Source organism: Aureimonas psammosilenae (assembly GCF_009176975.1).
Classification (GTDB): domain Bacteria; phylum Pseudomonadota; class Alphaproteobacteria; order Rhizobiales; family Rhizobiaceae; genus Plantimonas; species Plantimonas psammosilenae.
In genome coordinates this window covers 619,789-729,300 of sequence record NZ_WEZG01000001.1, presented here as the reverse complement: position 1 = coordinate 729,300, position 109,512 = coordinate 619,789, and the positions used below count along the sequence as shown (strand labels likewise).

At 66.2% G+C, this 109,512-nt stretch carries 113 protein-coding genes, 2 tRNA genes, 1 other RNA gene, 1 riboswitch and 1 other annotated feature (2 of these 118 cut by a window edge); of the genes, 52 read left to right on the top strand and 64 right to left on the bottom strand.

Translation table 11 applies throughout. The features are described from left to right. The 9 genes from tolR to ruvC form a co-directional block, all read right to left on the bottom strand. A protein-coding gene (gene tolR, locus F9929_RS03540) for a protein TolR (protein ID WP_152045124.1) crosses the window boundary here: on the bottom strand, positions 1–319 show its 5' portion. It extends 137 nt beyond the left edge of the window; 319 of the gene's 456 nt are visible here — the first part of the coding sequence; it begins with the start codon at positions 317–319; its stop codon lies off the left edge, out of view. A 22-nt stretch (positions 320–341) separates the two neighbouring features. Further along, a complete protein-coding gene (gene tolQ, locus F9929_RS03535) occupies positions 342–1,052 on the bottom strand; it encodes a protein TolQ (RefSeq protein WP_152045224.1) in 711 nt (236 codons plus the stop codon). Positions 1,053–1,284: 232 nt separating this feature from the next. Beyond that, positions 1,285–1,755, bottom strand: coding sequence for a YbgC/FadM family acyl-CoA thioesterase (locus tag F9929_RS03530; RefSeq protein ID WP_152045123.1), 471 nt, complete (start codon positions 1,753–1,755; stop codon positions 1,285–1,287). Positions 1,756–1,799: 44 nt separating this feature from the next. After that, complete coding sequence (locus F9929_RS03525) at positions 1,800–2,717, bottom strand: metallophosphoesterase (RefSeq protein WP_152045122.1); 918 nt, start codon at positions 2,715–2,717, stop codon at positions 1,800–1,802. A gap of 17 nt (positions 2,718–2,734) precedes the next feature. Beyond that, on the bottom strand, positions 2,735–3,778 hold the full coding sequence (ruvB, locus tag F9929_RS03520; RefSeq protein WP_152045121.1) for a Holliday junction branch migration DNA helicase RuvB: 1,044 nt from the start codon (positions 3,776–3,778) through the stop codon (positions 2,735–2,737). Positions 3,779–3,788: 10 nt separating this feature from the next. Beyond that, positions 3,789–4,406 carry a Holliday junction branch migration protein RuvA gene (gene ruvA, locus F9929_RS03515; RefSeq protein ID WP_152045120.1) on the bottom strand — a complete coding sequence of 206 codons (618 nt, stop codon included), beginning with the start codon at positions 4,404–4,406 and terminating at the stop codon, positions 3,789–3,791. Next, positions 4,403–4,828: a type II toxin-antitoxin system VapC family toxin gene (locus tag F9929_RS03510; RefSeq protein ID WP_152045119.1), complete on the bottom strand. Its 426-nt coding sequence runs from the start codon at positions 4,826–4,828 to the stop codon at positions 4,403–4,405. Before F9929_RS03510 ends, ruvA begins: the two co-directional genes overlap by 4 nt. Continuing rightward, positions 4,806–5,075 carry an AbrB/MazE/SpoVT family DNA-binding domain-containing protein gene (locus F9929_RS03505; RefSeq protein WP_152045118.1) on the bottom strand — a complete coding sequence of 90 codons (270 nt, stop codon included), beginning with the start codon at positions 5,073–5,075 and terminating at the stop codon, positions 4,806–4,808. The genes F9929_RS03510 and F9929_RS03505 overlap by 23 nt, the downstream gene beginning before the upstream one ends. Before the next feature lie 55 nt (positions 5,076–5,130). Then, positions 5,131–5,646: a crossover junction endodeoxyribonuclease RuvC gene (gene ruvC, locus F9929_RS03500; protein WP_407922197.1), complete on the bottom strand. Its 516-nt coding sequence runs from the start codon at positions 5,644–5,646 to the stop codon at positions 5,131–5,133. Between the two features lie 157 nt (positions 5,647–5,803). Here ruvC and F9929_RS03495 point away from each other — a divergent pair, with 157 nt between their 5' ends. Beyond that, on the top strand, positions 5,804–6,856 hold the full coding sequence (locus F9929_RS03495; RefSeq protein ID WP_152045117.1) for a serine hydrolase domain-containing protein: 1,053 nt from the start codon (positions 5,804–5,806) through the stop codon (positions 6,854–6,856). Between the two features lie 57 nt (positions 6,857–6,913). After that, positions 6,914–7,495 (top strand): Uma2 family endonuclease, encoded by a 582-nt coding sequence (locus F9929_RS03490; RefSeq protein WP_152045116.1) that lies wholly within the window; start codon positions 6,914–6,916, stop codon positions 7,493–7,495. Positions 7,496–7,502: 7 nt separating this feature from the next. Here F9929_RS03490 and F9929_RS03485 read toward each other — a convergent pair whose 3' ends face one another. Further along, positions 7,503–8,252: a YebC/PmpR family DNA-binding transcriptional regulator gene (locus tag F9929_RS03485; protein ID WP_152045115.1), complete on the bottom strand. Its 750-nt coding sequence runs from the start codon at positions 8,250–8,252 to the stop codon at positions 7,503–7,505. A gap of 165 nt (positions 8,253–8,417) precedes the next feature. Here F9929_RS03485 and F9929_RS03480 point away from each other — a divergent pair, with 165 nt between their 5' ends. Beyond that, a complete protein-coding gene (locus F9929_RS03480; RefSeq protein ID WP_235918975.1) occupies positions 8,418–9,230 on the top strand; it encodes an MBL fold metallo-hydrolase in 813 nt (270 codons plus the stop codon). Between the two features lie 2 nt (positions 9,231–9,232). Here the strand turns inward: F9929_RS03480 and F9929_RS03475 are convergent, their stop codons facing one another. Then, complete coding sequence (locus F9929_RS03475; protein ID WP_152045114.1) at positions 9,233–10,057, bottom strand: TIGR00282 family metallophosphoesterase; 825 nt, start codon at positions 10,055–10,057, stop codon at positions 9,233–9,235. Continuing rightward, a complete protein-coding gene (locus F9929_RS03470; RefSeq protein WP_152045113.1) occupies positions 10,057–10,671 on the bottom strand; it encodes a glutathione S-transferase family protein in 615 nt (204 codons plus the stop codon). The genes F9929_RS03475 and F9929_RS03470 overlap by 1 nt, the downstream gene beginning before the upstream one ends. Before the next feature lie 83 nt (positions 10,672–10,754). Here F9929_RS03470 and F9929_RS03465 point away from each other — a divergent pair, with 83 nt between their 5' ends. Then, positions 10,755–11,330: a CAP domain-containing protein gene (locus F9929_RS03465; protein WP_152045112.1), complete on the top strand. Its 576-nt coding sequence runs from the start codon at positions 10,755–10,757 to the stop codon at positions 11,328–11,330. Here F9929_RS03465 and F9929_RS03460 read toward each other — a convergent pair. After that, positions 11,293–11,802, bottom strand: coding sequence for a 5-formyltetrahydrofolate cyclo-ligase (locus F9929_RS03460; RefSeq protein ID WP_407922196.1), 510 nt, complete (start codon positions 11,800–11,802; stop codon positions 11,293–11,295). The genes F9929_RS03465 and F9929_RS03460 overlap by 38 nt on opposite strands. Before the next feature lie 169 nt (positions 11,803–11,971). Here F9929_RS03460 and F9929_RS03455 point away from each other — a divergent pair, with 169 nt between their 5' ends. After that, the gene (locus tag F9929_RS03455) at positions 11,972–12,208 is read left to right on the top strand and encodes a ribbon-helix-helix domain-containing protein (protein ID WP_152045110.1); all 237 of its coding nucleotides are present in this window, start codon (positions 11,972–11,974) and stop codon (positions 12,206–12,208) included. Positions 12,209–12,229: 21 nt separating this feature from the next. On the opposite strand, the gene ssrS is transcribed toward F9929_RS03455, so the two are convergent. The 3 genes from ssrS to F9929_RS03440 all read right to left on the bottom strand — a co-directional run bounded on the left by ssrS (position 12,230) and on the right by F9929_RS03440 (position 13,105). Beyond that, positions 12,230–12,388, bottom strand: a non-coding RNA gene (gene ssrS, locus F9929_RS03450) — 6S RNA. A gap of 70 nt (positions 12,389–12,458) precedes the next feature. Continuing rightward, complete coding sequence (locus F9929_RS03445) at positions 12,459–12,821, bottom strand: cell division protein ZapA (protein WP_152045109.1); 363 nt, start codon at positions 12,819–12,821, stop codon at positions 12,459–12,461. Further along, positions 12,821–13,105 (bottom strand): DUF4164 domain-containing protein, encoded by a 285-nt coding sequence (locus F9929_RS03440; protein ID WP_152045108.1) that lies wholly within the window; start codon positions 13,103–13,105, stop codon positions 12,821–12,823. Before F9929_RS03440 ends, F9929_RS03445 begins: the two co-directional genes overlap by 1 nt. 252 nt (positions 13,106–13,357) lie before the next feature. Between F9929_RS03440 and gap the strand changes: the two genes are divergently transcribed. The 3 genes from gap (at position 13,358) to F9929_RS03425 (ending at position 16,949) form a co-directional block, all read left to right on the top strand. Beyond that, on the top strand, positions 13,358–14,374 hold the full coding sequence (gap, locus tag F9929_RS03435) for a type I glyceraldehyde-3-phosphate dehydrogenase (protein ID WP_152045107.1): 1,017 nt from the start codon (positions 13,358–13,360) through the stop codon (positions 14,372–14,374). Between the two features lie 4 nt (positions 14,375–14,378). After that, entirely contained in the window at positions 14,379–14,945 is a 567-nt protein-coding gene (locus tag F9929_RS03430) for a putative glycolipid-binding domain-containing protein (protein WP_152045106.1), read from the top strand. A gap of 132 nt (positions 14,946–15,077) precedes the next feature. Beyond that, positions 15,078–16,949 carry a potassium/proton antiporter gene (locus tag F9929_RS03425; protein WP_152045105.1) on the top strand — a complete coding sequence of 624 codons (1,872 nt, stop codon included), beginning with the start codon at positions 15,078–15,080 and terminating at the stop codon, positions 16,947–16,949. Between the two features lie 2 nt (positions 16,950–16,951). Here the strand turns inward: F9929_RS03425 and F9929_RS03420 are convergent, their stop codons facing one another. Together F9929_RS03420 and F9929_RS03415 are read right to left on the bottom strand one after the other, a co-directional pair. Then, positions 16,952–17,965, bottom strand: coding sequence for a ligase-associated DNA damage response exonuclease (locus F9929_RS03420; RefSeq protein ID WP_152045104.1), 1,014 nt, complete (start codon positions 17,963–17,965; stop codon positions 16,952–16,954). A 12-nt stretch (positions 17,966–17,977) separates the two neighbouring features. Continuing rightward, positions 17,978–18,766 (bottom strand): SDR family oxidoreductase, encoded by a 789-nt coding sequence (locus tag F9929_RS03415; protein WP_152045103.1) that lies wholly within the window; start codon positions 18,764–18,766, stop codon positions 17,978–17,980. Between the two features lie 141 nt (positions 18,767–18,907). Here F9929_RS03415 and F9929_RS03410 point away from each other — a divergent pair, with 141 nt between their 5' ends. From F9929_RS03410 to F9929_RS03400, 3 genes are all read left to right on the top strand, one after another. Next, positions 18,908–19,801: a class I SAM-dependent DNA methyltransferase gene (locus F9929_RS03410; protein WP_152045102.1), complete on the top strand. Its 894-nt coding sequence runs from the start codon at positions 18,908–18,910 to the stop codon at positions 19,799–19,801. A gap of 185 nt (positions 19,802–19,986) precedes the next feature. Then, entirely contained in the window at positions 19,987–20,655 is a 669-nt protein-coding gene (locus tag F9929_RS03405) for a YitT family protein (protein WP_152045101.1), read from the top strand. A gap of 40 nt (positions 20,656–20,695) precedes the next feature. Further along, positions 20,696–23,257 (top strand): ligase-associated DNA damage response DEXH box helicase, encoded by a 2,562-nt coding sequence (locus F9929_RS03400; RefSeq protein WP_152045100.1) that lies wholly within the window; start codon positions 20,696–20,698, stop codon positions 23,255–23,257. 11 nt (positions 23,258–23,268) lie between these two features. Here F9929_RS03400 and F9929_RS03395 read toward each other — a convergent pair whose 3' ends face one another. The 3 genes from F9929_RS03395 to F9929_RS03385 all read right to left on the bottom strand — a co-directional run bounded on the left by F9929_RS03395 (position 23,269) and on the right by F9929_RS03385 (position 25,408). Then, positions 23,269–23,568 carry a type II toxin-antitoxin system RelE/ParE family toxin gene (locus F9929_RS03395; protein WP_152045099.1) on the bottom strand — a complete coding sequence of 100 codons (300 nt, stop codon included), beginning with the start codon at positions 23,566–23,568 and terminating at the stop codon, positions 23,269–23,271. A gap of 6 nt (positions 23,569–23,574) precedes the next feature. Then, positions 23,575–23,844 (bottom strand): ribbon-helix-helix domain-containing protein, encoded by a 270-nt coding sequence (locus tag F9929_RS03390; protein WP_193227591.1) that lies wholly within the window; start codon positions 23,842–23,844, stop codon positions 23,575–23,577. 73 nt (positions 23,845–23,917) lie between these two features. Continuing rightward, on the bottom strand, positions 23,918–25,408 hold the full coding sequence (locus tag F9929_RS03385; RefSeq protein ID WP_152045097.1) for a SulP family inorganic anion transporter: 1,491 nt from the start codon (positions 25,406–25,408) through the stop codon (positions 23,918–23,920). 71 nt (positions 25,409–25,479) lie between these two features. Further along, positions 25,480–25,536, bottom strand: a sequence feature (sul1 is cis-regulatory element that is thought to sense ions involved in sulfur or methionine metabolism; They are found in Alphaproteobacteria). A gap of 134 nt (positions 25,537–25,670) precedes the next feature. Here F9929_RS03385 and pdeM point away from each other — a divergent pair. Beyond that, complete coding sequence (gene pdeM, locus F9929_RS03380) at positions 25,671–26,390, top strand: ligase-associated DNA damage response endonuclease PdeM (protein WP_152045096.1); 720 nt, start codon at positions 25,671–25,673, stop codon at positions 26,388–26,390. A gap of 8 nt (positions 26,391–26,398) precedes the next feature. On the opposite strand, the gene F9929_RS03375 is transcribed toward pdeM, so the two are convergent. Further along, a complete protein-coding gene (locus tag F9929_RS03375; protein ID WP_193227590.1) occupies positions 26,399–26,920 on the bottom strand; it encodes a DUF3429 domain-containing protein in 522 nt (173 codons plus the stop codon). A 161-nt stretch (positions 26,921–27,081) separates the two neighbouring features. On the opposite strand from F9929_RS03375, the gene F9929_RS03370 reads away from it, so the two are divergent. Continuing rightward, a complete protein-coding gene (locus tag F9929_RS03370; RefSeq protein WP_152045094.1) occupies positions 27,082–27,924 on the top strand; it encodes a hypothetical protein in 843 nt (280 codons plus the stop codon). Here F9929_RS03370 and F9929_RS03365 read toward each other — a convergent pair. The 3 genes from F9929_RS03365 to F9929_RS03355 all read right to left on the bottom strand — a co-directional run bounded on the left by F9929_RS03365 (position 27,852) and on the right by F9929_RS03355 (position 33,444). Continuing rightward, on the bottom strand, positions 27,852–28,649 hold the full coding sequence (locus F9929_RS03365) for a TIGR02186 family protein (protein ID WP_235918974.1): 798 nt from the start codon (positions 28,647–28,649) through the stop codon (positions 27,852–27,854). The genes F9929_RS03370 and F9929_RS03365 overlap by 73 nt on opposite strands. A 41-nt stretch (positions 28,650–28,690) precedes the next feature. Beyond that, complete coding sequence (locus F9929_RS03360) at positions 28,691–29,620, bottom strand: sulfite exporter TauE/SafE family protein (protein WP_152045092.1); 930 nt, start codon at positions 29,618–29,620, stop codon at positions 28,691–28,693. A gap of 92 nt (positions 29,621–29,712) precedes the next feature. After that, positions 29,713–33,444, bottom strand: a complete 3,732-nt coding sequence (locus F9929_RS03355; RefSeq protein WP_152045091.1) for a peptidoglycan-binding protein — start codon at positions 33,442–33,444, stop codon at positions 29,713–29,715. Positions 33,445–33,878: 434 nt separating this feature from the next. Between F9929_RS03355 and F9929_RS03350 the strand changes: the two genes are divergently transcribed. The 3 genes from F9929_RS03350 (at position 33,879) to F9929_RS03340 (ending at position 37,527) form a co-directional block, all read left to right on the top strand. Beyond that, complete coding sequence (locus tag F9929_RS03350; RefSeq protein WP_152045090.1) at positions 33,879–34,352, top strand: MerR family transcriptional regulator; 474 nt, start codon at positions 33,879–33,881, stop codon at positions 34,350–34,352. Between the two features lie 137 nt (positions 34,353–34,489). Then, positions 34,490–36,286: an acyl-CoA dehydrogenase C-terminal domain-containing protein gene (locus F9929_RS03345; protein WP_152045089.1), complete on the top strand. Its 1,797-nt coding sequence runs from the start codon at positions 34,490–34,492 to the stop codon at positions 36,284–36,286. A gap of 32 nt (positions 36,287–36,318) precedes the next feature. Continuing rightward, positions 36,319–37,527 carry an acetyl-CoA C-acetyltransferase gene (locus tag F9929_RS03340; protein WP_152045088.1) on the top strand — a complete coding sequence of 403 codons (1,209 nt, stop codon included), beginning with the start codon at positions 36,319–36,321 and terminating at the stop codon, positions 37,525–37,527. A gap of 15 nt (positions 37,528–37,542) precedes the next feature. Here F9929_RS03340 and F9929_RS03335 read toward each other — a convergent pair whose 3' ends face one another. Next, on the bottom strand, positions 37,543–38,325 hold the full coding sequence (locus tag F9929_RS03335) for an EAL domain-containing protein (protein WP_235918973.1): 783 nt from the start codon (positions 38,323–38,325) through the stop codon (positions 37,543–37,545). Positions 38,326–38,474: 149 nt separating this feature from the next. Here F9929_RS03335 and F9929_RS03330 point away from each other — a divergent pair, with 149 nt between their 5' ends. Then, positions 38,475–40,679 (top strand): FAD-dependent oxidoreductase, encoded by a 2,205-nt coding sequence (locus tag F9929_RS03330; RefSeq protein WP_152045087.1) that lies wholly within the window; start codon positions 38,475–38,477, stop codon positions 40,677–40,679. A 177-nt stretch (positions 40,680–40,856) separates the two neighbouring features. On the opposite strand, the gene F9929_RS03325 is transcribed toward F9929_RS03330, so the two are convergent. Then, entirely contained in the window at positions 40,857–41,915 is a 1,059-nt protein-coding gene (locus F9929_RS03325; protein WP_193227589.1) for a YihY/virulence factor BrkB family protein, read from the bottom strand. 195 nt (positions 41,916–42,110) lie between these two features. Here F9929_RS03325 and F9929_RS03320 point away from each other — a divergent pair, with 195 nt between their 5' ends. Both F9929_RS03320 and F9929_RS03315 read left to right on the top strand, forming a co-directional pair. Then, positions 42,111–42,770, top strand: a complete 660-nt coding sequence (locus F9929_RS03320; RefSeq protein WP_152045085.1) for a S24 family peptidase — start codon at positions 42,111–42,113, stop codon at positions 42,768–42,770. Positions 42,771–42,778: 8 nt separating this feature from the next. After that, entirely contained in the window at positions 42,779–43,489 is a 711-nt protein-coding gene (locus tag F9929_RS03315) for a thermonuclease family protein (protein WP_152045084.1), read from the top strand. A 21-nt stretch (positions 43,490–43,510) separates the two neighbouring features. On the opposite strand, the gene F9929_RS03310 is transcribed toward F9929_RS03315, so the two are convergent. Both F9929_RS03310 and F9929_RS03305 read right to left on the bottom strand, forming a co-directional pair. Then, complete coding sequence (locus tag F9929_RS03310) at positions 43,511–45,169, bottom strand: lysine--tRNA ligase (protein ID WP_152045083.1); 1,659 nt, start codon at positions 45,167–45,169, stop codon at positions 43,511–43,513. Positions 45,170–45,271: 102 nt separating this feature from the next. After that, positions 45,272–46,087: a transporter substrate-binding domain-containing protein gene (locus F9929_RS03305; protein WP_235918972.1), complete on the bottom strand. Its 816-nt coding sequence runs from the start codon at positions 46,085–46,087 to the stop codon at positions 45,272–45,274. 123 nt (positions 46,088–46,210) lie between these two features. On the opposite strand from F9929_RS03305, the gene F9929_RS03300 reads away from it, so the two are divergent. From F9929_RS03300 to crcB, 4 genes are all read left to right on the top strand, one after another. Next, positions 46,211–48,211: a glycosyltransferase family 2 protein gene (locus F9929_RS03300; protein WP_193227588.1), complete on the top strand. Its 2,001-nt coding sequence runs from the start codon at positions 46,211–46,213 to the stop codon at positions 48,209–48,211. Then, positions 48,208–48,651, top strand: a complete 444-nt coding sequence (locus tag F9929_RS03295) for a DUF4126 domain-containing protein (RefSeq protein ID WP_152045080.1) — start codon at positions 48,208–48,210, stop codon at positions 48,649–48,651. The genes F9929_RS03300 and F9929_RS03295 overlap by 4 nt, the downstream gene beginning before the upstream one ends. 149 nt (positions 48,652–48,800) lie before the next feature. After that, entirely contained in the window at positions 48,801–50,009 is a 1,209-nt protein-coding gene (gene nhaA, locus F9929_RS03290) for a Na+/H+ antiporter NhaA (RefSeq protein ID WP_152045079.1), read from the top strand. Positions 50,010–50,012: 3 nt separating this feature from the next. After that, on the top strand, positions 50,013–50,393 hold the full coding sequence (gene crcB, locus F9929_RS03285; RefSeq protein ID WP_152045078.1) for a fluoride efflux transporter CrcB: 381 nt from the start codon (positions 50,013–50,015) through the stop codon (positions 50,391–50,393). A 13-nt stretch (positions 50,394–50,406) separates the two neighbouring features. Here crcB and F9929_RS03280 read toward each other — a convergent pair. From F9929_RS03280 to F9929_RS03270, 3 genes are all read right to left on the bottom strand, one after another. Next, positions 50,407–50,481, bottom strand: a tRNA-Gly gene (locus tag F9929_RS03280). 50 nt (positions 50,482–50,531) lie between these two features. Further along, on the bottom strand, positions 50,532–51,128 hold the full coding sequence (locus F9929_RS03275) for a DUF2726 domain-containing protein (protein WP_210251299.1): 597 nt from the start codon (positions 51,126–51,128) through the stop codon (positions 50,532–50,534). A gap of 11 nt (positions 51,129–51,139) precedes the next feature. After that, complete coding sequence (locus F9929_RS03270; RefSeq protein ID WP_152045077.1) at positions 51,140–52,234, bottom strand: 2'-deoxycytidine 5'-triphosphate deaminase; 1,095 nt, start codon at positions 52,232–52,234, stop codon at positions 51,140–51,142. A 74-nt stretch (positions 52,235–52,308) separates the two neighbouring features. Further along, a riboswitch (SAM riboswitch) is annotated at positions 52,309–52,386 on the top strand. Between the two features lie 96 nt (positions 52,387–52,482). Here F9929_RS03270 and F9929_RS03265 point away from each other — a divergent pair. Together F9929_RS03265 and apaG are read left to right on the top strand one after the other, a co-directional pair. Beyond that, positions 52,483–53,679 (top strand): O-succinylhomoserine sulfhydrylase, encoded by a 1,197-nt coding sequence (locus tag F9929_RS03265; RefSeq protein WP_152045076.1) that lies wholly within the window; start codon positions 52,483–52,485, stop codon positions 53,677–53,679. Positions 53,680–53,709: 30 nt separating this feature from the next. Continuing rightward, positions 53,710–54,105, top strand: a complete 396-nt coding sequence (gene apaG, locus F9929_RS03260; RefSeq protein WP_152045075.1) for a Co2+/Mg2+ efflux protein ApaG — start codon at positions 53,710–53,712, stop codon at positions 54,103–54,105. On the opposite strand, the gene F9929_RS03255 is transcribed toward apaG, so the two are convergent. Next, positions 54,098–54,817: a YoaK family protein gene (locus F9929_RS03255; protein ID WP_210251298.1), complete on the bottom strand. Its 720-nt coding sequence runs from the start codon at positions 54,815–54,817 to the stop codon at positions 54,098–54,100. The genes apaG and F9929_RS03255 overlap by 8 nt on opposite strands. Next, positions 54,814–55,125: a BolA family protein gene (locus F9929_RS03250; RefSeq protein ID WP_152045074.1), complete on the bottom strand. Its 312-nt coding sequence runs from the start codon at positions 55,123–55,125 to the stop codon at positions 54,814–54,816. Before F9929_RS03250 ends, F9929_RS03255 begins: the two co-directional genes overlap by 4 nt. Before the next feature lie 115 nt (positions 55,126–55,240). On the opposite strand from F9929_RS03250, the gene F9929_RS03245 reads away from it, so the two are divergent. The 5 genes from F9929_RS03245 (at position 55,241) to F9929_RS03225 (ending at position 60,566) form a co-directional block, all read left to right on the top strand. Further along, the gene (locus F9929_RS03245) at positions 55,241–55,846 is read left to right on the top strand and encodes a J domain-containing protein (RefSeq protein ID WP_152045073.1); all 606 of its coding nucleotides are present in this window, start codon (positions 55,241–55,243) and stop codon (positions 55,844–55,846) included. A gap of 166 nt (positions 55,847–56,012) precedes the next feature. After that, positions 56,013–56,999: a cobaltochelatase subunit CobS gene (gene cobS, locus F9929_RS03240; protein ID WP_152045072.1), complete on the top strand. Its 987-nt coding sequence runs from the start codon at positions 56,013–56,015 to the stop codon at positions 56,997–56,999. A gap of 64 nt (positions 57,000–57,063) precedes the next feature. Beyond that, on the top strand, positions 57,064–57,621 hold the full coding sequence (locus F9929_RS03235; protein ID WP_152045071.1) for a hypothetical protein: 558 nt from the start codon (positions 57,064–57,066) through the stop codon (positions 57,619–57,621). Between the two features lie 15 nt (positions 57,622–57,636). Beyond that, complete coding sequence (gene cobT / locus F9929_RS03230; RefSeq protein WP_152045070.1) at positions 57,637–59,535, top strand: cobaltochelatase subunit CobT; 1,899 nt, start codon at positions 57,637–57,639, stop codon at positions 59,533–59,535. Beyond that, positions 59,532–60,566, top strand: coding sequence for an esterase-like activity of phytase family protein (locus F9929_RS03225; RefSeq protein WP_152045069.1), 1,035 nt, complete (start codon positions 59,532–59,534; stop codon positions 60,564–60,566). Before cobT ends, F9929_RS03225 begins: the two co-directional genes overlap by 4 nt. A 31-nt stretch (positions 60,567–60,597) precedes the next feature. On the opposite strand, the gene F9929_RS03220 is transcribed toward F9929_RS03225, so the two are convergent. From F9929_RS03220 to rpmB, 4 genes are all read right to left on the bottom strand, one after another. Then, positions 60,598–60,813 carry a YbdD/YjiX family protein gene (locus F9929_RS03220; RefSeq protein ID WP_152045068.1) on the bottom strand — a complete coding sequence of 72 codons (216 nt, stop codon included), beginning with the start codon at positions 60,811–60,813 and terminating at the stop codon, positions 60,598–60,600. Continuing rightward, the gene (locus F9929_RS03215; protein ID WP_407922199.1) at positions 60,797–62,869 is read right to left on the bottom strand and encodes a carbon starvation CstA family protein; all 2,073 of its coding nucleotides are present in this window, start codon (positions 62,867–62,869) and stop codon (positions 60,797–60,799) included. Before F9929_RS03215 ends, F9929_RS03220 begins: the two co-directional genes overlap by 17 nt. Before the next feature lie 128 nt (positions 62,870–62,997). Further along, positions 62,998–63,675 carry a queuosine precursor transporter gene (locus tag F9929_RS03210; protein ID WP_152045066.1) on the bottom strand — a complete coding sequence of 226 codons (678 nt, stop codon included), beginning with the start codon at positions 63,673–63,675 and terminating at the stop codon, positions 62,998–63,000. 86 nt (positions 63,676–63,761) lie between these two features. Then, entirely contained in the window at positions 63,762–64,088 is a 327-nt protein-coding gene (gene rpmB, locus F9929_RS03205; RefSeq protein WP_152045065.1) for a 50S ribosomal protein L28, read from the bottom strand. Between the two features lie 220 nt (positions 64,089–64,308). On the opposite strand from rpmB, the gene F9929_RS03200 reads away from it, so the two are divergent. Further along, complete coding sequence (locus F9929_RS03200) at positions 64,309–65,091, top strand: DUF3108 domain-containing protein (protein WP_235918971.1); 783 nt, start codon at positions 64,309–64,311, stop codon at positions 65,089–65,091. Beyond that, positions 65,088–66,002 (top strand): aromatic amino acid exporter YddG, encoded by a 915-nt coding sequence (gene yddG / locus F9929_RS03195; RefSeq protein WP_152045064.1) that lies wholly within the window; start codon positions 65,088–65,090, stop codon positions 66,000–66,002. The genes F9929_RS03200 and yddG overlap by 4 nt, the downstream gene beginning before the upstream one ends. Here the strand turns inward: yddG and F9929_RS03190 are convergent. Further along, a complete protein-coding gene (locus tag F9929_RS03190; protein ID WP_152045063.1) occupies positions 65,971–66,447 on the bottom strand; it encodes a cupin domain-containing protein in 477 nt (158 codons plus the stop codon). The genes yddG and F9929_RS03190 overlap by 32 nt on opposite strands. Continuing rightward, positions 66,447–67,217 carry a hydroxyacylglutathione hydrolase gene (gloB, locus tag F9929_RS03185; protein ID WP_152045062.1) on the bottom strand — a complete coding sequence of 257 codons (771 nt, stop codon included), beginning with the start codon at positions 67,215–67,217 and terminating at the stop codon, positions 66,447–66,449. Before gloB ends, F9929_RS03190 begins: the two co-directional genes overlap by 1 nt. Before the next feature lie 112 nt (positions 67,218–67,329). On the opposite strand from gloB, the gene F9929_RS03180 reads away from it, so the two are divergent. Both F9929_RS03180 and F9929_RS03175 read left to right on the top strand, forming a co-directional pair. After that, positions 67,330–68,061: a class I SAM-dependent methyltransferase gene (locus tag F9929_RS03180; RefSeq protein WP_193227600.1), complete on the top strand. Its 732-nt coding sequence runs from the start codon at positions 67,330–67,332 to the stop codon at positions 68,059–68,061. A gap of 64 nt (positions 68,062–68,125) precedes the next feature. After that, the gene (locus F9929_RS03175; protein ID WP_152045060.1) at positions 68,126–69,106 is read left to right on the top strand and encodes an aldo/keto reductase; all 981 of its coding nucleotides are present in this window, start codon (positions 68,126–68,128) and stop codon (positions 69,104–69,106) included. Between the two features lie 199 nt (positions 69,107–69,305). Here the strand turns inward: F9929_RS03175 and F9929_RS03170 are convergent, their stop codons facing one another. From F9929_RS03170 to metX, 3 genes are read right to left on the bottom strand one after another with little or no spacing between them, the layout of a single operon-like run. After that, positions 69,306–69,581, bottom strand: a complete 276-nt coding sequence (locus tag F9929_RS03170; protein ID WP_328595978.1) for a hypothetical protein — start codon at positions 69,579–69,581, stop codon at positions 69,306–69,308. A gap of 47 nt (positions 69,582–69,628) precedes the next feature. Beyond that, positions 69,629–70,291 (bottom strand): methionine biosynthesis protein MetW, encoded by a 663-nt coding sequence (gene metW / locus F9929_RS03165; RefSeq protein ID WP_152045059.1) that lies wholly within the window; start codon positions 70,289–70,291, stop codon positions 69,629–69,631. Next, positions 70,288–71,475 carry a homoserine O-acetyltransferase MetX gene (gene metX, locus F9929_RS03160; protein WP_152045058.1) on the bottom strand — a complete coding sequence of 396 codons (1,188 nt, stop codon included), beginning with the start codon at positions 71,473–71,475 and terminating at the stop codon, positions 70,288–70,290. Before metX ends, metW begins: the two co-directional genes overlap by 4 nt. Positions 71,476–71,606: 131 nt before the next feature. Here metX and F9929_RS03155 point away from each other — a divergent pair, with 131 nt between their 5' ends. From F9929_RS03155 to F9929_RS03145, 3 genes are read left to right on the top strand one after another with little or no spacing between them, the layout of a single operon-like run. Then, a complete protein-coding gene (locus tag F9929_RS03155) occupies positions 71,607–72,389 on the top strand; it encodes a chorismate mutase (protein WP_152045057.1) in 783 nt (260 codons plus the stop codon). A gap of 30 nt (positions 72,390–72,419) precedes the next feature. Next, positions 72,420–73,523 (top strand): histidinol-phosphate transaminase, encoded by a 1,104-nt coding sequence (gene hisC, locus F9929_RS03150; RefSeq protein ID WP_152045056.1) that lies wholly within the window; start codon positions 72,420–72,422, stop codon positions 73,521–73,523. After that, positions 73,520–74,467, top strand: coding sequence for a prephenate/arogenate dehydrogenase family protein (locus tag F9929_RS03145; RefSeq protein ID WP_152045055.1), 948 nt, complete (start codon positions 73,520–73,522; stop codon positions 74,465–74,467). Before hisC ends, F9929_RS03145 begins: the two co-directional genes overlap by 4 nt. Before the next feature lie 7 nt (positions 74,468–74,474). On the opposite strand, the gene F9929_RS03140 is transcribed toward F9929_RS03145, so the two are convergent. Continuing rightward, positions 74,475–75,506: a DUF2125 domain-containing protein gene (locus F9929_RS03140; protein ID WP_152045054.1), complete on the bottom strand. Its 1,032-nt coding sequence runs from the start codon at positions 75,504–75,506 to the stop codon at positions 74,475–74,477. 24 nt (positions 75,507–75,530) lie between these two features. On the opposite strand from F9929_RS03140, the gene F9929_RS03135 reads away from it, so the two are divergent. Further along, positions 75,531–76,043: a gamma-glutamylcyclotransferase gene (locus tag F9929_RS03135; RefSeq protein WP_152045053.1), complete on the top strand. Its 513-nt coding sequence runs from the start codon at positions 75,531–75,533 to the stop codon at positions 76,041–76,043. Here the strand turns inward: F9929_RS03135 and F9929_RS03130 are convergent. The 4 genes from F9929_RS03130 to ftsE all read right to left on the bottom strand — a co-directional run bounded on the left by F9929_RS03130 (position 75,962) and on the right by ftsE (position 79,389). After that, positions 75,962–76,819: a lysophospholipid acyltransferase family protein gene (locus F9929_RS03130; protein WP_152045052.1), complete on the bottom strand. Its 858-nt coding sequence runs from the start codon at positions 76,817–76,819 to the stop codon at positions 75,962–75,964. The genes F9929_RS03135 and F9929_RS03130 overlap by 82 nt on opposite strands. An 87-nt stretch (positions 76,820–76,906) precedes the next feature. Continuing rightward, a complete protein-coding gene (locus F9929_RS03125) occupies positions 76,907–77,641 on the bottom strand; it encodes a YdcF family protein (protein WP_235918969.1) in 735 nt (244 codons plus the stop codon). A gap of 103 nt (positions 77,642–77,744) precedes the next feature. After that, positions 77,745–78,737: a cell division protein FtsX gene (locus F9929_RS03120; protein ID WP_235918967.1), complete on the bottom strand. Its 993-nt coding sequence runs from the start codon at positions 78,735–78,737 to the stop codon at positions 77,745–77,747. Next, on the bottom strand, positions 78,730–79,389 hold the full coding sequence (ftsE, locus tag F9929_RS03115) for a cell division ATP-binding protein FtsE (RefSeq protein WP_152045050.1): 660 nt from the start codon (positions 79,387–79,389) through the stop codon (positions 78,730–78,732). Before ftsE ends, F9929_RS03120 begins: the two co-directional genes overlap by 8 nt. A 132-nt stretch (positions 79,390–79,521) precedes the next feature. Here ftsE and F9929_RS03110 point away from each other — a divergent pair, with 132 nt between their 5' ends. The 3 genes from F9929_RS03110 to F9929_RS03100 all read left to right on the top strand — a co-directional run bounded on the left by F9929_RS03110 (position 79,522) and on the right by F9929_RS03100 (position 81,007). Beyond that, entirely contained in the window at positions 79,522–79,980 is a 459-nt protein-coding gene (locus F9929_RS03110) for a hypothetical protein (RefSeq protein WP_152045049.1), read from the top strand. Further along, a complete protein-coding gene (gene hpt, locus F9929_RS03105; RefSeq protein WP_152045048.1) occupies positions 79,977–80,525 on the top strand; it encodes a hypoxanthine phosphoribosyltransferase in 549 nt (182 codons plus the stop codon). Before F9929_RS03110 ends, hpt begins: the two co-directional genes overlap by 4 nt. A gap of 86 nt (positions 80,526–80,611) precedes the next feature. Beyond that, positions 80,612–81,007 carry a response regulator gene (locus F9929_RS03100; RefSeq protein WP_152045047.1) on the top strand — a complete coding sequence of 132 codons (396 nt, stop codon included), beginning with the start codon at positions 80,612–80,614 and terminating at the stop codon, positions 81,005–81,007. An 8-nt stretch (positions 81,008–81,015) separates the two neighbouring features. Here F9929_RS03100 and tlpA read toward each other — a convergent pair whose 3' ends face one another. Beyond that, positions 81,016–81,684: a thiol:disulfide interchange protein TlpA gene (tlpA, locus tag F9929_RS03095; protein ID WP_152045046.1), complete on the bottom strand. Its 669-nt coding sequence runs from the start codon at positions 81,682–81,684 to the stop codon at positions 81,016–81,018. Positions 81,685–81,712: 28 nt separating this feature from the next. Between tlpA and argH the strand changes: the two genes are divergently transcribed. From argH to F9929_RS03075, 4 genes are all read left to right on the top strand, one after another. Next, positions 81,713–83,122 (top strand): argininosuccinate lyase, encoded by a 1,410-nt coding sequence (gene argH, locus F9929_RS03090; protein ID WP_152045045.1) that lies wholly within the window; start codon positions 81,713–81,715, stop codon positions 83,120–83,122. 65 nt (positions 83,123–83,187) lie between these two features. Then, a complete protein-coding gene (locus F9929_RS03085) occupies positions 83,188–83,469 on the top strand; it encodes a hypothetical protein (protein WP_152045044.1) in 282 nt (93 codons plus the stop codon). A gap of 4 nt (positions 83,470–83,473) precedes the next feature. Beyond that, the gene (gene lysA / locus F9929_RS03080; protein ID WP_152045043.1) at positions 83,474–84,745 is read left to right on the top strand and encodes a diaminopimelate decarboxylase; all 1,272 of its coding nucleotides are present in this window, start codon (positions 83,474–83,476) and stop codon (positions 84,743–84,745) included. 114 nt (positions 84,746–84,859) lie between these two features. Beyond that, a complete protein-coding gene (locus F9929_RS03075; RefSeq protein ID WP_152045042.1) occupies positions 84,860–87,487 on the top strand; it encodes a TIGR02302 family protein in 2,628 nt (875 codons plus the stop codon). Positions 87,488–87,536: 49 nt separating this feature from the next. Here F9929_RS03075 and F9929_RS03070 read toward each other — a convergent pair whose 3' ends face one another. The 5 genes from F9929_RS03070 to gluQRS all read right to left on the bottom strand — a co-directional run bounded on the left by F9929_RS03070 (position 87,537) and on the right by gluQRS (position 91,161). Beyond that, positions 87,537–88,418 carry a 3-hydroxybutyryl-CoA dehydrogenase gene (locus F9929_RS03070; protein ID WP_152045041.1) on the bottom strand — a complete coding sequence of 294 codons (882 nt, stop codon included), beginning with the start codon at positions 88,416–88,418 and terminating at the stop codon, positions 87,537–87,539. A gap of 106 nt (positions 88,419–88,524) precedes the next feature. Beyond that, the gene (locus F9929_RS03065; protein ID WP_152045040.1) at positions 88,525–89,097 is read right to left on the bottom strand and encodes a cob(I)yrinic acid a,c-diamide adenosyltransferase; all 573 of its coding nucleotides are present in this window, start codon (positions 89,095–89,097) and stop codon (positions 88,525–88,527) included. 14 nt (positions 89,098–89,111) lie between these two features. After that, the gene (locus F9929_RS03060; RefSeq protein ID WP_152045039.1) at positions 89,112–89,312 is read right to left on the bottom strand and encodes a twin transmembrane helix small protein; all 201 of its coding nucleotides are present in this window, start codon (positions 89,310–89,312) and stop codon (positions 89,112–89,114) included. 49 nt (positions 89,313–89,361) lie between these two features. Next, on the bottom strand, positions 89,362–90,258 hold the full coding sequence (locus tag F9929_RS03055) for a DMT family transporter (protein WP_152045038.1): 897 nt from the start codon (positions 90,256–90,258) through the stop codon (positions 89,362–89,364). A gap of 30 nt (positions 90,259–90,288) precedes the next feature. After that, positions 90,289–91,161 (bottom strand): tRNA glutamyl-Q(34) synthetase GluQRS, encoded by an 873-nt coding sequence (gene gluQRS / locus F9929_RS03050; protein WP_152045037.1) that lies wholly within the window; start codon positions 91,159–91,161, stop codon positions 90,289–90,291. Between the two features lie 61 nt (positions 91,162–91,222). Between gluQRS and F9929_RS03045 the strand changes: the two genes are divergently transcribed. Continuing rightward, positions 91,223–91,957, top strand: coding sequence for a DNA-3-methyladenine glycosylase family protein (locus F9929_RS03045; protein ID WP_152045036.1), 735 nt, complete (start codon positions 91,223–91,225; stop codon positions 91,955–91,957). Positions 91,958–92,014: 57 nt separating this feature from the next. Next, a complete protein-coding gene (locus F9929_RS03040) occupies positions 92,015–92,575 on the top strand; it encodes an HNH endonuclease (RefSeq protein ID WP_152045035.1) in 561 nt (186 codons plus the stop codon). A gap of 4 nt (positions 92,576–92,579) precedes the next feature. On the opposite strand, the gene F9929_RS03035 is transcribed toward F9929_RS03040, so the two are convergent. Beyond that, entirely contained in the window at positions 92,580–93,110 is a 531-nt protein-coding gene (locus F9929_RS03035; protein ID WP_152045034.1) for a disulfide bond formation protein B, read from the bottom strand. Between the two features lie 200 nt (positions 93,111–93,310). Here F9929_RS03035 and F9929_RS03030 point away from each other — a divergent pair. Further along, a tRNA-Leu gene (locus F9929_RS03030) sits at positions 93,311–93,397 on the top strand. A 17-nt stretch (positions 93,398–93,414) separates the two neighbouring features. Here F9929_RS03030 and F9929_RS03025 read toward each other — a convergent pair. Continuing rightward, positions 93,415–93,963: a DUF924 family protein gene (locus F9929_RS03025; protein WP_152045033.1), complete on the bottom strand. Its 549-nt coding sequence runs from the start codon at positions 93,961–93,963 to the stop codon at positions 93,415–93,417. A gap of 52 nt (positions 93,964–94,015) precedes the next feature. Between F9929_RS03025 and F9929_RS03020 the strand changes: the two genes are divergently transcribed. Continuing rightward, positions 94,016–94,258 carry a sulfurtransferase TusA family protein gene (locus tag F9929_RS03020; RefSeq protein ID WP_235918965.1) on the top strand — a complete coding sequence of 81 codons (243 nt, stop codon included), beginning with the start codon at positions 94,016–94,018 and terminating at the stop codon, positions 94,256–94,258. Between the two features lie 199 nt (positions 94,259–94,457). On the opposite strand, the gene F9929_RS03015 is transcribed toward F9929_RS03020, so the two are convergent. Both F9929_RS03015 and F9929_RS03010 read right to left on the bottom strand, forming a co-directional pair. Further along, positions 94,458–95,564, bottom strand: a complete 1,107-nt coding sequence (locus tag F9929_RS03015) for a CobW family GTP-binding protein (RefSeq protein WP_152045031.1) — start codon at positions 95,562–95,564, stop codon at positions 94,458–94,460. A 6-nt stretch (positions 95,565–95,570) separates the two neighbouring features. After that, positions 95,571–96,815 carry a D-alanyl-D-alanine carboxypeptidase family protein gene (locus tag F9929_RS03010; RefSeq protein ID WP_235918963.1) on the bottom strand — a complete coding sequence of 415 codons (1,245 nt, stop codon included), beginning with the start codon at positions 96,813–96,815 and terminating at the stop codon, positions 95,571–95,573. 184 nt (positions 96,816–96,999) lie between these two features. On the opposite strand from F9929_RS03010, the gene F9929_RS03005 reads away from it, so the two are divergent. Together F9929_RS03005 and F9929_RS03000 are read left to right on the top strand one after the other, a co-directional pair. Further along, positions 97,000–98,133: a M20 aminoacylase family protein gene (locus tag F9929_RS03005; RefSeq protein WP_152045216.1), complete on the top strand. Its 1,134-nt coding sequence runs from the start codon at positions 97,000–97,002 to the stop codon at positions 98,131–98,133. 45 nt (positions 98,134–98,178) lie between these two features. Continuing rightward, complete coding sequence (locus F9929_RS03000; RefSeq protein WP_152045030.1) at positions 98,179–99,252, top strand: alpha/beta fold hydrolase; 1,074 nt, start codon at positions 98,179–98,181, stop codon at positions 99,250–99,252. Between the two features lie 168 nt (positions 99,253–99,420). On the opposite strand, the gene F9929_RS02995 is transcribed toward F9929_RS03000, so the two are convergent. From F9929_RS02995 to F9929_RS02985, 3 genes are read right to left on the bottom strand one after another with little or no spacing between them, the layout of a single operon-like run. Next, complete coding sequence (locus F9929_RS02995; RefSeq protein ID WP_152045029.1) at positions 99,421–102,687, bottom strand: efflux RND transporter permease subunit; 3,267 nt, start codon at positions 102,685–102,687, stop codon at positions 99,421–99,423. Positions 102,688–102,700: 13 nt separating this feature from the next. Beyond that, positions 102,701–103,912 (bottom strand): efflux RND transporter periplasmic adaptor subunit, encoded by a 1,212-nt coding sequence (locus F9929_RS02990; RefSeq protein ID WP_152045028.1) that lies wholly within the window; start codon positions 103,910–103,912, stop codon positions 102,701–102,703. Positions 103,913–103,917: 5 nt separating this feature from the next. Beyond that, entirely contained in the window at positions 103,918–104,547 is a 630-nt protein-coding gene (locus F9929_RS02985) for a TetR/AcrR family transcriptional regulator (protein WP_193227587.1), read from the bottom strand. A gap of 160 nt (positions 104,548–104,707) precedes the next feature. On the opposite strand from F9929_RS02985, the gene F9929_RS02980 reads away from it, so the two are divergent. Then, positions 104,708–105,355 (top strand): SOS response-associated peptidase, encoded by a 648-nt coding sequence (locus tag F9929_RS02980; protein ID WP_152045026.1) that lies wholly within the window; start codon positions 104,708–104,710, stop codon positions 105,353–105,355. Here F9929_RS02980 and F9929_RS02975 read toward each other — a convergent pair whose 3' ends face one another. The 3 genes from F9929_RS02975 to F9929_RS02965 all read right to left on the bottom strand — a co-directional run. Further along, positions 105,356–106,678, bottom strand: coding sequence for an NAD(P)H-dependent oxidoreductase (locus F9929_RS02975; RefSeq protein WP_152045025.1), 1,323 nt, complete (start codon positions 106,676–106,678; stop codon positions 105,356–105,358). It abuts the gene before it with no gap. Positions 106,679–106,751: 73 nt separating this feature from the next. Beyond that, positions 106,752–107,834, bottom strand: coding sequence for a siderophore-interacting protein (locus F9929_RS02970; protein ID WP_152045024.1), 1,083 nt, complete (start codon positions 107,832–107,834; stop codon positions 106,752–106,754). Positions 107,835–107,839: 5 nt separating this feature from the next. Next, positions 107,840–109,512 carry the 3' portion of a TonB-dependent siderophore receptor gene (locus tag F9929_RS02965; protein ID WP_152045023.1) on the bottom strand. Its footprint extends 529 nt past the window's final position, so the window shows 1,673 of its 2,202 coding nt (coding positions 530–2,202); the start codon falls outside the window, past its right edge — the gene reads right to left on this strand; it ends in the stop codon at positions 107,840–107,842.

The following is a 109,512-nucleotide window of genomic DNA, read 5'->3' as shown; positions in this document are numbered from 1 at the left end:
TCTTGGCGACGGCCTGAAGCTTCGACACGATCTCTTCCGGCTGGAACTCGGTTTCGCCGATAAAGACGCTGCCGCCCTTCTGCACGGAAACCTCGATCGGCTGCGTGTCGGCGTTCAACGCCTTCGCCGCCGTTTCCGGCAGGTCGAGCGGCACGCCGACGGTCAGCATGGGTGCTGCCACCATGAAGATGATGAGAAGGCAGAGCATGACGTCCACCATCGGCGTCACGTTGATCTCGCTCACCGGCGCGCGGCGGCGCCCGCCCCGCCGGCGGCGCGAGCCGCCGCCCGAAGATGCCGCGCCCGAGGACATTCCCATCTCGCTCGTCTCCTCTAGGCGTTCAGCGGGCCGCGCCCGAGCGCTCGTCGATCTGCCGCGACAGGATCGAGGAGAACTCGTCGGCGAAGGATTCGAGACGCAAGCCCAGCTTGCCGGCATCGGCCGTCAGCTTGTTGTAGGCGATCACCGCCGGGATCGCGGCCACGAGTCCGATGGCGGTGGCAAGCAGCGCCTCGGCGATGCCGGGAGCGACCACCGCGAGATTGGTCTGCTTGGACGCCGCGATTGCCTGGAACGAGGTCATGATGCCGATCACCGTGCCGAAGAGGCCCACGAAGGGGCCGGCCGAACCGACGGTCGCCAGAAAGCCGAGGCGCGATTCCAGCTCGTCCATTTCACGAGCGAGCGTCACGTCCATCGCCTTCTCGATGCGCGACTGAAGGCCGATCGGCGAACGCGCGCCCTTCTCGAAGCTCTTCTTCCATTCGCGCATGGCGGCGACGAAAAGCGCGCCCATGCCGTTCGGCTTCCTGTCCGACAGCGTGTGGTAAAGGTCTTCCAGCGACTGGCCGGACCAGAAGTTGTTCTCGAAATTGTTGAGCTGGCGGCGGAAGCGGCTGAAGCGCATCGTCTTGTCGATGATGATCGCCCAGGTCCACACGGATGCGGCCAGAAGGCCGATCATGACCAGCTTCACGATGAAGCCGGCCTGCATGAACAGGCCCCAAAGCGAATGCGACGCTTCCGGTGCCGCCAAAGCGCCTTGCGCGATCTCGTTCATCCTTCCGAGCCCCTCGAAACCATGGAGGACGCGCCCTCCACCATCGGAGCGTCGCCTCGCCTTGGGCTGCCGGAACAGTGCTGTTCCGTCGGCAGTCCGTTTCAGACCGTTGAATTTGCCGGGTGCCCGTCTGGTCTTTCACAGAGCGAATGGAGCGAAAGAATGGCGTGCGGCGCAGCAAATTCCTCGCGACCATTCAAACCCTATTAAGGTTAAGCAAACCTTATCCGGTGCTTGGCCCATCGTCGTTTTCCGACCGATGGGCATCGAGAATGCTTGAGACCGCCTGCGGCATCCGTCGCGGCCGGCCTTCCGGTGAGATCACGGCGATCTTCACCCGCGCCTTCACGAGCGTGGCATCGCCCTTCAGGATGCACTGATCCAGAACCACCCGCGCCCCGCCCAGAAGCACCGTGCGCGTTTCGACGCAGACCACGTCGTCGATGCGCGCCGGCGCCAGGAAGTCGATGTCCATGTGCCGGACGGCGAAGGCCATCGGTTCGCCGAACCGCCCTTCGGAAAGTTCCCGGTGGCCGATGCCTTTCAGCCGCAGAAAATCGGTCCGCGCCCGCTCCAGGAAATGCAGGTAGCGCGCATGGTACACGACGCCGGAGAAGTCCGTGTCCTCGAAATAGATGCGGAAGGCATGGGCATGGCCGAACTCCGTCAAACGGCCAGCAAGATGATCGCTCATCGACATCGGTTAGCGCTTCGGCCTCGCTCTGTCACGACGACAGCTCATGCGACCGGCGGCTCGCCGAGTTCCACGAGCACGATCTCCGGCGTCACTCCGAAGCGGATTGGAGCGATGGAACAGCCGATGCCGCCCGAAACGATCAGGTGTTTCCCGTGTTCGACGACATGGCCGTAGGCGAAGCGGGGGCCGTAGCGGGAGGGGACCATCGGCGACCAGCCGAAGACGCGGACCTGCCCACCATGCGTATGGCCGGATAGCGTCAAGGACACGCGCGCCGAGACACGCGGAAAGATGTCCGGCTCGTGGGCGAGGAGGATGATCGGCTCGTCGGTCGTCACCGCCTTCAGTGTCGCATCGAGATCGTCGAGGCCGCGAAAGCCCTGGCGTCCGCCATAGCCTGAAAGAAGCGCGAGCTGATCTTCGAGCCCGGCGAGCCAGAACGCGCCGCGCGGGGTCTCGATGCGCTTGGCCTCGTTGTGGAGAACCGGGATCCCGACCGCTTCCAGCGCGTCGCCCGCGATCGTCGGCCCGCCACCCCGACGCTGCGCCGAGCGATCATCCCACCAGTCGTGATTGCCGAGAATGGCGTGAACGCCGAGCGGCGCCTTCAACCCGGCCAGAACCGCCGCCCATTCCGGCGAAGCGATGGTTCCGGTTCTGAAACTGGAAAGCCCCGCCACATAGTCGCCGGTGAGAAACACGATGTCGGGAGCGAGCGCGTTCGTTTCCGACACGATCTTCGCGATGCGGGACAGCGGCATCCAGGGGTCGCAGGCATGGATGTCGGAAATCACCGCCGCCCGAAGGTGAAGCCTTGATGGCCAGCGCGGGGGCGTCAGGCGATAGGTCCGCACGGCAAGGGCGAAACGCGGCTCGTAGCCGAGAGCGTATGTTGCCAGGGACAGGCCCGCAAGCGCCGTGCCCCCGCCAAGCTTCAACAATCCCCGCCGCGTAATCATTCCGCCATCCCCGATCCTTACTCGCGGTCGTCCTCGAAGAAGTTCTGCTGCACGCCCTGATAGGTCGACGGCACGGAAAGGCCGAGATGGCGGAAGGCGTTTTGCGTCAGGACGCGGCCGCGCGGCGTGCGCTGGAGGAAGCCTTGCTGGAGAAGATAGGGCTCCACGATGTCCTCGATGGCGTCGCGCGGCTCCGACAGGGCGGCGGCGATGGTCTCGATGCCGACGGGCCCTCCCCCGAAGGTCAGCGCGATGAGGTCGAGATAGCGCCGGTCGAGCTGGTCGAGCCCCATGGAATCGACTTCGAGCCGCGTCAGCGCCGTGTCGGCGATGCGTCGATCCACGATGGGGGCACCAGCCACTTCGGCGAAATCGCGCACGCGCCGCAGAAGACGGCCGGCGATGCGCGGTGTGCCGCGGGCCCGCCGGGCGATCTCGCGCGCGCCATCCTCGGCGAGATTCAGACCGACGATGCGCGCGCCGCGACGCACGATCGATTCCAGTTCCTCCACCGTATAGAAGTTCAGGCGCACCGGAATGCCGAAGCGGTCGCGCAGCGGCGTCGTCAGGAGGCCGAGACGGGTCGTGGCGGCGACCAGCGTGAACTTGGCGAGATCGATCTTCACCGAGCGCGCCGCCGGCCCTTCGCCGATGATGAGATCGAGCTGGAAGTCCTCCATCGCCGGGTAGAGGATTTCCTCGACGGCGGGGCTGAGGCGATGGATTTCGTCGATGAAAAGAACGTCGCGCTCTTCGAGGTTGGTCAGGAGCGCGGCGAGGTCTCCGGCCTTGGCGATCACCGGGCCGGAAGTGGAGCGGAAGTTGACGCCGAGTTCCTTCGCCATGATCTGGGCGAGCGTCGTCTTGCCGAGGCCGGGCGGGCCGACGAAGAGCGTGTGATCCAGCGCCTCGCCGCGATTGCGCGCCGCTTCCACGAAGACCTTCAGGTTGGCGCGCGCAGCCGCCTGCCCGACGAAATCCTCCAGCCGTTGCGGGCGCAGCGACGTATCGATGTCTTCGCCGCGCTTTTCCGGCGTCAGAAGGCGGTTGGGTTCGCTCATGGCATCACGTCTAGCGGCTCAAGGCCTTCAGCGCGAGGCGAATGAGCGTGGTGGAGGCCGCGTCCTCGCCCGCTTCTTTGACCGCCGCGGCCACTGCGCCGGCTGCCTGTTCGCGCGAATAGCCGAGATTGGCGAGCGCCGAGATGGCGTCGGCCACCGGCAGTGAGGCACCGCCCCGCACCGGCTCGGCAAGCGCCCCGGCCGGCAGGTCGATGCCGCCGGACAAGGCCGGGATCTTGTCCTTCAACTCGGCTACGATGCGGGCAGCGACCTTCGGCCCGACGCCCGGCGCGCGCGCCACCATCGCCTTGTCCTGAAGCGCCACCGCGTTTGCGAGTTCGGCCGTCGTCAGCGTTCCCAGAACACCGAGCGCCACCTTCGCGCCGACCCCCTGCACGCTCTGGAGAAGCCGGAACCAGCCACGCTCCACCTCGCTCGAAAAGCCGTAGAGGCGCAGCATGTCCTCGCGCAGGAACGTCTCGATGAACAGCACCGCCGCTTCGCCCAGCGGCGGCAGATTGCGCAGGGTCCGCGCGCCGCAGAACGCGACATAACCGACGCCATGAACGTCGATCAGGACGTGATCCTCGGCGATCTCGTCCACGGTGCCCTTCAATTTGCCGATCACGGGTGACTGTCCGGTGCGATGATGTCGAGGTCGGGGAAGTAGGCGCGATAGCGCGCGGCGTCGCGCGTCAGAAGGCGATGGCCGGCGACGGAGGCGTGGGCGCCGATCAGAAAGTCGGGAAGCGTGCGCTCGCGCTTGCCGCCACGCTCCCGGTAGAGTCTGTGTGCTTGGCCGGCCGGAAAAGCGGCAGAGAACGGCAGCGCTTCGTAGATGAAGGAGAAAGAGCGCAGGATGGCTTGAAGGTAGCGTTCGTCCCGATAGGGTTGCGAGATTTCGGCCCAAGCAACAGCGCTCAAGCAGACAACTCCGACCAAAGCGGCGTCGCTCAACCTCGCTTCGGACCAGTCTCGCTGCTCCGGAACAGATCCCCCGCTCAGGATATCAATCAGGATATTCGAATCAACGAGGGTCGAGATCGTCACGCGGTCCCCGGATTTCTTCCATGTACTCGTCGGTTGTCAGCCCGCCCAGATCAAGCGTGCCTCGCATCGCTTCCAGCGCCTTGAGAAGTTCTGCTCTCCTGCGCTCAACAGACCGAGCCGCGTCCACCCGCACGAGTTCAACGACGCTGTTGCGCTCCACGAACTCGACTTCGCTTCCCGGCGAAATACCGAGTTTGTCGCGGATCGGCTTCGGAATGGTGACCTGCCCCTTTTCGGTGACGCGCATGAAGTAATACCTCCTCGGTATTACCTAACGCGCCGAGGGGAACAGTGCAAGAACATCACACCGCGAAAGCCAGCCGTGCCGCAGCCGACTGGCGGTGATGGGTGTGACAGATGGCGATGGCGAGGGCGTCGGCGGCATCGTCCGTGTCGAAGGTGGCCTTGGGCATCAGCACCTTCACCATCATGTGGATCTGCCGCTTCTCGCCATGCCCGACGCCGATCACCGCCTTCTTGACGGCGTTCGGCGCGTATTCGGCGACCGGCAGGTTGGCCAGCGCCGGAACCAGCATGGCGATGCCCCTCGCCTGACCGAGCTTCAGGGTCGCCGTCGCGTCCTTGTTGACGAAGGTCTGTTCCACGGCCGCCTCATCCGGCGTCCACGCCCGCAACACCGCCGACAGACCGTCGTGCAACTCGCGAAGGCGGATGGCGAGCCCGTTTTCGGCATCTGACGTCACCGTGCCGGACGCGAGGAAGCGCAGCGAATTGCCGGAAGTCTCGACCACGCCCCAGCCGGTGCGACGAAGGCCCGGATCGATGCCGATGACGCGAATGGGAGCCTCCCGCAACATATTCTTCACTCCTGCCCTTAACCGAATCGTCGGACAGGATGAAGACGAAAAGTGAACGCATCGAAAACGAATGCGAACATCGCAGACCGGTTGACACTTGATTCACCCTGACGTGAGCGACCTTCGCCAAGCCTTCGGAAGGCATTAAATATTCCAGATGATATCGCCTCGCTCCCTTGCCGTGACCATGTCGGTTTTCGCAGTCTCGTTCGGGATAGTTATTCCCGGCTTGGCGCAGGAGGCTTCGGCACCGCAGGCAACTCGGCAAGTGCCGTTCGCGGATGTCGTCGGCCGAGCGCGCAGCCTGCAATCCTTGAACAGCCTGATCATTGGGCGAAACGGCGAGGTGCTGGCGGAAGAGGGTTTCCACGGCACCTCCACCGCGCGCTCGACCAACATCAAGTCAGCCTCGAAATCCGTGGTGTCGGCGCTTGTCGGCATCGCGATCGACAAGGGCATCCTCGAAGGGGTCGACCAGCGCATCGCGCCGATCCTTGCCGACCGGTTGCCGAAGGACGCCGATCCTCGCATCCGGGACATCACGATCGGCCATCTCCTGTCCATGCAGGCCGGGCTCGACCGGACCTCCGGCCCGAACTACGGCGCGTGGATCTCCAGCCGCCACTGGGTGCGCGCGGCGCTGGCCCGGCCGATGGTCACCGACCCCGGCGGCGAGATGCTTTATTCCACCGGATCGCCCCATCTTCTGTCCGCCATCCTCACAAAGACGAGCGGCAAGTCGACGCTGGCGCTCGCGCGCGAATGGCTGGGGCCGGCGGGGGTCGCGATCGCTTCCTGGGAGCGTGACCCGCAAGGCATCTATCTCGGCGGCAACCAGATGGCGATGACGCCGAAATCGCTCTACCGGTTCGGCGAACTTTACCGGAACGGCGGTCGGACACCCGATGGAAAGCAGATCGTGCCGGAAACTTGGGTGCGCGAAAGCTTCGTGAAGCGCACCACCACGCGCTGGTCCGGCGACGACTACGGCTATGGCTGGTTCGGCATTCGGCTTGCCGGGCACGAGGTGCATTACGGCTGGGGCTATGGCGGGCAGATGATCTATGTCGTGCCCGATCTGGCCTTGACCGTCGCGATGACCTCGGACGAAGGCGGGCCATCCGCCCGCAACGGCTATAAGGAAGCGCTGCACGGCCTCGTCGCGTCGATCATCTCGGAGGCCGAGGCAGGCCGGCAACCGCCCGCGTAAGGCTTCTCATCGTCGGCTCATCGGCATAGATTAGAACCGGCCTCACAGGAGTCCGGAATGAGCGAAGCTCGAGTTCTGAAGCACATGACGCCGGACGAATTCTTCGTCTGGCAGGCCCAGCAGGACGTCAATTACGAGCTTGTGAACGGCCTGCCCGTTTTGACGCCCAAGGGGATGACGGGTGCCTCGCGTCGGCACGACCGGATCACGATCAACATCCTGTCGGCGCTCGATCAGCAACTTCGCGACAAGCCTTGCCAGCCGCACACGGACGACATCGCGGTGCGAAACGCCAACCAAAACATCCGCAGGCCCGACATCGTCGTGGATTGCCAATCCGCAGCCGACAGCGAGACCGAGGCCGGCGAGCCCCGCGTCGTTATCGAGGTGTTGTCGCCATCGACGATGCGGTTCGACCGGTTGATCAAGGTCGAGGAATACAAGAAGAACCCGTCGGTCCGCGTCGTTCTCCTCGTTGCCTCCGAGAGCGTCGAGGTGATCGTCTGGAGGTTGACCGACGGTTGGTGGCAATCCACCAATGTCAGCGGTGCTTCGGAACGTGTTCACTTGCCGGAGATCGATGCCGAACTCGCCTTAATCGACGTTTATCGCGGCACCGGTCTCCAGACTATTCTTTGATCGCGCTTCAAGCCGCCGAGAGCTTGGCCATGATGGCGTCGTCGATCTCGAAATTGGCGTAGACGTTCTGCACGTCGTCATCCTCGTCGAGATTGCCGACGAGCTTCAGAATGCTCTGCGCCTTTTCCTCGTCCAAGGGCGTGCCGGTCTGCGGGCGCCAGATGGCTTTCACGCTGGACGCCTCGCCCAGCGACTTTTCCAGCGCGGCCGAGACCTCGCCGAGATCCTCGAAGGCGGTGTAGATGCGGTGGCCGTCCTCGTCGCTTGCCACGTCGTCCGCGCCCGCCTCGATCGCCGCTTCCATCACCTTGTCGGCGTCACCGGCCTTCGTGCCGTAGACGATCTCGCCGACATGGTCGAACATGAAGGAGACCGAGCCCGTTTCGCCGAGCGCGCCGCCGGATTTCGTGAAGTAGGAGCGCACGTTGGAGGCGGTGCGGTTGCGGTTGTCGGTGAGCGCTTCCACGATCACCGCGACGCCGCCCGGCCCGTAGCCCTCGTAGCGCACCTCGTCGTAGTTTTCCGTATCGCCGCCGACTGCCTTCTTGATCGCCCGGTCGATATTGTCCTTCGGCATGGACTCGGCCTTGGCGTTGTTGACGGCAAGGCGCAGGCGCGGGTTCATCGCCGGGTCCGCCATGCCGGACTTGGCGGCGACCGTGATCTCGCGCGCGAGCTTGGAGAAGAGCTTCGAGCGCATCGAGTCCTGCCGGCCCTTGCGATGCATGATGTTCTTGAACTGTGAATGGCCGGCCATGAGGCACCTTAGTTTGAGCTGATCCGTCGAAACGTGCCGCTCATATAAAAAATCGTCATCGTGCCGTCCAGAACGGCGTCCGATCCGGCGATGCCGAGAAAATGATGCCGGGATCGATCGCGGGGAGGCTAGGCTCCGTTCGTCGCCAATCGTCGGGGTTCAGCCGTGAAACTCTTGCCGTCGATGCTTCTCGCCGCGCTCGGTCTGTTGTGGAGCCCCGCGAGTTTCGCGCAGGAGATGCCGAGCACCTGCCATGCCGTCGCCCAAAGCCTGCCGAAAGCGACGTTCGTTTCGTTGAAGGGCGAAGCGCCGACGCGGTTGGCGGCGCGGGACAGCGGCGAGGTGCGCATCACCTTCGTCCACCATTCGACCTACCGGATCGAGAGCCCGGCGGGCGTCACCATCGAAACGGACTATTCCGGCTACAACAGCGGCTCGGTGCCCCGCATCGTCACCATGAACAAGGCGCATTCCACCCATTTTACCAACAATCCCGATCCCGGCATCGAGCATGTGCTGCGCGGCTGGAACCCGGAAGGCGGCAAGGCCGAGCACCACGTCACGGTGGACGATGTCTACATCCGCAACGTGCCGAGCGACATTCGCGACTGGGGCGGCGGCATGGAGAAGGACGCCAACTCGATCTTCGTGTTCGAAACGGCGGGGCTTTGCATCGGTCATCTCGGGCATCTCCACGAGAAGCTGACGGACGCGCAGTTCGCCGATATCGGCCGGCTCGACGTGGTGATGGTGCCCGTGGACGGGTCCTGGACCATGAGCCAGGAAGGCATGGCGGACATGGTCATGCGTTTGCGCTCGCGCGTCGTCCTGCCGATGCACAATTTCCGGGGGCGGATGGACCGCTTCCTCGCGCAACTGCCCGATTTCGCGGTGGAGCGCCGGCAAGGGCCGACGCTCGTGGTGTCCATGAAGAGCCTGCCGAGAAAACCGACCGTCGTCCTGTTGGATGGCGTCTGACTTTAGTTCCAGAAGGAAGGCGTCGTTTCCTCCAGCCGTGGGCCGAGCCGCAGCGGCGCGACCTTTTCGGCAAGGCCGGTGCGGTCGGAAATCTCCACCGCCAGCCCGCAGATGGTCGCCGGCCCCTGCGCCGCCTCGAAGCGCCCGCGCGGCACCTTGGTGACGAAACGGTTGAGCGGCTCCTCCTTTTCCATGCCGAGCGAGGAATCGTAGTCGCCGCACATGCCGGCATCCGACTGGTAGGCCGTGCCGCCGGGCAGGATCTGGTGGTCGGCGGTCGGCACATGGGTATGGGTGCCGATCACGACACTCGCCCGCCCGTCGAGGAAATGCCCGAAGCATTGCTTCTCGCTCGTGGCTTCCGCGTGGAAGTCGAAGATCACGGCATCGGCCGCGACGCCGAGCGGACAGTTGCCGACGATGTCGGACGCGCAGCGGAAGGGATCGTCGAGGTCGGGGCTCATGAAGGCGCGGCCCATGACGTTGGCGACGAGAACGCGCGCGCCGTTGCGCGCTTCGAAGAGCCCGGAACCGAAGCCGGGCGTGCCGGGCGGGAAGTTGGCGGGGCGCAGGAAACGGTCGTGGCGGGTGGAGAACTCCAGCGCCTCACGCTGGTCCCAGACGTGGTTGCCGGTGGTCACCACGTCCGCGCCGGCTTCGCGCGCCGCCTCGAAGATCTCTTCCGTGATGCCGAATCCGCCGGCGGCGTTCTCCCCGTTCACCACGACGAAATCGAGCCGGAAATCCGAAACGAGGCCGGGCAGTCGGTCGAAGACGGCGGTGCGGCCGGATCGCCCGACGAGATCGCCCAGAAACAGGAAGCGCATCAGAGCTCGGCCTTCTTGGCTTTCAGCTTGTCGAGGGCGCGGATCACGGCGGGACGCGCCGCGATCTTGTCCACCCAGGCCGTCAGCATCGGAAATGTCTCGCGCCCGTCCACCGCATCGAGCCCCGAGCGCGCCCAGGACCAGTTCATGATGTCGGCGACGGAATAATCGCCGGCCAGCCATTCGTTGCGCTGAAGGCGGGATTCCAGAACGCCGAGCAGTCGCCGCGACTCGTCCTCGTAGCGCTTCAGCGCATAGGGGATCTGTTCCGGCGCGTTGCGGAAATGGTGGAGCTGGCCGATCATCGGCCCGGTGCCGCCGACCTGAAAGAAGGTCCAGGACAAGGCCTCGGCCCGGTCGCGGCCGCTTTTGGGCATCAGCTTGCCGGTCTTCTCGGCGAGATGAAGAAGGATCGCGCCAGATTCGAAGATGCGCTGCCCCTCGTCCGAGATCGCGGGAATGCGGCCGTTCGGATTGATCTCCAGAAAGGCGGCCTGTTTCTGGACGCCGGCCGTGATGTCGACCAGCGCCATCTCGTAGGGGATGCCGATCTCCTCCAGCATGATGACCGGCTTTTCGCCGTTGGGCGTGGTCCAGGTGTAGAGTTCGATCATCTTCGCCTTGCCTCCGACTCAAATCGGCCCGAAAGACCTAGCGCGACCGCGAAGGGGTGTCACGGTCGAGGGGACGATTGCGCATGAAGAGATATTTCCGAGCGTTGCCGGTCGTCGGTTTCGCCATGGCTTTGAACGCCTGCACGTCGATCATGGAAGTGATGGCGCCAGAACCGCCGCGCCCGACGGATGCGGTTCTTCTCGACCAGGACGCGGCTCTTCGCACAGTGAACGTCTTTCGCGCCGAGAACGGACTGTCGCCTTTGAAGACGGAACCGCGCCTTGTGGCGGCGGCCGAAGCGCAGTCGCGCGCCATGGCCGCCAAGAACGACATGGACCACTATGTCGACGGCCCCCTTCCCCAGCGCATCAAACGCTTCGGCTATCCCTTCGCGACGGCGTCCGAGAACATCGCGCGCGGCCAGCCGAATTTCGACGTGGCGATGAAGGGCTGGGAGGATTCGCCCGGCCATCGGCGCAACCTCCTCGACCCGAAGGTCACGGAAGCGGGCTTCGCCGCCGTTCGCCAGAAGGAAACGGGCCGCATCTTCTGGACGCAGATCTTCGGGCGACCGCGCGAAGGCCGGCCCGACGCGCTGGTCGGCGCCGACGGCTCGCCGGTCATGAGTTTCGGAGGACTTCGGATTCCGTCACGATGAAATCAAGCGCGACATCGTGAGGCTCGTCGGGCACGCGCTCCACTTCCTGAACCGCAAACGCGGTGCCGATCGTCAAAGGGGTCAGTCCCTTCGCGCGCAGCTTGGCGATAGCGCGGTCGTAATAGCCGCGACCATAGCCGATCCGGTGGCAGCGCCGGTCGAAGGCGGCGAGCGGCACGAGCATGAGCCAGGGTTTCAAGATGGCTTCCTGCGGTCCCGGCGCATAGGTACCAAATCCCTGTGGCTCCAAGGACGCCCCTTCGCGGAACTCGCGGAATTCGAGTTCGCCTTTGACGATCGCGGGCAGGCATAGACGGGCGCCACGCCGAGCCAAATGCTGCATGGATGGCCGGATATCGATCTCCGAGTGAATGGGCAGGTAGCCCGATGCAACTATGGGGCCATTGAAGCGCAGTCCTTCGAGGCGCGCCACAATGGCCATCCCCGCCTCGATCCGGGCGGCCTCGCCCATCGCGTCGCGCCTCCCCAGCGCCTCCGTCCTCAACCGCGACTTGACGTCAGGGGAACCGGGCATTCGCGTCCTGCCTTATTGTTCAGTGGATCGAGCGCGCTCGATGCCGCCGGGTTTCGATCCTGACCGGTTCGCACCCGCCTTGGCAAGTTGGTATGGAGCACCGGACATGACGACCGAGCACAAGAAGGTCACCGTCGACCTCGGAGAACAACAGGAGCTTCTGGAGGAACGGATGGCGTCCGGCCGCTATGCCTCGCCGAGCGAGGTCATTCAGGAAGCCATGCAGGCGCTGGACCGCGAGGACGCCCTGATCGAAGAGAAGATCCTGGAGGCCATGGAAACGGAAGGCGAACCGCTGGAAAACGTCTCGAGCGAACCCGGCGATCCCAAGACCGGGCCGTGAGACCTTGGCTTTGCGAGGGAGTGGCGAGCCACCTCGGCCGATGAGAATGTCGATCCCGGGAACCTACAAAGTAGGTGGGCGCCGTGTGTCCCGGCCCACGGGCCAGGTCAGGGACAGCTCCCTCAGGGATGCGTAAGGCCCCGGGGAATATGTTATCCCTGTCGCACCGCGCAGCCCGCCGAGGCAGAACATAAGGCCCCCGGCCGGTCGGCGCCAGAGCCCCATGCGGGAATATCGGCGCGCGAGCTTTTTAGCCGCGCCCGTCGAGCCGGGACGTGGCGCGCTCGATCGCTTCCGAGATCGCGTCGATATGGGCCACCAGCCGCTCGTCGCCCGCTTCCGCCCGGCGGATCGCGTCCTGCCGCGCCCGCTCCGTTTCGGCCAGCGTTTGTTCGAGCGCGGCGACGCGGCGGCGTTGTTCGGCCAGTTCGTCTGTCGCCATGATGGCGGCCATGACCACAAGGCGCTGGTCGCCGATCTCGCCGAAGCTCTTGCGAAGCTCGATGACGCGTGCGTCGACATCCGCCGCGAGGCCCGTGAGATGGGCTTCCTCTCCTTCCGCGCAGGCCATGCGGAAGGTCTTGCCGTCGATGGATACGATGACCTGCGGCATCAGGCGTCCTTTCGGCGTTCGAGGACGCTGCGGATCGTTTCCATCGCGGAAACGAGACGACGGGAAACTTCGCGATTCGTGTGTTCCAGCCGCTCGGCCTTGACTAGGGCCGCGTCGAGATCGCCGGCCAGCCGGCCGCGATCGGCGGTCATGCGCTGAATCTCCTCCTCCACGCCGCTGACGATGCCTTCGCGCTCCGACTGCACGTCGATGGCGGCTTCCAGGCGCTTCAACGAGGCTTCCAGCCTCGCATTGGCCTTTTGCAGGGATGTGTCGGACGACATGCGGCGGCGAGCCTCGCGTTGAGGTCGAAGAAACGGATGCAAGAGCCCGAGCCTTGCGGCATTTGCCGGCCGCTTTCAACTGCCAAACGCATCGGGCACGACCTCTCCCCGTTCTTGCGAACCGGTTTGAAACGAAAACCAGGCTGGGGGCGGCTTTACGCGCGGCCGAAAACGGCTAGAACCGGGCACGCGATGGCCGGCCTTCGCCGTGCCCGCTTCGAAATTCGATCGCCCCTTCGAGGAGATGCGAGAATGACTGTGCGCGTGGCAATCAACGGTTTCGGCCGCATCGGCCGCAACGTCCTCAGGGCCATCATCGAGTCCGGCCGGACCGACCTCGAAGTCGTGTCGATCAACGATCTCGGCCCCGTCGAAACCAATGCCCATCTCATCCGCTTCGATTCGGTGCATGGCCGCTTCCCGGGGCCGGTGAAGGTCGAAGGCGACACGATCGATGTCGGCCGCGGCCCGATGAAGGTCCATGCCGAGCGCGACCCGAAGAACCTGCCCTGGGGCGCCGAGAACATCGACATCGTGTTCGAATGCACCGGCATCTTCACCGATCCGGCCAAGGCGGGTCTGCATCTGGAAGCCGGCGCCAAGAAGGTGCTCGTGTCCGGCCCGCTGACGAACCCCAGCCAGGGCGAGAAGACCATCGTCTACGGCGTGAACCACGACACGCTGAACGCCAACGACAAGATCATCTCCAACGCATCCTGCACCACCAACTGCCTTGCCCCGGTCGCCAAGGTCCTCCACGAGGCCATCGGCATCGACAAGGGCTTCATGACGACGATCCACTCCTATACGGGCGACCAGCCGACGCTCGACACCATGCACAAGGACCTCTACCGCGCCCGTGCGGCGGCCTTGTCCATGATCCCGACCACCACCGGGGCGGCGAAGGCCGTGGCGCTGGTGCTGCCGGAACTGAAAGGCCGTCTCGACGGCGTTTCCATCCGCGTGCCGACGCCGAACGTTTCGGTCGTGGACTTCAAGTTCGTGTCCAAGCGCAACACCACCGTGGAGGAAGTGCAGAACGCCATTCGCGCCGCCGCCGACGGCCCGTTGAAGGGCATCCTCGGCTACACGGACGCTCCGAACGTCTCCTCGGACTTCAACCACGACCCGCATTCCTCGGTCTTCCACATGGACCAGGTGAAGGTTATGGACGGCAACTTCGTGCGCATCCTCTCCTGGTACGACAACGAGTGGGGCTTCTCGAACCGCATGTGCGACACGGCCGTCGCCTTCGCGAAGGCTTCCTGACGCCATGAGCTTCCGGCCCCTCCAGCCCCGCACCGTCCGCTGGCGTTCGGTCGAGGCCGAGGGGCTGGAACATCTCGACCTCCGCCCCGTGCCGGGCGGAGTCATGGCGAGCGCCGCCGTCATCGGAGAGCGCGGCGGCGTGCACTACGGGGTGCGCTACCTCGTGCTTCTCGATGAGAACTGGCGCACCGTGGAATTCGGGGTGAGTTCGGCGGACGGGCGCGGCATCCTCATGCGCTCGCCGGAACCCGGCCGCTGGCTCGACAATCAGAACCAGCCCCTCCCCGCCTTCGACGGCTGCGTCGATATCGATCTGGCCGCGACGCCCTTCACCAACACCCTGCCGATCCGTCGCCGCGGGCTCCTGGTCGAGCACGGTCCTCAGGAACTCGCGATGGTCTACGTGCCCTTCGACACGTTCAGCCCGCGCGTCGACCGCCAGCGTTACACCGCCATCGAGGACGGCAGGCTCTACCGCTACGAGGCGTCCGACCGTTCCTTCACGGCCGAGTTGCCGCTCGACGAGGACGGCCTCGTTCTGGATTATCCGACGCTCTTCCAGCGCATCTGAGCGCCCGCGCGGTTTTTCCGTTCGCCGCCTCCATTCCGCCCGACTGCCTTTCGACGAAACCATCCTGACGGTTGAGTGATTCCGTCGAAGGGGCCATGGCGGGATGGCTTCGAAGGGGCGACGCGGAACAACATGCTGGAATCCATGTATCTCGGCATCCTGATCGGCACGATCCTCGTGCTGGTGGCTGCCTTTTCCAGCTTGCTGGCGGCCCGCTTCGGCGCGCCCCTTCTGTTGTTGTTCCTGGGCGTCGGCCTTCTTGCCGGCGAGGACGGGCTCGGCCTCCATTTCGACAATGCGGGCCTCGCTTATTTCATCGGCTCGGTGGCGCTCGCCATCATCCTCTTCGATTCCGGCATCGGCACGCCCTTCGCGGCCTTCCGGCAGTCGGCCGGACCGGCTTTGACGCTGGCGACCCTCGGCGTTCCCATCACCGCCGCCATCTTCGGCCTCGCCGCGCATTACATTCTCGGCGTGTCGATGCTGAAGGGCGTGCTTCTCGGCGCCATCGTCGGCTCCACGGACGCGGCCGCCGTGTTTTTTCTCCTGCGCATCGGCGGCATCAACGTGCGCGACCGGGTGCGCTCGACGCTGGAAGTGGAATCGGGATCGAACGATCCGATGGCGATCTTCCTCACTATCACCCTCGTGGAAATCCTGCGCGAAGGCGGCGATGCCGGGGCCATCGACTACCATGTCCTCGTGCTTTTCCTTCGCCAGATGGGGCTCGGCCTCGTGGCGGGGCTCGCCGGCGGCTGGGTGATCGGCTGGCTGCTCAACCGCCTGAAGCTGGAGCGCGGTCTCGTGCCGATCTTCACGCTGACGCTCGCGCTTCTGCTTTTCGCGGCGACGGGCGTCGTGGACGGCAGCGGGTTCCTCGCGACCTATGTCGCGGGCCTTGTGGTCGGCAACAGCCGCATCCGCTCCGGCCCGACTCTGCGCCAGTTCACCGACGGCGTCACCTGGCTCGCGCAGATCATCATGTTCCTCGTGCTCGGGCTTCTGGCGACGCCCTCGCAATTCGGCGAGATCGCCCTCCCCGCCTTGGCGCTGGCCTTCGTGCTCATCTTCGTCGCGCGGCCGGTGGCGGTGTGGTTCTGCATGTTGCCTTTCGACTTCTCCTCGCGCGAAGCCGCCTTCATCTCATGGGTCGGCCTTCGCGGTTCGGTCTCGATCCTTCTCGCCATCGTGCCGCTCATCAGCGATCTCGACCAGAACCGCGTTCTGTTCAACACCGCCTTTATCGTGGTCATCGCCTCGCTTCTCCTGCAGGGCTGGACCATCGGCTTCGTGGCGCGCCGCCTATCCCTGATCGTGCCGAAGAAGATCGGCCCGGTGGAGAAGGTCGAACTGGAGCTTCCGGGCGCGGCCAATCACGAGCTTCTGTCCTACCGCGTGGTGGCGGGCAGCCCCGTGACGCTCGGGCAGCGCCTGCCGCGCTGGGCGCGCCCGTCGCTCATCATCCGCAACGGTCAGTCCATGCGCTTCCAATATGCAGGAAGGCTTCAGGCGAACGACTACGTTTATCTGTTCATCCATTCGCGCTATCCGCGCCTTCTCGACCGGCTTTTCGCCAGCCCGGTTGAACTGGAACCTGAGGACACCGAGTTCTTCGGCGATTTTCCAGTCGACCCCAAGCGCCCCATGCGCTTTCTCGCCGCCGCCTACGATATCGAGGTGGACGAGAAGGCGTGCGACCGCCCGATCGGCGAATACATGACCGAGCGTCTCGGCGGCCGGGCGGAATATGGCGACCGCCTGCCGATCGGCCCCATCGAACTCATCGTGCGCGACACGGCCGACGACGGCACGATCACCGAACTCGGCCTCGCCCTCGATCCCGAACCCGCCAGGGCACCGGAAATCCCGCTCTTCCTCAGCATCCGCGGCTGGTGGCGGCATCTGCGGCGCGAGAAACCGGCCACGGCCGCGCCCGAAAAGGCGTCCGCCGACCAAACGGGTGTGCCGGCCAACATGGAAAGCGATCTGGCACGGCCGGGATAAGGCTATTCCGCCTCGTCCTCGTAGCCGACGAGATGCAGCGGGCGGGCGCGGATCTGGCGAAGCTCGCACCAGCGCACCAGCGCTTCCTCGCGCCCGTGGGTGACCCAGACTTCCTGCGGGCGAAGCTCGTCGATGGTCTCGGTCAACTCGTCCCAGTCGCAATGGTCCGACAGGATCAAGGGCAGTTCCACGCCGCGCTGGCGCGCCCTTTGGCGCACGCGCATCCAGCCGGACGCGAAGCACGACACGGGGTCGGGAAAGCGCCGCGCCCATTTGTCGGCGAAGGCCGAGGGCGGGCCGACGACGATGGCGCCCGCGAAATCAGCCTTTGCCCCGCCTTCGCGCGTCGCCGGGCGAAGCTCGCCGAGGTCGATTCCTTGAGTCTCGTAATAGTCGCAGAGCTTCTTCAGCGCACCATGGATGAAGATCGGCTTGTCGTAACCCTCGTCGCGCAGGAGCCGGATCACCCGCTGCGCCTTGCCGAGCGCATAAGCGCCGACGAGATGGGCGCGCGCCGGAAACTGCTCGGTGGAATGGATGAGGCGACGCACTTCCTCCGACGAATCCGGGTGGCGGAAAACCGGCAGCGCGAAGGTCGCCTCCGTGATGAAAACGTCGCAGGGCACCGGCTCGAAGGGCAGGCAGGTGGGATCGAGCCGGCGCTTGTAGTCGCCCGACGCGACGATGCGCGTGCCGCCCATCTCCACCGCGATCTGCGCCGAGCCGAGAACGTGGCCGGCCGGATGGAAGGACACCGACACCTCGCCGATGCGGATCACTTCGCCGAGCTCGGCCACCTGCCGCCGTTGGCAGAACTCCTCGCCATAACGGATCGCCATGATGTCGAGCGTCTGGCTCGTCGCCAGAACGCTCTCGTTGCCGGGCCTCGCGTGGTCGGCATGGCCATGGGTGACGAGCGCCCGCTCCACCGGCCGCACCGGGTCGATATAGAAGTCGCCGGGCGGGCAGTAGAGCCCCTTGGGCGTCGGGCGAAGAAGGTCCTCGAAACGCGGCATGAGTTTTGGGGTCTAGCCGATCTTGTCCCATTCCGCCCTGCGCGCCGCCATCATCGCCTCGTTCCGCTTCAGGAAGAAGGCGTCGTAGTCGCCATTGGCCTGCGCGAACCGCAGCGGCTTCACCGCTTCCACGAGGATCTCCTTGGCGTCCGGCTCCTTTTCCAAAATCTGGAAGGTTTCGGCGACATAGGCCTCCAACGGCATCGCGTTCGGGTCCTGCGCCTGCCGCTCACCCATCAGGCCCGTCCGCACATAGGGGGGCACGATCTCGATCACGTCCACCGGACGGTCCCGCAACTGGTAGCGCAGGCTCTCGGTCCATGAATGGATCGCCGCCTTCGTCGCGCAATAGGTCGGCGTCATCGCGAGCGGCAGATAGGCAAGGCCCGAGGTGACGGTGAGGATCGCCGCGCGAGGACGCGACAGAAGATGGGGGAGGAGCGCGTCGCTCAGGCGGATGGGGCCGAGGAGGTTGGTCGCGATCGTCGCCTCGGCGGCCTCCAGCGTGGAGCCTGCACCGAACTTCTCGTTTTGCATGATGCCCGCCATGTGGACGACCGTATCGAGTTCGGGGAAGCGCTGGAGGAGGTCCTTGGCGAAGGTGGAAATCGACGCGCCGTCCGCGATGTCGAGGCGGATCGCCTCGATGCCGGGCGTAGCCTTCGCCACCTCGTCCAGCGTTTCCTTATTGCGGCCGGAGACGATCACCTTGTTGCCGCGACGATGGAACTCCTCGGCGAAGGCACGGCCGATGCCGGAATTGCCGCCCGTGACGAGAATGGTGTTGCCGGAGATCCGCATGGCTCTTCGTCCCGCTTCGCATGGAAACCGCCGCATCCGGCGGCGTGTTCGATGGGCGGAACATATGAGCCATCCGGCATCGGGAAAGATCGGCGCGCCGGCGCTTGTCAGGCAACGCTGCGGCGCGCATAGGCGATCCCCATGCAGACAGGCAACATTCCCCTCGATCCCCAGGCCGCGCGCCGCGCCGACTATGCCAAGGGCTATGCCGAGGACGGCGACTTCGCGGCCGCCGCCGATCTGATGCGCCAAGCCCTCGAACTCGCGCCGGAATGGGCCGCCGGCTGGGCGGCGCTCGGCAATTATCTCGACAAGGCAGGCGAGCGGGAGGCCGCGGGAGAAGCCCTCAGCCGCGCAGCATCACTGGACGAGAACGACTCCCTCGGCGCCCGCGCCAAGCTCGCCGCGATGGGCCTCGGCGATCTGCCGGGCACCCTCCCCGCCCCCTTCGTGCGCGGTCTCTTCGACCAATATGCCGACCGCTTCGAGCGCCAGTTGCGCGACAAGCTGCATTACCGCGCGCCCGAACTCCTGCTCGACGCCCTTCCTGCCAGCCGGTTCGCGGCCGCGCTCGATCTCGGCTGCGGCACGGGTCTCATGGGCGAGTTGCTGCGCCCTCGCGCCGAACGCCTCGTCGGCCTCGACCTTTCGCCGAAGATGCTGGCGAAGGCGCGGGCAAAGAACGTCTATGACGAGTTGCACGAGGCCGACATTCTCGGCTTCGACGCGCCAACCGGCAGCTTCGATCTCGTTTCGGCGGCCGATGTCCTGAACTATGTCGGCGACCTCGCCCCGGTTTTCGTCAAGGCGCACATTTGGCTTGCCACAAACGGCCTCCTCGCCTTCACGGTGGAAGCCCATACGGGGCCCGAGCCTTACGCCTTACGCGAAACCATGCGCTACGCCCATTCGGGCGATGCGGTGGCGATGCTTCTGGAAGAAGCCGGTTTCGACCTTCTCCATCGCGGCAAGGTCGACTTGCGCGAGGATCGCGGCGAGCCGGTGGAGGGCTGGATTTTCGTGGCGACGCGATAAGGCGCTTCCCCGAACATCTGCCTCACCCTCATCCTGAGCTTGTCGAAGGGCGAGGGTGACGTGGGGGCGTCGATGCCAAGCGCCCCTCGATCCTTCGACAAGCTCAGGATGAGGGACTACTGAGACGTCCACGCTACCGACGCATCCGGCCTTTGCAAGCTGTTGCCCACGCCATGAAGACGAACATGCAAGCCGATTCAGACCGCCTCGAAGCCGAGACCACCGCCAAGGCGCATCGCTTCGGCCATTGGGCGGCGACCCCGACGCGCCACAGCCCGTGGGAAGACGCGCTCGGCATCCTGGCGGGGGTCGCGCTGACCGCCGTCGGCATCGCCATCCTCAACTCGCTCGGCTTCCTGACCAGCGGCATGGCGGGCTTCGCCTTCGTGATCCACTACCTGACGGGCTGGAATTTCGGCCTCGTCTTCTTTGTCCTGAACCTGCCCTTCTACCTTCTCGCGATCGGGCGCATGGGCCGCGCCTTCACGGTCAAGACCGCCTGCGCCGTGCTCTGCCTTTCCGTCTTCACCGCCGTTTCCCCGAGCCTTCTGTCCTTCGCCTATGTCCAGCCGCTGACGGGCGCGGTGCTGGGCGGGCTGATGATCGGCTTCGGGCTTCTCGCCCTTTTCCGCCACCGCTCCTCGGTCGGCGGCGTCGGCATTGTCGCCGTTTATTGCCAGGACCGTTTCGGCTGGCGCGCGGGGCTGACGCAACTCGGCGTCGACATCCTGGTGTTCCTGTCGGCCTTTGCCGCCGTGTCGCCGCGCGCGGTGCTGTATTCGCTCCTCGGCGCGCTGGTGCTCAACCTCTTCCTTGCGATCAACCACCGCACCGACCGCTATCTCGCGACCTGAGTCATTGGCGAAGCGGCACCTGAGTCTTACCTGACACGGAGTGACGCTCGCCCTCGACCTTCCCCCGCAAGATGCCCTCGCCGCAGCACTGCCACCGCGCTTTGCCGAATGGTTCGCGAAAAAGGGCTGGGCGCCCCGCCCGCACCAGCTCGACCTTCTGGAAAAGGCTGAAAGCGGCGCGTCGGTTCTTCTGATCGCCCCGACCGGCGCCGGCAAGACGCTCGCCGGTTTCCTGCCCTCGCTGATCGACCTGGCGCGCCGTCCGCGTCGCAAGCCCGGCACGCGGCCGCCCGGCGTCCACACGCTCTACATCTCGCCCTTGAAGGCGCTCGCCACCGACATCCAGCGCAACCTCATGGGGCCGGTCGGCGAGATGGGCCTCGGCATCACCATGGAAAGTCGCACCGGCGACACCTCGCAGTCGCGCCGCCAGCGCCAGAAGCTGACGCCGCCCGACATCCTTCTGACGACGCCCGAGCAACTGGCGCTCCTCATCTCGACGCCGGACGCCGAGAACTTCTTTTCCGACCTGTCCACCGTGATCTTCGACGAGCTTCATTCGCTCGTCGCTTCCAAGCGCGGCCATCTTCTGGCGCTCGGCCTCGCGCGGCTCCGGAAGCTGCGTCCCGATCTTCGCACGGTCGGTCTTTCCGCGACGGTCTCGGACCCGGACGAGCTTCGCGCTTGGCTGGTGGCGCAGCCCCCCGGCGAGGAGGCCTTGTCGGAACTCGTCACCGTTGAAGGCGGCGCCAAGCCCGAGATCACCATCCTGAAAAGCCGCGAGCGCGTGCCCTGGCAGGGCCACATGGCGCGCTACGCGATGCCGGAGATCTACGATTCCATCAAGGGGCACCGCACGACGCTCCTCTTCGTCAACACCCGCTCCCAGGCCGAGCTTCTGTTTCAGGAGCTTTGGCGCATCAACGAGGAAACACTGCCGATCGCGCTCCATCACGGCTCGCTCGATGTCGGGCAGCGGCGGCGCGTGGAAGCGGCCATGGCGGCGAACGAATTGCGCGCCGTTGTCGCGACCTCCACTCTCGATCTCGGCATCGACTGGGGTGACGTCGATCTCGTGGTGCATGTCGGCGCGCCGAAGGGCGCTTCCCGTCTCGCGCAGCGGATCGGCCGCGCCAACCACCGCATGGACGAGCCCTCAAAGGCCATCCTCGTGCCGGCCAACCGCTTCGAGGTGATGGAATGCCAGGCGGCGCTCGACGCGAATTATCTGGGCGCGCAGGACTCTCCGCCGATGCGCGAGGGCTGCCTCGATGTTCTCGCCCAGCACGTCCTCGGCATGGCCTGCGCTGCGCCCTTCCGCGCCGACGACCTTTTCGCGGAAGTGACCGCCGCCTCGCCCTATGCCAAGCTCGACCGCGACACCTTCGACCGCGTCGTGGATTTCGTCGCGACCGGCGGCTACTCGCTACGCGTCTACGAGCGCTACGCCAAGATCCGGCTGACGGAAGACGGCACCTGGCGCGTGACGCACCCTTCCGTCGCGCAAGGCTACCGCATGAATGCCGGCACGATCATCGAGTCGGAAACGCTGCTCGTCCGCATGGTCTCGGCGCGCACGAAAGCGACCGTGAAGCGCGGCGGCATGGTGCTCGGCAAGATCGAGGAGAACTTCCTCGAAACCCTGTCGCCCGGCGACACCTTCCTGTTCTCCGGCCATGTCGTGCGCTTCGAGGGCATCCACGAGATGGAATGCCTCGTCACCAAGACCAAGGGCGAGGAAGCCAAGGTTCCCTATTACGGCGGCCAGAAGTTTCCGATGACGACGTTTCTGGCCGCCCGCATCCGCGAGATGCTGGGCGACCCGGCGCAATGGGGGAGCCTGCCTTCCCAGGTCGGCGACTGGCTGGCGATCCAGAAGACGAAGTCCGCGATTCCCCGAGCGGACGAGATGCTGATCGAGACCTTTCCGAACGGCAACCGCTTCTTCATGGTGGCTTATCCGTTCGAAGGCCGCATGGCGCACCAGACGCTCGGCATGCTCCTGACGCGCCGGCTGGAGCGGGCGCGCGCCAAGCCGCTCGGCTTCGTCGCCACCGACTACGCCCTGTCGATCTGGGGCATTGGGGACCTCGGCGCGATGATCGCCGATGGTCGCCTCGTTCTTGAAGACCTCTTCGACGAGGACATGCTGGGCGACGACCTGGAAGCCTGGATGGCCGATTCATGGCTCCTGAAGCGCACCTTCCGCCAATGCGCGGTGATCGCCGGGCTCGTCCAGAAGAACCAGCCGGGGCGCGAGAAGACCGGGCGGCAGGTGACGGTGTCGTCCGACCTCGTGTACGACGTGCTTCGTGCCCACGAGCCGGACCACATCCTCCTACGCGCGACCTGGGCGGACGCGGCCACCGGCCTTCTCGACGTGCGCCGCGTGTCCGACCTCCTCGCCCGCATCCGCCACCACATCCTGCACAAGGATCTCGAGGAAATCTCGCCCCTCGCCGTACCCATCATGCTGGAAGCCGGCCGCGAGCGGATCGAAGGCGAAGCGCGCGACGAGTTGCTCGCCGAGGCCATGGACGCCGAGGACATGATCAAGGCGCTCGGCGAGGTGACGGATTTTCGGTCGAATTATCTACGGTGAGGATCGAAGCTTCAGAGCCTCAGCTTCGTCAAGTCGCGTGCCCCATGGACAACACGAACGATTTCCACGGCCTCGTCGGTGACGCGAAACAACACGGCATAAGGCTCTGCCGTAAGAAGCCTGAAACCTGGCCGGATATCGTCGCGCAATTTGCCGATATTCGGGAAATAAGAAAGCCGTGCGATCTGATCCGTGATGAAGCTTATCACCCGATCCGCCGCCTTCGGATTATCCTGCGCCACAAATTTCCAGATGCCGGCCAGATCGATTTCAGCTCGTCGAAGAACCCTGATCGGACGAGACTCCGTCATCGCCGATCAGCGCCCTTTCTCGAATTCCTCACGGGCCCTGCGTTTGATCTCTTCGGGATCGAAAGGAACAGAGGGACCACTGGCGAGACCCTCGTCCCATAACTCCCGCAAGCGTTCGACACCGATATTGTCGATAAACCGCTGGGTCTGCCATTCGGACAGAGCCGCGACGATCACCTCGCTGGTGGAAGCATACGCCCCGCTCTCAACTGCCGAAACGACAGCCTCGTACTGGTCATCGTCGAGATCGACCCTGAGTTGTCTCGCACCGGCCATCGAACACCTCACCGACGGGTTGTTTCGCCAATCTAGATCGAAGCGAGAGCGGAGACCAGCCGCCGCCCCCCCTTCAGTGCCCCACTTCCAACTCCAACGCATCCTTGCGGTTCTGCACCGTCAGCTTATCGACGATCGTGCGCGAGGCTTCGTTCATGCCCACGATCTCGACTTCCCGACCCGCTTTCCGCAAACGAAGGACCGCCTTGTCGAGAGCCGCGACGCCGGTGAGGTCCCAGATATGGGCGCCGCCGACATCGATCACCACGCGCTCCACCGTTTCGCGGAAGTCGATGGCATCCACGAACTGGCCGGCGGAGGCGAAGAAGATCTGGCCTTCCACCATGTAGCGCCGCTCGCGGCCATCGCCCGACAAGGCCGAGGTCACGCGGAAGATCTGCGCGATCTTGGAGGCGAAGAACAGGCCGGACAGAAGGACGCCCGCGAAGACGCCGAGCGCGAGGTTGTGCGTCCACACCACGATCACCACCGTCGCCAGCATCACCACGGACGAGCGGCGCGGATGAGACACGAGATTGCGCAGCGAGTTCCAGTCGAACGTGCCGATCGAGACCATGATCATCACCGCGACCAGCGCCGGCATCGGGATGATGCGCACGAGATCGCCGAGCCCGACCACGAGGATCAAGAGAAACACGCCCGCCGCGAAGCAGGACAGGCGACCGCGCCCGCCGGAGCGCACGTTGATGCCCGACTGCCCGATCATCGCGCAGCCCGCCATCCCGCCCAGAAAACCGGTGGCGAAGTTGGCGACGCCCTGGCCGACGCATTCGCGGTTCTTGTTCGAGCCCGTATCGGTGAAATCGTCGATGACATTGGCGGTCATCAGGGATTCCAGAAGGCCGACCAGCGCGATGCCGATCGAATAGGGCAGGATGATTCCCAGGGTTTCGAAGTTCAGGGGCACGTCGGGAAAAAGGAATGTCGGCAGCGTCGAGGGGAGCTCGCCCATATCGCCGACGGTTCTGACATCGATCCCGGCGAACCACACGAGCGCGGTCAGGATGGCGATGGACACGAGCGGCGACGGCACGGCTTTGGTGAGGCGCGGCAGCCCGTAGATGATGGCGAGCGCGGCTGCGACGAGAACATAAGTCACCGGCGTCACGTTGGTCAGTTCGGGAAGCTGGGCCAGAAAGATCAGGATCGCCAGCGCGTTCACGAAGCCGGTCATCACGGATTTCGACACGAAACGCATCAGATCGCCGAGCCGGCAAACGCCGCAAAGCATCTGGATGAGCCCCGCGAGGATCGTCGCGGCGAAGAGATATTGGAGGCCGTGGTCGCGCACCAGCGTCACCATCAGGACGGCGGTCGCGGCGGTCGCCGCCGAGATCATCGCGGGCCGGCCGCCGAAGATCGCCGTCAGGACCGCGATGGAGAAGGACGCGTAAAGGCCGATCTTGGGATCGACGCCCGCGATCAGCGAGAAGGCGATGGCTTCGGGGATAAGGGCGAGCGCGACCACGAGGCCGGACAGCAAATCGGCTCGGACAGTGCCGAACCATTCCGAACGGAGCTCGGAGCGGGAGAAGGCTTGCATGGATGGTCCAGAATACGGCCCGCGCGCCTTGAACCGAAGTTCGGGCAGCACTTGCGTCGTGCCGGTCTACGGAGTGGCCGAGGGATGGGCGCCCGGCGTAGCCACCGGCCGAAGACGGCCGGTCCTTGTGCGGGCGAAAGATGGCGCGGCGGCGGAGCCTGCGTCAAGAGGCCCTCCGGCGAAAGCGCTGGAGACGCCTTGCCTTTGCCCGATTGCATGATTCTATGCGAACGAAACGAGACCCTGTCCGAAGCCGTCACGCATGAATGCCATTCTTCGCCGATCGAGGCTCGCCGAGGCGGAACCGCACGAATCCGTTCTTCACGGCGAGGCGGTGGTCTGCGACCCGTCCGGCACGCTTTTCCTGCCCGACCATTCGCTCCTCGTCGTGTCGGACCTTCACCTCGAAAAGGGCGCGGCCTTCGCGCGGCGCGGCATGATGATGCCGCCCTACGACACCGCCGCGACGCTGGCGCTTTTGTCAGTCGCGCTCGATCGCTACCGGCCTTCCGCCGTGATCTGCCTCGGCGACTCGTTCCACGACCGGCACGGCGCGGCCTTCATGCCCGCCATCTTCCGCGAAACGCTCGTGGGTTTGATGGCGGGCCGCGACTGGCTCTGGATTCTCGGCAACCACGACCCGGAGCCCCCTCCTCTCGTCGGCGGCGAAAGCCGCGAGGAGGTCAGTGTCGGCGCGCTTCATTTCCGGCATGAGCCGAGCGCGGCGCATCGGCCGGGCGAAGTGGCGGGCCATCTCCATCCGGCGGCCCGCATCGCGAAAAACGGGCGCAGCGCGCGCGGTGCGTGCTTTGCGACCGATGGCGAGCGCATGGTGATGCCGAGCTTCGGCGTGACCACAGGCGGCCTCAACGTTCTCGACACCGCCTTTGCCGGCCTTTTCAAGCTCCCCTCCGCCAAGGCCTATGTGATCGGCACGGCGCGCATCTATCCCGTTTGCTTCTCCAATCTCTCACGCGGCTAAGCGCAGCGTCATCCGGCTGCGCCCGGCGTCGCGCCGGGCCCATAGGTCGCGAAGAAGCAGGCGAGTTCGCAGAGAACGACCACCACCGTCAGGGTGATGCGCAGCTTGCGGAAGTAGAGCGGCAACGCGCCGCGCTGGATAGCGAAAACATCCCAGACGCCTTGCAGGAGAAAGGCGGCGGCAAAGCCCGCGAAGAGCCAGGGAACGGGCAGAAACAGGAGAATCCAGCCGACGAGCGCGGGCAAGATCGACAGGATCAGAGTTCCTCGCCCCGACACGGACGTCATCAAGGAGGAGCCCCAGCGGATGCCGCCGAGAAAGGACAGGATCACGGCGCTGTAGCCGCCGATCGCCGTGACCAGCATGTCGAAGGCGATGAAGTCCCGGCCGGCATAAAGGAGAAGCAGCGTCGGCACGACGAAGGGAACGAGGCCGCCGAGCCCCAGCGCCCAGAGCGTCGGCCGGTGCTTGGAGAAGTCCGGGTTCCAGGTCCGACCATCGCCGGTCTCGATCTTGCCCGTTTCGTTCATCCTCGACCTCCTGCTTCCGGCAGGTGACCTTGCGCGGAAGTTCGTCCCGGCAAGCCGGCCCTCGCCGGTTTCGATCGAATTCGAGCTTTTGGCTTCACCCGATCTGAAGACCGGGAGCGGCATGGACAGCCAGCAAATCATCGATACGGGTGGATGGGCATATGTCCAAGTGGATGTCGGCGACATTGGGCATGGTGATCTGTTGTGCCGCCACGGTCGGGGTGCCCTCTGCCATGGACATCGCCGAAATGCCGGTCGACCACGCCCCGCCCGAGTTCCGGATCGACCAGCCTTTCGAGATCCGCCAAACGTTGGACTCGGTTCTGTTGCGCCTGCGCGGCCTGCCTGCCGCCTTGAGCGGACGCGCGCTGATCGATCCCGCCCTCACCCTGTCGGCGGAACATTCCGACGCGCTTCAAGCCAGCCTTCCGCCCGTCCGCCAGGAACTCTACGCGCTGGACGAGGCGCCGATGCCGGCGGACGGCCGCGATCTCGTGGATGCTGCGGCGACGCGATTGAGCGATCTGTGGTTCGCCGACCAGCCCATGACCTATCGCCTCGTGACGAAGGAGATCGCGCTCGCGACAAGCGAGGTCGCCGGCGCGGAGCGCATCGCTTCCGCCATGGAAGCCGGGACAACGAAACCCGCGCGTTCCGGGGAAGCCGGAGGTTTCGAGCCATCCTCCTCCTGGACAGGCCTCGCAGTCGCTCTTCTCGTGGTGCTCGCGACCATGGCGCTGGCCTGGGCTTGGTCGCGGGGATTCAGGGGCGTTCTTTCGCGCATCGGCGAGGAACGGCACGAGAGGTCCTCGTCCAGCGCGCCCGCATTGAAGCCTTTCACGCTGGACGAGACGCTGGCGATGATCGCGGCCGAATCGCGCAGCACCATGCCGCTCTTCAGAAAGTTCGACGTGAGCGACAAAGCGGCTCGTCAGTCCCGTTTGAACATGAGGCGGCCGAGCCAGCCCGTGGCGATGCCGAGAAACACGGCGAAGATGCCGTAGAACGCGCCGTGCTGATGGGCGAAGTTGGAGATCGTGCTCTCGAAGCCCGACTTCACCACCCAGAGCGTATCGGTGCGCTCGCGCAGGAACACGCCCTCGCGGAACAGAAAGGCGCGGGCGACATGGCGGCCGACGGGAAGGTCCGCCGGAAGCGCCAGTTCGGCGCGAAACAGGGTGGCGCTGACGAATTCCACCGTGCCGAAACTTTCCCGGAAAAGCCCGCGCGTGCCCCGGATGCGGCGGACGGCCTCGGCATATTTGTCGCGATTGGCGAGCGCGCTCCGCCCGGCCTGAAGCTTGGCCATCTGGAGGTGCTCGATGCCGACGGAAAGCTGGGACAGCGTTTGCGGGGAGGCGATATCGGTCAAGCGCCGCGTCGCCGCCAACGAATAGGACGCGGGCACCGTGTCGAAGCGCTCCGAGCCCTTGTTGATCCAGAGCCCGAGGGTCCGCTCCTTTTCGCGCACCACGATCGGCACCGGCGGCCCTTCGAGGGCCACCACGATGTCGTAGCCGCCCTGACGCAGGATGCGCCCGTCCGCGTTGTCGAGAACGCCGAAGATCACGAGCCGCGCGCCGGAGAAGTCCGGGGCGATCACGATCTCCTCCGTCGACAGGCCGATCTCGAAGGCTTCCGGCAGGCCGGTGGTTCCTTGCGCCGAGGCGGCCTGCGCGAGTTGTTCCTCCCCCCGCGCCACCGGCGGGGCCAGAGCCACACAGGCCACGGAAGCCAGAACTCCGCCGAGAAAGCGCCGCCGCCGCATCCTCAGTTCGTCTCGCCGCTCGGCAGGCTGATCGAATAGATGTCGCCCGGATAGATCACGAGTTCCACCGCCAGCCGCCCGCAGACGGAAAGAACGAGAAGCGCCAGAAGCGCGCGAAGCTGCTCGCCGCGAAGCCGCTGCCCGGCCCTTGCGCCGAACTGCGCCCCGGCGACGCCCCCGACCATCAGAAGAAAGGCCAGAACGACGTCGACCGTGGTGTTGGTCGCCGCCTGGAGCACCGTCGTCACCGCCGCCGTGAAGATGATCTGGAACAAGGACGTGCCGATCACGACATTCGTCGGCACGCGCAGAAGATAGATCATCGCCGGCACCATGATGAAGCCGCCGCCGACGCCCATCACCGCCGCCAGAACCCCGATCACGAAGCCGAGGCCCAGCACCGGGATCACCGACACGTAGAGCTTGGAGCGCTGGAACCGCATCTTCAGCGGCAGGCGGTGAATCCAGTTGTGGTGGCCGGGCCGGCGCGGATCGGCTGGGCTGCCGGCCTTGGTGCGGCGCATGGCGTGCAGGCTTTCGGTCAGCATCAGAAAGCCGATCGAGCCGAGAAAAGCGACGTAGAGAAGCGACACCGCGAGATCGAGCTGGCCCGATCGTCGCAGCAGCGTGAAGATCGCGACGCCCGCCACCGAGCCGACCGCCCCTCCCGCCAGAAGCACCGTGCCGAGCTTCACGTCGAGCGTACCGCGCTTGTAGTGGAAGAGCGCGCCGGAAAAGGACGAGGCGATGACCTGGTTGCCGCCGGTCGCGACCGCCACCGCCGGGGGAATGTTGTAGAAGATCAGAAGCGGGGTGATCAGGAAGCCGCCGCCGACGCCGAACATGCCGGACAGGAAGCCGACCGCGGCGCCCATGCCGATGATCACCAGCACGTTCACGGGTATTTCGGCGATGGGAAGGTAGAGGCTCACGCGGCAACATCCCGACTGTCTTTGTTGCATAGCAAAAAGGCGGCCCCTTGGGACCGCCTTTTTTCATGCTTGCCGTGTCGGCGAGATGCGCCCTATCCGTTCTTGCGCTGCAGGAGAGCGCGGATCAGCGGACCGTCGATCTCGCCGCTCGCCGACATGCCGTTGTCCTTCTGGAAGGCGGCGATGGCGAGCTTGGTCTTCTCGCCGATGCGCCCGTCCGGCGCGCCCGCGTCGTAGCCGAGCCGGCCGAGAATGGTCTGGATGTTGCGCACCGCCTTGGTCATGTCGATCGAGGAGGTCTGGTCGCTGCGGTCCTGCCATTCGGCGGGCGTGTCCACCGTGTTAGCCGCCTCGATGCGCGGCGTCGGGGTGAAGCCCTTCGTGGCTGCCGTCGCCTTGGCCAGATCCTCGGCGGAAAGGCTCTTGGCGATCTCGTCGCGTTTGGCGGCGGCGTCGCTGTCGCCGCTGTCGGCGACCACGGAGAACCATTTATAGGACTGCACGAGATCGCGGGAAACGCCCGAACCGCGGGCATAAAGGATGCCGAGATTGTACTGGCTGTCGCGCATTCCGTGTTCGGCTGCCTCGACGAACCAGCGGCCGGCGACGTCCGGCTGCGAGCGCCCGTCGATGCCGGTGGCGTAAAGAACGGCGAGGTTGTGCATGGCGCGCACGTTCCCGCCCTCGGCGGCAAGCGTGTACCAGTCGCGCGCGGCCTGGCCGTCGCGGGCGATGCCGTTGCCCTTCTCGTAAAGCGTGCCGAGGCTGTACTGCGCCGGCGCGAAGCCTTTCAGCGCCCCTTGCGCGAACCAGTCGAGCGCGGCGTCCGGGCGCGGCGACCCGCCCCGCCCTTCCATCAAGCGAAGGCCGATCTCGAAGGCGGCGCGCGGATCGCCGGCACGAGCGGCGTCAGTGAGAGCCGCCGGGCCGATGCCATCCGGCACCGCCGGCAGGGTCAGGGCGGATGCCGGCAGCTTGCCGCGCAGGGCGGAATAAGCGTCGGTGGGCACGGAAGGCGCCGGATCGGCCGCAACGGCGGCGGCGGCAGGCGCGGCCTCGACCGGCGGCTGGGCGATCGATGCCGGCGGCTCGGGAGCCTCGGCGACGGGCGCGTCGGCGAAAGGAGCGCTGGCTTCCGGCACCGGCACCGTTTCCACCGGCACCGCCGAAGCCATATCCGGGGACGCCGGCGGCAAGTCGGCGGTGGTTTCCACCGGGGCGGGCGTCGAGGCCGGCTGCCCCGCGATGGTGGCGGGCACGTCGACTGTCAGCCCGGCGAGGTCGATGCCGTTCTCGCCGTCGCCGAGCATGGCCTTGCCCATGGGCAGCGCCGACAAGGCGACGATCACCGCCACGACGCCCGTGATGATGGCCTTGCGACGGCGCGACAGGAGACCGCGCAGACCGCCGCGTCCTTCGCGGCCGGCTTCGGCAAGGCCGAGACGCTCGACCTCCTCGCTCGCCGCCTTGGCGGCGTCGCGGGCGGCGGCGCGGGCTTCGGCCTCGGCTTCCGGCCGCTCGATCCCTTCGGCTCTGGAGCGCTGGGCAGCGCGCACGCGGGCCAGCAACGCGCCGATGTCGGGCGTGCCGGAACCCGGCTCCAGCGGCCGGTTCATTTCCTCGCGCTCGATCACGTCCGAGCCGTCGAGGGCCGGCTCCGGCATCTCGTTCTGCGGCGCGGAGCGCACGGCCGCCAGCGCTTCCTTGGCCCGTTCCGCCAGATTGATGGCGGGGGACAAGGATGCCACCGGCTCGGGCGCCATGGCCAAGCGCGTGCTCTCAACACGGCCGATGGAGGCATCCGCCGGCTCGCTCTTGCGGTCGGAGGCGATCTCCTGCTCGATCTGTTCCAGGCGGTCGACGATCTTCAGAAGCGTCTTGTGAACGGCGTCGAAGACCTGATTGGACCGGCCGTCGCTTTCACGCGACAAGGATTCCAGCGAGCGCAAGCTTTCCGACAGCTTCATGACGTGCTCGGCCTGGCGGTCCTCGCCGAAGGCCTGCATGCGCCGCGCCGTCTCGTCCGCGACGTCCCGCGCGGCCTCGATCAGGACCTCGCGATGTTCCTCGAGCTTCTGCTCCATGATCTGGAGGCGCTGCTCGAAATCGGCCTCGAAATCTTCCTGCATCGTGCCGACGCGGGTGACATTCTCCGACAGGCGCTCGATCTGCGCTTCGAGCGAACGCAGGATACCGGCGTCGAAGCGCGGCTCGGCGGCGTTCTCTTCCAGCTTCGCGGTGAGAGCGCCGAGGCGATCCTCGATGGCGCGCGTGTCGACGGTGGGCGTTTCGATCTCGATGATGGCGAGTTCGAAGCGCTCGGCAAGCATGCCGATGCGCTGCTCGATGGCAGCGAGATCCACGCGCTGCGGCTCGAGTTCGGCGATGGCGGCGTCGAAACGCTCGCTCAAGATTTCGATACGCTCGGCGAGCCCCGCCTCGGCCGAACCCTTGGCGAGTTCCTCAACGCGCTCGGAAAGCTCCACGATGCGCGCCGACAGAAGCTCCACCCGGCCGTCGCCGGCGAGTTCGTCGACACGGCCCGTCAGCGCGGCGATGCGCGCCTCGATCCGCTCGATGGGCGCCATGGGGACGGTGGCGACGATGGCGCGCGAGATTTCGTCCAGCCGCTCCTCGATCGCCTGGAAGTTCTCGAGATCGGCTTCCTCGCTGCGCTGCGACAGCGTTTCGATGCTGGCGGCGAGCGTGCGGATGCGCTCTTCCACCGGCGACAGATCGAGCGCGCCCGGAAGCGCACCGAGCTTTTCCTCGATCTGCCCCATGCGCTCGGAAAGCTGGCGGATGCTCGCCTCGACCTCGTGCGAGCCGAGCCGCTGTTCCAGCGCTTCCCAGCGCTCTTCCACCGCCTTCATCGGGTCGGCCTGATCGGCCATGGTTTCGAGCTTGGCGCGCATGTCGCCAAGTTCGCTGCGGATCATGCGCGAGATGTCGTTCTCGTCGGGAAGGCTCCCGTAGCGCTCCTCGAAGGCATCCCAGCGGCGCTCCACCGCCTGGATCTGGTCTTCGCGGGCGAGCGAGCGCAGCGATTCACGCAGGCGCTCCAGTTCGCCCTTCAGCTCGGCCTTGGCGACGAGGCTTTCCTCGGCCTGCGCCACATAGCGGCTTTCGAGCCGTTCGAGGCGCTCAGGCCCGGTCGCGGCCGATTGCGGCGGGAGATGCCGAACGAGATGGCGGATCTCCTCCAGCTCGGAGCGCAGCGTGTTGAGAACGGACCGGTCGGCGCCGGCTTCCGTCAAGCGCGCCAAGGACGCGGATGCGGCATCGAGCTCGTGGCCGATCGCCGCCGCCCCTTCCTCGTTCTCCATCATGCGGCGCAGCCTCGCGAAGGCCTCGCGCATTTCGGCAAAGCCCTTCTCGAAGGAAACGCGGCCGCCATCGACCTTCATTTCCTCGCGCAGGCGCTGGATCTCGGCGGCGACCTCGGCCATCGCCCGGTAGTTGCCGTCCTGGCGGTGAAGATCGTCGGCCTGAACCGCCAGATCCTCCAGCTTGTGGAGGAGCGAGGGCGAGATCGGCGCTTCGCGGCGGGGCGCGGCGACGGGGCGCGCGGCCATGCCGTCCAGCATCTGGCGGCGCATCACGATCTCGGACACGGCGTCGCTCAAGGCCGCCGGACGCTTGGCGCGAGGCGCGCGGGCCACCGGCGCCTCGCTCATCAGTTCGGGAGCGCGCCGCGCCTTGTTCGCAGCCGGAAGCTTGGCAAGCCGGGCTTCCAGCGAGTCGAGGGTGCGGGAAAGCGAGGACAGCGGCGAATCGTCGCGATCATCCACATGGACCCGCAGAGGCGCTCCCGGCCTTACCATCCTGAACCTCTCCAAAGGATCGACGACGAGACGCTTTGCCCCACCGGTCTTCCGTCAAATCTCGCGCCCATCCGTTGCCGTCTCAAAATGTAACGAGATGGAAAGGAAGCGCCGCTCGGTTAACGATATAGAAAGGCTGCGTTGACCGAAGCTGGATATCCGAGCCCTCTGCCTCATTGCGAACGCAGTCACTGGCATCACATTGGTTGCGGCTTTCCTATTGTTATGATTGGTATGGAAGGATTCCGGCGCGAGACCATTTCCAACCCGAGTAGGCGGTTCGCCGTACCGAACCCTCGAACAGGACGACATCTGCCCGCTCACCTTGCCGCGCGCGGCGGCACCCACCACCAACTCGGCGCACCGCGCCCAAGACCCGGTTGCCGGCGGCACGAACGCCGTTCGGCAACGCATTCATGAATTCAGGAAAGTCCATGGCAAAGGCAGCTCACCTCGAACGCGAGGTGGAGACCGAAGACGAGCTGAACGTCAGGTTTCTGCTCGGCATCGAGAAATCCGACGAGGACGACGGCGAGAAGGAAACCTTCCGCATCGGCGATCTGGCGCGCGAATTCGGCGTGACCCTGCGCACCCTGCGCTTCTACGAGGACCGCGGTCTCTTAAGCCCCGAGCGGCGCGGCACGACGCGCCTTTATTCGCGCAAGGATCGCAAGCGCCTTCGCCTCGTGCTTCTCGGCAAGGCGCTGGGCTTCTCGCTGACCGAAGCCCGGCAGATCATCGACGTTTATCTTCAGCCGAACGGCCGGCGCCGCCAGATGGAAGTGGCGCTGGAGCGATTTGCCGAACAGCGCGAAGTGCTCGTTGCCCAGCGTGCCGAGATCGAGCGCTCCATCGAGGCGATGGACACCTCGATCGACTTCATCTCGAACTGTCTCCGACAATCCTGACCAGCGGCGGATAACCGGCACGAGACCGGGGCCGCGCGCCGACGTCGCGGCCCTTAACCTTGGCTGCGTTCATCACCGCCCCTACATTGACGTAAACGTAAGAGTAAGACACGATCGGGCTTCAGGAGGTGCGCGCCATGACCATCTATCGGGCTCCCGTGAAGGATACGCTCTTCACCCTCACCCATGTCCTGCAACTCGATCGCCATGCCGATCTGCCGCGCTTCCGCGAGGCCGGCGCCGACATCACCGAAGCGGTGTTGGTCGAGGCCGCGCGCATCGCCGAGGAAGTGCTGCATCCCCTGAACATGAGCGGCGACCGAGAGGGCTGCACGCGCCACGAGGACGGCTCGGTTTCGACGCCGAAGGGCTTTCGCGAGGCCTATGCCACCTTCCGCGACGGCGGCTGGAGCGGGCTCGCCGCCTCCCCCGACTTCGGCGGACAGGGCTTGCCGCAGGTGATCGCGACGGCGGTGAACGAATTCATGGCCTCGGCCAATGTGGCCTTCTCGCTTTATCCGGTTCTGTCCACCGGCGCCGTCGCCGCCATCGGCGCGCATGGCACGCCGGAGCAGAAGGCCCTTTACCTGCCGAAACTCGTGGAAGGGCGCTGGACCGGCACGATGAACCTGACCGAGCCCCATTGCGGCACTGATCTCGGCCTTTTACGCACCAAGGCGGTGCCGGCGGGCGACGGCAGCTATCGCATCACCGGCCAGAAGATCTTCATCTCGGCCGGCGAGCACGATCTGGCCGAGAACATCGTGCATCTCGTTCTGGCGCGGATCGAGGGCGCGCCGGCCGGCGTGAAGGGCATCTCGATGTTCGCCGTGCCGAAGTTCCTGCCGGATGGGCAGGGCGAGCCGGGAGAGCGCAACGCGCTGTCCTGCGGGGCGATCGAGGAGAAGATGGGCATCCACGGCAACGCCACCTGCGTCATGAACTATGACGGGGCGACGGGCTGGCTGATCGGCGAAGCCGACAAGGGTCTGCGCGCCATGTTCACGATGATGAACGGCGCGCGGCTTTGCGTCGGCCTGCAGGGGCTCGCCGTGTCGGAGATCGCCTACCAGAACGCGGCCGCCTATGCCAAGGAGCGCCGGCAGGGCCGCGCTCTGACGGGCGCGGCGGAGCCGAGCGCGTCGGCCGATCCGATCATCGTCCATCCGGATGTCCGCCGGATGCTGATGACGATCCGCGCCGTCAACGAGGCGGCGCGGGTCCTGATGCTCATGACCGCCGTGAAGGTCGATCTGGCCGAGATCGCCGGACACGAGAAGGAGCGGCAAGCGGCCGACGATTGGGTCGGGCTGATGACGCCGGTGATCAAGGGCGTCCTCACCGATCGGGGCTTCGACAACGCGGTTCTGGCGCAGCAGGTCTTCGGCGGGCACGGCTATGTCGCGGAATGGGGCGTGGAGCAGTTCGTGCGCGATGCCCGCATCGCCCAGATCTACGAGGGCACGAACGGCGTGCAAGCGCTGGATCTCGTCGGCCGGAAACTCGGCGCCAACGGCGGCCGCGCCGTTCAGGCCTTCATCGCCGAGGTCGGCGGTTTCTGCGAAGCCCATCGCGGCAACGAGCGCCTGACGCCGGTCACCAAAGCCCTGAAGAAGGGGCTGAACGATCTGGGATCGGCAACCCTCTGGCTGATGCAGAACGCCATGGCAAAGCCTGAAAACGGCGGCGCGGCGTCCACCGACTACATGCACCTCTTCGGCCTCGTGGCGCTCGGCTACGCTTCGGCACTGTCAGCGGAAGCCGCAGTGCGGGAGCTGGACAGCGGCCGGAACGACGAGACGGCCTTCATGGAAGCCAAGCTCGTCTCCGCCCGCTTCTTCGCCGACCGCCTGATGCCAGAAACGGCGCTTCGCCTCGCGCGCCTGTCGAGCGGGGCGGATTCCACGGTGGCCTTGCCCGCCGAGGCGTTCTAACTCTGGTCACGACTCGAAGGGAGAGCGCCCCGATGGCCGAGGCTTTCATCTACGACCATGTCCGCACCCCGCGCGGGCGCGGCAAGAAGGACGGTGCGCTGCACGAGGTGCCGGCCGTCCGGCTCGGGGCGAAGGTTCTGGAAGCCCTGCGCGAGCGGAACAACATTCCGACAGCGCAAGTCGACGACATCATCTTCGGATGCGTCGATCCGGTGGGCGAGGCCGGCGCGGTGATCGCGCGCTCCTCCGCCTTCGAGGCGGGCTACGACTTCGCCGCGCCCGGCATGCAGATCTCGCGCTTCTGCGCTTCCGGGCTCGACGCGGTGAACTTGGCGGCCGCCAAGATCATGAGCGGTTCCGACGACCTCGCCATCGCGGGGGGCGTCGAATCCATGTCGCGCGTCGGCATGGGGCAGTCGGGCGGCGCATGGTATATGGACCCGTCCGTCGCCCTCCCCGCCTTCTTCATGCCGCAGGGCGTGTCGGCCGATCTGATCGCCACGAAATACAGCTTCTCGCGCGACGATGTCGATGCCTATGCGGTGGAATCGCAGAAGCGGGCGGCGACCGCCTGGGAGGAAGGCCGCTTCGCCCGCTCCGTCGTGCCGGTGCGCGACGGGAACGGCCTTCTGATCCTCGACCGCGACGAACATATGCGGCCCGGCACCGACATGCAGGCCTTGGGAAGCCTCCAGCCCGCCTTCGCCGCCCCCGGCGAGATGGGCGGCTTCGACGCGGTGGCGATCCAGGCGCATCCGGAGATCGAGGCGGTGCGCCACGTCCACCATGCGGGCAACTCTTCCGGCATCGTGGACGGCGCGGCGGGCGTGCTTCTGGGCTCCAAGGCGGGCGGCGAAACGCTCAAGCTCAAGCCCCGCGCCCGCATCCGCGCCTTCGCCTCGATCGGCTCCGATCCGGCGCTGATGCTGACCGGCCCGGTGGACGTGACCGAGAAGCTTCTGAAGCGCGCCGGCATGGCGCTGTCCGACATCGACCTTTTCGAGCTCAACGAGGCCTTCGCCGCCGTTGTCCTGCGCTACCTTCAGGCCTTCGCCATCGACCCGGCCTTTATCAACGTCAATGGCGGGGCCATCGCCATGGGCCATCCACTCGGCGCGACGGGCGCGATGATCCTCGGCACGGTGCTGGACGAGTTGGAGCGGCAGAACAAGACCACCGCGCTCGTCACGCTCTGCATCGGCGCGGGCATGGGAACCGCCACCGTGATCGAGCGGGTGTGAGCCGTGCGGCGCGCCTCAGGCGTAGACGGCGGCGTGGGTCGGCTCGGGCAGTTCCACCGCGCCCTTGATGACGGGCAGGCGCTCGAACTCCGGCCGCGCGAAGTAGTAGCCCTGCATCAAGGAGATGCCGGCGGCCTTCAGGACATGGAGTTCGTTCCAGTTCTCGATGCCTTCGGCCAGAACGGTGATACCGAGTTCGCGCGCGGCGGCCGCGACGGAGGCCACGATGATCTGGCGCGGACGGCTGGATTCGATGCCGCGTATCAGCTTCATGTCGAGCTTGATGAGGTCCGGCTGGAAGTCGGCGAGAAGGCCGAGGCCGGAATAGCCCGCCCCGAAATCGTCGATGGCCGTGATGAAGCCCTGGCGTCGGTACTCGGCGATGATGCGGTGGAGATGATCGGTGTCGTGGATCATCTCGTTCTCGGTGAACTCGAACATGATCGATTTTTGCGGAAAGCCCTGCTTGCGCGCCGCCGCGAGCGTCGCGCGAAGGCACGCCGCCGGCTCGTAGACGGCGTTCGGCATGAAGTTGATCGACAGCCTTTGCGCTTCGGCGGCCGGGTAAAGCCGTGCGGCGAGTTCGATCGCCTTGACGCGGCAGGCCTGATCGAACCGGTACTTCTGCGCGTCGGACACCTGCGACAGGATCGCGAGCGCCCCTTCCCCGTTCAGGCCGCGCACCAGCGCCTCGTAGCCCCAGACGCGACCCGAAAGAACGTCGACGATCGGCTGAAAGGCCATCGAGAAGTCGAAATCGAGCTTGGCGCCCGTCTGGCATCCCTCGCACGGGGTCATCGCTGGCTCTCTTCCACGCAAACGAAAATCACTTGCCATCAGGTTCGCGCACAACCTTTGCGATTCGCTGAAGACGCGCCGAGAAATCTGAGACGCGTGCCCGCCCTGCCGCGCAAACAAGTGGCACGGCTACCGACCGGGAGATCCGCATGACCGAGCAGAACTTCGCCTTCGAGGTGGATGCGGACGGCATCGCGCTTCTCACCTGGAACATGCCGGGGCGCTCCATGAACGTCTTCACGATCGAGGTGATGGACGAGATCGACCGTCTGGTGGATCGGATCGTCGCCGACGACGCCGTGAAGGGCGTGGTGATCGCGTCGGGCAAGAAGGGCAGCTTCTCCGGCGGCGCCGATCTCAAGATGATCCGGGGCCTCTTCGAGATCTTCGATGCCAAGCGCCGCGATGACCCTGAAGCCGCGGTGGCCGAGTTGTTCGAGAGCGCCGGGCAGATGTCGCGGCTTTATCGCAAGATCGAGACCTGCGGAAAGCCCTTCGTCGCGGCGGTGGACGGCACCTGCCTCGGCGGTGCCTTCGAGCTGGCCCTCGCCTGCCACGGGCGCGTCGTGTCCACGGGCGCCAAGCTCGGCCTGCCGGAAGTGAAGGTCGGCATCTTTCCGGGCGCCGGGGGAACGCAGCGCGTGCCGCGCCTCGCCGACACGCAGTCGGCCCTCCAGATGCTTCTGAAGGGCGAAACGCTGAGCCCCGACAAGGCCAAGCGCATGAACCTCGTGGACCGGATCGTCGCACCCGACGCCCTGATCGATGAGGCGAAAGCCATGCTCGCCGCCGGCCTGTCGCCGATGAACCCCTGGGACCAGCCGGGGTTCAAGCTTCCCTCCGGGCCGGTCTATTCGGCGGCGGGCGCGCAGGTCTGGCCGGCGGTCGCCTCGCTCTACCGGAAGGAAACGAACGACAATTATCCGGGCGCCCGCGCGATCCTGCAATGCGTCTACGAGGGCCTCCTTCTGCCGATGGATCAGGGCCTGAAGGTCGAGCTTCGCTACTTCACGCAGGTTCTGCAGACGACGGAAGCGGCGATGATGATCCGCTCGCTCTTCGTTTCCATGCAGGAGTTGAACAAGGGCGCGCGCCGCCCGGCCGGCATTCCCCCGCAAGCGGTGAAGCGGCTCGGCGTGATCGGCGCGGGCTTCATGGGCGCCGGCATCGCCCATGTCGCGGCCAAAGCCGGCATCGAGGTGGTCCTCATCGACCGCGATCAGGCGAGCGCCGACAAGGGCAAGGCCCATAGCCGGACCCTGACCGAAAAGCTCGTGTCCCAAGGCCGCGCGAGCGCCGAGGACCTGGAGACGCTTCTCGGCCGCATCCACGCGACGCCCGACTTCGAGCAACTCGGCGAGGTCGACCTCGTGATCGAGGCCGTGTTCGAGGATCGCGAGGTCAAGGCGGAGGCGACCCGCAAGGCGGCGGCCGTCATGAAACCCGGCGCGATCTTTGCCTCCAACACCTCCACCATCCCGATCACCGCGTTGGCGGGAGCCTTCCCCGATGCATCGCGCTTCATCGGCATCCATTTCTTCTCGCCGGTGGAGAAGATGATGCTGACGGAGGTGATTCTGGCGGAGGAAACCGGCGACCTCGCCCTCGCCACCGCGCTCGACTTCGTGAAGGCGATCCGCAAGACGCCGATCGTCGTCAACGACGCGCGCGGCTTCTTCGCCAATCGCTGCGTCTTCCGCTTCATCGAGGAGGCCTACGAGATGCTGCTCGAAGGCGTGCCCCCGGCGATGATCGAGAATGCCGCTAAATTCGCCGGCATGCCGGTCGGCCCTCTGGCGCTGAACGACGAGGTGGCGATCGACCTGTCGCAGCGGATCATGAAGGCCACAATCAAGGATGCGGGCGAGAGCGCCGTCGACGCGCGGCACATGGCGCTCGTGAACCGCATGGTGGACGATTTCGGGCGCACGGGCCGCAAGGGCGGCAAGGGCTTCTACGATTATCCGGCGAAACCCGCCCGCAAGCACCTTTGGCCGGGCCTCGCCGAGTTCTTCCCCCCAAAGCCGGCCGACAGCTTCGACTTCACCGAGCTGAAATCGCGCTTCCTCGCGACCATGGCGCTGGAAGCGGCGCGAACGGTGGAGGACGGCGTCGTCACCGATCCGCGCGAGGCCGATGTCGGCTCGATCCTCGGCTTCGGATATGCGCCCTATACGGGCGGCACCCTGTCCTTCATCGACGGCATGGGCGCGAAGAGCTTCGTTGCGCTCTGCGAGAAGCTGGAAGCGAAATACGGCGAGCGGTTTCGCCCGATCCGGCTTTTGAACGAGATGGCGGCGCGAAACGAGACCTTCTACGCCCGCTTCCGCCCCCAAAGCCCAGCGGCGGCTTAGAGTGCCTAACAGAACCTCCGGGCAGAGGATGGTCGAGGAATTTTCGTTGCCTGCGAGGCGACAAACGCAGTCGATGCCGGCGGCATCGGCGAGGATTGGCAACGAAGTGGGCGGCGGAAAGACCCGACCAGCCGACCCCGCGAGGTTTTGTTAGGTACTCTTAGGCCGGAACTGAGGTCAGGTGGACGGACGGCTGCGGAAACGGTCGAACGTCGCCTTGGCCTTGGCGGAAGCGCGGGCGGAAGAGCGGCCGATCGTATCGGCGACGCGCGCTCCGCGCGTGCCGATGGGTTTTGCCGGGGCATCGGTGGTGTCGAGCGCGGTCTGGTGTTCCATCTCGGCGTTGATCTCGGCGCCGAGCACGAAGATGATCGACGAAATCCAGAGCCACACCATGAAGCCGATCGCCGCGCCGAGCGAGCCATAGGTCGCGCTGTAGTTGGCGAGGTTCTGGAGATACCAGGAAAAGGCGATGGAGGTGACGATCCAGACCACTGAGGTCAGCATCGCGCCGAACAGCACCCAGCGCCAGCGTGCCGGATTGCGGCTCGGGCCGAAGCGGTAGACGAGCGCGATGGAGCCGACCACGAGCAGGAACATCACCGGCCAGCGCATGGACGCGATGAAGACATCCGTGACGCTGGACAGGCCGAGAAGCGCCATCACCGCAGGCACGACGCCCACCGAGACGATGAGAAGGATGCCGATCGCGACCGCCCCCAGCGTGAAGCAGAAGGCAAGGAGGTTCAGCTTGAAGAAGTTGCGCTTTTCCTGCTCGCCATAGGCGACGTTCATCGCTTCGAACAGTGTCTTGATGCCGTTGTTGGCGCTCCAAAGGGCGATCACGAGGCCGATCACGAAGGTTCGCGACAGGGTGGAAGTGTCCTGCGTGACGAGACGCTCCAACTGCGCATGAAGAAGGTCGGTGCCGGCCGCGGGAAGGAACTGGCCGATGAAGGCGATGTGTTCGGAGATCGTGTGCGGATCGGCGATGAAGCCGTAGAGCGAGACGAAAACCGCGAAGGCGGGGAACATCGCCAGGAGAAGATAGAAGGTCGCCCCTGCCGCGATCAGCATCACCCGGTCTTCGAAGAACGAGTTGTAGAGCCTCAAGCCGATATCGCGCCAACCCTTGGCGGGAATCCCGAACGGCCCGGAGGCGTCGCGCCCGCGACCCGGCTCGCCAGCCCGGCGACGCATCTCGTCGGCACCGCTTTCACCAAAGCGCAGAGCCATCACACTTCTCCGGTGAACCGTGCCACTCCACGATAATGCCATATTTGCGTTGCCGGTTCCCTTCGGACAAAGGGTGTGCGGAGCCGATCATCCTTCCCTTGCGTCAAGCTAAATAATTTCCGCTGGACAAACGGTGGCCGACTCAGTAGGCAAACCGAGGACTTTATTCCTGGTGCCGGCTAAGGGGTTCCAGCCTTGATCTCCCATGAACGCATATGGGCCGCGATCGACGGGTTGGCGGAACTCAACAAGCTGACCGCTTCCGGCCTCGCCCGGCGTGCCGGCCTCGATCCGACGACGTTCAACAAGTCCAAGCGCCACGCCAATGACGGGCGGCCGCGCTGGCCTTCCACCGAATCGATCGCCAAGATCATCGAGGCGACGAAAACGACGCCGGAAGAATTCACCGCGCTGATGCTGGGGAAAGCCCTGCCCCTCGTTCCGGTGCGCACCCTCGTTCCCGCCTTCGCCGCCATCCCCCTTCTCGGCTTCGCGCAGGCCGGTGCCGGCGGCTTCTTCGATGATGCCGGCTTTCCGGCGGGACAGGGCTGGGACGAGATCGCGCTGCCGCAAAGTGCGGGCGACGAGGCGGTTTACGCGCTGGAGGTTTCCGGCGATTCTATGATGCCGCTCTACCGCGACGGCGACGTCATCATCGTGTCGCCTACGGCCTCGGTCAGGCGCGGCGACCGCGTGGTGGTGAAGACGCGCGAAGGCGAGGTCATGGCCAAGCTTCTGCAACGGCGCACGTCGAAGACGGTTGAACTCGTGTCCATCAACCGCGACTATCCGGACCGGACCTTTCGGACGGATGAGATCGAATGGATCGCCCGCATCCTTTGGGCGAGCCAGTAGGAACGGGCATGCGTGGAAATCTGGAAGCGCTGGGTGCTTTTCGGGAGCGCCTTCAGGGAACGGCTGCGACGGCGCTGGCGCTCCTGGTGCTGGCTTTGCTGTTCGCCTTTCTGGTGCCCATGCGCGGCGAGATCGCCGAGGCGATGAATGCCGGCCGCCGCGAAACCGCTGCCCGGATCGCCGCCGCTCCTGCCGGAGAAACCACGGTCGCACCCGAAGCCGAGCCCGCTCCCGCCGCCGCGCCTGAGACGCCGGCTCCGGCACCCTCCGCCGAACCCATCGCCCCTGAGCCGACGCTTCAAGCGTCCCTCGATCCCGCGCCGGAAGGGGCGTTGCGCCTTCTCGCCAGGCCCGTCGCCCTCGACACGGGGACGATCCTCGTCGGTCGCGGCAAGGTGCGGCTCGTCGGCATCGAACCGATTTCCATGTCCCGGCGCTGCGAAGGCGTGGACGGCGCGTGGTTCTGCGGCGTCGAGGCGCGCACGCAGTTCCGCGCATTCCTGCGCGCGCGCTCGATCAGTTGCGCCGTGCCGGAAGGTTTTGGAAGCCGCACGGAGGAGATCGCGGCCACCTGCAGCCTCGCCGGCGAGGATCTCGGCCGCTGGCTCGTGTCCAACGGCTGGGCCACCGCCGCGCCCGATGGACCCTATGCAGCGAACGAAACCGAGGCGAAGACGCGCAAGGCCGGCGTCTGGTCGGAGCGCCGCTTCGGCGGATGACGCGCCCGCCGGAAGGCGCCCTCAGGCCTTGGCGAGTTCGCCGGCCAACGCCTTGCGGATCAGGGCACGCGTTTCCGCAACGCCGTAGAGCTGCACGAAGGAGCCGAAACGCGGCCCCCGCTCCTGCCCGATCAGCGTCTGGTAGAGCGCCTGGAACCAAGTCCCCGAAACGCCCGGACCACCGCTCGGCCCCGTCTTGGAATGGTCCTGGTAGCGCTCGATCGGCCGCGCGACGTCGAGAATCGCGTCCTGAATCGCCTCGGCATCGGCGCCGGAGGGCAGTTCGCCGAGCTTGGCTTCGAGCTTTTCGAGCGCTTCGCGCTCCACCTCGTCCGGGGCACGGAAACGCTTCGCCGGCTCCACGAAGTCGGCGAAATAGCGCAGGGCGTAGCCGACGAGCCGGTCGAGTTCGGGATCGGTTTCCGGCGTCGCGTCCGGCGAATAACGGCTGATGTAGCCCCAAAGCGAGGCCTTGTCGCCGGCATTGGAAGCGGACACGAGGTTCAGGAGCATGGCGAAAGGCACTTTCGTCCCCTCGCTCGGCGGCGAGCCGGCATGGACGTGCCACACCGCGTTCTGCATCCGCTGCTTGATGTCCTGGCGCTTCTGCGCGTCCACGAAGGCGTAGTAGTCGTCCACCGCCTTCGGGATGACGTCGAAGTGGAGGCGCTTGGCCGCGCGCGGCTTGCCGAACATGTAGTAGGCCAAGCTTTCGGGCGAGGCGTAGGCGAGCCAGTCTTCGATGCCGAGGCCGTTGCCCTTGGACTTCGAGATCTTCTGGCCCTTCTCGTCCAGAAACAGCTCGTAGTTGAAGCCGTCCGGCGGCGTGCCGCCGAGCGCCCGGCAGATCTTGGACGACAGGGTGACCGAATCGATGAGGTCCTTGCCCGCCATCTCGTAATCGACACCGAGCGCGGTCCAGCGGAGTGCCCAATCGGCTTTCCATTGGCACTTCACCGCGCCGCCCGTGACGGAGGTCTCGACGCGCTCGCCGGTCTCGGGATCGATATAGGCGATCATCCCGCGCTCGACGTCGCGGTCCACCATCGGCACCTGCAGGACATTGCCGCTGCGCGGCGAGACCGGAAGAAAGGGCGAATAGGTCGCGCGACGCTCAGGGCCGAGCGTCGGCAGGATGACTTCCATGACTTCGTCGTAGACGGCAAGCATCTTCAGAAGCGTCGCGTCGAAACGACCGGATTCGTAGTAGTCCGTCGCCGAGGCGAACTCGTACTCGAAGCCGAAACGGTCGAGAAACGAGCGAAGACGCGCGTTGTTGGCCGCGCCGAACGAGGGATATTCGTTCGAGAATGGGTCCGGAACACGGCTGAGCGGCTTGTCGAGGAAGCTCGTCATCATGTCCTTGTTCGGAACGTTGTCGGGCACCTTTCGCAACCCGTCCATGTCGTCGGAAAAGCAGATGAGGCGTGTCGGGATGCGGTCGCCGGTGAGGACGCGGAAGGCGTGGCGCACCATGGACGTGCGCGCCACCTCGCCGAACGTGCCGATATGGGGCAAGCCCGAGGGGCCGTAGCCGGTCTCGAACAGGACCTCGCGCTCCACCCCGCCGAGCCGGGTCAGGAGCTTGCGCGCTTCCTCGAACGGCCAGGCGCCGGATGTCGCCGCCTCGGCTTCTTCGGCCTCGGTGATCGCAAGCTTCGAGGAGCGGACTGCGGACATGCCCAACCTTTCAATCGCGCGGGGTTTCGAGAAGGCGAGGCTTCCGGCCGCCGAACTTCGCGGCCCGTCTATGGCCTCGCCAAAGGGGCGTCAACAAGAGCCTCAGAAAGCGCTGGTCGGGAAGTAGCGCAGCATGAGTTCGGAGAACCGCCCTTCCGCGACGATCTGGCCGAGCGCGTAGTCGAAGGCTTTCGCCAGTTCCTCGTCCTTGTGTAGGGTGGCGATGGCGAGGCCTTCGCCGAGATAGCGCTCCGACAGGTAAGGGCCGCCGCTGAAGGCGCAGCAATTCTGCGCGGCATCGCTGTCCAGCCAAAAGGACAGGAATACGCCGTCGCCGAAGACGCCGGCGATCTCCTTGCGCTTCAGGGCTTCCAGCGCGGCCTCGCGCCCGTCGAACTCAACCCGCTCGGCCTTCGGGAAGAAGGCTTCCAGCATGGCCGCATGGGCGCTGCCGCGCGCCACGCCGATCCGCTTCTTGTCGAGCCCCGCCGCGTCCGGCGCGGGCAAGGGCGCATCCTGGCGCGACACGAAGCGGGCCGGATAACGGAAATAGCTTTCGGTGAAGGCGAGGTCGGCCCGCGCCTCCGCCGTCACCGCGACGCCCGCAATCACCGCTTCGGCGTCGCCCGCCTTGAGGCTCGGAACGAGTTCGGCGAAGGGCTTGGCCTCGATCTGGCAACGCGGCAGGATTTCCAGTTCCTCGCAGATCATGCGCGCCAGATCGACGTTGAAGCCCGTCAAACGCCCTTGCTGGTCGAGGAAGTTGAAGGGCGGAAAATCGACGCTCGTCAGAAAGCGGATGCGCGGGCGCGCAGCCAGATCGACGCGCGCCAGCCGCTGCCGCTGGTCCCAGAAGTTCGGCGTCGCGATGCCTGGAGCTTCCTCAGCCAATCCCGAACCGATGCTTGAAAGCAGCATGAAGACTGCAACTATCGCGAGCTTAACCATTCGTTAACTTCACCCGCCGGTTCGTTTCGCGCGACTAGATGCCCGCCCAGGATGTGCGCACCATTCGCGTCCTCTCGGTGCCGGGCCATTCCCATGCGTGAACAAGGCGATGCGACCGGCTTTCCCTCGATCGCTCTCCCTTACGGGTTCGGCCTGCCGCCCGACAAGCGGCAAGCGGCGCTGCCAGCCGTCGCGACGCCGCTCGCCGCCGTTCTCGCCTATCTGAAGATCGCACCATCCGTTTTCGCGGCGGCTCGGCGCGCGGCGCGGCGCAACCGAACGGATGCCGGCGCGGAACTCGCGGCCTCGACTGTCGCGAGCGAAGAGGACATCGCGCAAGCCATCGCGGAATGCCTCGGCCTCGACCGGGCCTTCGCGTTCAACCGCCCGCTTCGCCTTGTCGGCGGCGAGAACGCGTCGCCCCGCCTGCGCCGCGCCGTGACAGCGGACGGCCGACCCGTCGCCCTCATCGCGCCGCGCCTCGAAGAAATCGACGATCTGGACGATCTGATCGAAAGAAACCCGGCGCTCGGGCCCATGCTGCGGATCGCGACGCCGGCCGAGTTGGCGCGGCTCGCCGAGGCGGAAACGGCGCCGGCGCGGTTGGACGCCGCCTGTCTCAGCCTGTCGCGCGACCGATCCTCTCTTTCGGCCCGCGAAACCCTCACCGGCCGGCAGGGAGCGGTGGCGGCCCTTCTTCTCGCCGCGCTCGTTCTTTTCGCCGTTCACGCGCCCACCGCCGGCCTTCTCGTGCTTCATCTTCTGATGCTGCCCGTGTTCTTCGGCTGCGTCGCGCTGCGCGTCCTCGCGCTCGTCGACATCATGCGAGGGACCGGGCGGGACGCCCCGAGCCATGCCGTCGCACTGCCGACCGTTCATCCGCGCTACACCATCCTCGTCGCGCTTCGCGGCGAGAACGAGGACAGCGTCACCTCCCTCGTGGAAGCGCTGGACGTGATGCGCTGGCCACGCGCCAAGCTTCAGGTCCTGATGATCTGCGAAGCCGACGACCACGGGACCCTTGCGGCGGTCGCCCGCTCGATCCACGGCCTTCCCGGCTTTTCGCTCGTATCCGTACCGCCGGCCCGGCCGCGCACGAAGCCGAAAGCGCTGAACTTCGCCCTGCCGCTCGCCACCGGCGAGTTCGTGGCTTTGTTCGACGCGGAGGATCGTCCCCATCCCGACCAGCTTCTGCAAGCATGGACCGCCTTTCGCAGCGGCGGCGCGCGGCTCGCCTGCGTCCAGGCGCCGCTCGTCGTCACCAACGGGCGGCGCGGCTGGCTGCCGGCGCATTTCGCGGTGGAATATCGCGTCCTTTTCACCGCCTTTCTTCCCTTCCTGGCCCGCCGGGCAATGCCGCTGCCGCTCGGCGGTACGTCGAACCATTTCCGCCGCGAGGCGCTTCTCGAGGTCGGCGCGTGGGACAGCCATAACGTGACGGAGGATGCCGATCTCGGCATTCGCCTCGCGCGCCACGGTTATCGCGCCGGCACCATCACCGCGCCGACCTTCGAGGAAGCGCCCGAACGCTGGCCGGACTGGTTGAAGCAGCGCACCCGCTGGATGAAAGGCTGGATGCAGAGCTACCTCGTCCACATGCGCGATCCGGCGCGCACGAGGGCGGAGCTCGGCACGCGCGACTTCCTCGTCTTTCAACTGCTTTTCGCCGGCATGATCGCGTCCAGCATCGCGCACACGACGGCCCTGCCCTTTCTGGCGCTGACGGTGCTGATGCTGGCGACAACCGCCGAGCCCTTCGGGATCGAGGCCTTTCTCTTTGCCTTCGATGTTCTGGCGATGGTCGCCGGCTACGCGACCTTCGCGGTCCTGGCGCTCGCCACCGCCACGCGGCGGCGCGCGACCTTGCGCCATCTCTGGACCCTGCCCTTCTACTGGTTCGCGATCGGCCTCGCGACGCTTCGCACCCTTCACCAACTCACCCGCGATCCGCATCTCTGGGAAAAAACGCCGCATGGCGTGGCGGCCCGCAAACCCGCATCCGCCGGCCCGGCTCGCCGAACGCTCTGGAACGCCCTTCGGAACTGCACTCCCGTTCCCGCCCTTCCGAAGGCGAGAACGGGAGTCAATGGATGATCGAATCCTTCGTCGTCGGCGTGGTTGCCGGAATGCGGGCGATGACGCCGCTCGCCCTCGTCGCTTTTCTGGCGCGGCGCGGTGCTTTGGCCGAGCCCGTTCCCCCGCTCAGTCGGGCGACGGCCGGCGCGCTCGCCGCCTTGGCGGCGGCGGAGCTTTGGGGCGACAAGCTGCCATCCGCGCCCGACCGCACCATTCTTCCCGGCCTCGTCGGGCGTGCCGGGACGGGCGCGATCGCCGCAGCAAGCCTCGCCGCCCCGCACGAGCGCCGGACGGCCGCGATCCTCGGCGCCGTGACGGCGGCGGTCGGCGCTCACCTGACGCTCGCCCTTCGCAAACGCGCCATGCACCGCTACGGACAGGTTCCGACCGGCCTCGTCGAGGACGCCGTCGTCCTCGGGCTTTCCGCCTGGATCGCGGCGCGGCGAGGGGCGATCTGAACCGGGAAGCCGGTCGATGAAATGAACTTGGACATCGCCGCCTTCCGGCCTAGTTTCGAGCCTTGAGGCGTGTGCTGCGTGCGCCTTGGGATTTCCCCTAAACCGACGGAGAACGACCGAAACCTTTCAAAGAGAAGGAATGCGTTCCGTTGTCCGCAGAACGACATGCCGCTTCGAACCTGAACCGCCCTCGCTCCATTCTCCGCGCCTTCCTGGAGAATTCCTCCTCCGGCGGCGTGGTCCTGATGGCCGCCGCCGCCTTGGCCCTTCTCGTCGCCAACTCGCCGCTCGGCGCATTCTATGCCGATGCCCTGCACGTTTATGTCGGCGGGCTTTCGCTGCTGCACTGGATCAACGATGGCCTGATGGCCTTGTTCTTTCTGCTGGTGGGTCTCGAGATCAAGCGCGAGGTGGTGGATGGCCAGCTTTCCACCTGGGCGCGGCGCGTTCTTCCCGGCACGGCGGCGCTTGGCGGCATGGTGGGCCCGGCGCTGATCTATCTGAGCTTCAACATGGGCGCGGGCGGGCACCCGAGCGGCTGGGCGATCCCGGCCGCGACCGACATCGCCTTCGCGCTCGGCGTCCTGTCGCTTCTCGGGCCCCGCGTGCCGATGAGCCTGCGCGTTTTCCTGACGGCGCTGGCGATCATCGACGATCTCGGCGCGGTGATCATCATCGCTCTTTTCTACACGGCGTCGATCGATCTCACCGCTCTCGCAGGTGCTGGCCTTCTGATCGCCGCGCTGATCGCCCTGAACCGCTTCGGCGTCATGCGGCTCGCTCCCTATCTCTTTCTCGGCGCGCTTCTGTGGTTCCTGGTGCTGCGCTCCGGCGTCCACGCGACGCTGGCGGGCGTCGTTCTGGCGCTGACCATTCCCTTGAAAGCTTCACCGGCGCGTCCTGACGATGACCGCTCGCCCCTTCACAAACTCGAACACGCGCTCCAACCCTGGGTGACGTTTTTGATCGTGCCCGTTTTCGGCTTCGCCAATGCCGGCGTTTCCTTTGCCGGGGTTTCACCGGCGGCCCTCGCCGATCCGGTGACGCTCGGCGTGGCGCTCGGGCTTTTCCTCGGCAAGCAGTTCGGCGTCTTCTTCGCCTCGGCCGCCGTGATCCGGGCCGGCTGGGCGGAACTGCCGATGCACGCCACATGGCGGCAGTTCTACGGGGTCGCGCTTCTTTGCGGCATCGGCTTCACCATGAGCCTGTTTATCGGGCTCCTCGCCTTTCCGAACAATCCGGCCTTGCAGGACGAGGTGAAGATCGGCGTTCTTCTCGGCTCGGCTTTGTCGGCCTTGGCGGGCGCGGCCCTCCTCCTCGCGGCTCCCGGCCATCGGGGGCTTAGGAAAGAAACCTGACCCATGCAGTATCTGATCGTTTTTCTCGGCGGTGGGCTCGGCACGCTTGGCCGCCACGGCGTGAACATGCTCGCCGCGCGCCTCGTCGGCACCGCCTATCCCTTCGGGACCTTCGCGATCAACGTCCTCGGCTCGTTCGCCATGGGCCTCGTCACCGGGCTTCTCGCCACGCGGCTGGATCTTTCGCCTTCCGTTCGGCTGTTCCTGACGACCGGCATTCTCGGCGGCTTCACCACCTTCTCGGCCTTCTCGCTGGAAACGGCGCTTCTGATCGAGCGCGGCGAACACGGCGCGGCGGCGATCTACGTCCTCGCCTCTGTGCTGGTCGCGATTCCCGCGCTGTTCGCGGGGCTCACTATTGCCCGCAGCATGGGCGGCGCATGAAGAAGGGAGAGACTGGAGCGGGCGATGGGATTCGAACCCACGACAACTTGCTTGGGAAGCAAGGACTCTACCACTGAGCTACGCCCGCGCCGTGGGCGAAACCGTAGCGCAGCGGGAACATGAGCGCAAGTCACTCGGCTATGGCCCGAGCTCTTCCGCGATCAGATGCAAGACCTGCCGTTTCGTCGCGCCGGCCGGCACTTCCACCAGCGGAATGCCGGCGCGCTTCAGAACGAGGCGCTTCACCGCCATCCGGTCGTCGGCATCCCCCGACAGGTCGTGTCCGGTGCCGTGATATTCCACCACGAGCGCCGGATTGCCGAGGCGGTCGACCAGAAGGAAATCGACGCGTTTGCTGTTGTATGAACTGAAGGCCGCCCGCTGGCGACGGTCGCGCGGGTTGTAGGAAGTCTTGACGAACGCCCCCATCGCAACTTCGAAGGACACCCGCCAGTCGGGCCGATGGTCGGCGATCCAATCGTCCAGCGCATAAAGAACCTGGACGGCTTCCCGGTTGACGGGCGGCACGGCGCGCAACCGGCTTTGGGCGACGAAGCGAAGCTGGTTGGCCGTGTTGCCGAGGTCGTTTTCCTCGAAATACCGCTGGCGCTCCCCGTCCGCCTTTCGCCGCTCGCGCTCGCGCCTTTTCAGAGCCGCGACCCGGCGCAGAAGATAAAGGACCAGAAGAACGGTCGCCGCGAAGGCGCCGATCAGCCAAAGGGAGGAGCCCTCCACAACCGTCGCCGTCAGGCGAAGTGCTTGGACAGCTTCAGCCCCTGCGCCTGATAGTTCGACGACAGGCTCGCGCCGTAGACGCGCTCCGGCAAGGCGGCCATGCGCTCGTAGACGAGGCGGCCGACGATCTGCCCGTGCTCCAGAATGAAGGGCACCTCGTGGCTGCGCACTTCCAGAACCGCGCGCGCCCCGGTGCCGCCTGCCGCGGAATGGCCGAAGCCTGGATCGAAGAAGCCGGCATAATGGACGCGGAATTCGCCCACCAGCGGATCGAAGGGCGTCATCTCGGCGGCGAAGTCGGGCGGCACATGCACCGCCTCGGCGGACACGAGGATGTAGAACTCGTCGGGGTCGAGCACCATCTCTCCCGGCCGCGACAGACGCAGCGGCTCCCAGAAGTCGAGCACCGAATGGGCGGCCTTGCGGTCGACATCCACGACGCCCGTATGGCGCTTGCCGCGATAGCCGACGAGGCCCGACGCGTCGCCGTTGAGGTCGATCGACAGGGCGATGCCACCGCCCGAGATGTTCGGGTCGGCCGCGTTCACCAGCCCTTCGCGGGCATGAAGGTCGCGAAGCTCCGCCTCGCCCAGCATCGCGCCGGCCCCGGCGCGGAAGCGGATCTGGTTCAACCGCGAGCCGGCCCGCACCACGACGGGAAAGGTGCGCGGGCTGATCTCGATATAAAGCGGCCCCTTGTAGCCGGCCGGCACCTTGTCGAATTCCTGCGCGCCGTCGGTGAGAAGCCGCGTGAAGATATCGAGGCGGCCGGTGGAGGATTTCGGATTGGCCGCCGCCGACATGCCCGTTGGCAGTTCTAGGCGCTCGGCGAGCGGCACGAGATAAACGCAGCCCGTTTCCAGAACCGCGCCCGTGCTGATGTCGATCTCGTGGAGGGACAAGCGCGGCAGCTTCTCGGCCACCGGAACGCCCTTGCCCGGCAGAAAGCTCGCGCGGATGCGGAAGGCCTTGAGCCCAAGGCGAAGGTCGAGGCTCGCCGGCTGGATCTGTCCCTCGTCCGGCGGGGTCGGCGCGGCGATCGCGCCGCTCGAAAACAGCGCGGCGATTTCGCGATCCGGCAGGATTCCGGAAGCTTCTTCCGCCATTCGAGGAGACTCCACACTCAATAGCTCCGATTACGTCGCGAATTGACCCCTGTCCATCGCAGCGCTATGCTGCACCAGGAATTCGTGGTGATTTGGCCGGCCGGCTTGCAGCCACGTTAAATAATTCGCTAAAGGGCCGTTCCGAACAGCGTCATGCTCTTCGCCCGGTCCTCCCCGCATGGGTCAGGGTCCGATGGCGGCTCCCGGCCTTCGCAAGACCGGCCGCGAGCGACGCGAAGGAGAGGCACATGCTGCAGAAGAACCACAACCGACGCCCCTTGCGCCCCGCGACGCAGATGGTTCACGGCGGCACGATGCGTTCGGAATTCGGCGAAACGTCCGAAGCGCTCTTTCTGACGCAAGGCTTTGTCTATGAGACGGCCGAGTCCGCCGAAGCCCGTTTCAAGGGCGAAGCGCCCGGCTTCATCTATTCGCGCTACGGCAACCCGACGACCCGCATGTTCGAGGAGCGCATGATCGCTCTGGAAGGCGCGGAAGACGCGCGCGCCACGGCATCCGGCATGGCGGCGGTCGCCGCCGCGCTTCAATGCCAGGTGAAGGCCGGCGATCATATCCTGGCCTCCCGTGCTCTCTTCGGCTCCTGCCGCTACGTGATCGAGACGATGCTCGGCCGGCTCGGCGTGTCGTCCACCTTCGTCGACGGCCGCGACCTCGACCAGTGGCAGAAGGGCGTTCGCCCCGAGACGCGCGTGTTCTTCATGGAAACGCCGACCAACCCGACGCTGGAAGTGATCGACATCGCGGCGGTGGCGGAGATCGCCAAGGCCGCGAAGGCGGTGCTCGTGGTCGACAACGTCTTCGCCACGCCCATGCAGCAGAAGCCGCTGGAACTCGGCGCCGATGTCGTGATCTATTCGGCGACGAAGCATATCGACGGACAGGGCCGGTGCCTCGGTGGCGTGATCCTCTCCAACCAGGACTGGATCGACGAGAACCTCCACGAGTTCTTCCGCCATACGGGCCCTTCGCTCTCCCCCTTCAACGCCTGGACGCTGTTGAAGGGCCTCGAGACCCTGCCGTTGCGCGTCGCGCAGCAGACGGTGAACGCGTCGCGCCTCGCCGATCATCTGGCGGGCTCGTCCAAGATCGGGAAGGTTCTTTATCCCGGCCGCCCCGACCACCCGGATGCGGCGATCATCGCCAAGCAGATGACGGGGGGCTCGACGCTCCTCGCCTTCGAGCTGACCGGCGGCAAGGAAGCGGCCTTCCGCTTTTCAAACGCGCTGGAAATCATCCGCATCTCCAACAATCTCGGCGACGCGAAAAGCCTCATCACCCATCCGGCGACGACGACGCACAAGAACCTCAGCCCCGAAGTGCGCGCCGAACTCGGCATCTCCGACGGGATGCTGCGCTTGTCGGCGGGCATCGAGGATGCGCAAGACCTGATCGAGGACGTGGAAGCGGCGCTCGCGGCGGTTTGATCGAGCTTGAGTTCGGCAAGGAAGGGCGGCATGTACAGGGCGACCACCCGCGGCATCACGGTCAGCGTGACGCCCTCCTATCTCGAAACTGCATCCGATCCGGATTCCGGGCGCTGGGTCTGGGCCTATACGATCGCCATCGAGAACGAGGGCGAGGAGCCGGTGCGTCTTCGCGCCCGCCATTGGCGCATCACCGATGCGGGCGGACGGGTGGAGGAAGTGCTGGGGCCAGGCGTCGTCGGCGAGGAGCCGACCATCCTGCCGGGCGACAGCTTCACCTACACCTCCGGCTGCCCGCTCGGAACGCCGTCCGGCTTCATGCAGGGCAGCTACCGCATGGAAACGGAGAACGGGTTGAAATTCGACATCGCCATCCCGCTCTTCTCGCTCGACCTGCCGGCCGGCGCGGGGCGCGTTCTCAACTGACTTCCATCCGCCGCTTGGCAGCACGCTGCGGCGAAGGACTGGCGATGAAGCCGCGCCGCCAGCGCTTCGGGATAGCGAGCGAGACGATCCCCATGAGAAGCGCGCTCGCCCCGCAGGCGAGAAAGGCGGAAGGTCCGAGCGCTTCTTGAAGAAACGCCCCGATCACTGTTCCCGCAAAGAGCCCGAACCAGGGCAGGATCTGCAGCCACCAGCCGGATCGCCCTTCTCCGAGAACAAGGCGGCCGAGGCCGCGCCCGAAGCGCGACAGCGCGCCCGTCACATAGCTGACGCCGAGCGGCTGGCCGTTCACCTCTTCCAGAACCACGTTGATGATGCCCATGGCGAAGGCGACCGACAGGACCGAAAACGGCACTTGCCCCTGAAACAGCCCGGCCGAGGTGAAGACGGCGACGACGGCGAGAAGCACGATCTGACGGTTGCCGCAGAGCCTCGCCAGAACGACGCCGAGCGTGTTGCCGGCGACAAAGGCGCAAAGAACGAGCGCGAGGCGGAGCGCCGGCTCGAAGCGTCCTTGCGCCAAGGCAATGGACATCCGCGTCGTGTTGCCGCTCATGAAGGCGACGAAATCGCCGGCCGCCAGAAAACCGACCGCATCCGTCATGCCCGCCACGAGCGACAGGCTGACCGCGAACGAGCAGCCGACGAGAAGCCGGCGGCGCTTCAGCGAGGTCCGGCCGGCGAAACGGCTCAAGAACGGGCGGGAACTTCGCCGGGCGCGCTCGCCTCGATCGCGAGAGCATGAACGCCGGAGCCGAGTTCCGTCTTCAGTGCGGCATTCACCGCGCGGTGGCGCGCGACCCGGCTCTGGCCCGTGAAATCGCTCGCCACGATCCGCACCCGGAAATGCGTGCCGCCCGAGCCGTCGAAGCCATCGTGATGGGCGCTTCCCTCGTGATGATGGCCGGCATGGAGATGGCTTTCGTCGATCACCGCGAGGCTCTCGACGCTGAAACTCTCGCGCAGTTTCGCTTCCAGGCTTCGGCTCGAATGGGCACTCATCGCGCGCCTTCAAAAAAGGGCGCGGCGGACTGCCGCGCATCGCTTCGGACAAGGCGCTTTTTTCGCGTCCTGTCAATTCTTGTTCGCGGCGTTCGGGAAGCCCATAATCGGCAAGATGAAGCTCGACTCCAAACTCTTCGACGGCATACGCATCAAGCCCGCTTCGCGCACCGCGAAGAAGGTCGAGGCACCCGTATGCGAATGGCAGGGCTGCCAGGAACCCGGCACCCACAAGGCGCCGCGCGGACGGGACCAGGAAGGGCAGTACCTGCACTTCTGCGTCGACCACGTGCGGCTCTACAACAAGTCCTACAACTACTTCTCCGGCCTGAACGACAAGGACATCCAGGTCTATCTGAAGGACGCCATGACCGGCCATCGCCCGACCTGGACGATGGGCGCGGACAAGAGCGGCGCGGCCGCCGCGCAGGCGCCCTTGCGGTCGAAATACCGGCCGAGCCGGGCGCGCGACGCCTTCAACATCTTCGGCGAGGAAGAAGCGGCCAAGCAGCGCGCCAAGCCGGTGCGCTCGCTGGAAGCCAAGGCCTTCGAAACGATGAGTTTGGCGCAGGACGCCACCGGCGAGACCATCCGCACCCGCTACAAGCTTCTGGTGAAGCAGTATCACCCCGATTCCAACGGCGGCGACCGCGGCCACGAGGATCGCCTGCGCGAGGTCATCCAGGCCTACAAGCTCCTGAAGCAGTCCGGCTTCTGCTGACGACCCGGTCGTTCCGCATCGCGACCGAACCATTGTCCCGTCGCGCCATCGAACCATTGTCCCGCCGCGTCATTGAAGACTTGCGGCGCGGGGCCGGGCGGATTAGGCCCTTTCCTGGCATATGAGAATTGCGCCCGTCGATCGTTTTGCGGGCTTTGGAGGTGAAATGAGCGCAGCGGTCCAGGATGTGGCTCGGCTTCCCGACACCACGGTCTCGGTGCGCGAGACCTTCGGGTTCGACAGCTCCCTGACGGTTCCCGCCTTTTCGAAGGCAGACCCGCACGTTCCCGAGATCGACCGCGACTACCTGTTCGACAAGCAGACGACGCTCGCCATTCTCGCGGGCTTCGCGCGCAACCGGCGCGTGATGGTGGCGGGCTATCACGGCACGGGCAAGTCGACGCATATCGAGCAGATCGCCGCGCGCCTCAACTGGCCCTGCATCCGCATCAATCTCGACAGCCATGTCAGCCGCATCGACCTCGTCGGCAAGGACGCGATCACGGTGCGCGAAGGGCTTCAGGTCACGGAGTTCCGCGACGGCATCCTGCCCTGGGCCTACCAGAACAACGTCGCCCTCGTGTTCGACGAATACGACGCCGGCCGCCCGGACGTGATGTTCGTGATCCAGCGCGTTCTGGAAACCTCCGGCCGCCTGACGCTGCTCGACCAGAGCCGCGTTGTGACGCCCCACCCCGCCTTCCGCCTGTTCGCCACCGCCAACACGGTCGGCCTCGGCGACACGACCGGCCTTTACCACGGCACGCAGCAGATCAATCAGGCGCAGATGGATCGCTGGTCGATCGTCACGGTGCTCAACTACCTGCCGCACGACAATGAGGTCGGCATCGTCCTCGCCAAGGCCAAGCATTTCGACAATCGCGAAGGCCGCGACATCGTGTCGAAGATGGTGCGCGTCGCCGACATGACGCGCTCGGCCTTCATCAACGGCGACCTTTCCACCGTGATGAGCCCCCGCACGGTCATCACCTGGGCGGAGAATGCCGAGATCTTCAACGATGTCGGCTTCGCCTTCCGCCTGACCTTCCTGAACAAGTGCGACGACCTGGAACGCCCCCTCGTCGCCGAGTTCTACCAGCGCGCCTTCGGCAAGGAACTGCCGGAATCGGCGGCGAACGTCGTGTTGGACTGACAGTATGGCATCTCGGACAGCGGCAGCCGAAAGATTTCGAGTAGCGGCCGCTGCAACCGGTATTGTGCTGATGCTGTCGGGATGTTTCTCGATGTGGGCTGCGGGGGAAAAAATCTATCATCGGCAAGAAAGCGGCTTCAAAACTCTTGGCAATAACGCTGCCGACGAATGGCAGGCCGATTGGCAGCGTCTTTCGAGCAAGTTTGGCTATGACGGGGAACGAATTCTGACCGCTCTCCGCAGCCGCGGAGCGTTTTGCGCACATCCGAAGAGTTCAACGTTAGATCCAAGTCCGTCAAGCTATTCTTGCCTTTATGCCTTCTGCAGAGGTCCGTTCTACCAGACGTATTCCTGGGAATTTTCGAAGGGTACGATCACGCCGGAATCGGCAAAGCTGCTCTACACAGACATGAATCTCGGAGAAGAATCTGGGTGTCAGAATGGCGGGAATGATCGACGCCTGAGAGGCGTCCAAAGGTTTGCTTTGTGTGCAGGCTTTGTCGAAGGAGGCGATTGCTCCGGGTATAACCGCCGCGAGGTCTGCAAGGCGGATGGCTGGTGCAGCGCAGTTATCCTCGAGGAGGACCGCGCGCCGATTTCGTCATCAGCCATTCCGATATGAAAGACTGAAGTAACGATGGCTCCCCGTGTCGGCGACAACGCGAAGCAGAATCCGAAGGCCGGCGCGCCGGATCGCGAGCCGTTCCGCCGGGCGGTGGCGGGCTGCATGCGTGCCATCGCGGGCGATGCGGAGCTTGAGATCACCTATGGCAACGAGCGTCCGGGGCTGACCGGCCAGCGCGCGCGCCTGCCCGAATTGCCGAAGCGCGCCACGACCAACGATGTCGCCGTCCTGCGAGGGCTCGGCGACGCCATGGCGCTGCGCCGGGCGCGGCACGACGCCAAGATCCACGCGACGCTTTCGCCGGACGGCAAGGCCGCGCGGGCCATCTTCGACGCGGTGGAACAAGCGCGCGTCGAGGCGATCGGCGCCAATGCCATGCCGGGCGTCGGTGACAATCTCGCCTCGATGATCGAGGACAAGTATTTCCGCTCCAACCTGACCGACGTCACCGACCGCGCCGAGGCGCCCCTGGAAGACGCCGTCGCCCTGATGGTGCGCGAGAAGCTGACCGGCCGCCCCGTGCCCAAAAGCGCCGAAGCGCTAGTGGATGTCTGGCGCGACTGGGTGGAGGGGAAGGCCGGCGCGCGGCTGGAACGGCTTGGGTCTTCGATCGAGGACCAGAACGCTTTCGCCAGGGCCGTCCGCGACCTTCTCACCGCCATGGACATGGCCGAGGAGCTTGGGCAGGAAGCCTCCGAGAACGACGAGCAATCGGAAGAACAGGGCGACACCCAGAACCGCGACAACGACGAGAGCAATTCGGAAAAGGAAACGGGCGAGCAGGATTCGCGCGCCGAGGAAACCGAGGCCGAGGGCGAAACGGAGGATGCGGCGGAAGCCGACGATTCCCAGATCACCGCCGACGACGCGAGCGAGGACGACGACCCGGATTCCGAGACGCCGGGCGAGTCGCGCCGCCCCCCGCCGCCCGTGGGCAGCCTCCTGGAAACCAGCGACTACCACGTCTTCTCGTCGAGTTTCGATGAGATCGTCGGCGCGGAAGAGCTTTGCGACGAGGCCGAACTCGACCGGCTGCGCTCCTTTCTCGACAAGCAGTTGTCGACGCTTCACGCGGTCGTCGCGCGCCTCGCCAACCGGCTGCAACGCCGCCTGATGGCGCAGCAGAACCGCTCCTGGGATTTCGATCTGGAAGAGGGCTATCTCGACTCGGCGCGGCTATCGCGCATCGTGATCGATCCGACGCAGCCGCTTTCCTACAAGATGGAGCGCGACACCGACTTCCGCGACACGATCGTCACGCTTCTGATCGACAATTCCGGTTCGATGCGCGGACGCCCGATCACGGTGGCGGCGACCTGCGCCGACATCCTCGCCCGCACGCTGGAGCGCTGCGGAGTGAAGGTGGAGGTGCTCGGCTTCACCACCCGGGCCTGGAAAGGCGGTCAGGCGCGGGAGGCCTGGCTGAAGAGCGGCAAGCCGCTTCGCCCCGGCCGGCTGAACGATCTCCGGCATATCGTCTATAAGTCGGCGGACGCGCCCTGGCGTCGCGCCCGGCGCAATCTCGGCCTGATGATGCGCGAAGGGCTCTTGAAGGAGAATATCGACGGCGAGGCGCTGATCTGGGCGCATTCGCGGCTGATGGCGCGGCCCGAACAGCGGCGCATCCTGATGATGATCTCGGACGGCGCGCCGGTCGACGACTCGACGCTGTCGGTCAATCCGGGCAACTATCTGGAAAAGCATCTGCGCGCGGTGATCGAGGAGATCGAAACGCGCTCGCCGGTGGAACTTCTCGCCATCGGCATCGGCCACGACGTGACGCGCTATTATCGCCGCGCCGTGACGCTGGTGGATGCCGAGGAACTGGCCGGCGCCATGACCGAGCAATTGGCTGCCTTGTTCGACAACGAAGGGTCGGCAAGCGGACGGCGGCGGGTTCGCGGGCGATGAACCTGCCGCGTCGCGGCGCTCGGGCCGCGATCATTCTGACGGCCTTTCTCCTCCTCGCCGCCCCTTCCGCGCCGGTCTTGCAGAGAGCTGAGGACATCGCGGTTGCCGCGCGTCCGATCCCGCGTTTCGACACGAGCCCCGCCGCCGGCAAACGCTTCGGCGGGTTAGATTATGTCGGGGGCTTCTCATACACGAGCCGCAGTCCGTTTCTGGAAGGCGTTTCCTCCATCCGCATGCTGAAGGGCGACCGGTTCCTCGCCGTCACCGATACCGGGCTCTGGTTCGCCGGCCGTATCGAGCGGGACGAGAAGGGCGCGCCGGTCGGCATGAGCGAGGCGCACCTGTCGCCGATCCTCGGCCCCGGCGGCCAGCCCCCGCGCCGCAAGGGCGAGGCGGATGCCGAGGGGCTGGGGATCGACAACAACGGCGACGCGCTGGTCAGCTTCGAGATCAACCATCGCATCGCGGTTTATCGCGATGCCCTGAACCCCTTCGCCTCCACGCCGCGCTTTCTCCCCCTGCCGATCCCGCGAAAGGAACTTCGCTTCAATGCGGGGTTGGAGACGATCGCGACCGCGCCGGCGAACTCGCCCTTGAAGGGCCGGACGATCACCGTGTCGGAAGCTTCCGTTGACGAAAACGGCGATCTTTTCGCCGGCATTCTCGGCCCCGGCGGCGGCGTGTTCAAGATCCGCCGTGACCCGATCTGGTCGGCGACCGACGGCGCCTTTCTTCCCGACGGCGACTTCCTGCTCCTGGAGCGCCGCTTCCAAGGCTATACGCGCGTTGGCATGCGCATCCGCCGCATCGACGGGCGCTCGATCCGTCCGGGCGCGGTGGTGGACGGACCGGTCCTCATGGAGGCGACGCTCGCGCAAGAGATCGACAACATGGAAGGCCTCGACACCTACCGCGCCCCGGACGGCTCCATCCGGCTGGTTCTCGTTTCCGACGACAACAGTTCGTTCTTCCAGCGCAACCTGTTTCTGGAATTCAAGCTGGTCGAGAACGCGGCGGCCGCCATCCAGTGAAAAGGGTGCGGTGAACGCGCCCTCCCCTCCTTCAACAGCAGCGCATGATCCGGTCCGGCCCCGTGCCGCCGCCATAGCGACGGTCCACGCGGTTGCGGTGGAACTCGGCGAGCGACATCACGGTATCACCGGGATGCTGCGCTTCGCGATGCCGGACGTAATTGTCGTAGTCCGGCACGCCGACCATCAGGTTGCCGGTGCGGGCGATGGCCTTGCCGATCTCGACCGCCTTACACAGGAACGGCATCGCCGACCTCCCGCGTCGTCGGGCGATCAACCGACAGGGCCTGACGGATGGACGTGAAGGCGTAGAAGAGCATCGCCACGATCACGATCATGAAGAAGGCGCAGAGGGCGACGTCGACATAATCGTTGAAGATGATCTGGCGCATCTCGCCCTCGGACTTGGCGGGCGCGAGAAGCCGCCCATCGGCGAGCGCGGCCGAGAAGTGCTGGGCATGCGACATGAAGCCGATGCGGATATCCGGGTGAAAGATCTTCTGGAAGCCCGCCGTCATCGTGCAGACCAGAAGCCAGGCGGTCGGCACCACCGTCACGAAGGCGTAGCGGTGCCGCTTCATCTTGAAGAGGATCACCGTGGAAAGCGTCAGCGCGATCGCTGCCAGCATCTGGTTGGAGATGCCGAAAAGCGGCCAGAGCGTGTTGATGCCGCCGAGCGGGTCGGTGACGCCCTTGTACAGGAAGTAGCCCCAGGCCGAAACGGCGAGCGCCGTCGCCAGGAGGTTGGGGACGAGCTTCTGGGTCTGCTTCATCGCCGGCACGAAGGCGCCGAGAAGGTCCTGGATCATGAAGCGCGCGACGCGGGTGCCGGCATCCACCGTGGTGAGGATGAACAGCGCTTCGAACAGAATGGCGAAATGATACCAGAAGGCCATCATCGTCTGCCCGCCGATGACGTTCGACAGGATATGCGCCATGCCGACGGCGAGCGTCGGAGCGCCGCCGGCGCGCGACATGATCGTGCCCTCGCCGACATCGCGGGCCATCTGTTCGATCATCTCCGGCGTGATGGCAAAGCCCCAGCTCGATATCTTGGCGGCGGCCTCCACCGCCGTCGTGCCGATCACGGCGGCCGGGCTGTTCATCACGAAATAGATGCCGGGCTCCAAGACGCAGGCCGCGATCAGCGCCATGATGGCGACGAAGCTTTCCGTCAGCATCGCGCCATAGCCGATGAAGCGCAGGTCCCGCTCGTTCTCCACCATCTTCGGCGTCGTGCCGCTGGAGATGAGGGCATGGAAGCCCGACACCGCGCCGCAGGCGATGGTGATGAACAGGAACGGGAAGAGCGCGCCGGAGAAGGCCGGGCCGGAGCCGTCGATGAAGGCGGTGACGGCCGGCATCTGGAGGTCGGGCCTGACGATCAGGATGCCGAGCGCCAAACCGATGATGGTCCCGATCTTCAGGAAGGTCGACAGATAATCGCGCGGCGCGAGGAGAAGCCAGACGGGGATCACGGAGGCGACGAAGCCGTAGCCCATGAGAAGCAGGGCCAGCGTTTCGCCGCTATAGGTGAACATCGGCGCGAATGTGCCGGAATGCGCCACCGGCTCGCCGAGGACGATGGCGAGGATCAGAAGCACGAAGCCGATGGCGGACACTTCGCCGACGCGGCCGGGGCGAAGATAGCGCGAATAAAGGCCCATGAAGATCGCGATCGGCATGGTGGCGATCACCGTGAAGGTGCCCCACGGGCTGCCGGCCAGCGCCTTGACCACGACGAGCGCCAGAACGGCCAGGATGATCACCATGATCATCAGGACGCCGACAAGGGCGATCGTGCCGGGCACGCGGCCCATCTCGGTGCGCACCATGTCGCCGAGCGAGCGGGCGTCGCGGCGCGTGGAGAAGAACAGGATCATGAAGTCCTGCACCGCGCCCGCGAAGACGACGCCCACGAGTAGCCAGAGCGTGCCGGGCAGGTAGCCCATCTGCGCCGCCAGAACCGGGCCGATCAGCGGGCCCGCCCCGGCGATGGCCGCGAAATGGTGGCCGAACAGGACGTTGCGGTTGGTGGGAACATAGTCGAGCCCGTCGTTGCGGCGGGTGGCCGGCGTCGAGCGGCTCGGGTCGACCTGAAGCACGCGGCTCGCGATGAACTGCCCATAGAAGCGGTAGGCGACGAGATAGGTGCAGGCCGCCGCCGTGACGATCCAGAGCGCGTTGATGGTCTCGCCGCGCGAAAGGGCGACGACGCCGAGCGCGCCCGCACCGACAAGGGCGACGAGCGCCCAAAGAAGCAGCCGCGACGGCTGCGCATTCGCTCGTGCAAGCGCCAAGATCGATCCCTCCCCCGTGATTCTCGCGAGCGGCCTCCCGGCATCCGCGAGATTCGATGATTGGTTGCGACCGTTATGCGTCTTTTAGCCGAAGGGCGCAGCCTTTAATTGCGACGCCGCTTCAGGATCGGTCAGGCCATCCGCACCTTATAGGGCATGACACGCTGCATCAGGACGCGGTAGGGCACGAGCGCGACCAGCGCGATCAGGAACTTCACGCAGAAATCGCCCATCGCCCAGGACACCCAGCGCGGCGCTTCACCGTAAAGGCCGAGCAGCGGCGACAGGCCCAGCGAGAAGTCGTCGTTCGCGCCGACAAAGGCAAAGAACGGCGCGAAGGCGACCGTGAAGAAGATCGTCGTGTCCACCACCGAGCCGGCGAGCGAGCCGAAGGCCGGGGCCTGCCACCATTTCTGCTGGCGAAGACGGCTGAACACGAAGATGTCGAGAAGCTGCGCGCAAAGGAAAGCCGTGCCCGACGCCGCCGCGATCCGCATCAAACGCTCGCCCGTGGTTTCGAACGGCATCAGCCCGGCGTGGAACAGGAGCGGCGGGGCGATGATCGACGCGGCCACGGCCACCGCGAAGCCGACATAAACCACGCGCCGCGCGAAGGCCGGGCCGTACCAGCGGTTCGACAGGTCGGTGACCAGAAAGGCGAAGGGGTAGGTGAAGGCGCCCCAGGTCAGAAGATCGGCAAGGGGCACCGAGCCAAGATGCCCTGCCATGGGGAACTGAACGAGGACGTTCGAGGCGGCGACGACGAGCGCCATGGCCGCGACGGGCGCGACATAAGTCCGGAACTTCATTTTTTTATCCTGGGGTATGGAACCAGTGAACGAAAAATCGGCGCGGATCACTCCGCGCCGATCGGTGAAATCTTCGAGGCCTAAGATCAGGAAGCGGAAGCTTCGACCGTCTCGGTCTGAGGCTCGGTCGCGCCAGCGACCTTCTTGGCGATCTGGCGCTTCAGGAGGCGCGCGCGGGAGGAAAGCTCGGTTTCCTTCGCCTTCAGGAGGAAAGCGTCGAGGCCGCCACGGTGCTCGACCGAGCGCAGACCGTGGGTGGAGATGCGCAAACGGATGCGACGGCCGAGAGCGTCGGAGATCAGCGTCACGTTCGACAGGTTCGGCAGGAAGCGGCGACGCGTCTTATTGTTCGCGTGGCTGACGTTGTTGCCGTACTGCACGGCCTTTCCGGTGAGTTCGCACACGCGCGACATGGATCTATCCTCGAGAAACAGCGTTCCGCCATGCCCATCGGGGAGCGCCACCGGCCTGCCGGCGCGTCCAATCCACGATAGACGTGATCGGGAAATCGGGTCGCTCTATAATCGCGAGGCGTGTCGAGGTCAACCGTCGCACCCCGTTCGCCTTCCTTCAACGGCCCGAACATGCCATCCGTAGCGCACCAAAAGCTTCTGATACGAAGGTGAAGGCATCATGCGGTCGAGAATGGTGGCAGGCGCACTCGCCTTTCCCTTAGGGCTAGCGGCTTTGCCCGCCCCGGCTGCCGAGCAGAGCTTCCTCACCGCCTACGACGTGTCGCTGATCGGCTTGCCGATCGGGCGCGCGTCCTTCCGGACCGAGATCGCGAAGGACAGCTATTCCGTCGACGGAACGCTCGCCTCCTCCGGCCTCGCCGATATCCTCACCACGGTGAAGGGTACGAGTTCGGTGGAAGGGCGAATCGCCGGCAACCGCCTTTACGCCACGCGCTACGCCATCGACTACGGTTCGGGCAAGAAGAGCTACAAGAGCAACGTTTCCTTCAAGGGAGGCCGCGTCACGGCGGCCAGCGTCAGGCCCGAAGCCAACCGAACGGAAGCCTATATCGCCGTGAAGCCGGACCAGTTGCGCTCCGTGGTCGATCCCTTGAGCGGCCTGATGATCAAGCCGGTCGGCGGCAAGGCCTCAGCGATCTGCGACAGGACGCTCAAATTCTACGACGGCTGGTCGCGGGTCGATCTGACGATGACGCCGGGCGGCACGAAGCCGATCTCCGTGAAGGGCTTTTCCGGCGACGCCACGGTCTGCAACGTGCGCATCAAGCCGGTCAGCGGCTACAAGGTCACGTCGAGCGGGGTGAAGTACATCACGGCGCAAGTCCTGCAGATCTGGTTCGCGCCGATCGGCTCGACGGGCGTCTATGCGCCGGTCTATGCGAGGGTGCCGACCAAGATCGGCCCCCTGACCTTCCGAGCCTCGACCTTCGCCAATCCATGACACGCACATCCCCGTCGAAGACGCTTGCGACCCTCGCCGGCTTCAGCGCGATCCTCATGTGGTCGCTTCTCGCCCTTCTGGCCGCCCGCAGCGGGGCGATGCCGCCTTTCCAGTTGAATGCCGTCACTTTCGGCATCGGCACGCTTGTCGGCCTCGCGTGGCTCGGCGCGCGGCGTTTGCCGGCGCGCCAGGCGCTCGCGACCTTCCGCCAGCCCTGGCCGGTCTGGCTTCTCGGGATCGGCGGCCTGTTCGGCTACCACGCACTCTACTTCGCGGCCCTGCGCAACGCGCCGGCTGCCGAAGCCAGCCTCATCGCCTATCTGTGGCCGCTTTTGATCGTGCTCGGCTCGGCTATGCTGCCGGGAGAGCGGCTGCGCGCCCACCACCTCGCGGGCGCGCTTCTCGGTTTTCTCGGCGCGGGTCTCCTGATCGCCTCGCGGGGCATGACGGGCTTTTCCGCCACCTACTCCCTCGGCTACGCCTTCGCCTTCGTCTGCGCCTTTCTGTGGTCCGGCTATTCGCTGCTGTCGCGGCGTTTCGCGGCCGTGCCGAGCGAGGTCGTCGCCGGTTTCTGCGCCGGGACATCGCTTCTGTCCCTCGTGGCGCATGTTCTTTTCGAGACGACGGTCTGGCCGGTCGACGCCTTTCAATGGGCGGCGGTGGCCCTCCTCGGGCTTCTGCCGGTCGGCGCAGCCTTTTACGTCTGGGACATCGGCATGAAGCGCGGCGACGTGCAGCTCCTCGGCGCTGCAAGCTATGCCGCGCCGCTTCTTTCGACGCTCGTGCTCGTGTCGGCCGGGGAAGCCGCGATGACCGGCACGCTGGCGCTCGCCGCGACGCTGATCACGCTTGGCGCGATCTTCGCCGCCCTGCCGATGTTCAGGACGGTCTTGCGCCGCCGCTCGGCGTAGCGGAAGGCTGGCGCGGCATCGGGCGCCAGTTCGGCGGGGCCAGTTCGAAGCTTTCGAAGCGAAAGCCCGGCGCCACCGTGCAACCGACCAGCGTGAAGTGGCCGAGGCTCGTCGCCGTCTGCCACCAGCCCGCCTGCACGATGAATTGCGGCTCCTCGCCGCCGAGAACGTCCGGCCCCAACCGATGGGCCGAGGCGTCGTGGCCGTTCGGCGACACGGTGAGAACGAGCGGTGCGCCGCCATACCAGTGCCAGCACTCGGCGGCATCCGTCACCCGGTGCCATTCGGAGGTCTCGCCGGCCTGAAGGAGGTAGTAGATCGCGGTGGAGCGCGCCCTCCCCTCGGCGTCCACCGCCTCGTCGCAGAAGGTCTGCCGATACCAGCCGCCTTCGGGATGGGGCTGGAGTTGAAGGCGCTGGATGATAGCCTCGACCGGGGAACCCATCAGTAGCCGTTCCGCTTTTCGCGCAAGGCGGCGAAGACGGCGACCGGATCGGCATCTTCCATGCCGAGAGAGGCTTTCAGTTCGGGGTTGTCGGCGCGCAGGAACGGGTTCGTCAGCTTCTCCAGCCCAAGCTCCACCGGCAGCGTCGCCTTGCCCGCGATCCGCAGCCGTTCCACCTCCTCCACGCGGTTGCGCAAGGTGGTGTTGCCGGGATCGACATCCACGGCGAAGCGCGCGTTGGTGGTGGTGTATTCATGGCCGCAATACAGCATCGTGTCGTCGGGAAGCGCGCGAAGGCGCTGCATGGAAGCCCACATGGTCGCCGCATCCCCTTCGAACAGCCGCCCGCAGCCGAGGGAAAACAGGGCGTCGGCCGCGAAAAGAAGCTTTTCCTCCGGGAAATGATAGGAGATTTCACCTGCCGTATGGCCGGGCGTGTCGATCACCTCGACGTCAAGCCCGCCCACCGAAAAGCGCTCGCCGCCCGACACGGCGCGGTCGATGCCGGGGATCTTCGCCTTTTCGCCGGCCGGCCCGATGATTTCGGCACCGAAGGCCGCTTTCAGCGCCTCGTTCGCCTCCACATGATCCTGGTGGTGATGGGTGGTCAGGATGTGGCTGAGCTGCCAGCCTTCCGCGTCCAAAGCGGCGCGGATCGCGGCTTCTTCCGGCGCGTCGATCGAAATCACCTTGCCGGTTGAGGGATCGTGGACGAGAACGCCAAAATTGTCGCTTCGGCAAGGAAACTGGCGGACGATGGCTTGCGGCATGGTGGAACCTGCGATGGCGGCTGACTTCTGGAAGCTAGGGCGAGCGGTGGCGGACCGCCATGGCCGCTTCATGCCGGAGGCCTGAGTGATGAGCCGCACGTCGCATCTCAACATGAACGCCGACATCCTGGAACTCCGGGAGTTCTACGACTCAAAGCTCGGGCGCGTCGCGACCCGCGCGATCACGTCGGCGCTCGTCCCGCTTTGGCGGCCGATCCGCGAGGAGCGGCTGCTCGGCATCGGCTATGCCGTGCCCTTTCTCGACCGCTTCGCCACCGATTGCGAGCGCGCCATCGCGCTGATGCCGGCCGCGCAAGGGGCGATCCCCTGGCCCGTCGGCTCGCCCTCGCAGACGGTGCTGGTGGATATCGAGGAACTGCCCTTCGGCGATGCTTCCGTCGACCGCGTTCTCGTGGTCCACGCGCTGGAATATGCCGAAAGCCCGCTGGAATTCCTGAACGAGATCTGGCGCGTCCTGGCGCCGGGCGGCCATGTCGTGATCGTCGTGCCGAACCGGCGCGGGGTCTGGGCGCGCTTCGAACACACGCCCTTCGGCTCGGGGCGTCCCTGGTCGCGCGGTCAGCTCGTGCGGCTCCTGCGCCAATCCTCCTTCACGCCGGCCGCAGCTTCCGAAGCGCTGCATTTCGCGCCCTTCCGCCGCCAATCCATGCTGGCGCTCGCGCCCGGTCTCGAACGACTCGGCCATCGCATCTGGCCGGCCTTCGCCGGCGTCGTGATCGTGGAAGCCACCAAGCAGATCTTTCGCGGCATTCCCGTCGCCAGCGCCCGGCGCGAGCGGCGACGCCTGATGCAGCCCGTCCTGGTGCCGCAAGGGGCGCGATAGAACGCATATCGCCGAAAGGCGGCGGCGCGCTAGCTTCCCCGCTCTCACCAAAAGGAGCCAAGCCATGGAAACGCGCAAACTCGGCGGGCTGTCCGTTTCGGCGGTCGGCCTCGGCTGCATGGGCATGTCGGAATTCTACGGAAACGGCGACGACAAGGAATCCGTCGACGTCATTCATCGCGCCCTGGATCTGGGCGTCACCTTTCTCGACACCGCCGATATGTACGGCGTCGGGCGCAACGAGGAACTCGTCGGACGCGCAATCAAGAACCGGCGCGACGGCGTGGTTCTGGCGACGAAGTTCGGCAATGTGCGGGGGCCGAAGGGCGAGCGGCTCGGCATCAACGGCCGGCCGGACTACGTGCGCCAGGCCTGCGACGCCAGCCTGAAGCGGCTCGGGGTCGAGGTGATCGACCTTTACTATCAGCACCGCGTCGATCCGAACGTGCCGATCGCCGAAACGGTGGGCGCGATGGGCGAACTCGTGCGGGCCGGAAAGGTGCATTATCTCGGCCTGTCGGAAGCCGGCCCCGAAACCATCCGCAGGGCGCACAGGGAGCACCCGATCACCGCGCTCCAGACCGAATATTCGCTGTGGAGCCGCGATCCGGAAGACGAGCTTTTGAGCGTCTGCCGCGAGCTTGGCATCGGCTTCGTGCCCTATTCGCCGCTCGGGCGCGGCTTTCTCACCGGGCGCTTCAAGTCCGCCGCCGACCTGCCGGACGACGATTTCCGCAAAGGTTCGCCGCGCTTCTCGGCTGAGAATTTCGACGAGAACCTGAAGCTCGTCTCGGTGGTCGAGTCCATCGCCAAGCGGCACGACGCCAAGGCCTCGCAGGTGGCGCTCGCCTGGGTGATGGCGCAAGGGGACGACATCGTGCCGATCCCCGGCACCAAGCGCATCCGCTATCTGGAAGAGAACGTCGAAGGCGCTTCCCTGACGCTGTCGAAGACGGATCTGGAAGAACTCGATGCCGCCTTCCCGAAGGACGCGGCGGCCGGCACCCGCTATCCCGAAGCCGGCATGAAGGCGGTCAACCTGTAAGAGCGCCTAACAATACCTCCGGGCCGAGGATGGGCGGAGGATTTTCGTTGTCCCGCGAGGCGCCAAACTTAAGTGATGCCGGCGGCATCGGCGGCCCGAAGGGCGGGCGAGACAAGTGGCTCGCCCCGAGGCAACGAAGCGGGCGACGGGAAGACCCGGCCAGCCGACCCCGCGAGGTTTTGTTAGGTGCTCTAAGTCCTCACCAATACCCGCCGAATCCACCATAGGGACCGACGCCGTAGCCGATCCCGCCTCCCCAGCCGCCCCGGTTGCCGTAAAGCCGGGCGCGGCGGTCGTCTTCGCGGGACAGATCGATGCGTTGCAGGCATTCGGCATAGGCGTTGGTGCCGGGCTTGAAGCCATAGGAACGGCAGGTGCGCTCGTCGTCGGCCCGCTGCTGTCGCGGGTCGACGGACACGCAGCCGGCAAGGGTCGCGGCGGAAAGAAGAACGGCGATCAGGGCGCGCATCGACATCATCGCGAAGGTCTCAGGGACGGGCTGGAGCCGTGGCGATGCTTCGCCTAGCGGCTCAGAACGAAGACGCCCTGCTGGCCGAAGAGGTTCCACAATCCCCAGGGGAGCTTGCGGCCGAGCTTCTCGCCATTGGCGTCGAGCGCCACCGCCGTTTCGATCCGCGCCCCGACTTCCTCCGTCAGCGCCACGAAATCGCGCATCGTGCAGAAATGGATGTTGGGCGTGTCGTACCAGGAATAGGGGATGTTGCGCGTCACCGGCATCCGGCCCTTCAGCCCGAGCGACAGGCGGATGGTCCAATGGCCGAAATTGGGGAAGGAGACGATCGCCCGCTCCCCGATCCGCAGGAGTTCCGACAGAACGGTTTTCGGCTCGCGCGTCGCCTGGATGGTCTGCGACAGGACCACGTAGTCGAAGGCCCCGTCGGGATAATGGACGAGGTCGCGGTCGGCATCGCCCTGGATCACCGACAACCCGCGCCGCACGCATTCGTTGACGCCGACCTGGCTGAGTTCCATGCCGCGCCCGTCGACGGATCGCTTTTCCTGGAGGAGGGCCAGAAGCGAACCGTCGCCGCAGCCGATGTCGAGAACGCGCGCGCCGGGACGCACCAGATCGGCGATGACCTGAAGATCGACCCGGCCGCTCGCCACCTCCTCCACGGTGGAACTCGTCGGCACGGGCACCGCCGAAACGAGGCTCTCGCTCATTGGAGCCCCCGCAAACGCGCGGCCGAGGACACGAAGCCGCGAATGGCGTCGAACATTTCCGGCTCGTCCAGCAGAAAGGCGTCGTGGCCGCGATCCGTCACGATCTCCACGAAGGACACGGACGCGGCGGCCGCGTTCAAGGCATGCACCACGGCGCGGCTTTCTTCCGTTGGGAACAGCCAGTCGGAGGTGAAGGACACGAGGCAGAAGCGCGTCTTCGTGCCCCGGAAGGCATCGGCCAGCCGGCCGCCATAGTCGGCGGCGATGTCGAAATAATCCATCGCCCGCGTCATGTAGAGATAGGAATTGGCGTCGAAGCGGTCGACGAAGGTCATGCCCTGGTAGCGCAGGTAGCTTTCGATCTGGAAATCGGCGTCGAAGCCGAAGCCGAGCGCTTCGCGGTCCTGAAGGTTGCGGCCGAATTTGCGCTGCAGCGCGGCTTCCGACAGATAGGTGACGTGCGCGGCCATGCGTGCCACCGCCAGCCCCTTATGGGGCCGCGTGCCGGCGGCGATGTAGCGCCCGCCATGCCATTCGGGATCGGCCATCACCGCCTGCCGGCCGACCTCGTGAAAGGCGATGTTCTGCGAGGAATGGCGCGCGCCGGTGGCGATCGGTAGCGCCGCGAAGACGCGCGCCGGATAGCTCACCGCCCATTCCAAGACCTGCATGCCGCCCATGGAGCCGCCGATCACGGCGAAGAGCGTGTCGATGCCGAGCTTGTCGATCAGCATGGCCTGCGCCCGCACCATGTCGCGAATGGTGAGGACGGGTGTGTGGAGCGCGTAGGGCTCGCCCGTCGCGGGGTCGATCGAGGCCGGCCCCGTCGAGCCCATGCAGCCGCCGACGACGTTGGAGCAGACGACGAAATAGCGCGACGTGTCGACCGGCTTGTTCTCGCCGACCAGCGAGGACCACCAGCCGGGCTTGCCCGTCACCGGATTGGGGCTCGCCACATACTGATCGCCCGTCAGGGCATGGCAGATCAGGATGGCGTTCGACTTCTCGGCGTTGAGGGTGCCATGCGTCGTATAGGCGATCTGGAAGGGCGCGAGGTTGCGGCCGGCATCAAGGCGCAGCGGCTCATCCGCGCCGAAGCGCATGACGAGGCTCGACGGTTCGCGCGCTTCGCGGGCGGCGGCATCCTCGGTCTCGTGGATACGCTCGGCTGTCTCGACACTCATGGCGCTTCTCGGGCGGCCCTTTGTTCCGGAAGGCATGGGTTCGATCACGAGACGGGCGCGGAAGCAAGCGACGCTTGGCATTCGCGCGTCGCGATGATCTAGAAGGCTCGAACCATTATTCGGGATGAACCATGCCGGCCATGAAGGAAGCCGATCCGCAGCGGCTTGGGCAGTTGCGCGCCATGATCGACGCGATCGACGAGTCCGTCCACCGCCTCCTGATCCAGCGCGCCAGCGTCATCGACGAGCTGATCGAGGCGAAAGGCACGGCCAAGAACGGCGCGGCCTTCCGGCCGGGGCGCGAGGCGGACATGATGCGGCGCCTCGCCGCCCGCCATTCCGGCAACCTGCCGCTCGTCGCCGTGGAGCATCTCTGGCGCGAGATCATCTCCACCTTCACCGCGCTCCAGGCGCCGTTCCGGGTGCGCTTCGCCACCGAAGGCGATGCGGTGGCCATGACGGAAGCCGCGCGCTTCACCTTCGGCTTCACCGTGCCGGCCGAAGCGCTGGAATCCTCCGACGAGGTGGTCGCCTGGATGGAGGAAGGCGGCACCGACAAGCTCGGCCTCGTGCCGATCGAGGCGAAGTCCGGTTCCTGGTGGGAAGGTTTGGCGAGCGCGCAGATCGTCGCCCGCCTGCCCTTCCTGCATGGCATGGAAAGACAGGCCGATGTGCCCGCCCTTGTTCTCGCCCCGCCGCTCGCCGACCCCGTGCCCTTCGAGATCGGCTGTTACGTGGTTCATGCCGCACCGAACCGCCTTTCAGGCCTGTCCCTCGACATCCTGGGGCAGGCGCCCTCCTCCTGCCTCGTCGCCACGAGCGACGGGGCGGCCTTGGCCGATGCGGCGCGGTCGGCCGGTCTCGACATCCGCGCGGTCGGCGGTTATGCGGCCCCGTTGCGCGTGGACGCCTGACCCGTCCTTCGTTTTTTGAGGATTTCTTCCATGTCGACTGCCGCATCCCGGCCCGTCCCCAAGAACGGCGTCCTCGGCATCGTGGCTTACGAGCCGGGCAAGTCCAAGGTGCCGGCCGGGGTGAAGCTCCACAAGCTTTCCTCCAACGAAACGCCGCTCGGCCCCTCGCCGCTCGTCCATGAGGCCTTGGCGAGGCTCGGCGAAAAGCTGGAACTTTATCCCGACCCGCAGTCCACTGCGCTTCGCGAGGCCATCGCCGAAACGCATGGGCTGAACATGCGCAACATCGTCTGCGGCAACGGCTCGGACGAGTTGCTGCAGCTCCTTTGCGCCGCCTATCTTTCCGATGGCGACGAGGCGATCCATACCGCGCACGCCTTCGCGATCTACGACATCTACACGCGCGCCAACGGCGCGGTGCCCGTCGTGGTGCCGGAGATGAATCTCAACGCGGATGTCGACGCGCTTCTGGCCGCCGTCACGCCCCGCACCAGAATCGTCTTCCTCGCCAACCCGAACAATCCGACCGGCAGCTACCTGCCCTTCCATGAGGTGCGCCGGCTCCATGCGGGCCTGCCGTCCAACGTCCTCTTCGTTCTCGACGCGGCCTATGCCGAATATGTGCGGCGCAACGACTACGAGGCGGGGCTGGAACTCGTGTCCGCCAACGCCAACGTCGTGATGACGCGGACCTTCTCGAAGATCCACGGCCTCGCGGCGCTGCGCATCGGCTGGATGTACGCGCCCGAAGAGATCGTGGACGTCATCAACCGCATTCGCGGGCCGTTCAACCTCAACGCCGCCGCCATCGCGGCGGGCGCGGCGGCCATTCGCGACCGCGCCCATGTGGCGCGCTCGGTGGAGCACAACGACCGCTGGCTCGAATGGGTCACGGCTGAGCTTCGCGCGCTTGGGCTGGAAGTCACGCCGAGCGTCGCGAATTTCGTGCTTGTCCACTTCCCGGCGGACAAGGGGCGCACCGCCGCGGAGGCCGAGGCCTTCCTGACGGAGCGCGGCTTCATCCTGCGCGGCGTCTCGTCCTACGGCCTGCCGAACGCCCTTCGCATGACGATCGGCTCGGAAGAAGCCAATCGCGGCACGGTGGCCGCCCTAGCCGAGTTCCTGAAGCGATGAGCGAACCTCTCTTCGAAAAGATCGCGCTGATCGGCATCGGCCTGATCGGCTCCTCCATCGCGATCAACATCCGCGAGCGCGGCCTTGCGCGCCATGTCGCCATCTCGACGCGCAGCGAAGCGACCCTCAAGCGCGCCGAGGAACTGCGGCTCGGCACGAGCTACGCGCTCGACCCGGCCGAGGCGGTTCGGGACGCCGATCTCGTGATCCTGTCCGTGCCGGTCGGCGCGTCGGGCGCGGTCGCCAAAGCCATCGCCCTGGCCCTGAAGCCCGGCGCGGTAGTGTCCGATGTCGGCTCGGTGAAGGGCTCGGTGGTCGCGGCCATGCGCCCTCACCTGCCGGATCACGTCAATTTCGTGCCCGCCCACCCCATCGCCGGCACCGAGCAGTCCGGCCCGGACGCCGGCTTTCTCGAACTCTTCGAGAACCGCTGGACGATCCTGACGCCAGTGGAAAGCGCTTCGGAAAAGGCCGTCGCCGACCTCGCCGAACTCTGGCGGGCCTGCGGCGCACGGGTCGAGACGATGACGGCCGAGCACCACGATCTGGTTCTCGCCATCGTCAGCCACGTGCCGCACCTCATCGCCTACAACATCGTCGGCACGGCGGCGGATCTGGAAACGGTGACGCAGCAGGAGGTCATCAAGTTCTCGGCCTCGGGCTTTCGCGACTTCACCCGCATCGCGGCTTCCGACCCGACCATGTGGCGCGACATCTTCCTGAACAACAAGGACGCGGTCCTCGAAATCCTCGGTCGCTTCTCCGAAGACCTCGCATCGCTTCAGCGCGCCATCCGCTGGAGCGACGGCGACGCGCTGTTCGACCTTTTCACGCGAACGCGCGCCATCCGCCGCTCCATCGTGGAAGCGGGCCAGGACACGGCCGAGCCGAATTTCGGCCGACGCCCACCGCGCAAGGACCCCTGGAACGAGCCGGGCGAATAAGAGCGCCTCACTCGATCGGCGGGATGCGCCCGAGCGGGATGAAGCCGAGCGAGGCACGGCCATCCCGCACATCGACCTGCAAAACGGTGCGGCCGTTCTCGGTCCGCCCGACGAGCCCGATGCCCGACGCCACCGTGCCGGCGATGCCTTCGGCGCCCGGCACGAGGCGGCCAGCGAGATCGGCGATGGCGGCGGGATCGGTCAGGGAAATGTCGAACCGGCCGGACAAGCGCCCTTCCCCGTCGAACGAGAAGGGACCGGCGATTTCGGCGCTGCCGCTTGCCGGCGCGGCAAAGGTCAGCACCAGCGCCCGGATCGTTCCCGAGCGGCTGCGAAGCGCTTGCGCCAGCGTGACTCCGGGCCGCTCGCCGCCGAGCCAGTCGGCCACCCCCGCTACCGAAAGATCTGCGCCGAGAGAAAAGGCCGGGATCGCCTCGAGCCCCGGCTGCGCCAGACGCACGTTCTCGTCGCTGAAGGCGAAGTCGAGATCCTCGCCGTTGCGGCGGGCGTGAACTTCGAGACGGTCGGATACGGCGAAGGGCTGGCGCGCTCCGGCCGGGCCGGCGAGCGCCACGTCCGGCTTGTCCACCGCGACCGACAAGCGGTCCACGCCCTGCGTCCAGAAATGGGTGCTGGCTTGGAGAAGGCTCCAGCGGATATCGAGAGGCGACGTGCCCGGTGCTTCGAGGAGAAGCGGCCCGTCGAGTTCGCCGACGACCTTGGCGGGGTCATAGATCTGCGCGGCGGTGCGCAACGCGCCCGCCGAAGCCTTCACGCCCTTGGTCGGCGCGGCCACCGCAATCGCGCCGCAGCGCAGTCCAAGGCGGAAGGGATAGCCGAAGACTTCCTGCCCGTCGCAGGAAAGCTCGGTGCCGCCGCCCGCCGCCGCCTCGATCGCCTGGCGCACCGCGACGTCGAGCCGGTTGGCGAGATAATACCAGGCGCCCGACAAAAGGGCCGCGAGGATGATGACCACAAGCCCGATCCCGACAAAGACGCGCCCTGCCCGACCGCCCGTTCTTGCGCTTGACGCCGCCATGCTTCTCACCTCTTACGGTCGGCCATGACCGATCTTTGGGTTTTTGGCTACGCATCGCTGATCTGGCAACCCGGCTTCGCGTTCGAAGAGCGCGTGAAGGCGCGGCTTTCGGGTTATCACCGCGCGCTTTGCATCCATTCGCACGTCCATCGCGGCACGCCGGAGCGGCCGGGGCTGGTCTTCGGCCTCGATCGCGGTGGATCCTGCATCGGCATGGCGTTTCGCGTTGCGCCGGACAAGGCGGCGGAAGTTCTCGACTACCTGAGAGCGCGCGAACTCGTCACCAATGTCTACCGGGAAACCGCGGCGTCGGTGCTGCTGGCGGATGGGCGGCGGGTCCATGCCACGACCTTCGTCGCCGATCGCGGCCATTCGCAATATGCCGGCCGGCTCGATCCGAAGGCGGCGGCGATGATCGTGGCCGGCGCGCATGGGAGTTCGGGCGCCAATGTGGATTACGTGCGCTCCTCCTTCGCGGAGATCGCGGCGCTCGGGCTTTCCGATCGCTGGCTGGCGGAAGTCGTCGCGCGGCTTTGAACGCGGCCTTCGGCCAGCGCGGTCGCAACGAGGGGAGACACGGGCAGATCGGCGCGCTCGTCATGCGCCGCCTTCAGAAGCTCGAAGCACGCACCCTCCATTTCCGTCCTGACGCGCGACAGGAGCGTCGGCCGGTCGAGCCCCGGCTCCACCGGGGGCAGGAAGCGCACGCGGATGGTGCCGGGCTGGTAGAGGCCGTGGCGCTTGGGCCAGAACGTCCCGGAGTTCAGCGCGACGGGCACGATGGGAACGCCGAGCTCAGCATAGATCATGTAGACGCCGGGGCGCGGCTCGCCGACCTCGCCGGGCTGGGTGCGCGTGCCTTCGGGAAAGATCACGATCGGCCGCCCCTGCGCGGCGGCCTTGCGTGCGCCCTCCATCATGGAGGCCATGGTCGCCCCGCGCCGCGTCCGGTCCACGGGGATCATGCCGAGGCGGCGCAGATAGGTGCCGAAAAGCGGGATCTGCGTCAGCTCCTTCTTGAGGATGAAGGCCGGCCGGTCGAGAAGCGCCGTCAGCGCCATGGTTTCCCAGAAAGACTCGTGCTTCGAGGCGACGATCGACGCGCCGGGCGGCACCTTCTCGATGCCCTCCACCACGACGTCGGTTCCCACCACCACCCGCTGGAGCCACATTCCGAGCCGCCCCCAGGCCCGCGTCTTCCGCCAGGCGAAGTCGTCGTCGAAAACGAGGAACAACGGCAGGAAGACGATCAGAAACAGCGCGAGAGAGCCGTAGAGAAGCACGGCGAAGAGGCTGGAGCGGATAGCTTTCATTCAGGATGGGTTCCCGTCCCGCCCGTGAAAGTCGGGCGCGGCGATCACATGCACCATCCGTTTTCGCGCGGCTAGTGCGCGGCGGTATCAGGAAGCCTTGCGCTGGGGCCGGGTTCCATCGCTGAGCGCCGCCGTCTGCCCTTCGAGGCCCGCCGCGAAACGCAGCCTCGTCGCCACGAGCTTGGCATATTCCACCAGAAGCACCTTGATGCCCTTGCCGCTCGGCACCGAGCCCTCGCCGAGCCACAGATCGGCGCGCGCCACCGCGTAAGGCTTGATGACGGGCACATGGGCGAAGCGCTCGAACTCCAGAAGCGTCCTCGGCATGTGGTAGTCGCTGGTGACGAGGATCAGGTCGTCGAAGCCGCGCGCCCGCGCCCAGCGGTCGGTGATCTCGGCATTGCCGACGGTGTTGAGCGCCGCATAGTCGAGATCGACGCAACAATCGAACAGGGCGCGGTCGGTTTCGGTGAGGCGCGACAGCGTGTTGGCGTTGGTGTTCGGATTGACGCCGCTGATGAGGAGGCGGGACGCCTTGCCGTTCTTCAGAAGATCCATCGCCTGATCGAGGCGCAGCGCCCCGCCCGTCAGGACGACGATGCCGTCGGCGCGTTCGATGCCGGGCGCGCGGGAGAACTGCGCGACCTCCTGCGCGAAGCGGATGAAACCGCCCGCCAGATATCCTCCGGCGAAGACGCCCGCGAAGGCGAGAGCGACGGCGACCGAGCGCAGCCTGCTGCCGGACGCGCGCCGGCGGGCGGGCGCCTTCTCTGGTCTGTCTTCCCGCACGGGAAGCGATGGGTTGGACTGCTCTTGGGGCATCGTCATCATCGGCACACGCCGGTCGGCGTTAACCAAAATTCTGCGCTCAAATCCTTTAGCGATTCTTATTCGGACCGTTCACTGACCATGTGTGATTCGTTTCTCACCTTTCCACCGGTGAAAGCATGTCGATCGCGGCGAGTTGCCGCGTCACGGTGAAGCGCGAGGTGATCGCGGTGATCGTGCCGACCACCACCACCACGGCGAGAATGCCGGCATAGCCTTTCCAGCCGATGGCGAAGGAGCCGAACAGCGCGCTGATCTGGTCGGCTTCCGGCGTTGCCATGTTGGCCGCCGTCCAATGGCCCATGGCGAGAAACACGAGAAGGCCGGCGAAGCCGCCGGCCAGCGCGCCGAAAAGGCCGAGCTTCAGGAAGTGGCGCTCGAACTCGCCGGCGATGAAGCCGGGCTTGGCCCCGACGAAATGCAGGACCTCCACGATCTGCCGGTTGCCCGACATCGCGCCGCGCGTGGCGAAGACGACGGTGAGGACGGTGGCGATCAGAACGAGAGCGAGGATGCCGAGCCCGACGAGAACCGTGGCGTTGGCCATGGACACGAGGCGCGACACCCAGGCCCGGTGATCGTCGAGGCTCGCCTGGGGCACCGCGCCCGTCAGCTTGGCGCGAAGGTCGTTGAAGTCCGGCGGGGCGCTTTCGTCGATGCCGACAAGGACGAGACGCGGAACCGGCAGTTCGTCGAGGTCCAGCCCTTCGCCGAGCCAGGGCGACAGGAGGCGCGAGGTCGCCGCGTCGTCCATCACGTCGGCGCCCGTGACGCCCGGCATCGCGAGCGCGATGCGCCTGACGGTGTCGAGAGCCTGGGCCATGTCCAGCCCCTCGTCGGGCCGCACCTGCACGGTGATCTCGCGAGAAATCTGCGATTCCCAGATCGCTGCCGTGTCGGTGACGAGCGTGACGGCGCCGAGCGTCAGGCTGGCGAGAAAAGTCATGATGGCGATCACCGTCATCAGCGCGCGGCCCGCGACGTTGCCGGGCGGCACGATGGCGGCGGGGCGAGTGTCGGCCCCGCGCCGGGCGAGCCGGGGCCGGAGGGCTGTCTTCTTTTCGGCGACACGGGAAGCGGCGTCAGTCATAGATTTCCAGCCTCCCGTCCTGAAGCACGAGACGGCGCGCTTCCAACTGGTCCATCAAGGAAAAGTCGTGCGTGGCGATCACCACGGCCGTGCCGGTGCGGTTCAGCTCCATGAAAAGGCGAAGCAGCCTTTTGGCGAGCGGCGGGTCTACATTGCCCGTCGGTTCGTCGGCCAGAAGCACGTCCGGCTGGTCGATCAGGGCCCGCGCGATGGCGGCACGCTGCTTCTCGCCGCCCGACAGGACGACGGGCAGCGCGTGCATCCGCTCGCCGAGACCGACCCATTTGATGAGATCCACCACGTCCTGCCGGTAGCTCGATTCCGACTTGCCCTGAACGCGCAAAGGCAGGGCGACGTTCTCGTAGGTGGTCATGTGGTCGAGCAGGCGGAAGTCCTGGAACACGACGCCGATGCGCCGGCGGATGGCAGGCAGGTCCGAGCGCGTGAGCGTCGAGACGTCGCGGCCGAGCATGGTGATGAGACCGCGCGTCGGCTTCACGGCGAGAAAGAGCATGCGCAGGAGACTGGTCTTGCCCGCGCCGGACGGGCCGGTCAGGAACTGGAAGGACTGGCGTTTGATCTCGAAGGAGAGATCGCGCAGCACTTCCGGCCCCATGTCGTAGCGCAGGCCGACATTCTCGAAACGTATCATCGAGCCCGTGACCCCTTGGCCGTTTGATCGCCCGTTCTCAACGCCGCTTTCGTGTCGAGTTCGGGGCGAAGTCAGTTCTGGTTAACCATGGAGGCTTAACCGTCCCTGAACTTTCGAGAAGGGAGGTGCTCCATGCACGCTCGCCGCACGGCCCATCATCGGCCGAACCATGTCATCGAAGGGCGCGCCGTCGTTCTGAACCGCTCGGGTGCGGTGCCGATACGCCCCGCCGTTCTTGTCCCAGAGCCTTGGCCGACCAACGACAACGATGCGGGCCTTCTGCCCTATAGAAGCCCGCGCCCGGCCTCGCCGGACCTCGTGTTCCCCGGCCATGCGCGTTTCGCCAAAGCGGCCGCCGCGCCGCGCCGGGGGCAAGCCGATGCCCGCGCCGCCCGGCCGGCGGACGATGCCGCGCGCGGCCGAGCCAGCGTCGGCGTGATGGTGGCGCTCGTCGCCTCGCTTTCGGCGTGGTCGATGCCGGACCTGCCCGACGCGCAGCACTCGACGCTTGGCCTTCCCTCCGCTACCACGGGCGCAGGAGGGGTCGTTTCGGGCTCCGGCAAAGGCGACAGGATAACATTCGGAAAATGATCACCGTTCGCGATCGGCAGATCGAACCGCTTTTCACTGAAAGCCAGATCGCCGACGAGATCCGTCGCCTCGCCGGCGAGATCGCCGCGCACCATCCCGTGGAAAAGAGCGGCGAGATTTTGGTTGTCGCCGTTCTGAAGGGCTCCTTCGTGTTCGCGGCCGATCTCATCCGGGCGCTTCACGCCGTGAAGCTCGCGCCGGAAGTGGAGTTCATCTCCCTGTCCTCCTATGGCGGCGGCACGGAAGGGGGCGAGGTGCGCGTGTTGCGCGATGTCGAGACCGACGTCGCGGGCCGCGTCGTGGTGATGGTGGACGACATCTTGGAATCTGGCCGCACGCTCCAGTTCGCCCGCGACCTTCTCCTGTCGCGCGGCGCGACGGCGGTGGAACTCGCCGTGCTTCTCGACAAGAGCGTGAAGCGCAAGGTCGGGATCGAGCCCGATTATGTCGGCTTCGAGTGCCCCGACCATTTCGTCGTCGGCTACGGCATGGATGTCGGCCACGCTTTTCGCGAACTTCCTTTTGTCGGGCGCGTGGTCGAGTAAGGCTTGAGCAAGCTTTGCTTGCCATGATGGACGGGAAACCGCCCCGTTCGGGCAACCGAGAACAAATAGGGATCGGAAGCGAAGGCATGGCAAGCATACTTGTTGCCGAGGACGATGACGGCGTGCGCCTCCTGGTGTCGCGCGCGCTTCGTCTCGAAGGCCACGAGGTCGTCGCCTGCGAGGATGGCGAGATCGCTCTGGAGCGACTTCAGGAGGATGGCGGCGCCTATGATCTGGTGCTGTCGGACATCCGCATGCCGTCCATGACCGGCATCGAGCTCGCCCATGCGGTGGCGAGCGAATGGCCGTCCCTGCCCGTTCTCCTAATGACGGGCTATGCCGAACAGCGCGAAGCAGCCGAGGATCTCGCCCGCATCATCGTCGGCGTCATCGACAAGCCCTTCACCATCACGGTGATCCGCGAAGCCGTGGCGCAGGCGCTGTCCGAGCGCTTCGAAGAGCCGATGCGCCGCTACGCCTGATCCTCGAATCAGGCGCCCCCGCCCTTCCGCAAGACGTCGACCATGGCGATCCCGTCCGGGCTCGCCCATTCGGCCGGGCCGGTGATGGCGGCGCGGGCGCAGCCCTCAGCATCCACGAGCAGGCTGACCGGCAGTCCGATGGTGAGGCCCTTGGTTTTCAGATCGGTGAAGACCCCCATGGTCTCGTCGCGATAAAGCGGCAGCGCCGTCAGGTTCGTTTCGGTGTAGAACGCCTTCGGCTTGTCGCCGTCGCCGAGATCCACATTGATCGGCACCACCGCGAAGTCCGCCCCGCCCTTCTGCCGCTCCAGGGCGTCGAGGGCCGGCATCTCGGCGCGGCAGGGCACGCACCACGTCGCCCAAAGGTTCACCAGCATCGCCTTGCCGGAATAATCGCCAAGGCTCTTCGGCAGACCGCCCGCGTCCTTGAAGGCGATGGCGCGCGCGTCGAAGGGCTCGTCCAGCGCGTGGACGGCGGCGACCTCGCCGCGCGCCGCCGCGTTCACCGCATCCGCGAAGCCGGGCGCGGCCGGACAGTTCGCGGCGCTCGCCTTGCCGGAACCCGTTCCCCCGACGTATACGGCAAGGGCACCCGCGACCCCGCCGGCGAGAAGCGCGATGGCGGCGATGGAGGCGACCCGGCGTTTCGGCTTTTCTGGCCGTTTCCCGTCAAGCATGTTCTAGCGAATCCTTCGAGTGGACTTCATGGACGAGACCCAAAGGCCCGCCGGCAACGAGATGTGGGGCGGACGCTTCGCCGCAAAGCCCGCCGCCATCATGCAGGAGATCAACGCCTCCATCGACTTCGACAAGCGTCTTTACGCCGAGGACATCGCCGGCTCCAAGGCCCATGCCGCGATGCTCGCCGCACAAGGCATCATTTCCGCCGCCAATGAGGCCGAGATTCAGCGTGGCCTCGACCTCGTCCTCGGCGAAATCGAGGCGGGCAAGTTCACGTTCTCGCGCGAGCGCGAAGATATTCACATGAATGTCGAAGCGCGCCTCGCCGAGCTGATCGGCCCGGCCGCCGGCCGTCTCCACACGGCGCGCTCGCGCAACGATCAGGTGGCGCTCGACTTCCGCCTTCATGTGAAGCGCGCCTTCCAGGAAACTGAAAGCGCGCTCGTCCGGCTGATCGAGGCCTTTCTCGACCGCGCTGAAGAACATGCCGAGACGGTGATGCCGGGCTTCACCCATCTGCAGGTCGCCCAGCCCGTGACCTTCGGCCACCACTGCCTCGCCTATGTCGAGATGTTCGCGCGCGACCGTTCGCGCTGCCGCGACGCGCTTGCGAGGCTCGACGAATCGCCGCTCGGCGCGGCCGCCCTCGCCGGCACGCCCTACCCCATCGACCGGCACCAGACGGCCGCGACCCTCGGCTTTTCGAATGGCCCGACGCGCAACTCCATCGATTCGGTGTCGGACCGCGACTTCGCGCTGGAATACCTTTCCACCGCCTCGATTCTCGCGACGCATCTGTCGCGCCTCGCCGAGGAGATCGTGATCTGGTCGACGCCGCAATTCGGCTTCGTGCGCCTGTCCGACGCCTTTTCCACCGGCTCCTCGATCATGCCGCAGAAGAAGAACCCGGACGCCGCCGAACTCGTGCGGGCGAAGGCCGGCCGCATCACGGGCGCGCTCGTATCGCTCCTGATGGTGATGAAAGGCCTGCCGCTCGCCTATTCCAAGGACATGCAGGAAGACAAGGAACAGGTCTTCGACGCCATCGATTCGGTCGGCCTGTCGCTGGCCGCCGCCAGCGGCATGGTGCGCGACATGACGGTCGACAGGCAAGCCATGCGCCGCGCCGCCGGCCACGGCTTCTCCACCGCCACCGACCTTGCCGACTGGCTGGTGCGCGAAGCGGGCCTGCCTTTCCGCGAGGCCCATCACGTCACCGGCCGCGCCGTGGCGCTCGCAGAATCCTCGGGCGTCCGCCTGGAGGAACTGCCGCTCGACGTCCTGCGCGGGCTCCATCCCGGCATCACGCAGGGCGTCTTCGACGTGCTTTCGGTGGACGCTTCGGTGAAGAGCCGCCGTTCCTTCGGCGGCACGGCGCCCGAAAATGTCAGGCGCGAAATCGCGGAATGGCGGACCCGACTGGCGGCGAAGTGATTTTCGTCGCGCGACAGGCTATGAAGGCGGCAGGGGCCGAGGGTGAACGATAGATGCGAAGCGGAATGAATCGGATCGGGCTGTCGATCGTCGTCGCGCTGACTGCCGCCACGGTGCTGGCCGGTTGCGGGCGCAAGAACCTGCCCGTCGCGCCGCGCAGCGTCGCCTCGCCGGTGGGCGCGGCCGGCTCCACCGACGAGAACTCGCCGCAGAGCCTCGGCAACTTCCAGCGCTCCAACCGCGTCACCTCGTCGGGCGGCGACGATCTTCGCATCCTGCCGGCCGAAGTCGCCAAGAATCCCGGCGCGTCCAAGCGCCCCTTCCTGCTCGATGGCCTTTTGAACTGACGCCATGCACCATTTCGACTATCGCGACGACGTGCTCCATGCCGAGGACGTCGATCTTGCCCGGATCGCGGACAGCGTCGGCACGCCCTTCTACTGCTATTCCACGGCGACGCTGACCCGCCATTACCGCGTCTTTGCCAAGGCTTTCGGCGATATCGACGCGCTCGTCTGCTACGCGCTGAAGGCCAATTCCAACCAGGCCGTGATCCGCACGCTGGCCGAGTTTGGAGCCGGCGCGGATGTCGTGTCAGGCGGCGAACTCCAGCGCGCGCTCCAGGCCGGCATTCCGGCGGAGAAGATCATGTTTTCCGGCGTCGGCAAGACCGCCGACGAGATCGACGCCTCGCTCCAGGCGGGCATCTTCTGCTTCAACGTCGAATCGGAACCCGAACTCGAACTCCTGTCGCAGCGCGCCGTGGCCTTGGGTCGCGAAGCGCCAGTGTCCTTCCGCATCAACCCGGATGTGGATGCCCGCACCAACGCCAAGATTTCCACCGGCAAGAAGGGCGACAAGTTCGGCATCGCCTTCGAGCGCGCGTTCGCCGTCTATGCGCGGGCCGCCGCCCTGCCGGGCATCCGCGTTTCCGGCATCGACATGCATATCGGCTCGCAGATCGTGGATCTCGAGCCCTTCGACCGCGCCTTCGCACGCCTTGCCGATCTGGTGAAGAACCTTCGCGCGGCCGGCCACGACATCCATCACGTCGATGTCGGCGGCGGGCTCGGCGTGCCTTATCGTCGCGACAACGAGCCGCCTCCGCTGCCCGACGCCTATGCGCAAGTCGTGAAGCGCCATGTGCGCGACCTCGGCTGCCGCGTGGTGTTCGAGCCCGGCCGCTTGATCGTCGCCAATGCCGGCATTCTCGTGTCGCGCGTGATCTACGTGAAGGAGACGGAGACCAAGACCTTCGTGATCCTCGACGCGGCGATGAACGACCTGATCCGCCCGACGCTCTACGACGCGTGGCACGACATCCTGCCCGTCCGGCGCGGCGAAGAGGAGTTCGTGACGGCCGATGTGGTCGGGCCGGTCTGCGAGAGCGGCGACTTCATGGCCAAGGACCGGCAGATGCCGCGCGTGAAGGCCGGCGATCTCGTCGCGCTGATGACGGCCGGCGCCTATGGCGCGGTGCAGTCCGGCACCTACAACACCCGCCCGCTGGTCGCCGAGGTTCTGGTGCATGGCGGCGAGTTCGCCCTCGTGCGCCCGCGCCAAAGGATCGAGGATCTGATCGGCCTCGACCGTCTGCCGGACTGGCTGGCGGGCGCGGCATAGCGTCCGAGCACACGAGCTTATGATCCACCGAGGCCGCTCAATCCGGCTCGGCGCCTCGTCTTCGCCTCAAAAGCTGCTAGGCTCCCCCTTCGAATGAACGGGGAAGACCGGCGGATGGAACGCGACCCGCACAAGGCACGGGCCGATCGCGCGGACCGGTGGAACGGCAAGCGGCGGGCGGCACGCGCCGCCTTGGCGCTGGAAGCCGTGTGGCCGACCGTCTTCGCGCTTCTTTGCCTCCTCGCGCTGTTTCTGGCCTTCGCCTGGTTCGGCCTGTTCGAGCGGCTGGGCGCCTTCAGGCTCGTCCCCCTCGCCCTTTTCCTCGGCGCGGCCCTCTGGATTCTCTGGCAGGCGCGCCGCATTCGCCTGCCCGGCCGGAACGCGGCGGAAGCGCGGATCGAGGAAGCCAACGACCTGTCGCACCGCCCCTTGCGCACGCAGGGCGACAGCACGGCGGAAGGCGACGACCCCTTCGCCGCCGCGCTGTGGCGCGAGCACCAGCGCCGCATGGCGGACAAGCTCCGCACCCTGAAACCTGCGCGACCCCATGCGCGCACCGAGCGGCTCGACCCCTTCGCGTTTCGCGCCGTCGCCGTTCTGCTTCTGGTGTCCGCTTTCGCTTATTCGCTCGGTTCCGGCGGCGGCCGGGTTGCCGACATCTTCGCCCTGCCCGCCGCCCCGACGCGGATCGCCGCCCGCGTCGATGCCTGGGTGACCCCGCCCTCCTATACCGGCCGCCCGCCGGTCTATCTCACCGGGCAGAACGCCGTCGCGAACGAAGGCGCGGTGAACGTGCCGGCCGACAGCGTGCTTTCGGTGCGCTTGTCGGACGCGTCAAACGCGAGCCTCAGCTTCACGCCCGAGGGCGGCGCGAAGGAAACGGTGCCGCCGGAAAGCGCAGGCGAACCGGCCGTGCCCGGCGCAGCACTGAGCGATGCCCCCGCCGCGTCGTCCGCGCCGGCTGCCGGTGCCTATGAATTCCCCTTGCGCGCCAACGGGCGCGCGGAACTCTCCACCACCTTATCGACGCTCGGCGCCTGGAGCTTCGCGGTCACGCCCGACAGCGCCCCGACGATCGCCTTCGCCGGCGAGCCGATGCGCGCCCGCTCGGGCGCGCTGAACCTGTCCTACACGGTGTCGGACGATTACGGCGTCGTGGAAGCGCGTGGGCTCATGAAGCTGCACGACGCGCCCGCCATGGGCGCTCGGCCGCTGTTCGAGCCGCCGGCGATCAAGCTTTCGCAGCCGCGCCGCCGGGGGCCCGAACAGGTCGGGCGCACCTCCAGCGACCTCACCGAAAACCCCTATGCGGGCTCCACCGTCGATCTGACGCTCGATGCCCGTGACGAAGCCGGCCAAACGGCGCAGACGCCGCCCAAGACCATCGTTCTGCCCGAGCGCGCCTTCCGCAACCCGGCCGCGCGGGCGGTGATCGAGCAGCGGCGCATGCTCTCGCTCGACGCCAACAACGCAGCCAAGGTCGTCGGCCTGATCGATGCGGTGGCCTTTCGCGGCGAGGATTACGGCGTTTCGCCCGGCGATTATCTGGCGCTTCAGGCCGTCCGCAGCCGCATCGCGAATGCCGAGAACGACGACGAGCTTCGCTCGGCCGTGGATTTCCTGTGGCGCATCGCCTTGGGCATGGAGGACGGCAACCTGTCGGATGCCGAAAAGCGCCTGAAGGATGCGCAGGACGCCTTGTCGGAAGCCTTGAAGAACGGCGCTTCGGACGAGGAGATCGACAAGCTGATGGCCGAGATGCGGCAGGCCATGCAGGAATATATGCGCGAACTCGCGGAGCTGATGAAGAACCGCCCGCCCGTCAACCAGCAGCAGCTTCAATCCGGCAACATGCAGGAGATCCGCCCGCAGGATCTCGACCGGATGATGAACCGCATCGAGGATCTGGCCAAATCCGGCTCGCGCGACGCCGCGCAGCAGCTTCTGGCCGAGATGCAGGAGATGATGCAGAGCCTTCAGGCCGCCCGTCCCATGCAGGGGCAGCAGCAAGGCGACGCGCAGAACCCGATGCAGCAGCAGATGGACAAGCTCGGCGAGTTGCTGCGTCGCCAGCAGGACCTGAAGAACCAGACCTTCAATCTCGACCGCCAGCAGATGCAAAGCCAGGAAGGCATGGATGGCGGCGAGATGCAGCCGCCCGGCACGGAAGGGCAACAAGGCGGCGGCCAGCAGCCGATGAGCGAGGAGGAACTCCAGCGCCAGCTCGGTGAACTTCAGAAACAGCAGGGGCAGCTTCAGAAGGATCTCCAGGCCTTGCAGGAAGCCTTGAAGGGTATGGGCATGGAGCCTGGCGAAGGCTTCGGCGATGCCGGCAAGGCCATGGGACAGGCCGAGGGCGCTCTCGGTGAAGGCCAGAACGGCGAGGCCGTCGGGCGTCAGGGCGAGGCGATGGAAGCGCTGCGCCGCGGCGCGCGGGACATGATGCAGCAGATGCAGCAGGCCATGGGCCAGGGCGAAGGCCAGGGTCAGGGCCAAGGCCAAGGCCAGCAGGGCCAGATGAACGGCGGCTACGGGCGCGGCGAGCAGCGCTCCGACCGCGACCCGCTCGGCCGGCCGCGCTCGACGCAGGGGCCGGATTTCGGTCAGGAAACGGAAGTGCCCGACGAGATCGACACGCAGCGCGCCCGCCGCATTCTGGATGCCATCCGCAAACGCCTCGGCGACCGGTTGTCGCCGCAGATGGAGCGTGAATATCTGGAACGCTTGTTGAAGACGCCGTGACGATGGCGGGGTGGCCTATCCGGCTGCCCTGCCCTTCCGGGCTTTGCCGTCAGCGGGTCGGGACGGGCGTTTCGCCGCGATAATCGTAGAAGCCGCGACCGGTCTTGCGGCCGAGCCAGCCGGCCTCGACATATTTCACGAGAAGCGGGCAAGGCCGGTATTTCGAGTCCGACAGGCCGTCATGCAGCACCTGCATGATCGACAAGCAGGTATCGAGGCCGATGAAATCGGCAAGCTGCAGCGGCCCCATCGGATGGTTTGCGCCGAGCCGGAGCGACGCGTCGATCGACTCCACCGAACCGACGCCCTCGTAGAGCGTGTAGACCGCCTCGTTGATCATCGGCACAAGGATGCGGTTGACGATAAAGGCCGGAAAATCCTCCGACACCGTCATGACCTTGTCGAGCGAGGTCACGAAATTCTTGGCGGTCTCGAAGGTGTCGTCCTCCGTGGCGATGCCGCGCACGAGTTCCACGAGCTTCATCACCGGCACCGGATTCATGAAATGAATGCCGAGAAAGCGTTCCGGCCGGTCGGTGGCGGCGGCAAGCCGCGTGATGGAAATGGAGGAGGTGTTGCTGGCGAGGATCGCGCCGGGTTTGAGCGAAGGGCAGATCGCAGCGTAGATCTTGCGCTTCACCGCCTCGTCCTCGGTGCCGGCCTCAATCACCAGATCGGCCTGCCCGAGCGCCGCCGGCTCGGTGGCGGTTCTGATGCGTGCCAGGGCGGCGTCGCGGTCGGCGCTCGTAATCTTGCCCGACGTGATCTGCCGGTCGAAGGATTTCGCGGCGGTGGCGAGGCCCTTTTCGGTGCGGTCGGCCGAAATATCGTAGAGGACGACGTCGTAGCCCGAAAGCGCGGCGGCGTGGGCGATGCCGGACCCCATCTGGCCGGCGCCCACCACTCCAACCGTCGAGATCCCAGTCGTCATACTATCCGCTTTCGCGCCGAACCGGCGCGCCCCGCTTTCTTGATTGTGGGCACACTTGTCGGACGGATCGCCGCACCGTGTCAAACCAAACTGGAATTATTCGAAGTCAGCGGCTGGCGCCAGGAACCCAAAGGACGTCGGCCCTGCCCTCGTCGTTGGCGATGCGCGCGGCGACGAAGAGATGATCCGACAAGCGGTTGACGTAGCGCAGCGCCGGACCGGACACGATCTCGCCTTCCCCCTTCGACAAGGCGACCATCAGGCGTTCGGCGCGACGTGCGATCGTGCGCGCCAGATGAAGCTGCGCGGCGGCCGCGTAGCCCGCCGGGAGGATAAAGGATCGCAAGGGTTCTAGGCGCGCATTCATGGCGTCGATCTCCGCTTCAAGGCGCTCGACTTGGCTATCCACGATCGCGAGCTTCTCGTAGGGCAGAGGCTCGCCGGTTTCGGGCGTCGCGAGATCGGCGCCGAGATCGAAGAGATCGTTCTGGATGCGCGACATCGCCGCGTCGGCCTCGCCCGACAAGGACAGGCGCGCGATGCCGATGGCGGCGTTGGTCTCGTCCACCGTGCCGATGGCCTCCAGGCGAAGGTCCGACTTCAAGCGCCTCGGGCCGCTCGCCAAGCCCGTCGAGCCGTCGTCGCCGGTGCGGGTATAGATGCGATTGAGCTTCACCATCGGCTTGTTTCCCCTCAAGAACCGTTGGATCGCGCGATGAGGATCGCGATGACGATCGCCAGGATCGCCAACCCTTGCAAAAGAACGCGCGCCCGCATCAGGCGCTGGGACGTGTTTCCCGGCCCGTTGCGCATCATGTTGAGGAGGCCGGCGAGAAGCACCGCGGCGACGGCCGCCATCAGCGCGAGAGCCAGAAAGGACATGAAGCCGGACATGGACGAGCTCCGTTCGAGGACCGGGATATAGGCGCGGGAAAACGGAAAATCAGACCTCGGCGGGCGCGGAAACGATCCGCTCCCTGCGGCGGCGCGTCGCCACCGCGACGCCGATCCCCGAAACGAGAAGGCCGGCAAGCTGGATCGGCAGCAACGCTTCCCCGAACAAAACGAAGGCCATCACCGCCGTCGTGCCGGGCACGAGGTAGAGAAGCGAGGAAACCCTCGCGATCGCGCCTTCGCGGATCATGAACAGGAGAATGAACACTGCGCCGATGGAAAGGCCGATCACCAGCCAGCCGAGCGACAGAACGAAGCCGAGCGTCCATTCCACGTGGCGCGTTTCGAGAAGAAGGGCGCAGATGGTGGCCGGCACGAGGGCGCCCGCATATTGGATGGCCGTGCCGGTGACGAGATCGACCGTGCCGACGAAGCGCTTCTGCCACACCGTGCCGACCGAGATCGCCACCATCGCGCCGAAGGCGGCGAGAAGCGGCACGGTCTCGAAGGTGTTCGTGCCGACGAGCCTCGGCTCCAGCACCAGCGTCACCCCGACGAGGCCGAGCACGAGACCGAACCATTGCCGGGGGCTGACGCGCTCTCCCAGCATCCCGCCCGCCAGAAGCGCCGTCAGCAAGGGTTGGAGACCGGCGACAAGCGCCACGATGCCCGCCGGCAGGCCGTGACGAACCGCGAAGAACACGCCGCCGAGGTAAAGCCCGTGGATCAGTGCGCCGGCAAAGGCGGCATTCAGGGCTTCCCGCCGGCCCGGCCAGCGCGCGCGCCTCAAAAGCGCGACGGGCGACAGGAGCATGAGCGCCAGAACGAAGCGCAGCACCAGAAAGGTGAAGGGCTCGGCATGCGGCATGGCGTAGCGCGCGCCGATGAAGCCCGTGGACCACAGGAGCACGAAGAGAGCGGGGATCGCGGGAAGCAGGCGGCGCATGGTGCCGCTATAGGCCCGAACGGCTGCGCCTCATAGCCCGACCATGCGCGCGATATCGTGGGGTTGAAGTCCCGCCTCGCGATAGGTGCGAAGCGCTGTGTCGCCGTGGCTCTTGGAAAGCTTGCGCCCGTCGTTTCCCAGAACCAGATCGTGGTGGCGCCAGCGCGGCGCCGGCAGTCCCAAGAGCGCCTGCAGGACACGGTGCACCGAGGTGGAGGGCAAAAGGTCGCGCCCCCGCACCACCTCCGTCACGCCTTGAAGGGCATCGTCCACCACGACGGACAGGTGATAGCTCGTCGGCACGTCCTTGCGGGCGAGAACCACATCGCCCCACAGCGCCGGCTCTGCCTCCACTTCCACGCCTTCGTCATCCGGCGACAGGCCCGCTTCCTGGAAAGTCAGCAGCCCCAGCCGGTCGAGCGCTCGGCGCATGTCGAGCCGCCACGCGAAGGGCTCGCCCGTCGCGATGCGCGCTTCCCGCTCGTCTTCGCTTAAGGATCGGTCGAGACCAGGATAAAGCGGCGCGCCATCGGGATCGCGCGGCCAGGGCCGGCCTTCCGTTTCCTCGAAGCGCGCCGCGAAGGCCTTCACCTCGCCGCGTGTCATGAAGGCCGGATAGACCAGCCCCTCCCCCGCCAGAGCGTCGAGAGCGGCGCGATAATCGGCGAAATGCTCGGACTGCCGGCGCGGCTCCTCGTCCCAGTCGATCCCGAGAAAGCGGAGATCGTCGACGATGCTCGCTTCGTACTCGCGGCGGCAACGCTCCGTGTCGATATCCTCGAAGCGAAGGAGAAACCGCCCGTTCATCGCCCGCGCCAGCGAGTGGTTCAAAAGCGCGGAACGGGCGTGACCGAGATGGAGTTCGCCATTCGGACTCGGGGCGAATCGAAAAACGGGTTGCATAAGGCAGAGCCAAGCGCCGATCCACGCCCCGGCGCAAGTCGGAACGAAGGCAGTGAGGCCAATGGGTGTCGCAAGGCAGGATATCGATCGCGGGATCGAGGCGCTCGTCGCGATCGACCCCCGCTTGAAAAGAATTGTGGACATCGCCGGCGAAGTGCCGACGCGAGACTCGACGCCCGGACTTCCCGGCCTCGTCGCCACCGTGATCGGCCAGCAGGTCTCGACCGCGAGCGCCCGCGCCATTCTCGGCCGGTTCGCGGCCCGCGTGGACCTGTCGGACGCGCGGGCGATTCTGGCGGCCCCTCCCGAAATCTTCCGCCAGGCGGGCCTCAGCCGGGGCAAGGAGCGAACCGTTCTCGCGATGGCTGAGGCCGTGGTGGAGGGCCGCCTCCATCTCGACCGCATCGACGCGATGCCGGCGACAGAGGCCGTTGCGGAGTTGAAAAGCCTATACGGCATCGGCGTTTGGACCGCCGAATGCTACCTTCTCTTCGCCGCCGGCCATCCCGACATCTTTCCCGCCGGGGACCTCGCACTTCAGGTCGCCGTCGCCCATGCCCTCAATGAGCCCGAACGGTTGAAGGAAAAGCCCCTCGCCGACATGGCACTGCGATGGAGCCCGCATCGCTCCGTCGCCGCCCGCCTTTTCTGGAGCTACTACCATGCGGTGACGCAGCGTGACGGCGCGCCTACCGAACGGGAGTCGCAAGCGATTACCCAAGCCGCTACCGCCATTTGCGTGGAAAAGCCCGGCCACATAAGCCGCAGCGCCCCAGGCTTCACAAAGGCGACATGATAGGACACCATAGATTCCAGACAGTTGAAGCGTGGTGTGTGAAGAGGAGTTCGGGCCTTGACGATCGCAGTCGCACAGCAACTTCAGCCGGCGCTCGTTCTGAATGCCGACTTCCGTCCACTGAGCTACTATCCGCTGTCGCTGTGGAGCTGGCAGGACGCGATCAAGGCCGTGTTCCTCGACCGCGTGAACATCCTCGCCGAATACGAGCAGACGGTGCGTTCGCCGACCTTCACGATGCGCGTGCCCTCCGTGGTGTGCCTGAAGTCCTATGTGAAGCCGGCGCGCTATCCCGCCTTCACTCGCTTCAACGTGTTTCTGCGCGACCGCTTCGAATGCCAGTATTGCGGCTCGCCGCACGAACTGACCTTCGACCACGTCGTTCCGCGTTCCAAGGGCGGCCTCACGACCTGGGACAACGTCGTCGCCGCCTGCTCGACCTGCAACCTCAAGAAGGGCGGGCTGATGCCGGAAGTGGCGGGCATGATCCCGCACCAGAAGCCGTACCAGCCGACAGTCCACGATCTGCACAACAACGGACGGCTGTTTCCGCCGAACTATCTGCACGATAGCTGGTTGGACTACCTTTACTGGGATTCCGAGCTCGATCCTGAATAAGGGCTCAACGCGCGTCCCTGCGCCCCCCAAGGGCGGCGAAGAAGGCGATGCAAGCCAGGATCAGGGAAGCGACGGCGTTCCAGCCGGCGAAGGACAGGCCGAGAAAGCGCCCTGCCGCCTGGTCGCAGGCCGGCGGGTGCACGCTGTCCAGCGTCGACAGGAGATCGCCGGTGAGGTCCGCGCCGCCGGCCATCGCGCAGTCGGTCGGCCCCGCCCACCAACGCCATTCGACGCCGGCATGGAACAGGCCGAGGTAGAGGCTCCACAGCATCACGAGCCCGATCAGAACCAGAAGCATGCGCACGACGCCCTTGGAAGCCCCATGACGGGCGAGCACGAAGGCTGCGGCCGAGATGCAGATCGCGACGTAGTAAGGCACGCGCTCCTTCAAGCAGAGCGCGCAGGGAATGTAGCCGAAGCCGTGCTCGAACAGGAGCGCGGTGCCGACCGTGACCGCGCTGCCGGCGAAAAGCAGCGCGGCGCCGAGCACCTGACGGGGCGCGCGATGCGCGATGGCCGGGCTGGCAGAACTCATTACCGTTTCCTCGTCGTCGGGCGGGCCGTCCGGCTCTCCTATCACCCGGCGCAAGCGCGCGGAAGAAATCGGAGCGAGGGCGGCCGGGAAACGGTGTGTCTTCGTTCTTCGATGTCACGCACTGGACAGAAGGCAGGCCCTCGTGGCATTGGCGGGAGGTGAAGACCTGAGAGCGCGCCGCCATGGCGCTTTCGGCACAAGCGGGCGTGGCGGAACTGGTAGACGCGCCGGACTCAAAATCCGGTTCTGGTGACAGAGTGTCGGTTCGATTCCGACCGCCCGCACCATCTTCCCCTTCATATCCTCAGCCCGCGAAGCCGCCGCCGTCGAGGAAGTCCTGTTCTTCTCTCGTGGTGGATCGTCCCAGAATCGGATTGCGATGCGGGAAGCGGCCGAAGCGTTGGACGATGTCGCGGTGGTCGATTGCGTGCGGCAGGTTGCCCGGACCGATCCGCTCCATCCAGCGCACGCAGTCTTCCTGATCCCCCAAATGCTCCGAGTGCATCAGCGGCATCGCGAGGAACTGGTTGATGTCGTCGCCGAGCCGGTCGGCATCGCCGCGATCCAAGGCCAAGCGCGCGATTGCGAGCGCCTCTTCGTCCGTCGCGAAGGCTTCGGGCGTGCCGCGATGGATGTTGCGGGAGAATTGATCGAAGATCAGGACGAGGGCCAAGGCCCCTTCCGGCGTCTCGGCCCAGCCATCGAGTTCGCCACGGGTGCCGCGTTCGAGAAGAGGGGCGAAGGAAACGCGAATCGCTTCGTCGAAGGCGGGGTCCGATTTGAACCAGCGCTCGGGGCCGGCGTCACGCCAGAAGCGTAAGATCGCTTGCGGATCGGCCGCGCTATCGGTCATGACTTCGCCTCGAAACGTTGAACCGGCGGTCAGCATAGAAGGGAGGCACGACTTGGAGAAGACATCGAGCGTGGACGCCCTTCTCGACCTGCGCGGGTTGCGCTGCCCCCTGCCCGTCCTCAAGACGGCCAAACGCCTCGGCGAATTGAGCCCCGGCGATACGCTCGTGGTTCTGGCGGACGATCCCCTTGCCGGTCTCGACATCCCGCATTTCTGCCGGGAAAGATCCCACGCCCTCCTTTCGGTGGAAGAGCAAGACGGTCACCGCCGCTTTACGATCCGGCGCGGAGACTGAGAGTGTCTGACAAAACCTCCGGGCGGAGGATGGCCGAGGGATTTTTGTCGGCCCGCGAGGCGCCAAACGCAGTCGATGCCGGCGGCATCGGCGGCCCGAAGGGCGGGCGAGACAAGTGGCTCGCCCCGAGGCAACGAAGCGGGCGGCAAAAAGAACCGGCCAGCCGACCCCACGAGGTATTGTTGGACACTCTAAGGCTTCAGCCGAGGCGAAAGCCCGGCACGGCGAGCGGGTTGTCGGTGAGCGCTGCCTGATCCGGCCTGTCGATGCGCGGATCGCCCGTGAAGGCGGCGAGAAGATCGCGCAGGTAGGCCTCGTCCAGCCCATCGCCGATTACCACGAGGCGCGTCGAGCGCGGGCCTTCTGCCGGCCACGTGGCAAGGCGCGCGGGCGGATGGAAGAAGCCGCGCACGCCGTGAAGAACGAGCGGCTGATCGGGATGCTCGCTCGTCTGGACGATGGCCTTCATGCGAAGCAGCCTGTCGCCCTGCGTCGCCCCAAGAATGTCGAGGAACTCGAACAAGGCCCGTTCCGGGATCGGCCGTCCGTGCTCGATGGCGATCGAGCGGATCGTGGATGCCCCATGGTGGTGGTGATGGTGATCCTCACCGCAATGGGCATGGTCGTGAGCGTCCTCTTCTTGGAGCCAGCGGCGCACCTCCACCGTCTTGGTTTCCGGGTCGAACAAACCGCAATCGAGAAGCGCCCTTGGTCCCGCTTCTCCCGATGAGGCATCGATCATCGTCCCGCGTGGGTTGATCGCCCGCAACGCGTCGCGAAGCGCGGACACCTTTTCGGGCGCCACGAGATCGGTCTTGGTGAGCACCAGCCGGTCGGCCACCGCCACCTGACGCCGCGCTTCGGCGTGATCGTGAAGATTGGCCGCGCCGTTCAGGGCGTCCACCACCGTCACGACGCCGTCGAGGGCGAAGGCCTGAACGAGCGAGGGATGGCCCATCAGAAGCGCCAGGATCGGCGTCGGGTCGGCAAGGCCCGTCGTCTCGATCACGACGCGCTTCAAGGGCTTCAGCTTCCCCGTCTGGATGCGGTCCACGAGATCGGCGAGCGTGTCGGCAAGGTCGCCGCGCACCGTGCAGCAAAGGCAGCCGCCGGACAATTCGATCATGCCGTCGCGGGCCGTCTCGACCAGAAGATGGTCGATGCCGATCTCGCCGAACTCGTTGACGATGACCGCCGTTTCCGTCACCGCCGGATCGCGCAGGAGCTTGTTCAGGAGCGTCGTCTTGCCCGCGCCTAGAAAGCCGGTGACGAGGGAAACGGGGATGGGCTGGAAAGCTGACACCATGGCCCGTCAGTTCGTCGCGCTGTCGCCGGTTTCGGCGGGCGTTCCGGCCGCCTCCCCTTCCACGAGGCCTTCCGGAGCCTGAACAGGCGGCGCGGCGTCGAGGGGCGTCCCGTCCGGCCCGATGGAGGGTGGCACGGCCGGCGGCGCGGATGGATCGGGCCGCGCGGTCGGGACCGGAATGCCATAAGCCGCGATCAGCGTCGCGCCAGCCTCGATGTCGCCCTTGGCGGCGGCGTTGCCGAGCGCGAGCGGCACCACGACGGGCGGGCGCTTCATCTCGTGGAGATAGGCCGAGCCGGAATTGTGCTCGGGCCGCTGGGCTTCCGCCTGGCGCTCCACCGCCCGCTCCTTCTGGCCTTGCGGCGAACAGATCTGCGCGGAAATGTCGGCGGGCGGCCCGGAATCCTCGGGCAGGTCGGAAACGAGCACGGTCTTCGTGGCGGGATCGGTGCGGAATCCTTCTTCCAGAATGTCGGCGATAATGCGGTCGCGCACGATCGGCCCGCTCGCCCCCAGCACCACGGCGACGAGCGTGCGCCCGTCCCGCGTCGCCGAGCCGACAAGATTGAAGCCGGAAGCGCAGATATAGCCGGTCTTCATGCCGTCCGCGCCGTCGTAGCGGCCGAGCAGCGGATTGGTGTTGCGGATCGTCGCCTTGCCGACCGAGATCGCTTCCGTGTCGAAGAAGCCGGTGAAGGTCGGAAACTCGGATCGGATGCGCGCGCCGAGAATCGCCAGATCCTTGGCGCTGGAATGCTGCCCTTCTCCCGGCAGACCGTTCGGGTTGACGAAATGCGTGTCCTTCATGCCGAGCGCAGCGGCTTCCTTGTTCATGCGGTCCACGAAGGCTTCCAGCGAACCCTCGCCCAGCGTGGTGCCGATCGCGACCGCCACGTCGTTGGCGGACTTCACCAGCAACATGCGCAGCGCCGCGTCGAGGCGCATCACCGAACCCGGCTGGAAGCCTATCTTGGAGGGCGGCTGCGAGGCGGCAAAGCGCGTCATCACGACAGGCGTGTCGAGGGCGGCCGTCTTTTCCTCCACCGCCTTCAAGGCGACATAGGCCGTCATCAGCTTGGTGGTGGAAGCCGGATACCAGCGCGCCGAAGCGTGGTTGGCAGCCAGCACCTTGCCGGTGGCGACATCCACCACGATGGACGTTTCGGCAAAGGCCGGCGCGGCCAGAAGCGTCGCCCCCGCGATCGCCGCCAGCCCGAACCTTGCCCTCAAGCGGATCGTCACGTCGAACATCCTTTTCCGATCAGCCAAATCGCCGCGCCGAATTCCACGGAGCCACTGCCCGCGATATAGGAAGGCTTGCGCGATTATCTCGCCTCTGTGACCTTGGCGTGGCAAGCGGCCCAGAGCGGCCGAGCCCTCGATATCTGGAGATACCGTGAACGGAGCGAAGCTCGATAAAGGCGATCCTTCCGAAATGGACGAGGTCGCCCGCTGGCGCCGGCATCTCCACGAGCGGCCGGAGCTTCTTTACGAGACCCACGAAACGGCGGCCTTCGTGGCAGAACGGCTCGCGGAATTCGGTTGCGACCGGGTGGAAACGGGCATCGGGCGCACCGGCGTCGTCGGCGTGATCGAGGGGCGGCTCGGAACGGGGCGCGGCATCGCGCTGCGCGCCGACATGGACGCCCTGCCGATCGAGGAGGAAACCGGCCTCCCCCATGCCTCGCGCATCAAGGGCCGGATGCATGCCTGCGGCCATGACGGGCATATGGCGATGCTGCTCGGCGCCGCAAAGCAACTCACCAGAAGCCGCGACTTCGCCGGCACGCTCGCGCTCGTGTTCCAGCCGGCCGAGGAAGGCGGCGCGGGCGCGAAGGCCATGATCGACGACGGCCTTTTCGACCGCTTTCCGGCCGAAGAAGTCTACGGCATGCACAACCTGCCGAACATGGCCGTCGGCCGCTTCGGCACCTGCCCCGGCCCGATCATGGCGGCGACCGACGAGTTTTCCGTTGCCATCGACGGCAAGGGCGGCCATGCGGCCATCCCGCAGCTCGTCGCCGATCCGATCCTCGCGGGTTCGGCCCTCGTCCAGGCGCTCCAGCAGATCGTGTCACGCAATGCCGACCCGCTCGATTCGCTCGTCGTGTCGGTCACGCAGTTCCATTCGGGCTTCACGCGCAACGTCATCCCGGAGGATGCGGTGGTGTCGGGCACCGTGCGCTCGCTGCGCGAGGAAATGCGGGTTCTGGCCGAGCGGCGCATCCGCGAGATCGCGATGGCGATCACGCAGGCTCATGGCACGAAGGCGAACGTGGACTACCGCCGCCATTATCCCGTCACGCGCAACGACCCGGACCGCGCCCGCTTCTGCGTGGAGATCGCCTCGGCCGTGGCGGGAGCGGAAAACGTTGAGGATAACGTGCGTCCCTTGATGGGCGGCGAGGATTTCGCCTTCATGCTGGAACGCCGGCCGGGCGCCTTCGCCTTTATCGGCAACGGCGATTCGCAAAGCCTCCATCATCCGCGCTACGAGTTCGACGACCGCGCCATTCCCTTCGGCGTTTCCTATTGGACACATCTCGTTCATCGAGCGCTCGCCGCGTGAGATCCGAGTTCGCTCCAAAGGCGCAGCGGCCTATCTGATAGAGCCATGACGCTCCGTCCCGCCCTTCGCCTCGCCCTTTCGCTCCTTCTCGCCGGCTTCTCGGCGGGAACGGCAATCGGGCAGGACTCGGACAAGACGGGCCGGCGCGTGCCGACGCCGGCCGAGGAGATCAGGGCCAGCGCGGGGCGCACCTATGGCGGCGAGCTTCAGGGCTTCGACTACCCCTATCCCGTTCAGGAGTTTCGCTTCGTGTCGCAGGGCTACGACATGAAGACCGCCTTCATGGACGTTCCCCCCGAAGGCGAGGCGAACGGGCGCACCGCCGTTCTTCTTCACGGCAAGAACTTCTGCGCCGCGACCTGGGAAGGCACGATCCGGTCGCTGGCGAAGGCGGGCTACCGCGTGATCGCGCCGGACCAGATCGGCTTCTGCAAGTCCACCAAGCCGCGCGGCTACCAGTTCTCGTTCAACCAGCTCGCCCTCAACACGAAGGCGCTCCTCGACCATCTCGGCATCCGGCGCGCCACCGTGATCGGCCATTCCATGGGCGGCATGCTGGCGATCCGCTATGCCCTCAGCTACCCGGACGAGACGGAGCAACTCGTTCTCGTCAATCCGATCGGCTTGGAGGACTGGCAGGCCAAGGGCGTTCCCTATCAGTCGATCGACGCGGGTTTCGACGCCGAGCGCAAGAGCAGTGCCGATTCGATCCGCGCTTATCAGCGTCAGTTCTATTACGGCGGCGCGTGGAAGCCGGAATACGACCGCTGGGTGGACATGCTGGCGGGCATGAATGCCGGCCCGGACGGCACGCTCGTCGCCTGGAACCAGGCGCAGACCTCGGACATGGTGTTCACGCAGCCCGTAGTGCGCGAGTTCGTGCGCATCGCCGTGCCGACGGTTCTCATGATCGGGCAGAAGGATCGCACCGCGCCGGGCGCGAACCGCGCGCCGAAGGAGATCGCCGAAACGCTCGGCGATTATCCGCGCCTCGGCAAGGCGGCGGCGGCCCTCATTCCCGGCGCGCGACTGGTGGAACTGCCGGGGCTCGGCCATTCGCCGCAGGTGGAAGCGCCGGCGGAGTTCGAGCCGGCGCTCCTGAAGGTTCTCAGCGAATAGCCTGTCTTAGAACCGGGGACAGAACCTAGCGGAGGAGGGCTGGGGAGGACTTTTCGTTCCTGGCAAGGCGCCGAGCGCAGTCCATGCAGCGCATGGGCGAGCATCGGCAACGAAGTCCAGGGGCGGAAAGGCCCGTCAGACCGACCCGCTGGGTTCTGTCCCCGGTTCCTATTCCGCCGCTTCCGGCGGGCGCACGAGATAGGGCGCGCGGGGCGGCACGCCGCCTTCCAGCATGGCGAGCCGCGTTTCCAGCATCGCCAGCCGCTCACCGGTGAGGTTCGCCGGATCGATTTCCTCGTCCTTCTCACCGATGAAGCGGCCGAGAAGGCGACCGAGCAGCCGCGAAACGTCGTCCATCATCAGGTAGAAGGACGGCACCACCACGAGGCTGAGAACGGTGGACACGATCACGCCGCCGATCACCGCGATGGCCATCGGCGAGCGGAAGGCACCGCCCTCCCCGACGCCGAGCGCGGAAGGCAGCATGCCCGCCGACATGGCGACGGAGGTCATGACGATCGGCCGCGCCCGCTTGCGGCCGGCTTCCAGCATCGCGTTCACCCGGTCCATGCCCTTGCGCCGCATCTCCACCGCGAAGTCCACGAGGAGGATCGCGTTCTTGGTCACGATGCCCATCAACATCAGGAAGCCGATCATCACCGGCATGGACACCGGCTTGGCGGTGACGATCAGCGCGATCACCACGCCGCCGATGGCGAGCGGCAGGGACAGGAGGATGGTGAAGGGCTGGATGACGTCCTTGAACAGAAGAATGAGCACGGCCAGCACCAGGAAAAGCCCGAGCAGCATGGCGTTGACGAAGCCGGCCACGAGCTCGCCCTGGATCTCGGCGTCGCCGGCTTCCAGGAAATGGACGCTCGCCGGAAGCTCCGTCGCGGCCGCCACATCGCGGAAGCGCTGCGTCGCCAGATCCAGCGCGACGCCCGGCGGCAGGTCCGCCCCGATGGAGGCGCGGCGCTCGCGGTTGAAGCGGTCGATCGTGCTCGGCCCTTCGGCGATCTCGATATCGGCGACGGCCTGGAGCGGCACGCTGGCGCCGCTCGCGGTCGGCACGCGCAGGTTCTTCAACCGGGCGAGATCCTCGCGGAAGCGCAGATCGAGCTGGATGCGCACCGGCAGGAGGCGGTCTTCGGCGGAAAGCTTCGGCAAAGCCGCGTCGATGTCGCCGATGGTGGCGATGCGCACCGTGTCGGCGATGCCTTGCGTGGTGACGCCGAGACGCGCCGCTTCCGTCGCGCGGGGCCGGATCTGAAGCTCGGGGCGCGGCAGCGCGCCGTTGGCCGCGACATTGGCGAAGAGCGGATCGCCGCGAAGCGAGCCTTCCAGCCGGCCGATGGCCTCTTCGAGATCGGCGTCGTTCGCCGCCAGGAGGTTGAAGGACACGTCGCGCTCGCCGCGATCGTTCAGCTTGAAGGCCCGGATGTCGGGGATGGCGGCGAGCCTGGCGAAGACTTCCTTCTCGATCTCGAATTGCGGCCGGGTGCGCCCTTCCACCCTCATGTGCGGCACGGGGATGCCGATCTTGTTGGCGATGCTCGCCCCGGCATTGGCGAGCGTCTTGAGAAGCGAATGCTCCTGCCGGCCGAGAATCACCGTCATGGCCGCGCGGCGCACATCCAGGCTTCCGGTCGGCGAGGTGCCGCCGAGAACGAAGATGCTGGACACGCCCTCGATATCGGCCAGCGACCGCCGCGCCCCTTCCATCACCTCGTCGGTTTCAGTCAGCGTGGTGCCGGGCGGAAGCTCCGCCGAGACAACGACGCGCGACACGTCTTCGGGCGGGAACAGGCTCATCGGCAGGCTCGCCATGGCGTAGATCGACAGGCCGAGAAGGCCGAAGGCGACCACCACCGTCAGGTAGCGCACCCGCAAGGTGGCGCGAACCACCGCCGTATAGGCGCGCATGATCCAGCCGTCGCGTTCGCTTTCGGCATGGGCGTCCTTGTCGCGCATCAGATAGGCCGCCATCATCGGCGTGATGAGCCGCGCGACGACCAGCGAGAAGAACACCGCGATGGCGACGGTCAAGCCGAACTGGCGGAAATACTGGCCCGGAATGCCCGGCATGAAGGACACCGGCACGAACACGGCGATGATCGTGAAGGTCGTGGCGATCACGGCGAGGCCGATCTCGTCCGCCGCTTCCACCGCCGCCCGATAGGGCGACTTGCCCATGCGGATATGGCGGGAGATGTTCTCGATCTCCACGATCGCGTCGTCCACCAGAATGCCGGTGGCGAGCGTGATGGCGAGGAAGCTGATGAGGTTCAGCGAAAAGCCGAGCATGTCGATCGCCCAGAAGGTGGGGATCGCCGACAAGGGGAGAGCCACGGCCGAGATCAGCGTCGCGCGCCAGTTGCGCAAGAAAACGAGCACCACGAACACAGCGAGGATCGAACCCTCGATCAGCGTGTCGATGGCCGCTTCGTAGTTGCCGTAGGTATAGAACACCGCGTCGTCGACGAGGCCGATCTTCACTTCCGGATGCGCGGCGCGAAGGCGGTCGAGCGCGGCGGCGGTGGTTTCGGCCACCTGCACTTCGCTCGCGCCCTTGGCGCGGAACACGGCGAAGGTGACAACGGGATCGCCGTTGAAGCGCGAAAAGGAGCGCTGCTCCTCGTAGGTGTCGCGCACCGTGCCGAGATCGCCGAGACGCACGAAGCGCCCGTTGGCGAGCGAGATGGAAGTGGCCTCGAGCGATGCGGCCGAAGCGGCGTCGCCGAGCGTGCGGATGGCCTGCTCGCGGTTGGCCACCTCGCCGCGCCCCGAGCCGAGATCGGCATTGGTCCGGCCGACCTGACGGGACACGTCGGCAGCGGTGATGCCGAAGGAATCGAGCTTGGCGGGATCGAGCTCCATGCGGATCTCGCGCGTCGCCCCGCCATATCGCTCGATCTTGCCGATGCCCTTCAGGCCCTGAAGCTGGCGCTTCACCGTGTCGTCCACGAACCAGGACAGCTCCTCCAGCGTCTTGTCCGGCGAGGACACGGCGAAGCTTTGGATGGCCTGTCCGGCGATGTCGACCTTGGCGACGATCGGCTCCTCGACGCTGGCCGGCAGTTCCGAGCGGATGCGGTCGATGGCGTCCTTGGTATCCTGGACGGCCTGATCGATGGGGATCTCGATGCGGAACTCGACGCCGGTGGTGGATACGCCGTCGGTGACGGTGGAGGTGATGTTCTTGACGCCGACGACGCCCGACACGGCGTCCTCGATCTCCTTCGTCACCTGCCGTTCGAGTTCCGCCGGGGCCGCGCCGCTTTGCGCCACGACGATCGACACGACGGGCAGGTCGATATTGGGAAACTGCGTCACCGGCAGCGCCCGGAAGGACTGGATGCCGGCGAAGAGAAGCAGCGCGAAAAGAAGGATCGGCGCGATCGGGTTGCGGATCGACCAGGCGGAGAAGTTCATCGCTTGGAGCCCTTCAGCGCTTTGCCTGGAGGCCGAGCGGATCGGCCGCCAGAACCGGGCTGATGCGGTCGCCGTCGCGCACGAAGGCGCCGGCCTTCGCCACGATCCGGTCGCCCGCCTGAAGGCCCGAGGACACCGAGACCATGCCGTCATCGCGGATGCCGAGCACCACCGGCACCTTGGCGACGCGGTCCCCGTCGAGCTTCAGGACGCTTGGCCCTTCCGACTCGATGTTGACCGAGGGGATGGGCACGAGAACGCCGTTTTCCCGCGCGACCTCGATCTCGGCGCTCGCATACATGCCAGGCGGCACGTTGGCGGTATCGCCCAGCGCGATGCGCACGACGCCGAGCCGCGTCGTCTTGCCGATGGTCGGCTCCACCAGCCGCACGGTGGCAGGAAGCGGCTTGGGCGCGCCGATCGGCGTCACCTTGGCCTCCTGGCCCGTGCGGATGCGACCGACATCCGCTTCGGCGACATCGGCGCGAAGCTCCACCGCGCCGTCGCGGATGAGCGTGAAGAGCGGATCGCCCGTGGCGGTCGCCACCGCGCCGACGCGCGCGTTGCGGGCGGAGACGACACCTGCGACCGGGGCCTTCACCTGCGTCCGCTTCAGCTTCAACTCGATATCGGCGGCCTCGGCGTCGGCGACCTTCAGCTCGGCTTCCGAAACCTTGACGCCCTGTTCGGCGACCGCCAGACGCCCGGCGGCGGCATCGGCGCCGGCCTGGGCTTCCTGCACCTGCGCCTGGCTGATGGTGCCGTTGCCGGAAAGCCGCGAGGTGCGCTCGAAGACGCGCTTGGCTTCCTCGGCATTGGCCCTGGCTTCCGCGATCTGCGCCTCCACCTGTAGCAGGGTCGCCTCGGTCTTGGCGCGGGACGCCTGCACCTGGCTTTGCTGGAGAAGCAGGGCGTCGGTGGAGAGGGTGGCGAGAACCTGCCCCGCCTCCACCCGGTCGCCGACATCGGCGGCAAGGCTCTCGATCGCCAACCCCTCGATCTCGGGCTGGACGTCGACCTCCTCCACCGGCTGCACCAGCCCGGAAGCGACGACGCGGTCCACCACCTCGCCGTTCTTGGCCTCCACCACCACGATGGAGGGCGCGGCGACCGGCGCGACCGGAGCGGCCGGCGGCGGCTCGTTCTCTGCGAAAGCCGAGGGAGCCAAAGCGAAGACCGCCAGAATTGTCGCGGCGCGAAGGCTCGCTCGAAGCGCACGGGTCATGTCGCTCACCCCTTCCCCGCAACCGCCGGCTCGGCGGCGGGTCCTAGAAACATCTGCACCATGTCGAAAAGATGCGCGGTCATGCGTTCGGCCTTGGCGAAGAAGTCCGGTCCGTGCTCGAAGGCCTGCGCCCGAAACAGGCTCGACGCGAAGAGCAGCATGAAGTCGGTGAGGTCCTCCAACCGCGCGTCACCGACGGTGGCCGCCTGCGGCAGGGAACCGAGCATGGAGCGCACGTCGGCGCGGATCGTCTCGTCCATCGCGCGCTTCACCGCCGCGATCTCCGGCTGCATCACGGCAGCCGCGTCGATCTGAAGCCAGAGCGCGGTTTCCTCCTCGTCGAAGGCCTGCAACTGCTGGCGAAGAAGGTCCTGCATCGCCCGCATCGGATCGGCCTCCATGCGCGCCGCATCGAATCCTTGGCGGACATCGCGGGCGCAGCGCTCCACCAGCGCGGTGATGAGCGCGACCTTGGACGGGTAGTAGCGATAGAAATTGCCGACGCTCATGCCGGCGGCCGCCGCCAGTTCCTGCATGGATGCGCCCTCCAGCCCCCGCCGGGCGAAGGTTCCGGTGATGCGGTCGAGAATCTCGTCCGTTCTCGTATCCGTGCCCGAACGCGCGGCCTGGCTCATGAACTCGTTCCGAAAAGGCGACAGTCGCGTCCATATAGTGAATGAACGTTCATTCTCGCAAGCGCGGAACAATGGCATCGCGCGACTTTTCGCCCTCGTGCTTTAGGTTTCCTTATCCGGGCCCCGCTCGGAACATGGACCAAAGGCCGGCGCTGAGACGATGTGCAATCTTTATTCGATCACCACGCCGCAAAGCGCCATTCGGGACTTCGGCCGAGCGGTGAAGGATGTCACCGGCAACCTGCCGCCGATGCCGGGCGTTTTTCCCGATTATCCCGCGCCGATCCTTCGGGAAGGCGAAGACGGCCGCGAACTCGCGCTGGCGCGCTGGGGAATGCCCTCCCCCGCCATGGCCCTGAAGGGCCGAACGAGCGATCCGGGCGTTACCAATGTCAGGAACGTCGCGAGCCCCCATTGGCGGCGCTGGCTCGGGGTCGGACATCGCTGCCTCGTGCCTTTCACGAGCTTTTCGGAATACGACACGGTGGACGGCAAGAAGGTGCCGGTCTGGTTCGCTTTATCGGAAGATCGCCCGCTCGCCTGCTTCGCCGGCATCTGGACGTCGTGGACATCCGTCCGCAAGGTCAAGGAAGGCGAGGTCACGGTGGACTGCTACGGCTTCCTCACCTGCCCGCCGAACGAGGAGGTCGGGGCCGTGCATCCCAAGGCCATGCCGGTGATCCTGACGGAGCCTGAGGAACGCGAAACATGGCTGCGGGCGGACTGGAAGGAAGCCGCCGAACTCCAGCGCCCCCTTCCCGACGGAGCGCTGCAGATCGTCGCCCGAGGCGAGCGGCAGGACGGCTGATCAGGCCGCCGCGCTCGGCAGGAAGCGTTCGTCGGCCGCGTCCAGCTCGCGGCGGAGGCGGGTGACGAGGAAGCTCTCTTCCGGCACGCAGTTGGCGTAGGTCAGCGTTTCGCCCTTGGCGATCGGCCGGATGACCTTGGCCTTTTCGGCCAAGCCCAGCGGTAGGGCCTTGGTGGCGCGTCCGTCCTCCCAGGTCATGGCGAAGCCGCGATATTCGGTTTCGCCGATCTTGCCGAGAAACTCGCCCGGTTGAAGGTCGCGCTTGGCCACCGCGCCGCATTCGGCCACCGGATGGTCCACCGGCTGCATGTCGGGCATCCCGCGCATCACCGCCTTGATCGCGGACAAAGGCACTTCCAGGCTGGTGAGGTGGAAGGGCCGGCAAAGCGTGTAGCAGGGGCCGGGGCCGACCTTCAGATCCGTGATGCGTTCCAGAACACGCGGATGGCGTGGGCGAACGATGGCGAACACGCCCGGCGCGACGCCCTTGCCGATCGTGTAATCGACGCAGCCCGGTTTCGACAGGATGCCGCCATCCTCGCGCGAGCAAAGAACCTGCGCGAGATTATCGAGCGTCGCATCCGGCCCGTGCATGCCGGGCACGTCGGGCTTGAGGCCCGTCGCATTGGCGATGGCGGTCATTTCCACCATGGTCTTGGAGCCGTCCACGAATTCCACGAGAACGCGCGCGTTCATGTTGCGCCGCGCCGCCTCCTCCTCGAACTCGGCCGGCACCGCGTCGAACTTCAGGGCGTTGTTCTTGCCCTTGCCGGCCGCGATCACGTCGAAGCCGAGCGCCTGGGCAAGGCCGATGAGTTCGAGCGTTGCGGCCGGTTCGTCGCCAGCCGCGCCCGTGTAGACGACGCCGGCGCGCGCCGCTTCCCGCTTCAGGAGGCGGCCGATGGTGATGTCGGCCTCGACGTTCAGCATCACGAGATGCTTGCCGTTGCGAAAGGCCTCGAAGGCGATCTCGGTGCCGGTGTTCGGATTGCCCGTCGCGTCGATCACCACCTGAACGCGGCCGGAAGCGCAAAGCTCGCGGAAGTCGGCGCAGTACGCGACCTTGCCGGCCTCGATGGCGCGATCGGCGTCGCGCGCGGTGTCCGCCGGCGTCCATTCGAGGCCCGCCATCGCCATCGCCGCCTCGACCCGCGACGGCGTGCGGGCGCAGATGACGCCGAGCCGGATGCCGGGCATCAGCGCGCATTGCACGGCAAGGTCGGTTCCCATCTGCCCGGCGCCGACGACGCCGAGCGTCACGGGACCGTGCTTCTCGGCATAGGCGCCGAGTTCGAGGGCAAGGCCGACCTTGGCGAGCGTCATGATCCATCTCCCGTTTTCCCTTCCCCTAACAGGAGTTGGCGCGGGAGGCGAATGGCTTTCGTGTGGGGCCCGATCAGGCCTCGCGGGTGCCGTCGCCGCGCACGCCGCGCCGCCAATAAGCGGAAACCAGATGGTCGTGCCGGTCGCGGCCGAGGTCTTTGCGCAAGTAAGCGCGGATCGCCTTGAAGGCGGAATGCTCGCCGGCCGCCCAGACAAAGGCGTCGGCATCATGCGGGCCGACATGCGCCCGCACCGCTTCCACCAGACGCTCGCCTTCGCGATGATCCTTGCCCCGCGCCAGCCATTCCACGGCAAAGGAGCCGGGCGAGGAAAGCTCCTGACGCTCCCCTTCGTCGGCGACTTCCACGAAAACGCGAGCCCTTACGCCGGGGGCGACGCTTTCCAGAATGCGGGAGATCGCCGGCAACGCGGTTTCATCGCCGAACAGGAAAAGCTCGGTGGCATCCGGCACGAAGCCGCCGCCCGGCCCGGTGATTCCGACCAGATCGCCGACGCCGGCATTCTCGGCGAAGTCGGAGCCCGGCATGTTCTCGCCCTCGTGGAGCACCATGTCGATGTCCATCTCGCCCGAGGCGACGTCGATGCGCCGGATCGTGTAGATGCGATGCTCCAGCGCATCCTCGCCCACCGGCATCCGAAGCCGGCCGTCGGGCCCGAGGTCGGGCCAGGACGGCACGCGGCCCTTCGGCGGAAACAGGAGGCGCAGGTGAAGGCCTCCTTCCGCGAAGCGCGACAGATCGGCTCCTTGGAGGGTGATGCGCCGCATCCGCGGCGTCACCTGCCGCGTGCCGGTCACGCGCATCTCGCGGAAGAAGGGCGGAACCGTCGTCGCGCAGCCGTCACCCTTCCAAAGGATCGCCGGCGGTGTCGAGTTTGCCAGTTCCACGACGTGATCGGCGAAGACCAGCTTCATGAAGGCGAGCGAGGTGTCGTCGTCCGCTTCCACCGACACATGAATGCGGTCACCGTCGAGCCGCATCGCGCTATAGCCGAAATCGAGGCTGATCGAGGCGAAACCGCCTTCGCGCGTCACCTCGGCATGCTCCACCATATGGTCGCAGAGCGCTTCCAGGAGGGCCTCCGCCTCGGTGGTGACCAGGGCGGCTTCGGCCTTCATCGTCCAATGGTGGGTCATCGCTCCTACCAGCTTACATGGCCCTTGAAGAGAACGCCCCGGCCTTCGATGTAGCCGCAGGCATAGGTGTTCTGGCAACCGGACACGGCCTTCTTGTCGAAGACGTTGGTGACGTTGGCCGACACGCCCCAATTATCGCGGTTGTAGCGGAGAGCCGCATCGAAAACGGTCGAAGCGTCGACCTTGAACTCGTTTTCGTTGTCGGCATAGGAGTCGCCGACATAGCGCACGCCGACCCCGCCACCGAGGCCGTCGAGCGAACCGCCCGCGACCGTATAGTCGGCCCAGGCCGAGGCCTGCACTTCCGGCACGAGGAAGGGCCGGTTGCCGACGATGTTCTCGTTGGCGTCGCGCTCGATGGTCAGATCGAAGGCGGTGAAAGCGCCCTTGATCTTCCAGTTGCGGTCGATGTTGACGTTGGCTTCGAGTTCGACGCCTTGCGAATTGATCTCGCCGATGGCCTGCGGAATGAAAAGCGGTGCGACGCTCTGCAGCGTGTTGCGGCGCGTCAGGTCGAAGAGCGAGGCGGTGAAGACCGCGTCCACGAAGGTCGGCGCGTATTTCAGGCCGACTTCATACTGTTCGCCGACCTCCGGCTCCACCGCATCGCCCTGGGCATTCGTGCCGATCTGCGGATTGAAGAAGCGCGACACGCTGGCATAGGGAACGAGGCCGTTCTTGAACTCGTAGGCGAGGCCTGCCCGGCCGCTCGCAGCCCCCTCGTCGCCGCTGTAATCGTTATTGAACGATCCGCGATCGTTGCGGTCGATCCAGACCTGATCGTAGCGCCCGTTCAGCGTCAGAATGAAGCCGCCGCCGAACTTGGCCTGTTCCTGCGCGTAGAAGCCCAACTGGTTGAGGTCGATCTTCTCGTTGAGATAAGGCGCGGAAAGTGGGGCGAGGCTGTTCGTGTAGATCGGGTTCACGGGGTTCAGCGGCGCGGCCACGCCGGACGCCTGGACCTGATCGATGCCGAAATATTTGTAGTCGATGCCCACCATGAACTGGTGATCGATCAGCCCCGGATCGGACTCCACCACGAGGCGGTTGTCGGTCGTCACCGTATCGACCTTCGTGTCATGCGCGAAGTTCAGGCGGTTGATCAGGTAGTCGGGCGCCACGGGGTTGGTCAATCCGCCAAAGCCGGTCGCCGGATTGTAGTAGCCGAAGAAATACGGGCCATATTCGGAGCGCTCCGAATGACCGTAGCGGGTGTTGGACACGACCCGCGCGTTCTCCGAAACGTCCGTCTCGAACTCGTAGCCGACCGTGCCCTGGCGGTTCAGGAAGCTGTCGAGATCGGGCTCGGAATAGAAAATGTCGCGGGAAATCTTGCCGAAGGGCGCATCGACCTCGCTTCCGACATAGGGCAGGAAGCCGGTGACGTGGTTCTGGTCGTCGTATTGGTAGGTGGCGTAGAGGTTCAGCCGCGTGTCGGCGTCGGGCTGGAAGGTCAGGTTCGGGGCGATCAGGCCGCGGAAGTTCTGGGCGAATTCCGTATCGGTGTCGCCGCCCTGCAGCTTGCCGAGCACGCGGTAGCTCCACGCGCCGTCTTCGGTGATCTTGTCGCCGAGATCGAAGGCGCCGTAGCCGTTCGGGTCGTCGTTGATCGCGCCCTCGACATAGGCGATGCGCTCGCCCGTCGCGCGCTTGGACACCGAGTTCACGAGGCCGCCCG

What these genes read in the sequence shown, in the direction of transcription:
- F9929_RS03530 (WP_152045123.1), bottom strand. Translation starts at nt 1,755, where the DNA reads ATGAGCGATCATCTTGCTGGCCGTTTGACGGAGTTCGGCCATGCCCAT.
- F9929_RS03525 (WP_152045122.1), bottom strand. Translation starts at nt 2,717, where the DNA reads ATGATTACGCGGCGGGGATTGTTGAAGCTTGGCGGGGGCACGGCGCTT.
- ruvB (WP_152045121.1), bottom strand. Translation starts at nt 3,778, where the DNA reads ATGAGCGAACCCAACCGCCTTCTGACGCCGGAAAAGCGCGGCGAAGAC.
- F9929_RS03505 (WP_152045118.1), bottom strand. Translation starts at nt 5,075, where the DNA reads ATGCGCGTCACCGAAAAGGGGCAGGTCACCATTCCGAAGCCGATCCGC.
- ruvC (WP_407922197.1), bottom strand. Translation starts at nt 5,646, where the DNA reads ATGTTGCGGGAGGCTCCCATTCGCGTCATCGGCATCGATCCGGGCCTT.
- F9929_RS03495 (WP_152045117.1), top strand. Translation starts at nt 5,804, where the DNA reads ATGATATCGCCTCGCTCCCTTGCCGTGACCATGTCGGTTTTCGCAGTC.
- F9929_RS03490 (WP_152045116.1), top strand. Translation starts at nt 6,914, where the DNA reads ATGAGCGAAGCTCGAGTTCTGAAGCACATGACGCCGGACGAATTCTTC.
- F9929_RS03485 (WP_152045115.1), bottom strand. Translation starts at nt 8,252, where the DNA reads ATGGCCGGCCATTCACAGTTCAAGAACATCATGCATCGCAAGGGCCGG.
- F9929_RS03475 (WP_152045114.1), bottom strand. Translation starts at nt 10,057, where the DNA reads ATGCGCTTCCTGTTTCTGGGCGATCTCGTCGGGCGATCCGGCCGCACC.
- F9929_RS03470 (WP_152045113.1), bottom strand. Translation starts at nt 10,671, where the DNA reads ATGATCGAACTCTACACCTGGACCACGCCCAACGGCGAAAAGCCGGTC.
- F9929_RS03465 (WP_152045112.1), top strand. Translation starts at nt 10,755, where the DNA reads ATGAAGAGATATTTCCGAGCGTTGCCGGTCGTCGGTTTCGCCATGGCT.
- F9929_RS03460 (WP_407922196.1), bottom strand. Translation starts at nt 11,802, where the DNA reads ATGGGCGAGGCCGCCCGGATCGAGGCGGGGATGGCCATTGTGGCGCGC.
- F9929_RS03455 (WP_152045110.1), top strand. Translation starts at nt 11,972, where the DNA reads ATGACGACCGAGCACAAGAAGGTCACCGTCGACCTCGGAGAACAACAG.
- F9929_RS03445 (WP_152045109.1), bottom strand. Translation starts at nt 12,821, where the DNA reads ATGCCGCAGGTCATCGTATCCATCGACGGCAAGACCTTCCGCATGGCC.
- F9929_RS03440 (WP_152045108.1), bottom strand. Translation starts at nt 13,105, where the DNA reads ATGTCGTCCGACACATCCCTGCAAAAGGCCAATGCGAGGCTGGAAGCC.
- gap (WP_152045107.1), top strand. Translation starts at nt 13,358, where the DNA reads ATGACTGTGCGCGTGGCAATCAACGGTTTCGGCCGCATCGGCCGCAAC.
- F9929_RS03430 (WP_152045106.1), top strand. Translation starts at nt 14,379, where the DNA reads ATGAGCTTCCGGCCCCTCCAGCCCCGCACCGTCCGCTGGCGTTCGGTC.
- F9929_RS03425 (WP_152045105.1), top strand. Translation starts at nt 15,078, where the DNA reads ATGCTGGAATCCATGTATCTCGGCATCCTGATCGGCACGATCCTCGTG.
- F9929_RS03420 (WP_152045104.1), bottom strand. Translation starts at nt 17,965, where the DNA reads ATGCCGCGTTTCGAGGACCTTCTTCGCCCGACGCCCAAGGGGCTCTAC.
- F9929_RS03415 (WP_152045103.1), bottom strand. Translation starts at nt 18,766, where the DNA reads ATGCGGATCTCCGGCAACACCATTCTCGTCACGGGCGGCAATTCCGGC.
- F9929_RS03410 (WP_152045102.1), top strand. Translation starts at nt 18,908, where the DNA reads ATGCAGACAGGCAACATTCCCCTCGATCCCCAGGCCGCGCGCCGCGCC.
- F9929_RS03405 (WP_152045101.1), top strand. Translation starts at nt 19,987, where the DNA reads ATGCAAGCCGATTCAGACCGCCTCGAAGCCGAGACCACCGCCAAGGCG.
- F9929_RS03395 (WP_152045099.1), bottom strand. Translation starts at nt 23,568, where the DNA reads ATGACGGAGTCTCGTCCGATCAGGGTTCTTCGACGAGCTGAAATCGAT.
- F9929_RS03390 (WP_193227591.1), bottom strand. Translation starts at nt 23,844, where the DNA reads ATGGCCGGTGCGAGACAACTCAGGGTCGATCTCGACGATGACCAGTAC.
- F9929_RS03385 (WP_152045097.1), bottom strand. Translation starts at nt 25,408, where the DNA reads ATGCAAGCCTTCTCCCGCTCCGAGCTCCGTTCGGAATGGTTCGGCACT.
- pdeM (WP_152045096.1), top strand. Translation starts at nt 25,671, where the DNA reads ATGAATGCCATTCTTCGCCGATCGAGGCTCGCCGAGGCGGAACCGCAC.
- F9929_RS03375 (WP_193227590.1), bottom strand. Translation starts at nt 26,920, where the DNA reads ATGAACGAAACGGGCAAGATCGAGACCGGCGATGGTCGGACCTGGAAC.
- F9929_RS03370 (WP_152045094.1), top strand. Translation starts at nt 27,082, where the DNA reads ATGTCCAAGTGGATGTCGGCGACATTGGGCATGGTGATCTGTTGTGCC.
- F9929_RS03355 (WP_152045091.1), bottom strand. Translation starts at nt 33,444, where the DNA reads ATGGTAAGGCCGGGAGCGCCTCTGCGGGTCCATGTGGATGATCGCGAC.
- F9929_RS03350 (WP_152045090.1), top strand. Translation starts at nt 33,879, where the DNA reads ATGGCAAAGGCAGCTCACCTCGAACGCGAGGTGGAGACCGAAGACGAG.
- F9929_RS03345 (WP_152045089.1), top strand. Translation starts at nt 34,490, where the DNA reads ATGACCATCTATCGGGCTCCCGTGAAGGATACGCTCTTCACCCTCACC.
- F9929_RS03340 (WP_152045088.1), top strand. Translation starts at nt 36,319, where the DNA reads ATGGCCGAGGCTTTCATCTACGACCATGTCCGCACCCCGCGCGGGCGC.
- F9929_RS03335 (WP_235918973.1), bottom strand. Translation starts at nt 38,325, where the DNA reads ATGACCCCGTGCGAGGGATGCCAGACGGGCGCCAAGCTCGATTTCGAC.
- F9929_RS03330 (WP_152045087.1), top strand. Translation starts at nt 38,475, where the DNA reads ATGACCGAGCAGAACTTCGCCTTCGAGGTGGATGCGGACGGCATCGCG.
- F9929_RS03325 (WP_193227589.1), bottom strand. Translation starts at nt 41,915, where the DNA reads ATGGCTCTGCGCTTTGGTGAAAGCGGTGCCGACGAGATGCGTCGCCGG.
- F9929_RS03315 (WP_152045084.1), top strand. Translation starts at nt 42,779, where the DNA reads ATGCGTGGAAATCTGGAAGCGCTGGGTGCTTTTCGGGAGCGCCTTCAG.
- F9929_RS03310 (WP_152045083.1), bottom strand. Translation starts at nt 45,169, where the DNA reads ATGTCCGCAGTCCGCTCCTCGAAGCTTGCGATCACCGAGGCCGAAGAA.
- F9929_RS03305 (WP_235918972.1), bottom strand. Translation starts at nt 46,087, where the DNA reads ATGCTGCTTTCAAGCATCGGTTCGGGATTGGCTGAGGAAGCTCCAGGC.
- F9929_RS03300 (WP_193227588.1), top strand. Translation starts at nt 46,211, where the DNA reads ATGCGTGAACAAGGCGATGCGACCGGCTTTCCCTCGATCGCTCTCCCT.
- F9929_RS03295 (WP_152045080.1), top strand. Translation starts at nt 48,208, where the DNA reads ATGATCGAATCCTTCGTCGTCGGCGTGGTTGCCGGAATGCGGGCGATG.
- crcB (WP_152045078.1), top strand. Translation starts at nt 50,013, where the DNA reads ATGCAGTATCTGATCGTTTTTCTCGGCGGTGGGCTCGGCACGCTTGGC.
- F9929_RS03270 (WP_152045077.1), bottom strand. Translation starts at nt 52,234, where the DNA reads ATGGCGGAAGAAGCTTCCGGAATCCTGCCGGATCGCGAAATCGCCGCG.
- F9929_RS03265 (WP_152045076.1), top strand. Translation starts at nt 52,483, where the DNA reads ATGCTGCAGAAGAACCACAACCGACGCCCCTTGCGCCCCGCGACGCAG.
- apaG (WP_152045075.1), top strand. Translation starts at nt 53,710, where the DNA reads ATGTACAGGGCGACCACCCGCGGCATCACGGTCAGCGTGACGCCCTCC.
- F9929_RS03250 (WP_152045074.1), bottom strand. Translation starts at nt 55,125, where the DNA reads ATGAGTGCCCATTCGAGCCGAAGCCTGGAAGCGAAACTGCGCGAGAGT.
- F9929_RS03245 (WP_152045073.1), top strand. Translation starts at nt 55,241, where the DNA reads ATGAAGCTCGACTCCAAACTCTTCGACGGCATACGCATCAAGCCCGCT.
- cobS (WP_152045072.1), top strand. Translation starts at nt 56,013, where the DNA reads ATGAGCGCAGCGGTCCAGGATGTGGCTCGGCTTCCCGACACCACGGTC.
- cobT (WP_152045070.1), top strand. Translation starts at nt 57,637, where the DNA reads ATGGCTCCCCGTGTCGGCGACAACGCGAAGCAGAATCCGAAGGCCGGC.
- F9929_RS03225 (WP_152045069.1), top strand. Translation starts at nt 59,532, where the DNA reads ATGAACCTGCCGCGTCGCGGCGCTCGGGCCGCGATCATTCTGACGGCC.
- F9929_RS03220 (WP_152045068.1), bottom strand. Translation starts at nt 60,813, where the DNA reads ATGCCGTTCCTGTGTAAGGCGGTCGAGATCGGCAAGGCCATCGCCCGC.
- F9929_RS03210 (WP_152045066.1), bottom strand. Translation starts at nt 63,675, where the DNA reads ATGAAGTTCCGGACTTATGTCGCGCCCGTCGCGGCCATGGCGCTCGTC.
- rpmB (WP_152045065.1), bottom strand. Translation starts at nt 64,088, where the DNA reads ATGTCGCGCGTGTGCGAACTCACCGGAAAGGCCGTGCAGTACGGCAAC.
- F9929_RS03200 (WP_235918971.1), top strand. Translation starts at nt 64,309, where the DNA reads ATGCGGTCGAGAATGGTGGCAGGCGCACTCGCCTTTCCCTTAGGGCTA.
- yddG (WP_152045064.1), top strand. Translation starts at nt 65,088, where the DNA reads ATGACACGCACATCCCCGTCGAAGACGCTTGCGACCCTCGCCGGCTTC.
- F9929_RS03190 (WP_152045063.1), bottom strand. Translation starts at nt 66,447, where the DNA reads ATGGGTTCCCCGGTCGAGGCTATCATCCAGCGCCTTCAACTCCAGCCC.
- gloB (WP_152045062.1), bottom strand. Translation starts at nt 67,217, where the DNA reads ATGCCGCAAGCCATCGTCCGCCAGTTTCCTTGCCGAAGCGACAATTTT.
- F9929_RS03180 (WP_193227600.1), top strand. Translation starts at nt 67,330, where the DNA reads ATGAACGCCGACATCCTGGAACTCCGGGAGTTCTACGACTCAAAGCTC.
- F9929_RS03175 (WP_152045060.1), top strand. Translation starts at nt 68,126, where the DNA reads ATGGAAACGCGCAAACTCGGCGGGCTGTCCGTTTCGGCGGTCGGCCTC.
- F9929_RS03170 (WP_328595978.1), bottom strand. Translation starts at nt 69,581, where the DNA reads ATGTCGATGCGCGCCCTGATCGCCGTTCTTCTTTCCGCCGCGACCCTT.
- metW (WP_152045059.1), bottom strand. Translation starts at nt 70,291, where the DNA reads ATGAGCGAGAGCCTCGTTTCGGCGGTGCCCGTGCCGACGAGTTCCACC.
- metX (WP_152045058.1), bottom strand. Translation starts at nt 71,475, where the DNA reads ATGAGTGTCGAGACAGCCGAGCGTATCCACGAGACCGAGGATGCCGCC.
- F9929_RS03155 (WP_152045057.1), top strand. Translation starts at nt 71,607, where the DNA reads ATGCCGGCCATGAAGGAAGCCGATCCGCAGCGGCTTGGGCAGTTGCGC.
- hisC (WP_152045056.1), top strand. Translation starts at nt 72,420, where the DNA reads ATGTCGACTGCCGCATCCCGGCCCGTCCCCAAGAACGGCGTCCTCGGC.
- F9929_RS03145 (WP_152045055.1), top strand. Translation starts at nt 73,520, where the DNA reads ATGAGCGAACCTCTCTTCGAAAAGATCGCGCTGATCGGCATCGGCCTG.
- F9929_RS03140 (WP_152045054.1), bottom strand. Translation starts at nt 75,506, where the DNA reads ATGGCGGCGTCAAGCGCAAGAACGGGCGGTCGGGCAGGGCGCGTCTTT.
- F9929_RS03135 (WP_152045053.1), top strand. Translation starts at nt 75,531, where the DNA reads ATGACCGATCTTTGGGTTTTTGGCTACGCATCGCTGATCTGGCAACCC.
- F9929_RS03130 (WP_152045052.1), bottom strand. Translation starts at nt 76,819, where the DNA reads ATGAAAGCTATCCGCTCCAGCCTCTTCGCCGTGCTTCTCTACGGCTCT.
- F9929_RS03125 (WP_235918969.1), bottom strand. Translation starts at nt 77,641, where the DNA reads ATGCCCCAAGAGCAGTCCAACCCATCGCTTCCCGTGCGGGAAGACAGA.
- F9929_RS03120 (WP_235918967.1), bottom strand. Translation starts at nt 78,737, where the DNA reads ATGACTGACGCCGCTTCCCGTGTCGCCGAAAAGAAGACAGCCCTCCGG.
- ftsE (WP_152045050.1), bottom strand. Translation starts at nt 79,389, where the DNA reads ATGATACGTTTCGAGAATGTCGGCCTGCGCTACGACATGGGGCCGGAA.
- F9929_RS03110 (WP_152045049.1), top strand. Translation starts at nt 79,522, where the DNA reads ATGCACGCTCGCCGCACGGCCCATCATCGGCCGAACCATGTCATCGAA.
- hpt (WP_152045048.1), top strand. Translation starts at nt 79,977, where the DNA reads ATGATCACCGTTCGCGATCGGCAGATCGAACCGCTTTTCACTGAAAGC.
- F9929_RS03100 (WP_152045047.1), top strand. Translation starts at nt 80,612, where the DNA reads ATGGCAAGCATACTTGTTGCCGAGGACGATGACGGCGTGCGCCTCCTG.
- tlpA (WP_152045046.1), bottom strand. Translation starts at nt 81,684, where the DNA reads ATGCTTGACGGGAAACGGCCAGAAAAGCCGAAACGCCGGGTCGCCTCC.
- argH (WP_152045045.1), top strand. Translation starts at nt 81,713, where the DNA reads ATGGACGAGACCCAAAGGCCCGCCGGCAACGAGATGTGGGGCGGACGC.
- F9929_RS03085 (WP_152045044.1), top strand. Translation starts at nt 83,188, where the DNA reads ATGAATCGGATCGGGCTGTCGATCGTCGTCGCGCTGACTGCCGCCACG.
- lysA (WP_152045043.1), top strand. Translation starts at nt 83,474, where the DNA reads ATGCACCATTTCGACTATCGCGACGACGTGCTCCATGCCGAGGACGTC.
- F9929_RS03075 (WP_152045042.1), top strand. Translation starts at nt 84,860, where the DNA reads ATGGAACGCGACCCGCACAAGGCACGGGCCGATCGCGCGGACCGGTGG.
- F9929_RS03070 (WP_152045041.1), bottom strand. Translation starts at nt 88,418, where the DNA reads ATGACGACTGGGATCTCGACGGTTGGAGTGGTGGGCGCCGGCCAGATG.
- F9929_RS03065 (WP_152045040.1), bottom strand. Translation starts at nt 89,097, where the DNA reads ATGGTGAAGCTCAATCGCATCTATACCCGCACCGGCGACGACGGCTCG.
- F9929_RS03060 (WP_152045039.1), bottom strand. Translation starts at nt 89,312, where the DNA reads ATGTCCGGCTTCATGTCCTTTCTGGCTCTCGCGCTGATGGCGGCCGTC.
- F9929_RS03055 (WP_152045038.1), bottom strand. Translation starts at nt 90,258, where the DNA reads ATGCGCCGCCTGCTTCCCGCGATCCCCGCTCTCTTCGTGCTCCTGTGG.
- gluQRS (WP_152045037.1), bottom strand. Translation starts at nt 91,161, where the DNA reads ATGCAACCCGTTTTTCGATTCGCCCCGAGTCCGAATGGCGAACTCCAT.
- F9929_RS03045 (WP_152045036.1), top strand. Translation starts at nt 91,223, where the DNA reads ATGGGTGTCGCAAGGCAGGATATCGATCGCGGGATCGAGGCGCTCGTC.
- F9929_RS03035 (WP_152045034.1), bottom strand. Translation starts at nt 93,110, where the DNA reads ATGAGTTCTGCCAGCCCGGCCATCGCGCATCGCGCGCCCCGTCAGGTG.
- F9929_RS03025 (WP_152045033.1), bottom strand. Translation starts at nt 93,963, where the DNA reads ATGACCGATAGCGCGGCCGATCCGCAAGCGATCTTACGCTTCTGGCGT.
- F9929_RS03015 (WP_152045031.1), bottom strand. Translation starts at nt 95,564, where the DNA reads ATGGTGTCAGCTTTCCAGCCCATCCCCGTTTCCCTCGTCACCGGCTTT.
- F9929_RS03010 (WP_235918963.1), bottom strand. Translation starts at nt 96,815, where the DNA reads ATGTTCGACGTGACGATCCGCTTGAGGGCAAGGTTCGGGCTGGCGGCG.
- F9929_RS03005 (WP_152045216.1), top strand. Translation starts at nt 97,000, where the DNA reads ATGGACGAGGTCGCCCGCTGGCGCCGGCATCTCCACGAGCGGCCGGAG.
- F9929_RS03000 (WP_152045030.1), top strand. Translation starts at nt 98,179, where the DNA reads ATGACGCTCCGTCCCGCCCTTCGCCTCGCCCTTTCGCTCCTTCTCGCC.
- F9929_RS02995 (WP_152045029.1), bottom strand. Translation starts at nt 102,687, where the DNA reads ATGAACTTCTCCGCCTGGTCGATCCGCAACCCGATCGCGCCGATCCTT.
- F9929_RS02990 (WP_152045028.1), bottom strand. Translation starts at nt 103,912, where the DNA reads ATGACCCGTGCGCTTCGAGCGAGCCTTCGCGCCGCGACAATTCTGGCG.
- F9929_RS02985 (WP_193227587.1), bottom strand. Translation starts at nt 104,547, where the DNA reads ATGAGCCAGGCCGCGCGTTCGGGCACGGATACGAGAACGGACGAGATT.
- F9929_RS02980 (WP_152045026.1), top strand. Translation starts at nt 104,708, where the DNA reads ATGTGCAATCTTTATTCGATCACCACGCCGCAAAGCGCCATTCGGGAC.
- F9929_RS02975 (WP_152045025.1), bottom strand. Translation starts at nt 106,678, where the DNA reads ATGACGCTCGCCAAGGTCGGCCTTGCCCTCGAACTCGGCGCCTATGCC.
- F9929_RS02970 (WP_152045024.1), bottom strand. Translation starts at nt 107,834, where the DNA reads ATGACCCACCATTGGACGATGAAGGCCGAAGCCGCCCTGGTCACCACC.